Below are 112,403 nucleotides of genomic sequence, written 5' to 3'. Positions count from 1 at the left end.
AGCGGGCATTGACTTCGTTATCCAGCAGCTTCGGCGTGGTGCCGGAAGAGATCAGCGCGTGGAAACCCGAGACCGCGCCACAGGCAATGGTGATAAACAGGAACGGGAATAACCCGCCCTTCCACACCGGCCCGGTGCCGTCGATAAACTGCGTCAATGCCGGCATTTTCAGCTCGGGCATGGTGACCAGAATGCCGATCGCCAAGGCAATGATGGTGCCGATTTTCAGGAACGTCGACAGGTAGTCACGCGGTGCCAGAATCAGCCAGACCGGTAACGAGGCGGCCACGAAACCGTAACCGACCAGCATCCAGGTAATCTGCACGCCAGTGAAGCTGAATGCCTTGGCCCACACTGGATCGGCGGCAATCTGCCCGCCCAGCCAGATCGAACCCAGCAGCAGCAACACGCCGACCACGGAGATTTCACCGATGCGGCCCGGGCGGATGTAGCGCATGTAAATGCCCATGAACATCGCGATCGGGATGGTCGCCATCACCGTGAAAATGCCCCATGGGCTTTCGGCCAGGGCTTTGACCACGATCAGCGCCAGCACCGCGAGGATGATGATCATGATCAGGAAGCAGCCAAACAGCGCGATGGTCCCGGGGATGCGGCCCATTTCTTCACGGACCATATCGCCCAGCGAGCGACCGTTACGGCGGGTGGAGAGGAACAGGATCATGAAATCCTGCACCGCACCGGCCAGCACCACGCCGGCAATCAGCCACAGCGTACCGGGCAGGTAGCCCATCTGCGCTGCCAACACCGGACCGACCAAAGGCCCCGCGCCAGCAATGGCCGCGAAGTGGTGACCGAAGAGGATGTGTTTGTTGGTCGGGACGTAGTCCAGGCCATCATTGTTAAGCACGGCGGGGGTGGCCCGGCGCGGGTCGAGCTGCATCACATTGTTTGCGATAAACAGACTGTAGTAACGATAGGCAACCAGATAAATGGCCACGGCCGCGACCACAATCCACAAGGCGTTGATCGCCTCGCCTCGACGCAATGCCACTACGCCAAGGGCGCACGCTCCTACGATTGCCAGCAGCAGCCAGGGTAGATGGCGTAGCAGGCTATTATTATTTTTCATTTTTATATTCCAGCCAGGGTGGACAAGAAAGACAGCCACCCCGAGTTTAGCTCTACTGGCGACAAAGACCATAGTCCGACCTTGGTCGAGCGCCATCACTGTGCTGGCAGCCTTTGTCGATGCGGGTCTATAGTCAGCCAACCTTCACGAGGATTGCGCCATGAGCGAGCACCCTGCAGATCGCCGCCGCTTCAAACGTTTTGCGTTCGACGCCCGAACCGAGCTGAGCCAGGGCGAACTCACCTGGCCGGTGAAGCTGATCGACCTGTCGCTCAAGGGGGCGCTGATCGAAAAGCCCGAGCCGTGGCTGGGCAATCCGGATTGGCATTTCCTGCTCGATATTCATCTGAATACAGACGTCGAGATCAAGATGGATGTGATGCTGACCCACGATGACCACGGTCAGCTCGGCTTCGTCTGCAAACACATCAGCCTGGAATCCATCGAGCGTTTGCGGCGCTTGATCGAGTTCAACCTGGGCGATCCCGAGGAATTGGAACGCGAACTGGGTGCCCTGATCGAGGTTTAATGACCTACGCCCCTTGTAGCAGCTGGCGAAGCCCGCGTTCGGCTGCGCAGCAGTCGTGAAGTCAGGCGACTCGGTGTTTCAGGAAAATCTCTCACTCAGGTTTTGCGTCTGCTTCGCAGCCGAACGTAGGCTTCGCCAGCTGCTACAGATTATGTTGCAGGCAATGGGGGCAAGTTATTCGAACAAAGCGTCGAGGGCCTGCTCCAGCCGGGTAACCGCAATGATCTGCAACCCCGGCGGCGCTTCTTTCGGCGCATTACCCTTGGGCACGATGGCGCGCTTGAAGCCGTGCTTGGCCGCTTCCTTCAGACGCTCCTGACCACTCGGTACCGGACGCACTTCACCGGACAAGCCGACTTCGCCAAACACCAGCAAATCATGGGGCAGCGGCCGGTTGCGCAGGCTCGACATCACCGCTGCCATCAGCGCCAGGTCAGAGGCGGTCTCCAGCACTTTCACCCCGCCGACCACGTTGAGAAACACATCCTGATCGTGGGTCGGAATGCCGCCATGTCGGTGCAGCACCGCCAGCAACATGGCCAGCCGATTCTGATCCAGCCCCAGCGTGACCCGTCGCGGGTTGGCCAAATGACTGTCATCCACCAGCGCTTGCACTTCGACCAACATCGGCCGGGTGCCTTCCCACGTCGCCATGACCACACTGCCCGGGACTTCTTCCTGAGCACGGGTGAGAAAAATCGCCGAAGGGTTGGAGACTTCTTTCAGGCCCTTGTCGGTCATGCCGAACACACCCAGTTCATTCACCGCGCCGAAACGGTTTTTAACCGCCCGCAGCAGACGCAAACGGCCATCGGACTCGCCTTCGAAATACAGCACGGTGTCGACCATGTGCTCCAGAACACGCGGGCCGGCCAATGCGCCTTCCTTGGTCACATGGCCCACCAGGAAAATCGCCGTGCCGCTCTGCTTGGCATAACGCACCAGCAGTGCCGCACTTTCGCGCACCTGGGACACGCCGCCGGGTGCCGATTGCAGTTGCTCGGTGAAAATCGTCTGGATCGAATCGATCACCATGACCTTGGGCTTTTCCAGCCGGGCCGTGGCGATGATGGTTTCGATGCAGGTTTCGGTCATCACCCGCAGTTTGTCCTGGGGTAAACCAAGACGACGGGCGCGCATGGCCACTTGTTGCTGGGATTCTTCACCGGTGACGTACAGCGCCGGCATGCTCTTGGCGAGGTTGCACAAGGTTTGCAACAAAATGGTCGATTTGCCGATGCCGGGGTCACCGCCGATCAACACCACCGAGCCGTCCACCAGGCCACCGCCCAGCACGCGATCAAGTTCACTGGAGGCCGTGGAAAAACGCGGAATCTCTTCGACACTGACTTCGGCCAGGGTCTTGATCTGGGCCTGTTGGCCGGTCCAACCGGTGCGACCGCTGGGGACCGCAGCGCCGCCGCTCTCGACCATGGTTTCGGTCAGCGTGTTCCAGGCCCCGCACTCGCCGCACTGGCCGGCCCACTTGGGGAAGGTGGAGCCGCACTCGGTGCAGCCGTACATGCGCTTGGCCTTGGCCATCTGAACTCCCGGCAAAAACCGCGATGATAGCTCAGCTGGAGCGGATCAGCGCGGCACCGCGTTGCGGATTTCACCGCTGGCCAGACGCGCGGCGCTATTGCCCAGCGGATCCTCGGCATTCAGGTCGGCGCCCTTGGCCTTGAGCGCATCCAGCAACTCGACACGGTGGAACAACCCGGCATACATCGCCGCGGTCTGCCCGGCACCGTTACGTTGGTCGGGGCTGCAATTGGCCGCCAACAGGGTTCGGGCGATCTGTACCTCGCCCTTGAAAATGGCACCCATCAGCGCTGTGTTGCCCCGCTGATCCTGGGCGCAGGCATCGGCGCCGGCGGCGAGCAGACGGTCCACCGCGGCACTCTGGCCGTGATAGGCCGCCAGAATCAACGCGGTATAACCCTTGCTGTCGCGGGTATCGAGGGAGTAACCGGCCTCGATGAAGGTGTCGAGCATCGGCACATCGCCACGGCGGGCGGCATCGAAGTAATAATCCTGCAATTGGGTTTTCAGCGCGGCGGGGTCTTGTGGGACGTCCGCTGCCGGTTCGGCAAACACACTGAACGAGAGGGCTGCCAGAAACACAGATAGATAGAAACGCATGGCCAGGCTCCTTGGTCTGACGGGACCTCGAATGAGGCCCCGCTTTTTCAGGCAAACGATCAGTCGACCAGTTTGGCCGCCAGTGCCTTGACCCGGGCCAGGTCACCCTTGGCCACCTTGGTCACGCCGGTGCCGTATTCCGGGTCGGCCTTATAAAGGAACGACAGCATGATGTGCTTGCTCTCGTCGTCGGTGCTGGCCAGCGAGCCGCCGAAGTTGTCGATCAGGTCCTGGCGCTCCTTCGGGCTGAACGAGCGATACAGATCGCCGGCCTGCTTGAAGTTCTGCTCGTGCTGGATCTTCGTCTGCTGGGTGCTGCCTGACAGCGCCGACTGGCTGTAGCGTGCGGTTTGCGGCTCCTCACGGGGCAGCAAACGGCTTGGCTGGTAATTCACGCCGGTGCTGCTGGCACCGCTGTTCATGGCGCCATCCTGATTACCGTTATTGACCGCAACCTTGGGCGCATTGATTGGCAGTTGCAGGGCATTGGCGCCCAGGCGATACATCTGCGTATCGGCATAAGAGAACACGCGGCCCTGTAACAAACGATCTTCCGAAGGTTCGATACCGGGAACCAGATTGGCGGGCGCCATGGCAACTTGTTCGGTTTCCTGGAATACATTGGCCGGATTACGGTTTAACACCATTTGTCCAACTTTGCGCTCAGGAATGCCTGGCCAAATCTTGGTTGCATCCAATGGATCAAAATCAAACTTGTACAAATCTTTAGAATTTAAAACTTGAACGTACAAGTCCCACTTCGGAAAATCTCCCTTGGCTATATGAGTAACCAAATCGTTAGTCATATGACTGTAGTCTTGACCTTGAACGTTAGTAACTTCCTGTGGATCGAGATTTTTAATGCCCTGCAAACTTTTCCAATGAAACTTCACGTAGTGCACGTCGCCTTTGGCATTCACCAACTTGTAGGCGTGAACACCATTACCGTCCATTTCCCGATAACTGGCAGGCGTACCTGAGTTGGAATACAACTCGGTCAGGGTGCGAGTGGCTTCCGGCACATGGGAGAAGAAATCGAAACGGCGCGAATCGTCGTCAAGGTTGGTACGCGGATCGGGCTTGAAGGCATGGACCATGTCCGGGAATTTGATGGCATCCCGGATAAAGAAGGTCGGGAAATTGTTGCCGACCAGGTCCCAGTTACCGTCCGCGGTGTAGAACTTGGTGGCGAAACCGCGAGGGTCGCGCAGGGTTTCCGGGGAATGGTTGCCATGCACCACCGCCGAGAAGCGCACGAATACTGGCGTGCTCTGGCCGCCGGCGAACACCTTGGCCTTGGTCAGATCGCTGAGGTCGTCCGTGACGGTGAAGGTGCCATGGGCGCCGGTACCACGGGCATGCACCACGCGCTCAGGGATGCGTTCACGGTCGAAACGCTGGAGTTTCTGGATCAGTTGCACGTCTTGCAGCAGCACCGGGCCCGTGGCGCCGGCGGTTTGCGAGTTCTGGTTGTCGCCGACGGCGGCACCGTTATCGCGGGTCAGGGTCGCGGCACTGACGGCGAAGGACAGCACACTGGCGCTCAAAACGCCCAGGGCACGTAGGGGAAAAGCCCCGAAGCCAATCGTGGAAGTCATATCAGGTTCCTCTGTTTTTAGGACGCATCCATGTGCGCTGTACAGAGGCTAGAGGCCGAAACCGCAGAACATAAATAGAAAGATCACAACGCGATGATTGATAGATTCTTGTAGCAAATCATCGTGTTAGCGCGTATTTCGCGCGCGATTGCTGGCACTTTGCAAACTAATTGGCAGAAGACAGGTCGATAACAACGAGCATTGTAAGAAGGTGTTTCGAGCAATAGCTGTTTTGCTGAATTACACTGCGTTCACCAACCTCATCTGTAACAAGGAAATAACCTATGGGCGTGCTTAACGAGTTCAAGGCCTTCGCGGTCAAAGGCAATGTGGTCGACATGGCCGTCGGTATCATCATCGGTGCCGCCTTCGGCAAGATCGTCTCGTCGTTCGTTGGCGATGTGGTCATGCCGCCCATCGGGCTGCTGATTGGCGGGGTGGATTTCAGTGACCTGGCCATCACGCTCAAGGCTGCCAATGGTGACATTCCTGCCGTGATGCTGGCTTATGGCAAATTCATCCAGAGCATGATCGACTTCATCATTGTCGCGTTTGCGATCTTCATGGGCGTCAAGGCCATCAACCGCCTGAAGCGCGAAGAGGCCGTAGCACCGACCCTTCCACCGGTTCCGACCAAGGAAGAAGAGCTGCTGAGCGAGATCCGTGATCTGCTCAAGGCCCAGAACCAGAGCGAGCGGCCTTGAACGCTGTCCTGGATTGAAAAACGGCGCCTTCGGGGCGCCGTTTTTTTTACCAGTAGTTTTCCACCGCCACCTGTCCGGGCCGTCGGCTGAGGCTCAGGTTCATATCGCGCAGTTTGAGCAATTTGCGGGTGTCATCGATCATCTGTGGGTTGCCGCAGATCATCACGCGCGAGTGCTCGGGCGTCAGTTCCAGCCCCGCCGCCTGCTCCAGTTCGCCATTTTCAATCAGGGTGGTGATCCGTCCATTCAGGACGCCAGGCACCTGCTCGCGCGTTACAGTCGGGATGAACTGCAGCTTGTGGGCGTATTCCGCCAGGTAGTCACGTTGCGCCAACCCCGCGATCAACTCCTGATAGGCCAGTTCCCGGCCTTCGCGCGCGCTGTAGACCAGGATGATGCGTTCAAACTTTTCCCACACCTCGAAATCCTGCAGGATCGACAGGAACGGTGCCACCCCTGTGCCGGTGGACAACAACCAGAGGTCACGACCATCGACGAAACGATCCAGGGTCAGGTAGCCCGTGGCCTGCCGCTCGACCAGCAACGTATCCCCCACTGCCAGGCGGCTCAGCTCACTGGTGAACTCGCCCCCCGGCACGACGATGGAAAAAAACTCGAGAAACTCGTCGTAGGGTGAAGAAACCATGGAGTAGGCGCGCCACACCGTGCTGCCATCGGGTTTGGTCACCCCCAGCCGAGCGAATTGCCCCGCACGAAAGCGAAAGCCCGGGTCCCTGGTGGTGCGCAGCGTGAACAGGCTCGGCGTCAATGGCTGGACGTCGAGCAAGGTCTGGCGGGTGAATTTTTCTGCACTGGCGGTCATGGGGCACTCCATTGGACAGGTGGGGCCAGTGTCCCGCAAAGCAGACGACTTAAACACCGCTGGTTTGTAGTGGCTTTAGGTGATGGTTACTGTTCGTTAGCTAGTCTTATTTAATAGAAACGCCGCGGTGACACTAATTAGCCAGCAGCTTTTGTGAAAAAGTTGTCAATTGATTCTCCCTCGAAGTTGTTACTCCACCGTGACACTCCTTATAAACCGATCCCGCATTTGCAGCGGTTATAAAGAGCGAAAAAATCAGGGCACCTCAGTAGGATTCATCCTACACTCGTGACGTGCCGGATTTTGGATCCAATGGGCACCCCGGAGAAACACATACATGGAGAACTGAAGATGGAAATGTGGAAGGAATCACAGTTGACGCAGCTGTCCTATGCTAAAGAAATCGACATTGCTTATCCGATTTCACTTAACTTCGTCAAAAATCTCGGGTTTAAATTCTGTGCTTTTTCAATCACTTCAAAATCGCTTGGTACTCACGACCGCAGCCTCAACCGGAACAATTTCCCAAAGGCCTGGAACACTCAATATGAACAAAACAAATTCAGCGCCATCGACCCCGTAGTAGCTCACTGCAATCATTCCATGCTGCCCATTCTATGGACTGAAGATGTCTTCTCCCAGACGCCGTCGCTGTGGCAAGCCTTGCAACAACAAGGGCTGCAACACGGCTGGTCGCAATCATTCCATGACGAGGAAAGCGGCCTGTACAGCATGCTGAGCCTGGCCAGAAGCCACTGCCCGATTACCGCGTATGAACTGTATGAAAATCTCGGTTTCACGGTGTTCATCGGTCGTCATCTGCACGCACTGGCCGCCAAGACCCTGCCGAAGAAAAAACCGAGGCCGAGTACGCCGCGCCTGTCTCCCCGTGAAGTCGAGGTGTTGCGACTGTCCGCCGATGGCAAGACCGCGTACGAAATTTCCAGAATCCTCAGCCTGAGTGAGCGCACGGTGAATTTCCACGTGCACCGGGCTATCGAGAAACTGGGGGTCTGCAACAAGATCGCGGCGGTGTTTGTAGCGACAAGGAGCGGGGCTATCTGAAACCGCTCGCCCCAGGGAAAACCTGCGGGTAATCCACTGCAAAAAAACGTACCATTTGCGATCCTTCCTGAGTGTTGACGTGTGAACCTTCACGCCGCAGTCCACTCGGTCGGTTCCGCCCGCTACATCGCCCCTGGGCCGCGGGATATCCGTTGATTCTCCAGAGCCCCGCCCCATGCCCCTGCTCGAAACACCTTTCGCCCAACTTGACCTGATCCGCCAGCCCGAACAGCAGAACGAACCGCTGCAAGCCTTCGATGCTGCCGACGAATACCTGCTCAATCATATGGCCGAGCAACAACCGACCGCCGATACGCGGGTACTGGTGCTTAATGACAGTTTTGGCGCATTGGCAGCCAGCCTGGCCGGCAAGGTCCGGGTCACCAGTAGCAGCGACTCGTTCCTGGCGTTCCAGGGGCTGGAAAAGAATCTGATCCGCAATGGCCTGGCGTTCGACGCGGTACCGAGCGTGCCGGCCAATGAAACATTCATCGGGCCGTTCGACCGGGTGTTGATCCGGGTACCGAAAACCCTCGCCTTGCTGGAAGAACAACTGATTCGTCTGCAAGGTCAACTGGCGCCGGGCGCCCAAGTGATTGCGGCGGCGATGGTCAAGCACTTGCCCCGCGCAGCCGGGGATTTGCTGGAGCGTTACATCGGCCCGGTACAGGCGTCGTTGGCGGTGAAGAAGGCGCGGTTGCTGATCGCCACGCCTGAACTCAAGACGCCCGCCGTCTCGCCCTACCCGTCCCGCTACTTGCTCGACGAGCCGGCGATCGAACTGCTCAACCACGCCAACGTGTTCTGCCGCGAAGGGCTGGATATCGGCACCCGGGCGTTTTTGCCGTATTTGCCAAAGAGCCTCGGCGCAGCGCGGGTGGCGGATCTTGGTTGCGGTAACGGCGTATTGGCCATCGCCAGCGCCCTGCAAAACCCTGAAGCCCACTACACGCTGGTGGACGAGTCGTACATGGCGGTGCAATCGGCCAGCGAAAACTGGCGCGCGGCGTTGGGTGAGCGGGAGGTTATCGTCCGTGCCGGCGATGGCTTGGCCGGGCAGGAACCACAGTCACTGGACGTAGTGCTGTGCAATCCGCCGTTTCACCAGCAACAGGTGGTCGGCGATTTCCTGGCCTGGCGCATGTTCCAGCAAGCCCGCGAGGCCTTGGTGGTCGGTGGCGCGTTGTACATCGTCGGCAATCGCCACCTGGGTTATCACAGCAAACTGGCGCGGTTGTTCCGCGGCGTCGAGCAAGTGGCGGCGACGCCGAAATTCGTCATTCTCAAGGCCCGCAAATAACGCGGGCTAAAAAAAACCCTCCATCAGGAGGGTTGCAAAACCGTGCCGCGAGGCAACGGGATGGGAAATTCCGGGGTGTTTCAGTGGGTGGTCAGGCCCGCGGCATTCATGAACATGCGCATCAGGCTGGCCACGATAAACAGGGCTACGACGCTGCCGGTCCAGATCATCGCCAACCATCCGAGCCGCTGCCACAGCGGCTTTTTTTCGGCCCGTTGAATGTCGTGCAGGGAGGGTTTGGTGGACATGTCTTCGATCCTCTCTTGAAGGGGATGGCGCCTGTGGTGGCGCCATCGCGAGCAAGCTTTGCTCCTACTAGTGGTAACCGTCTTCATGGGTGACCTTGCCGCGGAACACGTAGTAGCTCCAGAAGGTGTAGCCCAGGATGAACGGGATGATGAACAGCGTGCCCACCAGCATGAAGCCCTGGCTTTGCGGCGGTGCGGCGGCGTCCCAGATCGAGATCGACGGCGGCACGATGTTTGGCCACAGGCTGATGCCCAAGCCGCTGTAGCCGAGGAAGATCAATACCAGCGTCAACAGGAACGGCGTGTAGTGCGCATTGCGAGCCACGGCGCGTATCAGGCCGTACATGGTCACCAGCACCAGGATCGGCACCGGCAGGAACCAGAACAGGTTCGGCAGGGTGAACCAGCGTGATGCGATCTCGGGATGGGCCAGCGGGGTCCAGATACTGACGATACCGATCACCGCCAACACCACGATCGCCAATGGCCGCGCCAGGTTGTGCATTTGCTCCTGCAACTTGCCTTCGGTCTTCATGATCAGCCAGGTGCAACCGAGCAAGGCGTAGGCAATCACCAGCGCCAGGCCGCAGAACATCGTGAACGGCGTCAGCCAGTCCAGTGAACCACCGGCAAACTGGCGATTGACCACCGGCAACCCGTCGATAAACGCCCCCAGCGCCACGCCCTGGAAGAACGTCGCCGCCACCGAGCCACCGATGAACGCCTTGTCCCACAGGTGACGCTTGTCGTCCTTGGCCTTGAAACGGAACTCGAACGCCACGCCGCGGAAAATCAGGCCGATCAGCATGAAGATCAGCGGCAGGTACAACGCCGACAGCACCACCGAATAGGCCAGCGGGAAGGCGCCGAACAACGCCGCGCCGCCCAGTACCAGCCAGGTTTCGTTGCCGTCCCAGACGGGCGCGACGGTGTTCATCATCACGTCACGGTCGGTCTTGCCCGGAATGAACGGGAAGAGAATCCCGATGCCCAGGTCGAAGCCGTCCATGACCACGTACATCATGATGCCGAAGATGATGATCACGGCCCAGATCAGCGGAAGATCAATACCCATGATTCAAATCTCCTTGGTCACGGTGTGGTCGGCATCGGTGTGATCGTCGTCGGCAGCGGACAACGGACGGGCCGGTGTGCGTTTCTTGCCTGGACCACCCTCGTTGGTTTCCTTGCCTTCGTCGATCTTCGGCCCTTTGCGCACCAGGCGCATCATGTAGCCCAGGCCGGCACCGAACAGCGCGAAATACACCACCACGAACAGCACCAACGTAATGCTCATCTGCGCGAAGCTGTGATTGGAGGACGCATCCGCCGTGCGCATCAAGCCGTAGACCACCCACGGCTGACGGCCGATTTCCGTGGTAAACCAACCGGCGAGGATCGCGATCAGGCCGGACGGGCCCATCCACAACGCCAGGTACAGGAACGGTCGCGAGGTGTACAACTTGTCGCTCTTGCGCAGCCACAGGCTCCACAAACCGGTGAAGATCATCAGGAAACCCAACCCGACCATGATCCGGAACGACCAGAACACAATGGTCGAATTCGGTCGGTCTTCCGGCGGGAAGTCCTTGAGCGCCGGCACCTGTTTATCCAGGGAGTGGGTGAGGATCAGGCTGCCGAGGTACGGAATCTCCACCGCATACTTGGTCTTCTCGGCTTTCATGTCCGGCCAGCCGAACAGGATCAGCGGGGTCGGTTCATCACCGACGTTTTCCCAGTGACCTTCGATCGCGGCGATTTTCGCCGGTTGGTGCTTGAGCGTATTGAGGCCGTGGAAGTCGCCGATGACGGCCTGGATCGGCGCGACGATCAAGGCCATCCACATCGCCATCGAGAGCATGGTGCGGATTGCCGGGTTGTCTTTGCCGCGCAGCAAGTGCCAGGCCGCCGAGGAGCCGACGAAGAACGCCGTGGCGACGAATGCGGCAGTCGCCATGTGCATCAGGCGGTACGGGAACGACGGGTTGAAGATCACTGCCAGCCAGTCGGTTGGGATCACTTGGCCGTTGACGATTTCGAAGCCCTGGGGGGTTTGCATCCAGCTGTTGGAGGCGAGAATCCAGAAGGTCGAAATCAGCGTGCCGATGGCCACCATGACGGTGGAAAAAAAGTGCAGGTTGCGTCCGACCTTGTTCCAGCCGAACAACATGACACCGAGGAAACCGGCTTCGAGGAAGAACGCAGTGAGCACTTCATAGGTCAGCAGCGGCCCGGTGACGGAACCGGCGAAGTCCGAGAAGCGACTCCAGTTGGTGCCGAACTGATAGGCCATGACGAGGCCGGAGACCACGCCCATGCCGAAGTTCACGGCAAAGATCTTCGACCAGAAGTGGTACAGATCGCGGTAGGTATCGTTGTTGGTTTTGAGCCACAGGCCTTCGAGTACCGCCAGGTAACTCGCCAGGCCAATGGTGATGGCCGGGAACAGGATGTGGAACGAGATGGTGAACGCGAACTGCATCCGGGCGAGATCAAGTGCCTCCAAACCGAACATAAGTCTTCCTCTGTCAGGTAATACCGGCTACAGGGCTTATGGCCCTGCACCCACTCTGCCCCCACGGATATGGAGTGTGGCGAATTCCAATTCGTTCTTTTTTTACAAACATCACAACGTAGGGAGTCTGGCCGTCTGGCCGCCGGATCAATTCCTGGTGAGGTATTGATCTGGATCAAGCAACGTTGAAAGAGTAGTCCCATTTTTGACGATGGACGGTGTGGTCTTTTGACGCGTGACAGCTTGCCTCACGACCCTTGTGTCGCAGCCACCGCCCTTCTGTAGCAGCTGGCGAAGCCTGCGTTCGGCTGCGCAGCAGTCGTTAGTCCTGCCACCTCGGTCTGGCCGGCGTACCGTGTTGTCTGGTTTTACGGCTGCTGCGCAGCCGAACGCAGGCTTCGCCAGCTGCTACAAGGGATAGCACGCACCTGTGTCTAGATCGATGCTTAGCTACCTAAAATTTTTTGTCAGCGCAACTTCTTGTTACAGCTTGGTGATAATCTCGACTCTCCCCTCGCTCAAGACCTGCCTTCAGATGCCCAGCCAAGCGCCCCTGCTGTTACGTCATCACCGTCCTTTCATTGCGTTCTGGCTGGCTCGGGTGTTTACCGCCAGCGGTTTCCAGATGCTCACCGTGGCCATCGGCTGGAATCTGTACCAACTGACTGGCAACGTGCTGGACCTGGGGCTGGTGGGTTTGGTCGAGTTCGCCCCGCGGGTGCTGTTCATGCTGCACACCGGGCATGTCGCGGACCGTTACGACCGACGCAAGGTCGCGGCGATCTGCCAGTCCCTGCAAGCCTTGATCGCCTTGTCTTTGGCCATCGGCAGCGCCACCGATCACGTCACCCGGGAAATGATCTTCATCCTCGCGTTCCTGCTCGGTGCCGCGCGCTCGTTCGAGATGCCGACCACCCAGGCCCTGCTGCCGAGCATCGTGCCCAGCGCCCTGTTCCCTCGCGCGGTGGCCGCGGCCCAATCGGCGCAGCAATCGGCCACCATCGTCGCCCCGGCACTCGGCGGCTTGCTCTACGCCTTCGGCAGCGTCTGGGTCTACGGCCCGACGGTGGTGCTGTACATCATCGCCTGCTGCTTGATGCTTAACCTGCCCGCCCGGCAAACGCCGCTGAACAAAGGCAAGGCGACCATGGATTCGCTGCTGGCCGGGATTCGTTTCATCCGCAGCCGCCCGGACATTCTCGGGGCAATTTCCCTGGACCTGTTCGCCGTGCTGCTGGGCGGCGCGACGGCGCTGCTGCCGGTTTTTGCCAAGGACATTCTGCTGACCGGCCCCTGGGGCCTGGGCCTGCTACGTTCAGCGCCAGCGGTGGGGGCGCTGTTGATGTCGCTGTTCCTCGCACGGTTTGCCGTGGAACGCAAAGTCGGACGGGTGATGTTCACCGCCGTCGGCGTGTTCGGCGTGGCGACCATCGCCTTCGGCTTGTCCACCTCGTTCTGGTTCTCCCTGGCGGTGCTGGTGGTGCTGGGCGCGGCGGACATGATCAGCATGGTGATCCGCGCCTCCTTCGTGCAACTGGAAACCCCGGACGAAATGCGTGGCCGGGTTAGCGCCGTGAACGGGCTGTTCATCGGCGCTTCAAACCAGTTGGGCGAGTTCGAATCCGGTCTCACCGCCCATTGGTTCGGCACCGTGCCAGCCGTGGTCATGGGCGGCATCGGTACGCTGGTAGTGACCGGCACCTGGATCAAACTGTTCCCGACCCTGGCCAACCGCGACCGCATGCATGTGCCGGCGGAAGAAGCCAAGGTTTAAAGCAGCTTGTCCAGGGTGATAGGGAAATCCCGCACCCGTTTGCCGGTGGCGTGATAGATCGCATTGGCCACCGCCGCGGCCACGCCGACGATGCCGATCTCGCCCACGCCCTTGGAACCGAGGGCGTTGACGATCTCGTCGTGTTCTTCGACAAACAGCACATCAATGTCGCCGATGTCGGCGTTAACCGGGATGTGATACTCGGCCAGGCTGTGGTTCATGTGACGGCCCAGCGCATGGTCGGTTTGCGTCTCTTCGTGCAACGCCATGCCGATACCCCAGACCACGCCGCCGAGAATCTGGCTGCGGGCCATTTTCGGGTTGACCACGCGACCGGCGGCGATGGCGCTGACCACGCGGTTGACCTTCACCGTGCCTAAATCCTCATCGACCAACACTTCGACGAACACCGCCGAATGGGTCGCCGTGGCGTAAGCCTCGCGTTTTTTGTCCGGCTCGGCGTCTACCTGAACATCCAGGGTTTCTTCGCCGCTGTCCCTTGCGAGTTCGGCCAGCGACACCCGCGCATCACCGAAGAGCAACAGCCCTTCTTCGAACACCGCCTGCTCCAGAGTGACACCGCCGAACGCCGGATAGGTCTGGCGTGCCACCGCCAACAGTTTTTCCTTGAGTGCTTCACAGGCCTGTTGCACGGCTGTCCCGACCGACGACACGGTGAATGAACCGCCCTGCAACGGCGCGGTGGGCAATGAAGAGTCACCGAGGATAAAAGTGACATCCTTATGCGAAACGCCCGACGCCTGGGCGGCGATTTGCGTCATTACCGTGTAGGTTCCAGTGCCGATGTCCGTCGTTGCGCTGCTGACCGTGAGTTTGCCGTTGTGATCGAGTGACGCCTTGGCACTGGCCTTCATCTGCAGCGCTTCCCAGACCCCACCGGCCATGCCCCAACCCACCAATTGCCGGCCCTGACGCATGCTGCGCGGTTCAGGATCACGCGCTTCCCAGCCAAAACGTTTCGCACCCTGGGCATAACATTCGCGCAGCTCTTTGCTGGAATACGGTTTGTCTTCGTTCTGATTGCGTTCGGCATAGTTGATCAGGCGCAATTGCACCGGATCGATCGCCAGGGCGCAGGCCAGTTCGTCCATCGCACATTCCAGCCCGATCAGCCCCAGCGCCGCGCCCGGCGCACGCATGTCGAGCGGGGTGAACACGTCGAGTGGCACCAGTTTGTAAGTCAGTTGCACGTTGTCGCAGTGATAGAGCATGCCGCTCCACTCCACCACATGTTCGGTGAAGTCCTCGAAACGCGAGGTCTGGCCGATGGCGGTGTGTCCCACCGCGAGCAAGCGTCCATTGGCCGCCGCGCCCAATTGCAGGCGCTGCAAGGTGCGGGGGCGATAGCCGAAGGTGAACATCTGCTGGCGCGTCAACGTCACGCGTACGGAACGCTTGAGATGCAGCGCCGCCATCACCGCCAGCGGCAGCTGATATTGCGGCCGCAGGCCCGAGCCGAACGCGCCGCCGACATAGGCTGCGAAAATCCGGACCTGCTCTTTTTGTAATCCGAAGACTTTTTGCACGTAGGACTGACAGTTCTGCGGGCCTTGGGTCTTGTCATGAATGTTTAGACTGCCATCGACCTGATACAGCACCGTACTGGCGTGGGGTTCCATCGGGTTGTGGTGTTCGATGGGGGTGCTGTAGCTCAGATCCAGGCTCATGGCCGCACCGGCAAACTCGGCCTGAAAATTCCCACGAGGCTTGGGGACTTCGGCCGGCGCTGGACGAGCTTCGTCTTGCAGGATCAGCAGATCGGTCTGATGCGGTTCGCTCTCGTACTCAATCTCTATCAATGAGCCGGCATACCGCGCCAACTCAAGGTTGTCCGCCACCACCAGCGCCAACGGCTGACCGCTGTACAGCACTCGATCGTTGTACAACGGGCGAAACGGCGAACCCTCGGCCGAGTCGGCATCTTCGTAGTCTTTGTCATAACTGGCGATTTTCGGGCGGTTGCTGTGATCGATCACCGCGACCACACCCGGTAGCGCGAGAGCCTTGGACGCGTCGATGCTGATCACTCGACCGTGGGCAATGCGGCTGGAGACCACGCTGCCGTGCAGCAAGCCGTCCTCGGGAAATTCTCCGGCGTAGCGGGCCTGACCGGTGACTTTGAGATGACCGTCGACGCGATCCAGCGGTTGGCCCATGGGCTTGGTGAAGGTATTCATCAGGCTAGCCCTCCCTGCGCGGCATCGCTCAGGGCGCGGATGATCGCCCGGCGTGCCAGGGTGACTTTGAAAGCGTTGTGTTCGAGGGGCTCGGCGTTTTGCAGCAGAGCATCGGCAGCGGCGGTGAACGTTTCAGGGCTGGCCGCCTTGCCCACCAACCAATGCTCTACCGCTTCGTCACGCCACGGTTTGTGCGCTACCCCGCCAAGCACCAGGCGCGCTTCGCGAATCACGGGCCCGGTCATGTCCAGCGCCGCAGCCACCGAAACCAGGGCAAAGGCGTAAGACGCACGGTCACGAATCTTCAGGTAATGGCTGTGTTCGGCGAAACCGGCGGCGGGCAGTTCAATGGCGGTGATCAGTTCATCGTCGGCCAATTGGTTATCGCGCTCTGGGGTGTCGCCGGGCAGGCGATGAAAGTCAGCAAACTCAATGGTTCTGGCGCCACTGCGGCCTTGCACATGAACCACCGCCTCCAACGCAGCCAGTGCCACGCACATATCGGAAGGATGCGTGGCCACGCATTGCACGCTGGCACCGAAAATCGCATGAATCCGGTTCAGCCCGTCCCGCGCCGGACAACCACTGCCGGGTTCGCGTTTGTTGCACGGCACATTGGCGTCGTAGAAGTAGTAGCAGCGCGTGCGTTGCAGCAGATTGCCGCCAGTGCTGGCCATGTTGCGCAATTGCGGCGATGCGCCGGCCAAAATGGCTTGGGACAACACGGGATAACGCTGCTCGATCAACGGGTGCCAGGCCAGGTCGGCGTTGCTGACCAGCGCGCCGATCATCAGCCCGCCCCTTTTCGTTTCAGTGACCTCACGCAGCGGCAGTCCGGTGATGTCGATCAGATGTTCGGGGCGGGTGAGGTTTTCCTTCATCAAATCCAACAGATTCGTACCGCCCGCGATGAAGCGCGAGGCAGGGCCGGCGAGATGGACGGCGTCCTGCACCGAATCCGGTTTGCTGTAATGGAAAGGATTCATTGGTCGCCTCCTGGCTGGCAGGCAGGCAAGGCTTCTTCAATGGCATCGCGGATATGGCTGTAGGCGCCACAGCGGCAGAGGTTGCCGCTCATCAGCTCCTTGATCTGTTCCGTGGTTTGCGCCCGACCTTCGTTAGCCAGCCCCACCGCCGAACAAATCTGCCCCGGCGTGCAATAACCACATTGAAAAGCATCGTGCTTGATAAAGGCCTGCTGCATCGGGTGCAGCTCTTCGCCGTCTGCCAAGCCTTCGATGGTGGTCAACTCGGCGCCGTCGCACATCACCGCCAGGGTCAGGCAGGCATTCACCCGCTTGCCGTTGAGTAATACCGTGCAGGCCCCGCACTGGCCGTGGTCACAACCTTTTTTTGTACCGACCAGGTCCAGTTGCTCGCGCAGCAGGTCCAGCAACGTGGTCCACGGCAAGACATCAAGGTCACGCGCCTGGCCGTTGAGCCTCAGGCGCAGCGGATGACGGGTGAACAACGACGGCGCAGCGTCGGGAGTGATCGCGCTCATAAACACCTCACGGTTGGTCGTACCTTCGCGGCGTTTTGGCAAACCGCCGTCATTAAGGGGTACGACTTCGGGGGTGGGATGGGCGTTCAAAGGAATTGATCTGTGGTGCAAAACCGCACCAAGCACACATTTGCCGACCAAGTGCGATACATAGATACCGCATCGAGTGTAATGTATCGCCTTACACTTTTCCCATGATCAAATCCTTCATGCCCATGCACAACCCGCCACACCCCGGTGAAACACTGTTGATGGACGTGTTGCCGGATTTAGGGATCAGCGTCACCGAGTTGGCCCGCCATCTCGGTTTTGCCCGGCCACATCTTTCCCGGGTGCTACATGGACATGCCCCCATCAGCCCAGACTTGGCGGTACGTCTTGAGCGGGCAGGCATCGGTAAAGCCAGAATGTGGCTAGGGGTTCAAATCGACTACGACCTTTGGCAGGCGGAACATCGTGAGCAACCGGCCATCGAGCCCATTGCCGCCCATGCCTGATCTTTTCTAAACCAACAACTCCCCCGCCACTGCCGCTCTTACGGCTTTACCACAGAGCTGTTCCACCAGCGCCAGCGCAAACAGCAACGCGGCGCCTGAGCCTTGGGCAGTGATGCAGTTGCCGTCGACCACCACAGGTTGATCGACGAAGTTGCAGCCTGACAATTGATTGCTGACGGAAGGCAGGCAGGTCATGCGCCGCTGGCGCAGAACCCCAAAGGTTTGCAGCGCCAATGCTGGCGCTTCGGCGATGCCGGCGAACAGGCGCCCGGCGGCGGCCTGGTCCTTGATCAATTGTTCCAGAGGTTGATGCGCCGCCAGGTGTTGCGCGCCAACGGCGCCGCCGGGCAGGGCAATCAGGTCGAATGGCTGGGCCAGCAAATCCACCAGCATCGCGTCGGCGGTCAGGCGAGTGCCACGGGCGCAGGTGAGCATGCGCCGCCCTTCGATACTGGCCACCACCACTTCAACCTGGGCGCGGCGCAGCACATCGACCAGGGTCACGCATTGCAGGTCATCGATGCCCTCGGCGAGGGTAATCAGAGCTCTAAAGGTCATGGGCACGGTCCACGGGATGATCCTTAAAGCGTAGTCAGCTTTAGTCTCCCTTGTTCGCACCTGCCGTTACTTGATGTAAAGCTGCGTCGAAATCGTGTTGCCCGGCGCGTTGATCGAGGTGTTGCTGAAGGTGAACGTCCCTTCCTGCTTGCCGCCCAGGTCATAGATGTACAGCGTGCCGACGATCCTGGTCTCAGTGCTGGTGCATTGCGTCGGATTGCCATTTCGGTAGGCACAGACCTTTTCCCGCGTCCCGGTAACGCTGAAACCGTCGAGCGCCACACGCGGTGCGCGGCCGTAGCCCATCTCCAGCACATAGACCTTGATGTCCGCCCCGCCGTGATCGCACGTCGTCCGCTCTTGCCCGGCCGAGATGTTTTCAATCCCGCACGCCGTCGACTGCACCTTGAGTACCTGGACGTCGGTCAATGGCGGTGCCGACGCCGCCAGAACCGCGGGTACGCTGGCCATAAACGCGAAAAACAGCCCCAACGGCCGAACGATGTTGCGCTTGCTGCCCACCATGAATACTCCCCCAAAACAGGCGCGCAGTATGGCGCAGTTCAGCGAACCGCAAAACATCGCCGACGATCGCAGCCATTACCCCACGCGGCTGGTATGATGCGCGGCTTTTTCCGACCCACAGAAAATTACCAGGCGCCATCAGTGGTCTGTGCTTTGCTGTTGAGGTCGATACATTCACGGCGCCGGGCGCGCCACGGGGAGCAGACATGCTGGAAAGGCTGTTTCAACTCAAGGCACATAACACCAACGTGCGGACCGAGATTCTGGCGGGCGTCACGACCTTCCTGGCCATGGCCTACATTCTGTTCGTCAACCCGAGCATTCTCGGCGAGACCGGCATGGACAAGGGCGCGGTGTTTGTCGCGACCTGCCTGGCCGCGGCCATCGGCTCGACGGTGATGGGCCTGATCGCCAACTACCCGATCGCGCTCGCGCCGGGCATGGGCCTGAACGCGTTCTTCACTTATACCGTGGTCCTGCACATGGGCCATACCTGGCAAGTGGCGCTGGGTGCGGTGTTTATCTCGGCGGTGCTGTTCTTCCTGTTGTCGATCTTCCGCATCCGCGAATGGATCATAAACAGCATCCCGCTGCCGCTGCGTTCGGCGATTGCTGCCGGTATCGGTTTGTTCCTGGCCCTGATCGCCCTGCACAACGCCGGCATCGTGGTCAGCAACCCGGCGACCATGGTCGGCCTCGGTGACCTGAAACAACCGGCGCCGATCCTCGCGACCCTGGGCTTTGCCCTGATCGTCGCCCTCGAAGCCCTGAAGGTTCGTGGTGCGGTACTGATCGGCATCCTGGCGGTGACCATCACTTCCATCGCGCTGGGCTTCACCCCGTTCGGCGGCGTGATGTCGATGCCTCCTTCCCTGGCCCCGACCTTCCTGCAACTGGACATCAAGGGCGCCCTGGACATCGGTCTGGTCAGCGTGATTTTTGCTTTCCTGTTCGTCGACCTGTTCGACAACTCCGGCACCCTGATTGGCGTCGCCAAGCGCGCCGGCCTGATGGGCAAGGACGGCCACATGCCGAAAATGGGTCGTGCGCTGATCGCCGACAGCACCGCGGCCATGGCCGGTTCGCTGCTGGGCACCTCGACCACCACCAGCTACATCGAATCCGCCGCTGGCGTCAGTGCCGGTGGCCGCACCGGCCTGACCGCTGTCGTGGTCGCGATCCTGTTCCTGCTGGCGCTGTTCTTCTCGCCACTGGCCGCCAGCGTTCCAGCGTTCGCCACCGCACCGGCACTGCTGTTCGTCGCCGTACTGATGACTTCCGGCCTGGCCGAAATAGACTGGGACGACATCACCGTGGCCGCACCGGTCGTGGTCACTGCCCTGGCCATGCCGTTCACCTATTCCATCGCCAACGGCATCGCCTTCGGTTTCATTTCCTGGACCGCGATCAAGTTGCTGTCCGGGCGTGCCCGTGAGCTGAACCCGGCGCTGGTGATTCTGTCGATTCTGTTTGTGATCAAGTTGGGTTGGTTCAGCGCATGACTTTTGATTCCCAGGCCTATGCCGTTCAGCTCGAAGAAAAGGTCACGCGCTTGCGTGACCTGCTGGCCCCGTTTGGTGCGCCAGAACCTGAAGTGTTCGACTCGCCGCTGCAAAACTTTCGCCTGCGCGCCGAATTCCGCCTGTGGCGCGAAGGCGGCGACCGTCACTACGCGATGTTTGCCCAAGATGACAAACGCACGCCGATCCTGATCGAAGAGTTCCCGATCGCCAGCCTGCGCATCAATGAGCTGATGCCCAAGCTCAAAGCCGCATGGCAAGCGAGCGCAGCGCTGAGCCACAAGTTGTTCCAGGTGGAGTTCCTGACCACGTTGGCCGGTGATGCGATGATCACCCTGTGCTACCACCGTCCGCTGGACGAGCATTGGCACGCGGCGGCGACCAAACTGGCAGCCGAGCTGAACGTCAGCATCATCGGTCGCTCCAAGGGCAAGCGCGAAGTCATCGGCCACGATTACGTGGTCGAGCAATTCGAAGTCGGCGGCCGCACCTTCAGCTATCGCCAACCGGAAGGCGCGTTCACCCAGCCCAACGGCACCGTGAACCAGAAGATGCTCAACTGGGCTTACGACGCCATGGGTGATCGCACCGACGATTTGCTGGAGCTGTATTGCGGCAACGGCAACTTCACCCTGCCTCTCGCCACCCGTGCACGCAAAGCGCTGGCCACCGAAATCAGCAAGAGCTCGGTCAACGCGGCGTTGAGCAACCTCAGCGAAAACGCTGTGGATAACGTCACTCTGGTGCGTTTGTCCGCCGAAGAACTGACCGAAGCCTTGAACGAAGTGCGGCCGTTCCGACGCCTGCACGGCATCGACCTCAAGAGCTACGAGTTCGGCAGCGTGTTCGTCGACCCGCCACGGGCCGGCATGGACCCGGACACCTGCGAACTGACCCGACGCTTCGACAACATCCTCTACATTTCCTGCAACCCGGAAACCCTGGCGGCCAACATCGCCCAACTGCACGACACCCACCGCATTACCCAATGCGCGATGTTCGACCAGTTTCCGTGGACCCATCACATGGAATCCGGGGTGTTGTTGACCCGGCGTTGATTGCACGTACCCGATACAAATCAGCCGTCTTGATGACGGCTTTTTTCTGGGTGGTGTTTATGGAGCGACGACTGGCCTTGTGACGAGGGAGCTTGCTTGTGGCGAGGGAGCTTGCTCCCGCTTGAGTGCGCAGCGCTCACAAGATTTTGGGGCCGCTTCGCAGCCCAACGGGAGCAAGCTCCCTCGCCACAGGCAAGCTCCCTCGCCACCGGTTCATTGTGATACATAAGAACCAGCCCCCTCATTCGATCCCCCCGGCGTAATCAATCATGCAACGACACTTCGACGATCTTCAGCTCGGCAGCATCGAACTGTTTTGCCTGGCCGCCGAGGCTGGCAGCTTCACCGCCGCCGCACTGGTCGCCGGGGTGACGCCCGCCGCCGTGAGCCGTTCGGTATCGCGCATGGAGGAGCGCCTGGGCGTGCGGTTGTTCGCCCGCACCACGCGCAGCGTCAAGTTGACCGACAGTGGCCGGCGTTATTACGAGGAATGTCGTCAGGCGCTGGCGCAGTTGGTGGAAGCGCAACGGGAGGTTATGGGCCAGCAGCAGGAACCGTCCGGCACCTTGCGCATCAGTATTCCTACGACCTACGCCCATCACCGGATCCTGCCGTTGCTGCCGGAGTTTCGCGCGCGTTTCCCGGCGGTGAAGGTCGAGGCGCATATCAGCAATCGCAACATCGATTTTGTCGGCGAAGGCTATGACATGGCGATCCGGGTGCGGGCGATTCCGGATTCCGGTTTGATCGCGCGGCCCCTGGAAGACGCGGCGCTGGTGATGATCGCCAGTCCCGATTACCTGAAGCGCGCCGGCGTGCCGCAAACTCTTGACGATCTTCAGCAGCACGAATGCATTCAATACGAACTGCCCAGCAGCGGGCGGCGGATTGCCTGGTTGTTTAATGACAACGGCGTGCCGCAGGAGATTCTCGCCGAGGGCAGTCTCAGTTGCTCCGACGACGTGTTGGGCGGCGTGACCCTGGCGAAACACGGTGCGGGGTTGTTTCAGACCTATCGCTTCATCGTCGAAAACGAATTGGCCGATGGCTCGCTGGTGGAGGTGCTCAAGCCGTATGGCGGACGCTCGCGGCCCTTCACCCTGCTCTATCCGCAGAGTCGGCATGTGCCATTGCGGTTGCGGGCGTTTATCGATTTTCTGGTCGAGCATTTACCTCGCTAAGTAACGACCGTCCGATCACCGAACACAAAAACCCGCCATACAACCTCTTCAATTGACCAAAGTAACTGCCTAGTACAATTTATCTCCACAGGCTGAACCCTACAGCCAAAGCTAAAAACAATAAGTGGAGAGACCCCGATGCCCCCTATCGTTCTGGTGCTCAACGGCCCGAACCTGAACCTGCTCGGCACCCGTGAACCGGCGACCTACGGCCACGAAACCCTGGCCGACATTTCCGCGCTGTGCGGGCGCTCTGCCGAAGAGTTCGGCCTGGCGGTGGAGTTTCGCCAGACCAACCATGAAGGTGAATTGCTCGACTGGATTCACGCAGCTCGCGGCCGTTGCGCCGGGATCGTCATCAACCCGGCGGCCTGGACTCACACTTCCGTGGCGATTCGCGATGCCTTGGTGGCCAGTGAACTGCCGGTGATCGAAGTTCACCTGTCCAACGTCCACGCCCGCGAACCGTTCCGCCACCACTCCTTTGTCTCGGCCATCGCCACGGCGGTGATGTGCGGTTTCGGCAGCCACGGCTATCGTTTGGCGCTGGAGCATTTCAGCCAACGCTTGAAGGGGTGAACGCCATGTCTCAGAACGACGTTGTACTGGCCGGGCTGATCGGCGCCGGCATTCAGGCGTCCCGCACGCCGGCGCTGCACGAGCATGAGGGCGATGCCCAAGGGCTGCGTTACCTCTATCGTCTGATCGACCTCGATCAGTTGCAGCTTGACCTCAATGCCCTGCCCGATCTGCTGATGGCCGCCGAACGCATGAACTTCACCGGGCTGAACATCACCTTTCCGTGCAAGCAGGCAATCATCCCGCTGCTCGACGAATTGTCCCCGGAAGCCCGTGGCATTGGTGCGGTCAACACGGTGGTGCTCAAGGAGGGCAAACGCATTGGCCACAACACCGACTGCCTGGGTTTTGCCGAAGGCTTTCGTCGAGGCTTGCAGGACGTTGCCCGTGAACGTGTAGTCCAAATGGGCGCCGGTGGCGCGGGTGCGGCAGTGGCCCACGCGTTGCTGAGTGAAGGCGTACAGCAACTGAGTATTTTCGACGTGGACGACAGCCGGGCGCAGGCGCTGGCGAACAATCTCAATCAGCATTTCGGTGCGGGTCGAGCGGTGGCTGGGCATGATCTGGCGAGCACGTTGGCGGTGGCCGATGGCCTGGTGAACACCACGCCTATGGGTATGAAAAAACTGCCCGGCACGCCGGTGCCGGTGGCGTTACTGAGGGCTGAATTGTGGGTGGCGGAGATTGTGTACTTCCCGCTGGAAACCGAACTGCTGCGCAACGCCCGTGCCTTGGGATGCCGGACACTGGATGGCGGCACCATGGCGGTGTTCCAGGCGGTGAAGGCGTTTGAGTTGTTTAGTGGGGTGGTGCCGGATGCGCAGCGGATGCTGGCGCATTTTCAAAGCATGAATGGTTGAAAAGCTTCGCGGGCAAGCCTCGCTCCTACAGGATTTTTGTCGTACCCAAATCGTGCGGCACACCTCAAACCTGTAGGAGCGAGGCTTGCCCGCGAAGGCGTCAGGCCTGCAAATACCGCAAAACCGACTCGCAAATCATCGCCCGATGACGCTGCTTGATGCCTTCATCCGGCAAATCCACCTGAAAAATCTCACCGAGCGTATGGCGGTTCGACACGCGATAGAAGCAGAACGAACTGATCAACAAATGCACATCCAGCGGCTGGAGGCCCGCCCGGAACACACCGTCTTCGGCACCGCGACGCAGGATCTCGTTCAGTGAATCGAGGATGGTGTTGTTCATCGCCTTGATCACATCGGAGCGCTTCACATACTCGGCGTTGTGAATGTTCTCGATGCTGACGATGCGCACGAAATCGACGTTGCGGTCATGGTGGTCGAAGGTGAATTCCACCAGGCGCCGAATCGCTTCCACCGGCGCCAGCTCGGCCAGGTGCAGTCGGTTTTCGGTGCTGCGGATGTCGCCGTAGAGTTTCTCCAACACCTCGACATACAGCTGTTCCTTACTGCCGAAGTAGTAATAGATCATGCGTTTGGAGGTGTGGATGCGCTCGGCGATCGCATCGACGCGCGCGCCGGAAAGCCCTTGCTGGACGAACTCGACAATCGCCTCTTGCAGGATATTCTCGCGGGTCTTTTCCGGGTTGTTCTTGCGACTCTTGCGAGGCTCGACAAGCGGCTCGCCGGAGGCGATGGAGCGTTCTGAAATTATTGTCATTGCGGGCTCACGGCCATCACTGCACAGGCTGGCGATTATGGGCCGCGCCGCACAGTGAAGGAAGCCGCGCGGCCGCCGTTTAACCCCGTGTTTACGATTTCCCTACAACTTTGCCTGACGTACGGCACCACTTCGGGACTTGGCCATGGCCGCCAGCCGCACCGCGACATTGGCCGCCCCGTAACCGGCGTATCCGTTCTTGCGCTGGATGATCTCGAAGAAGAACCGCCCTTCGAACGGCTCGGTGTAAACATGAAACAGCTCGCCACCCTGGGCGTCGCGGTCGTACAGCACGTTGAAGTAGGCCAGTTCGCTGAGGAACTCGTCATCGAAATCGAACCGCGCGGCGAGGTCATCGTAGTAGTTGAGCGGAATATCCAGCAGCGGCACGCCCGCCTCTTTCGCCCGGCTGACTTCAGCGAAGATGTCGTCGCAGTCGAAGGCGATGTGATGCACGCCGGAGCCGCGATAACTCGACAGCGCGTGTGAGATTGCGGTGTTGCGATTCTCGGAAATGTTCAGCGGCAAGCGGATCGAACTGTCCCGGCTGCGCAGCGCCCGGCTCTTCACCAGGCCATACGGATCGGGCAGCACCACCTCATCGTCAGCCTCGAAATCCAGCAGGCTTTTATAGAACAACACCCAGCTGTCGAGGCTGTCGGCCGGCAGCGCCATGGCCATGTGGTCGATGCGTTTAAGGCCGCCGCTGGCCGTGGCCGTCGGTTGCAGATTGAAATCGGTGCCGTAGACATCGGCGTCCTGGTCCACCAGGTAAATCAGGCTGCCGTCCGGCGCGCGCACGGCGGCGAGTTCCAGTTCGTTGGGGCCGACCAGCCCGCGATAAGGCTGGCCCTTGTAGGCCACGGCGCGCGCCAGGGCGCTGGCGCTATCGTTGACCCGCACGGCGGTGGCGCACAGCGACGGGCCGTGGGCCTCGAAAAAACTGTGGGCAAACGAGTACGGTTCAGAGTTGAGGATCAGGTTGATATCGCCCTGGCGCAGCAGACTCACACTCTTGGAGCGATGCTGCCCGGCCTTGACGAAACCCAGGCGTTCCAGCCAATGCGAGAGCTTGGCGCCGAGGCTTTCATCTACCGCGAACTCGAGAAACTCGATGCCGTTGTACTCGCTGGCCTTGGGCGTTTCGAACAGGATATCGACATTGGCCACAGGCCTGGCTACTTGCGCCAGACGCTGGCGAGTTTTCTCTTCCAGGTACAGCAACGAGCGCAAACCATCGGCGGCATTGGCCCGTGGCGGCGCGGCGCGGAAGCCGTCATTGAAGATCTCCAGGGACAAAGGCCCGGTGTAGCCGCTCTGGATGATCGGTGCGAGGAACCCCGCCAGATCAAATTCGCCCTGGCCGGGGAAGCAGCGGAAATGCCGACTCCACTCCAGCACGTCCATGGCCAGGATCGGCGCGTCGGCCATTTGCACGAAGAAGATTTTGTCGCCCGGAATCTCGGCGATCGCGCTGGGGTCACCTTTGAGCGACAGGGTGTGAAAACTGTCCAGCAACACGCCGAGGTTTGGGTGATCGGCTTGGCGAACGATGTTCCACACCTGTTGATAAGTATTGACGTGACGGCCCCAGGCCAGGGCTTCGTAGCCAATGCGCAGGCCACGAGCGCCGGCCCGTTCGGCCAGCAGGTGCAAATCATCGATCAGGATCTGCTCATCGCCGATCGAATCCGCCGCAGCGTTGCTGCACACCAGCACCAGGTCGGTGCCCAATTCCTGCATCAAGTCGAACTTGCGCTCGGCCCGTTCCAGGTTGCGCGGCAGACGATCGCGGCGGCAGCCTTCGAAATCGCGGAAGGGTTGGAACAGCGTGATCGCGATCCCGAGATCTGCGCACATCTGTCTGATTTCCCGGGGACTGCCGTCGTAATAAAGCAGGTCATTTTCGAAAATCTCCACCCCGTCAAACCCGGCGGCGGCGATGGCTTCGAGTTTTTCCGGCAGGGTGCCGCTCAAGGAAACGGTGGCAATGGAACGCTGCATGGGTCGACTCCCGGTGGTGGGCGTTCCCTCCTACACGGGGATCGCGTTTTTCTTGGGATAAATTATTGGCCGCAAGCTCCCGTACAGCAATTCAAAGTGTACTAGCCAGTTAGTTTTATGTGCGATTATCGAACACAATGACCCTTGGCGAATTGACGATTTTTTGTCCACTGCCCAACATCGACTGCACATTGAGCCCGGACATTCAGCCGCTCGGCTCGGTTACCCAAGACCCAGAACACCACATAAAAATAATCGGTGGCCTACATGACTCCTTCACAAAGCTCTCCCATGGAGCGTTCTTCCATGACTCCTGCCAGCGCTGGCATCGGCGCCAAGATCCGCGGTGCCATGGCCGTCGGCAAAACCCGTTGGGGCATGTTGGCGCTGGTGTTTTTCGCCACCACCCTGAACTACATCGACCGCGCCGCACTCGGCGTCATGCAGCCGATCCTGGCCAAGGAAATGAGCTGGACGGCGATGGACTACGCCAACATCAACTTCTGGTTCCAGGTCGGCTACGCCATCGGCTTCGTGCTGCAAGGCCGTTTGATCGACCGGGTCGGCGTCAAGCGCGTGTTCTTCTGCGCGGTGCTGCTCTGGAGCCTGGCCACCGGCGCCCATGGCCTGGCGACGTCGGCAGCAGGCTTCATGGTCTGTCGGTTTATTCTCGGCTTGACCGAGGCGGCGAACTACCCGGCCTGTGTGAAAACCACCCGGTTGTGGTTCCCGGCAGGCGAACGCGCCGTGGCCACCGGCATCTTCAACGCCGGGACCAACGTCGGTGCGATGTTCACCCCGATGCTGTTGCCACTGATCCTCCACGCGTGGGGCTGGCAAGCCGCGTTCCTGTGCATGTCGGCACTGGGCGGGATCTGGCTGCTGTTCTGGGGCTTGAAGTACTTCAACCCGGAAGAGCATCCGAGCGTCAAACAATCGGAACTGGACTACATCCAGGAGGAAGCGGAGCCGGAACAATCCCGCGTGCCGTTCTCGAAAATCCTGCGCATGCGGGGCACCTGGGCCTTCGCCCTCGCCTACTCGATGACCGCGCCGGTGTTCTGGTTCTACCTGTACTGGCTGCCACCGTTCCTCAATCAGCAATACAACCTGGGCATCAACGTGACCCAGATGGGCATTCCGCTGATCATCATTTACCTGACGGCGGACTTCGGCAGTGTCGGCGGCGGGATTCTGTCCTCCTTCCTGATCGGCCGCGGAATCAACCCGATCAAGGCGCGACTGATGTCGATGTTGCTGTTTGCCTGCTGCATCATCGGCGTGATCATGGCCGCAGGGTCCAGCAACCTGTGGGTCGCGGTGGCGGCGATTTCCCTGGCCATCGGCGCGCACCAGGCCTGGACCGCGAACATCTGGAGCCTGGTGATGGACTACACGCCTAAACACATGATGAGTACGGTGTTTGGTTTCGGCGGCATGTGCGCGGCCATCGGCGGGATGTTCATGACGCAATTGGTCGGCCATATCCTGACCGTCACCAACAACAACTACACGGTGCTGTTCACTCTGATTCCGGCGATGTACTTCATCGCACTGATCTGGATGTACTTCATGGCACCGCGCAAGATTCCTACCGTCACCGACTGAAACGCCCTACCCCGGCAGGCCTGATGCCAGGCCTGCCGCTATCGACGGCTCTGTTGCCACGCCGCCGCCAACCCGCTGCAGCAAATCACCGCGATCCCGACCACGGTGGTCAGGGTCGGCGTGTGGGAAAACAGCAGCCAACCGAGCAGACCGGCAAACACAATCTGACAATAACCAAACGGCGCCAGCAACGCCGGGGCGGCGTAGCGAAAGGCCTGGGTCAGAAACAAATGCGCCGTCATCCCGCAACTCCCCAGCGCCAGCATCAACAACCCATGCCCCAGCGTTGGCACCTGCCAGAAGAACGGTACCAGCGCGCTCATCACCAGGGTGTTGCACAGCCCGGCGAAGAAGTTGCTGGTGGTCGGGCTGTCGATCTGGCTGAGCTTGCGGGTGAGCAACTGATAGAAGCAGAAAAACATCGCCGAGCAGAACGGCAGCAATATCGCCGGGGTAAACAGTTCGCCGCCAGGGTGGACGATGATCAGCACGCCAACGAAGCCGCAAATCACCGCGATCCATTGGCCACGGGTGACGTGTTCCTTGAGCAGCGGCACCGACAATGCGGTGACCAGCACTGGCGCAAGAAAGTTGACCGCCGTGGCTTCGGCCAACGGGATGTACAACAACCCGGTGGTGAAAAACAGGCTGGTGCCCAGCAGGCACAACGCCCGCGTCAGTTGCAGCAACGGTCGTTTGGTACGTAGGACACGCAACCCGGATTGCGGCAGAAAAATCCCGGCCATCAACAAGGTGTGAACCAGATAACGGGCCCAGACCACCATGATGATCGGGTAGAAGCCGGAGAGGTATTTCGACAACGCGTCATGGCTGGAAAACAGGAACGTCGCGGCGACGATCAGCAAAATCCCTTTGAAGGGTTTGTTTACACCGGAAAGAGGGGTGCTGAGGGTCATGGCAATCCTTTGGAATTTTAATTCCAACAATTTAGAACCTGGTTCCAGATTCTTACACAGGCGAACGATAAAAGTGTGCGAACAACGCCCCGCTCTTGTAGGAGCGAAGCTTGCTCGCGAAGGATCACACGCGATTCACCAACCCTTACACATTTTTCCAACACCGCGTTTGCCAATGCGGTTATTCATGGCGGCGGCGATACACGCCTCTATCAGTCTATGGAGAAACCGCAACATGCTATGGAACAAGGCAAGACGCAGCGACAACGTCAATGACACGCGCGAGGGCAAGGATGCCCGCCAACTCACAGGGAAAACACTGGGCGCCGGACTGGCCGCCGCCGCGTTGGCGGGCGTAGGACTTTACTCGGCGCTGGGTACGACACCGGACATCCTGCCCGTCGAAACGGACACACCGTTTCATTCCACCGCCCCTCAGCCCTCTGGCGATACGACCTTACTGTTCGTCCAATCCGTGCTGGGCGATACCGAAGACACCTGGAAACAACTTTTCGCCCAGACCGGTCGCCACTACCCGCCACCCAAACTAACCCTGTTCAGCCATGACGTAACCTCCGGCTGCGGTTATGCCCACACAGGCAACGGCCCGTTTTATTGCCCCGATAACCAACAGGTCTACCTCGATCCTGAATTCTTTGCGCAGATGGCCCAGCAATTTTCGGTGATCGGCGACTTCGCCCAGGCTTACGTCCTCGCTCACGAAATCGGCCATCACGTGCAGCTTGAACTGGGTCTCTCCGAACCTTTCGAGAAAGCGTTGGCCAACCGGCAACCGATAATCGGCGATGGCGGCCTGGAAGTACGGGCAGAGTTGCAGGCCGATTGCCTCGCCGGCGTCTGGGCGCACCATGCGCAAAAACGCCTGGCTTGGCTGGAGCCCGGAGACATCGACGCGGCCCTGCATGCCGCCGCCGTGTTCGGCGACGATTACTTGCAACGCGCCCAAAACGCCGCGATACGACCGGAAACGTTCAGTCATGGCACTTCAGAGCAGCGGTCGAACTGGTTCAAATCCGGGTTCGCCACGGGTCGGATCAACACCTGCGATACCTTCACCAGCGTGGACCTGTAATACCCTCCCGCCGACGAAACCGCTAATGTCAGTACAAGGCACAGAACCGCCTGCGCGAAAGGCTGTCTGACGACCGGGCTGGCGCCACGCCAACCCACCAGCAACACTCATCACCACGCTTCTTCACCCGGAAAAGAAAGAGGAATCCCACATGCTATGGAAAAAAGGCCGACGCAGCGACAACGTAGTCGACGCCCGTGGTGATGATGTCGGCGGGGGCGGCGGCGGGATGCGCTTTGGTGGCGGCAAGGGCCTGAGCCTGACGGCGATCCTGTTGATCGTCGGGATCGGCTGGATCACCGGCCAGGACCCGATGCAGATTCTCGGGCAATTGACCGGGCAGATGAGCGAGCAGTCGGCACCGACCACGAGCCAGACCCGCAAGGCGCCCCCGGCCAATGACGAAGGCGCCGAATTCGTGCGTTCGATCCTCGGCGATACCGAAGACACCTGGGGTCAGATTTTCCAGCAGGCCGGCAAGCAATACCGCAACCCGACCCTGGTGCTGTTCAGCAACCGCGTGAACTCCGCGTGCGGCCTGGCCACCTCGGCGACCGGGCCGTTTTACTGCCCGGCGGACCAGAAGGTTTACCTGGACATGGCGTTCTTCCAGGAAATGTCGCAACGCTTTTCGGCTGCGGGCGATTTCGCCCAGGCCTACGTGATTGCGCACGAAGTCGGACACCATGTGCAGACGTTGCTTGGCGTTTCCGCGAAAATTCAGACCGCTCGCCAGCAAGGCCGGCAGATGGAAGGCGATGGTGGTTTACTGGTGCGCCAGGAACTTCAGGCCGATTGCCTTGCCGGAGTCTGGGCCAACAATGCGCAAAAGCGCTTGAACTGGCTGGAACCCGGTGACATCGAGGAAGCCTTGAACGCCGCCAATGCCATTGGCGACGACCGCTTGCAGCAGCAAGGTCAGGGCCGCGTCGTACCGGACTCCTTCACCCATGGATCGTCAGCGCAAAGGGTGCGCTGGTTTAAAACCGGTTTTGCCCAGGGCCAGGTCGGCCAGTGCGATACCTTCGCGGCGAAAAATTTGTAAATGCATAGATGGCTGTTGGTTTTGTTGATCGCCTGCGCAACTGCCCAGGCTGACGAGCACGGGGTCAAAGAGATCAGCCCCGGGCGCCTGCTGTTGAAAGAAGGTGAGATGGCGGTGGGTATGGGCCCGGCGCCGGCCAGGATCGAACGGGTGCTGATCGTCATCCACGGTCGACTGCGCAATGCCGAAACCTACCGGCGCAGCGCCGAGCAAGCCGCCGAACAGGCTGGGCAAAGTGCGAATACCTTGGTGATCGCCCCGCAATTCCTCAATGAAACCGACGTCGTGCGCCAGCCCGTGGCGGACACGGTGTTGCGCTGGAAGGGTAATGACTGGATGGCCGGCGGTTTATCCACCGCGCCGTTTGCGGTGAGTTCCTTTGCGGCCCTCGACCAGATCATCGAGCGGATCGCCGACCGCCGACAGTTTCCGGATGTGAAGCAAATCGTCATTGCCGGCCACTCCGGGGGCGGCCAGGTGGTTCAGCGCTACGCACTGCTGGCGCACGATCAACCGGCGCTCACGGCGGCCGGGGTGAAAATCCGTTACGTGGTGGCCAACCCGTCGTCCTACGCCTACTTCAATGAGCAGCGGCCCGTGGCGTTCGATCATGCGCGGTGCAGCGGTTTCAATCGCTGGAAGTATGGTCTGACCGACATGCCGATCTATGCCGGTGGGCAAACGGCCTCGCAGATTGAAGGCAACTACATCAAGCGTGATGTGACTTATCTGCTCGGACAGCAGGACACCGACCCGCAGCATCCGGCGCTCGACAAGGGCTGCGAAGCCGAGGCCCAAGGGGCTTATCGCCTGGTTCGCGGGCATAACTTTTTTGATTATCTGCTGCGGCGTAATCCACAGGGCGTGAACCAGCGTCTGGTCGAAGTGCCTGGGGTCGGGCATAACGGGGATGGGATGTTTACGTCGCCTGAGGGGCAGAAGGTTTTGTTTGGGCAATGAGATTTATGTTGTCTGTTAGGGCCCCTTCGCGGGCAAGCCTCGCTCCTACGGTTGGAAATGCATTGCCCTGTAGGAGCGAGGCTTGCCCGCGAAGGCAATTAACCAGACAACCAATGCCTCAAGCCAACAACATCTGCCGCAACTCAACGCAATCCGCCGCATGCCAATCCGCCAATTCCGGCCACGGATTTTCCGGCAGATTCACCAGCACCGTCCGCGCCCCCGCCGCTCGACCGCAATCCAGATCAAAGCGGTAATCGCCGACCATCACCAGCTCACTCGCCGGCACGTTCCAGGCTTCGGCCAACTTCAGCAAACCGCCAGGATGAGGTTTGGGTGGCGCTTCGTCACGGCCCAACACATCCTCCACCGCGAAGCAGTCGGCCAGGCCAATCGCTTCCAGGGTCACATGGGCCAATTCCCGCGCATTACGGGTGAGGATGCCGAGGCGATAACCGCGCCCGGCCAGTTCACGCACCAATTCCACCGCGCCCGGTGCCGGTTTCGAACCCAGCGCCAGATCCCGCTCATGCTCCAGCAACCACGCATGTTTGGCCGCTGCTTCATCTGCGGGCAATGCGGCGAGGTGGGTCAGGATGTCGTCTTCGGCCGGGATCGCCAGCGCCACGCGGATCGCCGCGAAATCATGCACGGCCACCGTCAGGGTGCCGTCCATGTCGAACACCCAGTGCCGCACCTCGGCCAGGCTCATGCCCAATCCTTGCGATGGCGAATCAGGCCTTCCTGAGTGACGGACGCCACCAGTTGCCCGGCGCGGTTGAACACGCTGCCACGGGAGAACCCACGGGAGTTGCCGGCCCACGGACTGTCCATGGCGTAGAGCAACCAGTCATCGGCGCGCAGGTCCGAATGGAACCACAACGAATGGTCGAGGCTGGCGACCTGCATGTCTTTCTGCCACACCGATTTGCCATGGGGCAGCAACGAAGTGGTCAACAGCCCGAAGTCCGAGGCGTAGGCCAACAGGTATTTGTGCAGCGCCGGCGAATCGGCCAAGGCACCGTCGGCGCGAAACCACACGTACTTGATCGGGTCAGTCGCTTGCGGGTTGTAGGGATCTGTCTCGGTCACCGGGCGGAATTCGATCGGTTTCGGGCAGAGCAACTTCTCGCGCATGTGTTCCGGAATCAAATGCGCGCGCTGTTGAGCCAGTTCCAGTTCCGACGGCAGGTTTTCCGGGCCGACCACTTGTGGCATTTCGGTCTGGTGCTGGAAGCCTTCTTCGTCGTACTGGAAGGACGCACTGCAGGTGAAAATCGGGTGGCCCTTCTGGATTGCCGTCACGCGACGGGTGCTGAAACTGCCGCCATCGCGCACCCGATCAACCTGGTACACCACCGGCAACTTGGCGTCACCGGGGCGCAGGAAATAGCCGTGCATCGAATGCACATGCCGCGTCTCTTCAACGGTCTGACTGGCCGCCGACAGGGACTGGCCGAGCACCTGGCCGCCGAACAACTGACGGAAACCCAGGTCCTGGCTGCGGCCGCGGAACAGGTTTTCTTCAATCGGTTCCAGGGTCAGCAGGTCTACCAGATCTTCCAACACTTGGCTCATTCAGGCTCTCCTCACACAAAGCAATGCCGCGCAGTCATGGCTGCGGCGGTCGATTCAGTTAATGGCCCAAGCCAACATGGCGGCCATTGTAAACGTCCGTGCCTGCTTATCCATGCAAGGTTTGCAGCCATTGTTCACGGGTGATGCGGTACAGCACATGGTGACGCAGCGGATGATCGGCCGCGAGCTTCGGGTGGTCGAAGTCGTCGGCTGAATCATGGTGCATGCCAATCGCCTGCATGACTTTCTCCGACGGCAGATTGGTTTGCGTGGTGAAGGCCACGACCTCTTTCAGCGCCAACCGGTCAAAGCCGCAGCGCAGAGCGGTCCACGCCGCTTCACTGGCATAACCCAGGCCCCAGTGTTCGCGGGCCAGGCGCCAGCCGATTTCGGTGGCCGGGACGAACGGCGCGTCGAAGTTGACCACCGCCAACCCGGTAAACCCGATGAACTGGCCGGTGTCCTTGCGCTCCAGCGCCCAGAAGCCGAAACCATGCTCGGCAAAATGCCCGCGAATCCGCCCGATCAACGAAGCGCATTCCAGGCGGCTCAGCGCGGCCGGAAAATAACGCATCACTTGTGGATCGGCACACATCGCCGCAAATTCCGGCAAATCCTCATCGCTCCACTGCCGCAAGAGCAGTCGCGCGCTTTCGAGTTCCAGTATCGGCTCCATCGTGCCCCTCCGTTTCCATCCTTTGAGTCTACATCGCTGGTAGGATCGTTCACTTATTCCTACATGCTGCCGTTGAAATTCTGACAATGCCCCTGCCGCTGATCTACCACGAAGACTACAGCCCCGAGTTCCCGGCGGATCACCGCTTCCCGATGGACAAGTTTCGCCTGCTGCGCGATCACCTGGTGGACAGCGGCCTGGTCCGGGACGCCGATTTGTTGCGCCCGGAACTGTGCCCTGCCGAGATTCTCGCCCTCGCACATGACCCTGCGTATATCGAACGCTACATGAGCGGCGAGTTGTCCCGCGAAGACCAGCGGCGCCTCGGCCTGCCGTGGAACGAAGCCCTGGCCCGGCGCACGGTGCGGGCGGTCGGCGGATCGTTGCTGGCGGCCGAGCAGGCGCTGGAACATGGCTTGGCCTGTCATTTGGCCGGCGGCACCCATCACGCCCACTACGACTACCCGGCCGGGTTCTGCATCTTCAACGACCTGGCGGTGATCAGCCATTACCTGCTGGAAAGCGGTCGGGTGAATCGGGTGCTGATCTTCGATTGCGACGTGCATCAGGGCGATGGGACTGCACGAATCCTGCACAACACCCCGGACGCGATCACCGTTTCCCTGCACTGCGAGAAGAATTTTCCCGCACGCAAAGCCGAAAGCGACTGGGATATTCCACTGCCCAAAGGCATGGGCGATGCCGATTATTTGCAGGTGGTGGACGACGCGCTCAACTATTTGCTGCCGCTCTACCAGCCGGACCTGGTGCTGTACGACGCCGGCGTTGATGTGCACAAGGATGACGCGCTGGGTTACCTGAAGCTGACCGACGAAGGCGTTGCGGCGCGCGATGAAAGCGTGATGCGCCATTGCCTGGGCCGGGACATTCCGGTGGTCGGGGTGATTGGCGGCGGCTACAGCAAGGACCGCCAGGCCCTGGCCCGGCGGCATGGCATTCTCCATCACAGCGCGCAACGGGTCTGGCAGTCATCAGGTTGTCATTGAGCTGTGAATCTTTACCCACAATGCCTGTGGAACTGCCTGTGGATAACCTGAGTGAAAGCGCCTACAGGCCTCACCCCCTATGGCTTACAAAGGACTGGTTGTTTTTTGACCAGCCTTTACCAGCACGCCCGCGTCGATGGGTGCTGATAGAATGCGCGGCTTATTCCGCCACGCCGCAGCTCTCGCCATGACCCCATCCGCCCCAGCCCTTCCCCCTCACGTCGCCATCATCGGCGGTGGCCCTGCAGGCCTGATGGCCGCTGAGGTGCTGAGCCAGCGCGGAATCAAGGTCGACCTGTACGACGGCATGCCTTCGGTGGGGCGAAAATTCCTCCTGGCCGGCGTCGGCGGCATGAACATCACCCACTCCGAAGCCTACCCGGCATTTCTCTCACGCTACGCCGAACGGGCGCCGCAGATCGCCCCGCTGCTGCGATCCTTCGGTGCCGATGCCCTGTGCCAGTGGATTCATGACTTGGGCATCGAAACCTTTGTCGGCAGCTCCGGCCGGGTATTTCCTACGGACATGAAAGCCGCCCCCCTACTCCGCGCCTGGCTCAAGCGCCTGCGCGATGCCGGCGTAGTTATCCACACCCGTCATCGCTGGCTCGGCTGGAATGACCGCGGCGATTTACGTATCGCTGGCCCCGAAGGTGAAATCACGGTTAAACCCGACGCCACCCTGCTCGCCCTCGGCGGCGGCAGTTGGTCGCGCCTGGGTTCGGACGGCGCCTGGATGTTGCCGCTGGAACAACGCGGCGTAGGACTCGCGCCTTTGCAGCCGAGTAATTGCGGCTTCGAGGTGCAGGCCTGGAGCGAATTGATGGTCAGCAAATTCGCTGGTGCGCCGCTGAAAAATATCGCCATCGGCTTGAATGACGACATTCCGCGTCTCGGCGAGTGCGTGATTACCGCAACGGGGATTGAAGGCAGTTTGATCTACGCGTTGTCGGCGCCGATCCGCGAGGCCATCAACCTGCTGGGCTCGGCGACCATTCATATCGACCTGTTGCCCGGCCGGCCTGTGGATAAAGTGCAAGCGGCGCTAAACAAACCGCGCGGTTCGCGCTCGATGTCCAAACACTTGCACAGCCAGTTAGGTCTTGATGGCGTCAAAGCGGCGTTGCTGCGGGAGCTGACGGCTGCCGATTGCTTCGCCGACCCGGCGTTGCTGGCCAAGGCGATCAAGGCATTGCCGCTGACGCTGGTGAAAACCCGGCCACTGGACGAAGCCATCAGCAGTGCCGGTGGCGTGAAGTTTGAAGCCATGGATGAACGACTGATGCTCAAGCAACTGCCTGGCGTGTTCTGCGCGGGGGAAATGCTGGATTGGGAAGCGCCGACGGGGGGCTATTTGCTGACCGGGTGTTTCGCCAGTGGGCGGGCGGCGGGGTTTGGAATTGCAGACTGGCTGAAACACCGAACCTGATCGTTGACTGATCGTTCCCACGCTCCGCGTGGGAATGCAGCCCGGGACGCTCCGCGTCCCAACAGCGGACGCAGAGCGTCCATTGAGGCATTCCCACGCAGAGCGTGGGAACGATCACTGGATCAAGGCTTCTTCTTACGCGGCCCAGTGTTAAACACCGGCACTTTTCGCACAGGCTTGATCGAAGGTTCCACCGCCGAAGCATCCCCGCTCTCCACCCACTTACCCAGGTTGCGCTTACCGCCACCCGAGGTCTTTGGCTTCTTCGGTTTTTTCGGCTTCTTCACCACCTGGCCAGTGGAATCAGTATCGGGCACCCGATGCTCAGGCTCGAAATCCTGCTCGGTCTGGCGAGTCAGTGTCTGACGGGTCAACATCTCGATGGCCGACAGCTGATTCACTTCATCAGCGCACACCAACGAAATCGCCTCACCGGTAGCGCCCGCACGGCCGGTACGGCCAATGCGATGGATGTAGTCCTCAGCCACGATCGGCAGGTCGAAGTTGACCACCAACGGCAAATCTTCGATATCCAGACCGCGGGCCGCAACGTCGGTGGCCACCAGAATCTGAATCTCACTGGCCTTGAACCGATCCAGCGCCCGCTGCCGGGTTGCCTGCGGCTTGTCGCCGTGAATACCGTCGGCATTGACGCCCAGGCCCTGAAGTTTTTCCACCAGCGCGTCCACGCCGTTGCGGGTCTTGGCGAACACCAGCACCTGCTTCCACTTGCCCTTGCGCAGCAAATGAATGAACAGCTCCGGCTTGCGCTTCTTGTCCACCACCACAACCCACTGCTTGACCGTGTTGGCAGCAACGTTGCGCGGGCTGACTTCGATGCTCAGCGGATCATTGAGCATTTGCCCGGCCAGCAAGCGGATCGCATCAGAGAAGGTCGCGGAGAACAACAGCGTCTGACGCTGCTTCGGCAGCACGCGGTAGATATTCCCCAGTTCCTCGGAGAAGCCCAAGTCGAGCATGCGATCGGCTTCGTCGAGGATCAGGGTTTGCAGCTGATTGAACTTGAGCGCCTTCTGGCGATACAGGTCGAGCAAACGACCCGGCGTCGCCACCAGCACATCGACACCTTTGCGCAGCTTCATCATCTGCGGGTTGATGCTGACACCGCCGTACACCGCGTAGGTGCTCAACGGCAGGTTCTCGGCGTACTGACGCACGGCTTCGTGAACCTGTTCCGCCAGTTCGCGGGTCGGCACCAGGATCAGCGCACGCACCGAGTTGGAGGCAACTTTCGGCCCTTCCATGGCCAGCAACTGCAGCAGCGGCAGCGCGAAACCGGCGGTCTTGCCGGTGCCGGTCTGGGCCGCAGCCATCAGGTCGCGACCGGCCAGCACCGCCGGAATGGCTTGCGCCTGGACCGGCGTAGGCGTCTGGTAGCCGAGCGTCTCAAGAGAGCGCAGCAAGGGTTCGATCAGGCCAAGGGAGGCGAAAGTCATGGGATTACCGTAGGAAAAAGCGGAGCGGGTGTGCGATGGCGCGCAGTTTACCCTAATTCACACGGGATTCTGCGGGCGCCACCGCCACAGGTCGCACTGGAGCTCGTCGCCACTGCGGCAAACCGATCAACACCACGGCGCTGATGATCACCGCCATGGCAATCGCTTCCTCGATCCCGATGGTCTCGCCGACAAACACGATCCCCAGCAACACCGCCACCGCCGGGTTGACGTAGGCATAACTGGTGGCCGCCGCCGGACGCACATTTTTCAACAGGTACATGTAGGCGTTGAAGGCAATGATCGAACCGAAGCCGATCAGGTAAGCCAATGCGGCCCAGCCTTCCATCGGCGGCACGCTGTCCAGGTGTTCACCGCTGACGGCGCTGCCGATCAGCAACACTACGCCGCCCACCAGCATTTCCACGGCACTGGCCATCGCCCCTTGAGGCAACGGCAAGTGTTTGCTCCACACCGAACCAAAGGCCCAGGTCGCGGCGGCGAACACCAACAACGCCGCGCCCAACGGGCTCGATTGCAGGTTGGAGCCAAGGTTGAGCATGGCGATGCCGATCAGCCCGAGCACAATCCCGGCCCATTCGAGACGGGTATTACGCGCGCCCCAGAAATAGCCGAAGAGCAAGGTAAACAGCGGCACCGTTGCCACCGCCAGCGCAGCAACACCGGACGCCACGCCAGTGTGCTCAGCGACGCTCACCGCGCCGTTACCGAAACTGAGCAGCAAAATCCCGATGATCCCCGCCGCTTTCCACTGCGCCCAAGTGGGTGCCGGCGCCCCGCGCCAGCGCAGGAAGGCGTACATCAGCGTCCCGGCGATCACAAAGCGAATCCCGCCGAGCATCAACGGCGGCCAGTACTGCACGCCGATGCGAATGACCAGATAGGTCGAGCCCCAAATCACGTACAAGGCGAAAAAAGCGGCGATCAACGGTAGGGGGAAGCGACGTAAGCCAGGCATTGGGCAGCTCGAAGGCAGGACAAGGAGATTGGATATTCTAGAAAGGCCAAGCCGTAAAAATAAGTTACAAAACCTGTTTATCGCACCGGTACACTTTTCAAAGCACGGAGATCTGCGCGATAAACCGTGTTTTCGAAAGTCATGTCATTTTCAGGAATCCGACGATGGACAAGTACGACCGCATGCTCCTCAGCGCCCTGTTGGAAAACGGTCGCGCGTCCTACGCCGAACTGGCGCGCAAAGTGAACCTGTCCGCCCCGGCCGTGGCCGAGCGCGTGGCCAAGCTTGAGGCGTCCGGGGTGATTACCGGTTACCAGGCGAAAGTCGATATGTCGAAAATCGGCCTGCCGATCCAGTGCGTCATCGAACTGCGCCTGAACCAGCACGGTAACCAGAAGACTTACGACGACCTGATCAAAATCCCGCAATTGACCGAGTGCCATCGAGTGACCGGTGATCCGTGCGTGATCATGCAGGCGGCGGTGGGGTCGATGCCGGAGTTGGAAGAGTTGATCAATCGCATTGCCAAGTTTGGCTTCAGCAAGACGTCGATTGTGTTGTCGAGTGCGATAGAAAAGCGGGTGCCGTTGGGGCAGTTGGAAGGGAACGGCAAATAGCAATCCCGTAGGATCCCTGTAGGAGCTGTCGAGTGAAACGAGGCTGCGATCTTTTGATCTTGTTTTTTAGGGCAAGATCAAAAGATCGCAGCCTCGTTTCACTCGACAGCTCCTACACAGCTCCTACAGAGGTTCAGCGCTGTCGTCAGAATCCGCGAACGCCGCTATATCCGGCGCCCAACAAACACGGCATATCTTTTAAACGAACCCAGGGTTCCGTCCGCCAATGCAACAGGCTCAACGTGCCTCCTGCCCATTCCATCAAGCGCAAACTCGGCGCCTGATTCGAAGCCACCCCACCACCGTCCCGCAGCATCGGCACTACGTGATGGGTCAGCCAACGCCGCAGATGCCGGTTCTCCGGGCAGTAGTGATAGACCAGCATCGCGTATACGCCGGATTCGCTCAGCATCAGCGTTTCCAGGAGGGCGTCGCTTCCGGATAAACACATCATCCGGCGTTGATCGGCGTCGAGCTTGAGTGCGTAACGGCCGTTTATTTCTACGCCCATTAACCGGCCGATATCCCGGGCGCAGAACCAGGCTTCTGCGTGCAGCAAAAGGGCTCGCAATTGGATGTGATGGCGGATGAAGGTTTGGGGGATGAAGGGAATAGGGGGATTAGGGGTAATTTTGACCATGTCGATTTTCTCCTTTTTAAAGTCGGAGCTACCAACATCACTTGCAGATGATGGGTGGCAGCTATGCGCGGGCCTGCAAGACCGAGTAGGAGATACTCTCGGCAGACCCGAAGGTCTCCCGCACACAGCTACCATAAATCGATGGGCGCTAATGAAAGCGACGCGATTATAGGTGCGCATGTTATCTCCTACAAACTACGGTGGGCTTGCAGACCCGATCGCTGAGTTTTCAGCGACGGTCAAAAGGTTATCGATGCCCCAGATAAGGGGCAAGACAGACATTCCCTAAAATTCGGTAGGACTGATCATCAAACCGGAGCCGCCGTTAAACACCAATCTGACGTAGATCGTTCCCATGCTCCGCGTGGGAATGCAGCCAGGGACGCTCCGCGTCCCAAGGGCGGACGCAGAGCGTCCGGTGAGGCATTCCCACGCAGAGCGTAGGAACGATCATAGGTAGGGTGTGAGTCAGAACCCGCGATGGCGCTTGAGGTTTTAGATCGTTCCCACGCTCCGCGTGGGAATGCAGCCAGGGACGCTCCGCGTCCCAAGAGCGGACGCAGAGCGTCCGGTGAGGTATTCCCACGCAGAGCGTAGGAACGATCATAGGTAGGGTGTGAGTCAGAACCCGCGATGGCGCTTGAGGTTTTAGATCGTTCCCATGCTCCGCGTGGGAATGCAGCCAGGGACGCTCCGCGTCCCAAGAGCGGACGCAGAGCGTCCGGTGAGGCATTCCCACGGGTCGCGTGGGAACGATCATAGGCAGGGTGTCAGTCAGAACCCGCGATGGCGCTTGAGGTTTTAGATCGTTCCCACGCTCCGCGTGGGAATGCAGCCAGGGACGCTCCGCGTCCCAAGAGCGGACGCAGAGCGTCCGGTGAGGCATTCCCACGGGTCGCGTGGGAACGATCAGCACCGCTAAATTCTAGAACCCGCGATGGCGCTTGAGATGTTCGTTGATCTTCGCCGCCGGCACTTTCTGCAAGCTGACCAACAAATCATGGGACAACTCGCGCAACCCATGTTGTTGGCGCAGTTGCTCAGCCAGGTGCGTCGTCAGGTTCGCCGCCATTTCCGCATCCGCCATCGCCCGGTGAGCCTTGCCGGTGTTGGGCAGGCTGGCGAAGGTGGTGAGGGTGCCGAGTTTGTGGTTCGGCGCGGCGGGCATCAAACGTCGGGCCAGCAGCAGCGAACAGGCAAAGTTCTGCAACCGCGTACGCTTGATTCGCCCCAGTTCAAAATCCCAGAACTTCTGGTCAAACGCCGCGTTGTGCGCCAGCAGCGGCGTAATGCCGACGAACTCGTTCACCTCGTTCATCACCTGCTCGGCCGAGGGCGCGGTGCGCAGCATGGCGTTGCTGATGCCGGTGAGTTGTTCGATGAAGGCCGGCACGCGTACGCCGGCGTTCATCAGGCTTTGGTAACGCTCGACGATGCGCCCCTGTTCGAGGATCACCACGGCGATTTCCGTGGCCCGGCAGCTGCTGCTCGGGGAGATCCCGGTGGTTTCAAAGTCGATGACTGCTATGCGTTCCAAACCTGTTTCAACTCCGTAAAAATCAATTCTTGAGCAGCAACGCGCCTTCGATCGGCACGTAGCGGCTGGCGGCGCGGATCAGCGAGTTGGCGGTCAGGCCCGGCACGCCGTAGGCCACGGCTTGCACGCCGTGCTTGCTGATGATGCGCTCCAGCAGCATGTCGAAATCACCGTCGCCGGAGGCCAGCACCACTTCGTCGACGTGATCCGCGGCGTCCATGATGTCGAGGGTGATGCCCACGTCCCAGTCGCCCTTGGCCGAACCGTCGCTGCGCTGGATGTACGGCTTGAGCTTCACCACAAAACCGAGGTTGCGCAGGATCTGCTGGAACTGCTGCTGTTTGCTGTCTCCGCGATCGATGGCGTAGGCGTACGCCTCGACGATCTCGCCCTGTTTGCTGATATCAGCCCACAGCGCGGCATAGTTGAAGTGGCAACCATAGGCCTGACGCACGGTGTAGTAGAGGTTTTGAACGTCGGCGAACACTGCGATTTTCTTCATCGCATTTCCCTCTTGGCGCACAGGCGCAGGCTTGAATCCGGCACTAGGCCCGAAAAGTCGCCCAGTATGCCAGCCCGGAGGATTGTTCCGCGAATAATCGGCCCGGGGCGCTTATGCGCCCCGGACGAGTGGTGGGTCAGACGAAGGAGTCGTCGTCATCGCCGCCGAAGAATGACGAGCTGTCATCGCTGTAGTCGGCGTCGGTGAAATTGCCCTGGTCGTTGGAGTCGTTACCGGCCACGTTCTGGTCGTTGTTCCAGTCGTTGCCGCTATGGTCGTTGACCTGGGCCGGCTCTTCCTTGATGACTTCGACGATTTCCTGGGGTTGTTGATTGCTGTGGAACAGGCTGCTGATGCCTTGCGCCAGCATCACGCCACCGGCCACGCCGGCCGCGGTTTTCAGGGCGCCGCCGAGGAAACCACTACCCACCGGCGCCTGTTGTTGTGGCGCGTAGTTCTGTTGCGGGGCGCCGAAGTTTTGCTGGGGCGGTTGTGAGTTGAACGATGGCCGCGCCGGTTCACGCCAGCCGCCGGTCGCGGGCGGTGGACTTTGCGTCGGCGCAGGCTGCGGATCGCGGGAACCGCCGCCGAAGATACTCGACAGGAAACCACCACCGCTCGGGGCCGGCGCGGATGCCTTGGCCTGTTGCAGTTCGGCCTGCAATTGCTGGATCTGCTGGGCCTGTTGCTTGTTCTGTTCATCGAGGCTTTTGATCGCAGCCTCTTGCACCAGAATCGCCTGGGTCATGAAATAGCCCGCGGCGGGCTGGCGAGTCAGGTGCTCCTTGATCCGCGTCTCGGCCTGGGCGTCGCGCGGGGCTGAGTCCGTTTCGGCCTGTTGCAGCCGGGAAAACAGTCCATCGATCAGGGTTTGTTCTTCGCTGTTCATGGCGACCTCGTAGATTGCCGGGAATATCGTCACCCTCATCCACTGTGGATAAGGTGCTTGACAGTAATGGGGCTGCAACAGGATGTTTCAATGGCCTTTACCTAACGTTTACGTTTGCGCCCCCCGGCGTTTCATCGGTTAAAGTGTGGGACTGCTTTTAACCTGCGATACCGACTGATGAATCCGTTCGAAGTGCTGCGTGACTCCTTGTATTTCTTCAAGCGCAATCTGGGCCAGATCGTGCAACTGTGCCTGCCGCTGGTGATTTTCGAGGCGTTCCTGCAACAAATCGTCGACAACACCACCGAACCGGACAGTTTCCCCGGGTACAGCGTGATTGTCGGTTTGCTGGTGTATCCGCTGTACACCGCCGCGCTGATCCTGTTTCTCGATGCTCGCAGCCGTGGCGAATCGCCGCGCATCCGCGACCTGCTGGCCATGTCCGCGACCCTGTGGCCGCGCTTCGCCCTGCTCACCGCGCTCAATACGCTGCTGATTCTTATTGGCCTGTCGCTGTATTTCCTGCCGGGCATCTGGCTGATGGTGACCCTCGCATTCGCTGAGTATTTGCTAGTGCTGCGCGGCCTGGCGCCACTGGCGGCGATGAAGGAAAGCCTGCGCCTGACCCGCGGCCATTTCCTGCGGATCCTCGTGTGCATTCTGGCGGTGATGGCACCGTTGTGGTTGCTCAAGGGTGCCAGCCTGGAGGTCTACCCGGAGCCACAGAACCCGGTGCTCGGCTTGCTGATCGACAGCGCCCACAGCTTCTTGCAACTGTTCACCAGCGTGGTCCTGTTCCGTCTGTTCATGCTGATCGGCGAAGCGCCTGACAAAAACGACGGAACAGTCTGACTGCTCTACCCTTGGGCGCCGGCACTGCTCTCGGGTATGCTCGGGGTCATCTTTGTAACGCTATAAGCCGAGCCAATGACCCGTCTACTGCGCTACACCCTGCTGGGCCTGCTGCTGATCGTCGGCCTGGCCGGCCTGCTGATCTACAGCGTGACCTGGCGCCCCGAAGCCAAGGAAGTGTTGCCGGTCAGCTGCAACGCCAAGGCGCCAACTCTGGTCCCCGGCCAGGCCTTGAAGGTGATGACCTGGAACGTCCAGTACCTGGCGGGCAAACGCTACGTATTCTGGAACGACCTGGCCCAGGGCGATGATGAAAACCCCACGCTTGAAGACATGGCGTTCAGCCTCGATGAAGTGGCGCGTGTGATTCGTGATGAGCAACCGGACATTGTGTTGCTGCAAGAACTCGATAACGGCGCCAAGGCCAGCGATTATCAGGACCAGTTCAAACTGTTGCAGGAACGGGTCGCCGACCTGTTCCCATGCAGTGCTCACACCTTCGACTGGAAGGCCGACTTCGTCCCCGAGCCGCACATTTTTGGCAGTGTCGGCCGGCAACTGGCAACCCTGAGCCGCTACCAGATCAAGCATGCCGAGCGCATGCAGTTGCCAGTGACGCCGGCCAATGTCATCAGCCGTCAATTCAAACCGAAAAATGCCTTGCTGGCGACGTATCTACCGCTGAGCGATGGCGGGCAAATCGCAGTGCTCAATACGCATCTGGATCGCGTGATCCAACCCGACGACACCCTGCAAGCGCAGGTGACCGCGGTGGCCAAAGTCCTCGACAAATACGAAAGTCGTGGCACGCCGTGGCTGATCGGCGGGGATTTCAATCTCTTGCCGCTGGGCCAGTACCGACGCCTGCCCACCGAGCAACGCACACCCTACTCCGCCGACAGCGCACTGCATGTGCTGTGGGACAAATACCCGATGATCCCTACAAATAATGAAGCCAGCGGTGTCGACCGGGCGCAGTGGCTGACCCATTACCCGAACGACCCCGGCTTGAACGGCCCGGACCGGACGGTTGATTACCTGTTCTACAGTCCGCGGATCAAGCGGGTTGAGGCGACGGTGCGGCAGGACGATACGTTGCGGATTTCCGATCATTTGCCGGTGATCGCGCGGTTTTTGTTGCCGGCGGCACCTTAAAAGATCTTCAGCTTTTACGCGGCTTGATCCGCGCCGTCGCCTCGGCCACCAGCGGGTCATCCGGCCAGTAATGTTTCGGATACCGCCCCTTCAAATCCTTCTTCACCTCGGCATAGGTGCTACGCCAGAAGTTCGCCAGATCCTGGGTCACCTGCACCGGCCGCCGTGCCGGGGACAACAGGTGCAGCTTGACCACCTGCCGCCCACCGGCGATGCGCGGGGTTTCGGCCAGACCGAATAGCTCCTGTAATCGCACCGCCAGAATCGGTGGTTGCTCGCTATAGTCGAGGCGAATCGATGACCCGGACGGCACGCTCAAATGATGCGGCGCCAGTTCATCCAGCCGTTGCGGCAAGGGCCACGGCAGCAGGTTATGCACGATGCTCGACAGGTCCAGGTTGGCGAAGTGACTCAGGCGCGAGACTTTGCCCAGGTACGGCATTAGCCAGTGTTCAAGGCTTTTAAGCAAAGCGGCGTCGCTGACATCCGGCCATTCACTTTCGCCCTTGGCAGCAAGGTCCAGCTGGCGCAACAACGCCACCCGCGCCTGCCACTGACGCAGCTCCGGAGTCCACGGCAACAACTCCAGACCTTTGCGCCGCACCAGGTTGACCAGCGCCTGACTGCGGGCGCTTTCGTCGAGGCCGGTCAAGGGTTCGCGGCTGAGGATCAACTCGCCGACCTTGCGCTGCCGCTCGGCCCGCAACACGCCTTCGCGCTCGTCCCAATCCAGTTGATCGACGCAACGCACTTGCTCTGCCAGCACTGAATCGAACAACGCCGGATCAAAATCTGCTGCCAGGTAAATCCGCTCTTCTCGCTGGCCCTGGCGACTGCCGAGGTCGGCGATCACCAGCCAGGGTTGCTTCATCAAACTGTCGGCCTCGGCGAACAGCGCCGCCCGGCCATTGGCCAGACGATATTCCGCGCCACCGGCCCGCCGCTGTTGCGCGACACGATCCGGGTAGGCCAACGCCAACAATGCGCCGAGCCAACGCGGATGATCGGGATCGCTGACCGGCTCCGAGGCTTTACCGCGCAAATAGCCGCGATACTGCCGCGCCAGTTGCCGGGCACGTTGCACGCCACCCTGGGCACCGCGGGCGGCGCGCTCTTCGCCGGACAACAGCACCAATCGGCTGTGCAGATCGGCGCCAGCGCCGCGCACAATATCGCGCTCGCCCAGCAGTGCGGCGACATCGCAAGCCATGTCCGCCAGCCCCAACGCCTGTCCGCGCAACAGCAAATGGCCGATACGCGGATGCGCCGGCAATTCGGCCATCGCCTGGCCGTGCCGGGTCAGCGCTTCGCCGTCCAGGGCGCCGAGGCGATCGAGCAAATCCTGGGCCTGTGCATACGCGGCGGCAGGCGGCACGTCGAGCCAGACCAATTGACCCGGTGTCACGCCCCAGCGGCCAAGTTGCAACGCCAATCCGGCAAGGTCCGCTGAAAGAATTTCCGCACTGGCGTAGGCCGCCAGTTGTTCATGCTGATCCTGCGACCACAAGCGATAACACACACCCGGCTCCAATCGTCCGGCCCGACCTGCGCGCTGCGTGGCGCTGGCGCGAGAAATACGCTGAGTATCGAGACGAGTCATGCCGCTGCCGGGATCGAAACGCGGGACCCGCGCCAGCCCGGCATCGATCACCACACGCACGCCGTCGATGGTCAGGCTGGTCTCGGCGATGTTGGTGGCCAGCACCACTTTGCGAAAGCCTGCCGGCGCCGGATCAATCGCGGCGCGTTGCGCAGCCAGATCAAGTTCACCGTGTAACGGGCAAAGCAGAACTTGCGTGCTCTGGCCCAGAGCATCAGCCAGTTGTTGATGCACGCGACGAATCTCCGCCTGCCCCGGCAGGAACACCAGCACGCTGCCGGTTTCATCGTTCAAGGCTTCGAGGATGGTTTGCACCAGGCGCGGCTCAATAAATTCACCGGGCTGGAACGGCCGCCCCCAGCGCATCGCCACCGGGTACATGCGGCCTTCGCTGCGCAGGATCGGCGCGTCATCGAGCAACCCGGCCAGGCGCTCGCCTTCCAGCGTTGCGGACATCAAGAGGATTTTCAGCGGTTGGTCGTCACGAAACAGCTCGCGGCCATTGAGGCTCAGGGCCAACGCCAGATCCGCGTCGAGACTGCGCTCGTGGAATTCATCGAAGATCAAAAGACCCACGCCTTCCAGCGCCGGATCATCCTGCAAACGTCGGGTCAGAATGCCTTCGGTGACCACTTCGATGCGGGTGTTGGGACCGACTTTGCTGTCGAGACGAATGCGATAACCGACGGTTTCACCAACCTTCTCACCCAGTTCACTGGCCAAACGCTCCGCCGCCGCGCGCGCCGCCAACCGCCGTGGTTCGAGCATCAGAATCGTCTGCCCGGCCAGCCACGGCTCATGGAGCAAGGCCAACGGCACGCGGGTGGTTTTACCGGCGCCGGGCGGTGCTTCGAGCACGGCTTCGTGGCGTGTCGCCAAGGCTTCACGCAGGGCGGGTAAAACTTCATCAATCGGCAAAGAAATCATGCTGGCTCCCAAACAGAGGCGCGAGTATAACGGCGAACTGCTTGGCGTTAATCACAGTCCTAATTCATATAGACGCCCGTTCGTTTTTCAAATGACTCAGGAGATTTCATATGCGTATCCCCTTTCGCCTGATTGGCGGTGTTCTGGTCGCCACCCTGCTGACCCAGGTGACCGCCTGCGGATCGATTTTCTACCCGGACCGTCGCGGCCAGATTGACGGCAAGATCGACCCGGCCATCGCGGTGCTCGATGCCGTCGGCCTGCTGTTCTACGTTATCCCTGGCCTGATCGCTTTTGCCGTCGACTTCGCCACTGGCGCGATTTATTTTGAACCGGGCAAGACCGCGCAGGTGGCGCCGGAAAAACTCAAGGAAGCGATCGGCCCGGACGGCCAGGTCGATAACCGCAAGTTGCAGACTATTCTGGAAACCGAGCTGGGCCGCAGCTTCCCGCTGGACGATCCACGCCTGATCCAGCACAAGGGCAGCACCCAGCAACTGGCCATGTTTGGCCTGCAACCTGCCGCATAATCCATTCAATTAAAGGGCCTGCTTCACCCATGACCACCAGCCTCGAACACGCTCGCCTACTGCGGTTGGCGACCCGCGCCTCCGTGGCGGTGGCTTGCACGCTGATTATTGCCAAAGCTATCGCCTGGTGGCTCAGCGGGTCGGTGAGCATGCTCGCCGGGTTGACCGACTCGGCACTCGACGGCATCACTTCGCTGCTCAATCTGCTGGCGGTGCATTACGCCTTGCGCCCGGCCGACGACGATCATCGCTACGGCCACGGCAAGGCCGAATCGCTGTCGGGCATGGCCCAGGCGCTGTTCATTGGCGGCAGTGCGGTGCTGATTGCCCTCCAGGCGTTCGATCGCTTGAAACACCCGGAACCGGTGGGCGCGCCGTGGATCAGCATCGGGGTGATCATTTTCTCCCTCGCGCTGACCGTGGCCTTGCTGATGTTGCAACATCGGGTGATCAAGGCCACCGGCTCCAACGCCGTGCGCGCCGACTCGCTGCATTACCGTTCTGATCTGTTGCTCAACGGCAGCATTCTGGTGGCACTGGTGCTCGCCGGGTTCGGCTGGCATCAACTGGACGCCTGGTTCGGCCTGGGAATTGCCGTGTACATCCTCTGGAGCGCGGTGCATATCGCCCGGGAAAGTTTCGCGGTACTGATGGATGAAGAACTGCCGCCGGATGTCAGCCAGCACATGCTGGAGCTGGCGTGCGCTGTGCCGGGAGTGCTGGGGGCGCATGATTTGCGTACGCGGATTTCCGGTAACCACTGGTTTGTGCAGTTGCACCTGGAATTGCCGGGGGAGCTGACGTTGTCAGTCGCCCACGGCATCAGCGATCAAGCCGCCGATGCCATTCACGCCGCTTACCCACGAGCCGAAGTGCTGGTGCACGCCGACCCGCAGGAAGTGGTGTTGGCAGCCAAGGATCAGAAGGTCACTTGATAACCGCGACTGCCCAGGCAGTTGCCCTGCGCCTGGCGGTAGGCTTGCACGACTGACGGATCAGGCTGGTACGTCGCGGTTTGCGGATTGAAGCCACTTTGCTGCACCGCGTATTGCGAGCACTCGTAACCGTCCTGGGCGACCTGCTCCGGCGACTGGCCGTTGGCCGGATACGCCGTCACATCAATGCCGTTGCTGGTCGGTTGCGGTTGTGGGGCGCCTGTCGGTGGTTCGACCACCACGTAATCCTGAGTACTTTGTTCGTAGGCGTAATACGAGCCGGCCGCGAGGAACAACAGCGCCCCGCCGATCCACACTTCACGGGCGTAGTCAGGCATGTAGTGCACGCGGATCCCGCGCGGCGGCTGAACCACTACATAGCGCGGACCTTGTGGTCGATACCAGTAGCCGCCGGAGTAGAAGTAGTCCTGGCCACGGTACGGCACGCGGAAGTTGCGGTCCGGGAAGCGATCGACCATCTGACCGGGACGATACTGCGGGCCTGGGCCCCAACCGTTGCCGTGCCCGTTCGGGCGACCTTCCCAGCGATGGTCATCGGGACGCGGGCCCTGATTGCCGTTCTGCCAGTGCTGATTGTTATCGTTGCGGCGCGGGATGTCCTGATAGTTACCGTAGCGCGGCTGTTGGGTCTGGCGCACGGTGTCGGGCCGACCCTGGATCGGCAGGCTATTGGCCGGTAGTTGCGGCGGCGGTGGCGCCGGACGAACCTGAGTGTTGGCATCGTGCGGCTGACGGTTCTGCCATTGGCCGTCGTTCCGGTTCTGGCCGTTGTGCTCGAACTGGCGGCTGTTGTCGCCACGAATGATCTGGTTGTTCTGCGGACGCGGCTGGTTCTGCTGCGGAGTATTCTGCGGCCGTGGTTGATTTTGTTGCGGGTTGTTTTGCGGACGAGGCTGGTTCTGACCCTGATTGTCACCCTGATGCTCCGGCCCGCGCTGCCCGCCATGGGGGCTGCGGCTTTCCTGATCATCGGCGAGCGATTGCGCGCTGACACTTACACACAGCAAACCAACACCGGCCAAACGCCAGATGCGCGACTTCATGCTCTTCCTCACTGCGGGTTAGGGCTTGTACATGAGACTGGGAAAGCACAGGCCGGTTCTGCAACAGGTTATCAGTCACGCAACTTATTTATTGAGCAATAAAAAAGGGAGACCCGTCGGCCTCCCTTTGAGAACTTCGTCCGTGCTCGACGCTTATGACGTCGGCTCACCTCACGCCGTCTTCTGGACAGTGTGTAGCTCGGGGGCCGGCACATCCCCGGTGGGGGTGGCGGCCGCGACTGGCCTGATTGGGCGAGTCGCTGTGGACTGTTTGTCCGAGCAGTGATTCTGGTAATTAGAATAGGCCTGGGGCGCTGGCAGAGGATTGCGAAGATTGCTCAAATAAACATCACTTGCGCAATTTTTAACCCTGGATAGATAATCTGCCGCAATAGTTACGACAAAGGACTGATTGATGAGCAAACTCGACCGTTACGACCTGAGCATTTTGGCGGAATTGCAGCGTGACGCGCGCATCTCCAACCAGGAACTGGCCGAACGCATCGGCCTGTCGCCTTCGCCGTGCTCGCGCCGCGTCAAACAGCTGGAAGACGACGGCTACATTTCACGCCAGGTGGCCCTGCTGGACCGCAAGATGCTTGGCCTGAGCCTCACGGCCTATGTGCTGATCGGCATGGACCGGCACACGCCTGAGCGTTTCGAAAATTTCGAAGCGGCGATCCGGACCTTGCCGCAAGTGCTGGAATGCAGCCTGGTGACCGGGATGGATGCGGACTATCAGCTCAAGGTAGTGGTACCGGACATGGATCATTACCAGAAACTGCTGCTGGGGCATTTGACCCGGATTGAAGGGGTGACCAGCGTTCGCTCGAGTTTTGTGTTGAATCAGGTGTTGAACAGCACCGAGTTACCGTTGACGCATCTGCGCAGTTGATCGAGTTGCAGATCGTTCCCACGCGACCCGTGGGAATGCCGCCATGGACGCTCCGCGTCCGCCGTGAATCGTGACGCAGAGCGTCACAGGATGCATTCCCACGCAGAGCGTGGGAACGATCACTCTGCGGGCGACCAATGACCGCGACACACCGACGCAGGTCAATGCCCCGGCATTGCCCCATGGCGTATACTCGCCCCGCCCTTTTAGCCGCGCCCGCGCTGGAGATGTTCGATGGATCCTGCAGTATTCGAAGAGTGGATGATGACTGGCCTGGTCAGCATCCTGATCATTTTCATGGGTTTCATCGTCTGGGATCTGGCGAAAAAATCCAAGGCTGGCAAGTTCGGCACCATGATCCTGTTCTTCGTGCTGGGCCTGGGGATCTTCGCGTTCATCATCAAAAGCGTGGTCATCGCGTACATCGAAAACCATTCATAACCGCGCCGGCACTTCCTTCCACTGGCCCTGATCGAGCCCTTCGATCGACCAGTCGCCGATTCTGACCCGCACCAGACGCAATGTCGGCAAGCCGACCGCCGCGGTCATGCGTCGTACCTGACGGTTGCGACCTTCACGAATCACCAGCTCCAGCCAACGGGTCGGCACACTTTTGCGAAAGCGTACCGGCGGGTTGCGCGGCCACAGGTCAGGCTCTTCAAGCTGCCGCGCTTCGGCCGGCAAGGTCATGCCGTCGTTCAACTCGACGCCATCGCGCAAGCGCTGCAACTGCTCGGCGCTCGGTTCGCCTTCTACTTGCACCCAATAGGTCTTGGCCAGTTTGTGTTTCGGGTCGGCGATCCGCGCCTGAAGCTGGCCGTCGTTGGTCAGCAACAGCAAACCTTCGCTGTCGCGGTCCAGCCGCCCCGCCGGATAGATCCCGGGAATCTCGATGTAATCCTTGAGCGTCGCCCGCCCTTCACCGTCGCTGAATTGCGTCAGCACATCGAACGGTTTATTGAACAGAATCAATTTCGGCTCGGCCGGCGGCGCTTTGGCGACACGGCGCGGGGCGGATGAGGATTGCGGGCTATTCGCGCCAGGGCGGCGGGAAATGGGACGTGGAGGACGAGACATGGCAAAGAGAACATCTAACGGTCAGGGCTGACAATGCTAGTGCCCTGACCGCTAAATGACCATCGCAACGATTAGCGGAATGGCGGCTCGTCGAAGCTGCGCAGTTTGCGCGAGTGCAACGAGTTGAGTTCGGTGCGCAACAGATCCACCGCCTCGATACCGATCTTCAAGTGCTGGCTGACCGCGCGTTCATAGAAGGCGTTGGCCGAACCCGGCAGTTTGATTTCGCTGTGCAACGGTTTGTCCGAGACACAGAGCAACGTGCCGTACGGCACCCGCAAGCGATAACCCTGGGCGGCGATGGTGCCGCTTTCCATGTCCACCGCCACGGCGCGGGACAGGTTGATCAATGGCCGCTCCTGAGCCCAACGCAGTTCCCAGTTACGGTCATCGTAGGTCAGCACGGTGCCGGTGCGCAGGCGCTTCTTCAGTTCGTCGCCCTTCTCGCCGGTGATGTTGGCCGCTGCTTGCTGCAACGCCATTTGCACTTCGGCCAGGGCCGGGATCGGAATGTTCGGCGGCACGACCCGGTCGAGAATCCCGTCGCGGCGCATGTAGGCGTGAGCCAGCACGTAGTCGCCAATGGTCTGGGACTGACGCAGGCCGCCGCAGTGGCCGATCATCAGCCAGCAATGCGGACGCAGCACCGCCAAGTGGTCGGTGATGTTCTTGGCGTTGGACGGGCCGACGCCGATGTTCACCAGGGTCACGCCGTGGCCATCGCTGGCGATCAGGTGATAGGCCGGCATCTGGTAACGGTGCCAGACCACGCCCGCGGCAATCGCCGAGGCTTCGCCGTGGTCCATGCTCTTTTCGATGATCACGTTGCCCGGCAACACCATGCGCACAAAACGCGGATCGCTGCGCAACTGCTCCAGGCCATGGACGATGAACTGGTCGACATAGCGGTGGTAGTTGGTCAGCAGGATCCACGGCTGCACATGCCGCCAGTCGCTGCCGGTGTAATGCACCAGCCGGCGCAGGGAGAAATCCACCCGCGCCGCATCAAACAGCGCCAACGGCAGCGGATCGGTGTTTTCCCAGTCGTACAGGCCATCGGCGATGCCGTCGGTGGCGGCGGACAGGTCGGTACTCGGAAACACCCGCGCCAGCGTGGCAGCGGTGACGCCTGAGCCGGCCAACTCATCGCCCTGCTCGACCACGTACGGATACGGAATGTTCTGCTGGCTGACGCCGACTTCCACCGTGACGGTGAAGTCGTGCATCAGCGGCACCAACTGTTCCAGCAGGTATTTACGGAACGCCGCCGGGTGGGTGACGGTGACGCTGTAGGTTCCCGGCAACTGAACCTTGGCGTAGGCGCGGGTGGTTTGTGGCACTTCGCCGTGACAGAGGTAGGTCAGGCGCAACTCGGGATAACGAAACATCGCACGCTGTTCGGCGTCCGGTTCGATTCGATCCTTGAGGTAACGTTTGAGCGCCTGATTCAGCGCAGAAGTAGCCTGCTCATGCAGGGCGGCGAGCCGGTCTACGGCTTGTTCGGCGGTTTGAACAACAATAAACGCTTCGGTCACGATCAGCTTCCTGTGTTCTGACTTGCAGACCTTCATCTTGCCTGCATCGTCGCTTCACGGGAACAGTGGCGTGAGGATGGCGGCCCACCCTCTCGAACCATACACAACACTTGTGGCGAGGTATCGGCGTGATCAAAAACCTTGAGGGGTCGAGCGCGCCACGATTGCTTCCACGTCGAGCCCGCGCGGCAACGCGCCATACACCCGCCCCGCCGAACCAAGTCGGCTGGCAATAAATGCATCACTGACCGCCGCATTCCCCGCTTCCAGCAACAACTTGGCCTGCAAGCCCAGCGCAATGTCTTCAGTCAACTGCCGGGCGCGGTATTGAATGTCGCTGGTGTCCTTGAACGCCGCCTGCAATTGAGTGATGTGCGCGGCCAGGCGTTTGTCGCCGTGACCATCGCCCAACTCGCTGAACAACACATCCAGCACGCCCGGCTCTTTCGACAAGGCCCGCAGCACGTCGAGGCATTGCACGTTGCCGGAACCTTCCCACGTCGAATTCACCGGCGCCTCACGGTACAGGCGCGGCAGGATGCTTTCTTCGACATAACCGGCACCGCCCATGCACTCGGCGGCTTCGTTGATCATTCCCGGCGCACGCTTGCAGATCCAGTATTTGCCCACCGCTGTCACCAGCCGGGCGAATTTGGCTTCGTGGCTGTCATTCAGATGATCCAGCGCCTTGCCCATGCGCAAGCTCAACGCCAAAGCGGCTTCGCTTTCCAGGGCCAGGTCGGCCAGGACGTTTTGCATCAACGGTTGTTCGCTGAGCAACTTGCCGCCGACGGTGCGGTGGGCGCAGTGATGGCTGGCCTGGGTCAGGGCCTGGCGCATCAGCGCACTGGAACCGACCATGCAATCGAAGCGGGTCATGGCGACCATTTCGATGATGGTCGGCACACCTCGACCTTCTTCGCCGATCATCCACGCCAGCGCACCACGGAACTCCACTTCGCTGGAGGCGTTGGAGCAATTGCCGAGTTTGTTTTTCAGGCGCTGGATGTAGAACTGATTGCGCGTGTCGTCCGGGCGATGTCGCGGCAGCAGGAAGCAGGTCAGGCCTTTGTCGGTCTGGGCCAGAGTCAGGAACGCATCGCACATCGGCGCCGAACAGAACCACTTGTGCCCCACCAATTCATAGGCCTGGCCCGGACCGCTGGCACCCACCGGATAGGCCTTGGTGGTGTTGGTCCGCACGTCGGTGCCGCCCTGTTTCTCGGTCATGGCCATGCCGATGGTGACGCCAGCCTTGTGCGCCATGCCGACGTTACGCGGGTCGTATTCAGTGGCGAGGATTTTTGGCAGCCATTGCTCGGCCAGGTCCGGTTGCAGGCGCATCGCCGGGACGCTGGCGAAAGTCATGGTCAACGGGCAACCACTGCCGGCCTCAGCCTGGCTGTGCAGGTAACTCATGGAGGCGCGCGCAACGTGGGCGCCGGGCTGCGGATGCGCCCACGGCAACGAGGTCAGGCCGTGTTCGACCGCGGTGCGCATCAGTTCGTGATAGGCCGGGTGAAATTCAACCAGGTCGATGCGATGACCATAACGGTCGTGACTGACGAACACCGGTTTGTTCTGATTGGCCAGGAACCCGGCTTCCATCAGCGGCCCACCGGCCAATGCACCATACGCGTCAATCCGCGACTCGGCCCAACCGGCACCAAAGCGTCGCGACCACTCCTGCAACGGCAGGTCGATGCGATACAGGTTGGTGCCGTCCAGGGACGGTGGCTGGTTGGTGACTTCGTGGGTTTCGGCGAACTGATGCAGGTTCATGACGGGGCTCCTTTGGTCAGCCAGAGGTTCAGTTAAGCACCGCCCTATGGCTGAACAAAGTGTCATACCCGCCTAAATATCGGCGCTTTCACCTTGTTTCGGACAAAGTACCCGACGATAGAGCGCTGCCTGCAGATCCTCGAATTTCACCGGTTTGCTCAGGTAATCAATCAGCGCGCCGGTCGGGCAGCCTTCCCGATCAACGCTCAGGGCCACCATGAACACCGGCATTTGCGCACACCCGGGCAAGCCACGGATCTGGCAGCAGAGGGACGCGCCGTCCTGAGCCGGCAACTGACAATCGAGCACCACCGCATCGAAGGTTTCGCGCTGCAAATGATCGAGCGCGGCCGCGCCGCTGTCGGCGGATCGCACCCGGAACCCGAGTTTGAGCAACATCCCGCGCATCACTAGTTGATTGATGCTGTTGTCATCCACCAACAGCACCGTGCAGTCCTGCGGCAGCCGCAGACGCGGGGTCTCACGGGTCATCAAGGGCGCTGGCGCACGCTCGACCACCGGCAATTCGACCTCGATATCGAGCTGGAAGCGACTGCCACGTCCCGGTTCGGAGCGATGGGTCAGGCGTCCGCCGAGCAATTCGACCAGTTGCCGACAGATGGCCAGGCCAACTCCCAGGCCACCGTATTCTCGGGTCATCGAGCCGTCGAGCTGGAAGAAACGCTGATACATCGTCGCCTCCCCCAAATCGGTGAAACCAATGCCGGTGTCGATCACCGCAAAGGACAGCGCCAACCGCCCCTCTTCCAGCGTCTGGCCGGTCACTCGCAACGCAACACCGCCGACGCGAGTGAACTTGATCGCGTTATCCAGCAGGCATTCCAGGCATTGCAGCAGTTTGTTGCGGTCGCCAAGCAGGCGATCGGGCAGCCCCGGCGTGACCTCGACCTTGAGGTCCAGCGCCTTGCCCGACGCATTGCCTTCGAACTGCGTGCGCAAGGCCTCGACCACGCCACGCAAGCTGAAGGCTTCCGGGTAGGCCTTGAGCTTGCCGGCCTGCAACTCGGTGAGAGTAAGGATGCCGTTGACCATGCGCATCATGTCCCGCGCCGAACCGGCGGCGGTTTGCTGGTATTGCTCCAGCTCCGGGTCCATCTCGACGGTCTGCATCAATTCCAGCGAACCGATCACCCCGTTCATCGGCGTGCGCAATTCGTGGGTCAGGGTCGCGAGGAATTCGTCCTTGAGCTTGTTACTGCGGGCGAGTTGCTGGTTGAGCACTTCCAGCTTCTGCCCGGCATCGAACAGGGTTTGTGCTTGCTGCTCACGCATGGCATTGATGCGATCGGCCAGGGCCAGGGACAGCAGCGCCACTTCGATGGCCGAACCGATCTGGCTGGCGTACATGGTCAGGAACACGTTCGGCAGATAGCCCAGCACCATCAGGGTATTGACGACGCCGCCGAGCAAAAACGCCGACCAGGCGATGATGAAATAACGCGCCACCCGCAGACCGCGGGCCCAGGCGAAGATCCCGGCGGCGAAAATCACCACGGTAAAGAGCAGCGCCAACGTCGTTGCCAGGCGCAGGGCCAGGGCGTAACTGGTCATCAGCGACAAGCCGACCACCACCGCGCCAAACGCAATCAGCGCCAACAGCACGCGATCGAGCCAGCGACTGTGTTGCGCGGTTTGCAGGAAGCTGCGGGCGAACTGGCTGCCGAACAGCCCGGCGCACCCGATGAAGAACGGCGTCGCGGCGTTGGCCCACCAAGGGTTGTCCGGCCAGAAATACTCCACCGCCGCGCCATTCACCGACAGCTGATACAAGCCGAACGAGGCGATATAGAAGATGTAATAGAGGTAACTGGTGTCGCGCACGCTGAGGAAAATGAACAGGTTGTAGACCACCATCCCCAGCAACACGCCGTAGATCAGGCCCAACACATACAGGCGCACCGGTTGTTCTTCGAGGTACGCGGTGCTCGACCACAACGTGACGGGCGCCTGGATCGAGCCTTCGCTTTGCAGGCGCAGGAATACGGTTTGCGCCTGTTCAGGTTTGAAATCCAGGTTGAATAGGTAGTTGTTCTGGCGGATCTCGCGGCTGGCGAACGGCAGGGCGTCACCGGTGCGGCGCGTCAACTGGTAGTCGCCACTAGCATCGGGCAGGTACAGATCAAGGTGATCAAGGGGCGGATAGGCCAGTTCCAGCAACCAGGTCCGTTGCGCGTCCGGGTTGCTCGGACGGTACTGCAGGTCGATTTTCAGCCAAAACACCGAACGCGAATAACCGGCGTTGAGTGTGGCTTTATCGTGGGTATTGAAGTTGCCGGCGGCGGCTTGCGCACGGACATCGGCGATGGTCGCCTGACCGCCCGCGTCCTCGTACACCTGCATGGTTCGACCCAGGGGAAGGCTCTGGGTGAATTCGTCAAATTCAACGGCGCTCGCCAGGAGGGGCAAGCACAACAGCAACATCAGCAAATAGCGCATTTAAGCCCCAGCGTGGCCTGTCCGGTCCTGTCAGGAAGCCCCCCATTCCTTTTGAGTAGACGTAAAACCGGTATTACCTGTTATTGGTTTGGATCCACTCTAGCATAGCCGTTGATGGCCATTGAGCACCATTGAAATTTTTCCTACAAGGGCTCTAGAACGGGCGTTCCAGCGCAGCGTATTGAGATAGAGCTGTTGGCCCGTAGCAGCTGCCGAGGTACGAGGCTGCGTTCGGCTGCGAAGCAGTCGTGAAATCAGGCGATGCGGTGTATCAGGAAGACCGCGTGCTCAGGCTTGAGGACTGCTTCGCAGCCGAACGCAGCCTCGTGCCTCGGCAGCTGCTACATGAGCCGAACTCGGGCTTCGGCGTTTGCGACAGGGGGCGTCATGACTCGCTGGTCGACTGGTGGTAAGCTCGCGCACCATGAATATCTACAGCTCTCGCCCCGTTGTCCTCTGTCTCTCCGGCCACGACCCAAGTGGTGGCGCCGGCCTGCAGGCAGATATCGAAGCCCTGCTCGCCCAGGGCTGTCATGCGGCCCCGGCCGTCACTGCGCTGACCGTGCAAGACACGGTCAACGTCACTGACTTCCGCGTCCTCGACCGTGAGTGGGTGTTGGCCCAGGCCAACGCCGTGCTCAACGACTCCGAAGTTGCGGCGGTGAAACTGGGCATGCTCGGTTCCCTGGAGATGGTCGACACCGTGGTCGAACTGCTCTCGGCGCACCCGCATTTGCCGGTAGTCTGCGACCCGGTGCTGCGCGCCGGTGGCGGCGGACGCCTGGGCAAGGATGAAGTCGGCTACGCCATGCGCGAACGCCTGCTGCCGCTGTCCATCATTGCCACCCCCAACCTTCCCGAAGCGCGCATCCTCGCCGAACTGCCCGACGGCACCGCAGACGAGTGCGCGGAAAAACTCCTGCCGTTCGTCAAACACCTGCTGATCACCGGCGGCCATGGCGATGAACACGAAATCCACAATCGCCTGTACAGCCGCGACGGTCGCCGCGAAACCTTCACCTGCCAGCGTTTGCCCGGCAGCTATCACGGTTCCGGCTGCACCCTGGCCAGCGCCTTGGCCGGTCGTCTGGCCCAGGGTGAAAACCTCGCCAGTGCCGTGCAGACCGCGCTTAACTACACGTGGCGCACCCTGCGTGATGCCGAGCAACTGGGCAAAGGCCAGTTCGTGCCGCGCCGCCTGCCGCTGGATTTCTGTTCCTGACTTTTGATGCGTAAAGCGCCGAGGCTTGTCCGATGAAACTACGTGGCCTGTACGCCATTACCGATAGCCAGTTGCTGGCCGGTAAATTTCTTTCGTACGTGGAGGCGGCGCTCGAAGGCGGCGTCGTCCTGCTGCAATACCGCGACAAGAGCAGCGACGAGGCCCGGCGCTTGCGCGAGGCCGAAGCCCTGCGGGATTTGTGTGATCGCTACAAGACTCAACTGATCATCAATGACGACGCCGAACTGGCCGCGCGCCTGAACGTCGGCGTGCACCTGGGCCAGACCGACGGCCCGCTGACCCCGGCCCGCGCCTTGCTCGGTCGCCAGGCCATCATCGGCTCGACTTGCCATGCGCAACTCGAACTCGCCGAGCAAGCGGCCAAGGAAGGCGCCAGCTATGTCGCGTTCGGGCGATTCTTCAACTCCAACACCAAACCCGGGGCCCCCACCTGCAGCCTCGACTTGCTCGACCAGGCCCGCAGCAAACTGCACCTGCCGATCTGCGCGATTGGTGGCATCACCCTGGACAACGCTGCGCCGCTGGTAGCCCACGGGGTCGATCTGCTGGCCGTTGTGCATGGCCTGTTTGGCGCCGAGAGCACGGCTGAAGTGACCCGCCGCGCCCGCGCCTTCAATGAATTATTAAAAGTCTGATTAGAGAGCCCGATCATGTCTCGTTCCGAAACCCTGTTTGCCGATGCCCAGAAACACATTCCCGGAGGCGTGAACTCGCCGGTCCGCGCGTTCAAGAGCGTTGGCGGCACACCGCTGTTCTTCAAACACGCTGAAGGCGCCTACGTCACCGACGAAGACGACAAGCGTTATGTGGATTACGTCGGTTCCTGGGGCCCGATGATCCTCGGCCACAGCCACCCGGACGTGCTCGACGCGGTGCGTAAACAGTTGGAACACGGCCTGTCCTACGGCGCCCCGACCGCGATGGAAACCGAGATGGCCGATCTGGTCTGCTCGATCGTGCCGTCGATGGAAATGGTGCGCATGGTCAGTTCCGGCACCGAAGCGACCATGAGCGCGATTCGCCTGGCCCGTGGCTTCACCGGCCGCGACGCGATCATCAAGTTCGAAGGCTGCTACCACGGTCACTCCGACAGCCTGCTGGTCAAGGCCGGCTCCGGTTTGCTGACTCAGGGCGTACCGAGTTCGGCGGGTGTCCCTGCCGACTTCGCCAAACACACCCTGACCCTGCCGTTCAACGACATCGACGCCGTGGAAGTCATGCTCGCCGAAGTTGGCCAGACCGTGGCGTGCATCATCGTCGAGCCGGTGGCCGGCAACATGAACTGCGTACCACCGGCACCGGGTTTCCTCGAAGGCCTGCGGACCCTGTGCGACAAGCACGGCGTGGTGCTGATCTTCGACGAAGTGATGACCGGTTTCCGTGTGGCACTTGGCGGTGCCCAGGCGCACTTCGGCGTAACCCCGGATTTGAGCACTTTCGGCAAAATCATTGGTGGCGGCATGCCGGTCGGCTGCTTCGGCGGCAAGCGGGAAATCATGTCGCACATCGCGCCGCTGGGTCCGGTGTATCAGGCGGGCACCTTGTCGGGTAACCCGCTGGCCATGGCCGCTGGCCTGACCACCCTGCGCCTGATCAGCCGTCCGGGCTTCCACGCCGAACTGAGCGACTACACCAGCCGCCTGCTCGATGGCCTGCAACAACGCGCCGATGCCGCGGGCATTCCTTTCGTGACCACCCAGGCGGGCGGCATGTTTGGTCTGTACTTCAGTGGCGCCGACGACATCGTGACCTTTGATGACGTGATGTCGAGCGACGCCAACCTGTTCAAGCGCTTCTTCCACTTGATGCTGGAAGGCGGCGTGTACCTGGCGCCGAGTGCCTTCGAAGCCGGTTTCACCTCGATCGCCCACGGCGAAACCGAGTTGAAACTGACGCTGGATGCTGCCGAACGCGCATTCGCCGCACTGAAATAACGCTGTGCCGCTGACGTTGGCGATTGCCAGCGTCAGCTTTTACCTACATTCCTGCGTCTTTTCCTACCCTTGTGCCAATAATCTCCTGCAAAGTGGGCGATATATTCCCCGCGCAGCAGAAAAACGAGTAAAGACTTTGTAAGGTTGGCCCTGCTTATTTCATAATGCGCGCTTATTGGATCCCTCGATGGGTCCGCGCGCCCTTCAGAGGTAAGTCGATTCCCATGAACCGCACCGGCCGCACCCTTGCATTGGGCTGCCTGTTGCTCCTTCAGCCCCTGCTCGCGCACGCACAAGCAGGCGGCAACTCGTTGTTGATCCCAGCGATGGGTCGCTGCACCCTCAATACTCAGCCGCAAGACCTGACGCAAGCGCTGGCCGCCTGCCAGAAAGCGTCGGATGAAGGGGATGCGCAAGCACAATACGAGTTGGGTGAGTTCTACTACGACGGCAAAAACACGCCGCGCGACCTCGATAAAGCGCTTAAATTCTTCGAAAAGGCCTCGCTGCAAGGCCACGCCCAGGCGCAATTCAAACTCGGCACCATGTTCTTCCACGGCGAAGGCGTGCCGGCCAATAACGTTCAGGCGTATATCGTGCTGAAAATGGCCGCGGTCAACGGCGCAGAAGATGCGTTGGACACCGCCGACGAAGTCGCCGAGAAAATGCCCCGCGAAGATCTGGAAGTCGCTACCCAGGTGCTGGGGCAAATCTTCCGTAAATATTTGATGGAATTGCAAAGCGCGGATGGGCGTACGCCTTTCTCGCCACTGCCTTAAATCTTCTTCGCCTCTTCTGACGCTTTCGCGGGCAAGCCTCGCCCCTACAGGTTTGATGTACGCCGTGAAAACGACGCGTATCTGTAGGAGCGAGGCTTGCCCGCGAAGGGAGCGACGCGGTCTTACTTCTCAGGCATCGGCATCGGAAACGGCATCACATTGCCGACCGCGCCACGGGCTTCGCTGATTTTCGGCGTACCCAGGCGTTCGACTTCGTCGATGCGCACGATCGAATGCATCGGCACAAAACTGCGCACCACGCCCTCGAACTGAGCCTTGAGTTTCTCTTCGCTCGGATCGACGACCACTTGCGTGCGCTCGCCAAAGACGAACTCTTCCACTTCCAGGAAGCCCCACAGATCACTTTGATAGATCTGCTTGGCATACATTTCGTACACCTGGCCCTGGTTGAGGAAAATCACCTTGTAGATTGGGGCTTCACGTTTGGTCATGGTGGGCGGGCAACACATTGGGGATAAAAATGAGGGCGCGAACTATAGCATAGCCACTGGACGCACAACGGTAGGAACCTTGGGACATGTTCCCTATAATGCGCGGTTCTTTGAATCACGTGATGACTCTGTCCATGGCCAAGAAGCTTTACATCGAAACCCACGGTTGCCAGATGAACGAGTACGACAGCTCGCGCATGGTCGATCTGCTGGGTGAACACCAGGCCCTGGAAGTCACCGCTCGCGCTGAAGATGCCGACGTGATCCTGCTCAACACCTGCTCGATCCGCGAACGCGCCCAGGACCGGGTGTATTCCCAACTCGGTCGCTGGCGTGAACTGAAACTCGCCAATCCGGACATGGTGATCGCCGTCGGCGGTTGCGTGGCCAGTCAGGAAGGCGCCGCCATCCGCGATCGCGCGCCGTACGTGGACGTGGTGTTCGGCCCGCAGACCCTGCACCGCCTGCCGGAAATGATCGACGCCGCCCGCGCCACCAAGCTGCCGCAAGTGGACGTCTCGTTCCCGGAAATCGAAAAATTCGACCACTTGCCCGAGCCGCGCATCGATGGCCCGAGCGCCTATGTGTCGGTGATGGAGGGCTGCAGCAAGTACTGCACGTTCTGCGTGGTGCCCTATACCCGCGGTGAAGAAGTCAGCCGCCCGTTCGACGACGTGATTGCCGAGATCATTCACCTGGCCGAAAACGGCGTGCGCGAAGTGACCTTACTGGGGCAGAACGTCAACGGTTATCGCGGCACTACTCACGATGGGCGCCTGGCAGATCTGGCTGAGCTGATCCGCGTCGTGGCCGCCGTCGATGGCATCGACCGGATTCGCTACACCACGTCGCACCCGCTGGAGTTCTCGGACAGCCTGATCCAGGCGCACGCCGATGTGCCGGAACTGGTGAAACACCTGCATTTGCCGGTGCAATCAGGCTCCGACCGCATTCTGTCAGCGATGAAGCGCAACCACACCGCGCTGGAATACAAATCCAAACTGCGCAAGCTGCGGGCCGCCGTGCCGGGGATCTGCATCAGTTCCGACTTTATCGTCGGCTTCCCGGGCGAGACCGAAAAAGACTTCGAACAGACCATGAAGCTGATCGAAGATGTCGGTTTCGACTTCTCCTACTCGTTCGTTTATAGCCAGCGCCCGGGCACTCCGGCTGCCGACCTGGCGGACGAGACGCCGGAAGCGCTGAAAAAAGAACGCCTGAACGCCCTGCAACATCGCCTGAACCAGCAAGGTTTCGAGATCAGCCGACAAATGGTCGGCTCGATCCAGCGGATCCTGGTGACCGATTATTCGAAAAAAGACCCCGGCGAGTTGCAAGGCCGGACCGAGAATAACCGGATCGTCAACTTCCGCTGCGACAATCCAACCCTGATTGGCCAGTTCGCCGACGTGCACATTGATGCCGCACAGCCGCACTCGCTGCGGGGCTCGCTGATCCAATAACCCCGCACAAACTGTAGGAGCAAAGCTTGCTCGCGAAGGCGTCATCACAGACAACTTATAGGTTGAATGTCAGTCCGCCTTCGCGGGCAAGCCTCGCTCCTACAAGGGGGGTGTCAGCCTTGGGTTATTTAAGAGCTTTCGCACCCAGCCCACTGGCGTTATCCTTGATTTCATCTTAATTGCCCCAGGGCGGCTAAATACGACCTTGAACGCACCCATCGAACCACATCGTTTTATCCTCGAGCCCTTTGAGGCTCGCCGCTTCGCCAATCTGTGCGGGCAATTCGACGAGCATCTGCGCTTGATCGAACAGCGCCTGACCATCGAGATCCGCAATCGCGGAAACCAGTTCGAGCTGATCGGCGAACCCAAGCACACCACTTCCGCGGAAAACCTGATCCGCCGCCTGTACCGGGAAACCAAAGGTACGGAGCTGTCGCCGGATACGGTTCACCTGTTCCTGCAGGAATCGGCTGTCGAAGAATTGGACAACGTCTCCCCCGCCGAACCTTCCGTCGCCCTGCGCACCAAAAAAGGCATGATTCGCCCTCGCGGCTTGAATCAGTTGCGCTACGTGAAGGAAATCCTCGGTAACGACATCAATTTCGGCATCGGCCCGGCCGGTACCGGCAAGACCTATCTGGCCGTTGCCTGCGCGGTAGACGCGCTGGAACGCGAGCAGATTCGCCGCATCCTGCTGGTGCGCCCGGCGGTCGAGGCCGGTGAAAAGCTCGGTTTCCTGCCCGGCGACTTGTCGCAGAAAATCGACCCGTACCTGCGCCCGCTGTACGACGCGCTCTACGAGATGCTCGGCTTCGAATACGTGGCCAAGCTCATCGAGCGCCAGGTCATCGAAGTCGCACCGCTGGCCTATATGCGCGGTCGCACGCTGAACAACAGTTTCATCATCCTCGACGAAAGCCAGAACACCACCGTCGAGCAGATGAAGATGTTCCTGACCCGCATCGGCTTCGGCTCCACGGCGGTCATTACCGGTGACATCACCCAGGTCGACCTGCCGAAAGGCACCAAATCCGGGCTGCACCATGTGATCGAAGTATTGAAAGACGTGCCGGGCATCAGCTTCACTCATTTCATGCCCAAGGACGTCGTGCGCCATCCATTGGTGCAACGCATTGTCGAAGCCTACGAGCGCTTCGAGAATCGCGTCGCCGAAGAAGCGCCAAAGGACAAACGCCACGATGCTTGAGCTTGATCTGCAACTGGCCACCGAAGCGCCTGTTCCCAGCGAAGCCGAGTTCCGCCAATGGTGCGAGCTGGCCTTGCGCCAGCGCACTGCCGACTCCGAAATGACCATCCGCCTGGTCGATGAGGAAGAAGCCCGCGAACTCAACTTCACCTGGCGGCAGAAAGACTATGCCACCAATGTTTTGTCGTTCCCGGCCGACGTACCCGACGAGTTTCTCGACATTCCCCTGCTGGGCGATCTGGTGATCTGCGTGGCGGTGGTCGAGCGCGAAGCCGCGGAACAAGGCAAGGAACCAAAGGCCCATTGGGCGCATCTGGTCATTCACGGCTGCTTGCATCTGCTTGGTTACGACCATATAGATGACGAGGAAGCCGAGGAAATGGAAGCACTGGAACAAACGTTGCTTGCCGAGTTGGGCTATCCCGACCCTTACGCGGACGACGAAACAGACACATCCCCTATCGTTACAACAAAGGATTCAGAGTAATCGCTATGAGCGAAGATCGATCGAGCAACGGGCAGAAGTCATGGCTGGGTAAGCTCACCCAGGCTTTTGCCCACGAGCCGAAGAACCGCCAGGAGCTGCTGGAGCTGCTGCGCGACGCACACCAAAACAAACTGCTGGACAGCGAAGCGCTGGCCATCGTCGAAGGCGCCATCCAGGTTGCGGACCTGCAAGTACGGGACATCATGGTCCCGCGCTCGCAGATGATCAGCATCAAGGCGACCCAGACACCTCGCGAGTTCCTGCCCGCCGTGGTCGACTCGGCCCACTCCCGCTACCCGGTGATCGGCGAAAGCCACGATGACGTGATGGGCGTGTTGCTGGCCAAGGACTTGCTGCCGTTGATCCTCAAGGAGAACGGCGACAGCTTCAACATCAAGGACCTGCTGCGCCCGGCCACTTTTGTGCCGGAGTCCAAGCGCCTGAATGTGCTGCTGCGTGAGTTCCGCGCCAACCATAACCACATGGCCATCGTCATCGACGAATACGGCGGTGTGGCGGGCCTGGTGACCATCGAAGACGTGCTGGAACAAATCGTCGGCGACATCGAAGACGAGCATGACGTCGAAGAAGACAGCTACATCAAGCCACTGCCCAGCGGTGACTTCCTGATCAAGGCGCTGACGCCGATCGAGAACTTCAACGAGTTCTTCGACAGCACATTCTCCGACGACGAGTTCGACACGGTGGGTGGCCTGGTGATGAGCGCGTTCGGGCACTTGCCAAAACGTAACGAAATCACTGAAATCGGCCCTTATCGCTTCCGCATCCTGAACGCCGACAGCCGTCGGATTCACCTGCTGCGCCTGACACCTATCGCCCGGTAATTCTAAGGATTGAAATGCATCGTCTGACCCGCCCCGGCTGGCCCGGTAACCTGCTGGCCGTGGTGGCCGGTGCAATCACCACCCTGGCGTTGGCGCCGTTCGATATCTGGCCGCTGGCATTGCTGGCGGTCGGTTTCTTCTATGCCGGCTTGCGTGAACTGACCCCGCGTCAGGCCCTGGGCCGTGGCTGGTGTTTCGGTTTCGGCCTGTTTGGCGCTGGCACCAGCTGGATCTACTACAGCATCCACCACTTCGGCGGCGCTTCAGTGCTGCTGGCCGGTTTCCTGATGCTGATTTTCACCGCGGCGATTGCCTGGTTCTTCGCCCTGCCGGCCTGGATCTGGGCGCGCTGGTTGCGCCGTAACGAAGCACCGCTGGCCGATGCCTTGGCGTTTGCGGCGTTGTGGGTCGGCCAGGAAGCGTTTCGTGGCTGGTTCCTCACCGGTTTCCCGTGGCTCTATTCCGGTTACAGCCAGCTCGACGGCCCGTTGGCCGGGCTCGCGCCGGTCGGTGGGATGTGGCTGATTTCCTTTACCCTGGCGCTGACGGCAGCGCTGATCTGGAACGCTCCACGTCTGGTTCGCACGAAGCGCAAAGGCTTCATTGCGGCGGGCGTGGTGTTGCTGGCCGGGCCATGGGTCGCGGGCCTGTTGCTCAAGGAGCACGCGTGGACCACCCCGGCCGGTCCGCCCCTGAGCGTCGCCGCCATTCAAGGCAACATCGAACAAAGCATGAAATGGGACCCGGCGCAGCTCAACTCGCAACTGGCGCTGTACCGCGACATGAGCCTCAGTTCCAAGCGCGTCGACCTGCTGATCTGGCCGGAAACCGCTGTCCCGGTGCTAAAGGAGTCCGCCGAGGGCTACCTGACCATGATGGGAAACTTCGCCGCCGAGCGTAAGACTGCGCTGATTACCGGCGTACCGATTCGCCAGGAAGTCCGGCACGAGCGACGCTTCTTCAATGGCATCACCGTGGTCGGTGAAGGCGACGGCACGTACCTCAAGCAAAAACTGGTGCCGTTCGGTGAATACGTGCCATTGCAGGACATATTGCGTGGAATGATCGCGTTCTTTGACCTGCCGATGTCGGACTTTGCCCGCGGGCCCGCCGATCAGGCGATGCTGCAAGCCAAGGGTTATCAGATCGCGCCGTTCATTTGCTATGAAGTGGTCTACCCGGAGTTTGCCGCCGGCCTCGCCGCCCGTAGCGACCTGTTGCTGACGATTAGTAACGACACCTGGTTCGGCACCTCTATCGGTCCGCTGCAACATTTGCAGATGGCGCAGATGCGCGCGCTGGAGGCCGGCCGCTGGATGATCCGCGCCACCAACAATGGCGTGACCGGTTTGATCAACCCGTTCGGGCAGATCACGACCCAGCTTCCGCAGTTCGAACGCGGGATTCTGTATGGCGAGGTGGTGCCGATGCACAACCTGACGCCGTACCTGGAATGGCGTTCGTGGCCGTTGATTATTCTGTGTGTGTTGTTGTTTGGCTGGGCACTGGTGGCTAGCCGTATGGCCAAGACCGTTTAATCGCGGCGCTGAATGATCGTTCCCACGCTCTGCGTGGGAACGATCATCTTCAGCGATAGAACATTGAATACCCGACCTGCCCCACCGCCTCATTCAACAACTGCCCGCTCTGCCAGATCGATTTGAATTCCGGCATCCAGCCGCCCAGCGGCCGGGCATTGTCCACGCCCAGGAACCCCACCGGCGCGGGTACCACTTCAAATCCAGCCTGCTTGAAACTCCAGACCGCCCGCGGCATGTGCCAGGCCTGAGTCACCACCACCACGCGCTTGATCCCTTGCGGCAGCAACACCTCGGCACTGAACTGCGCATTTTCCCAGGTCGTGCGGCTACGTCCTTCCTGCCAACGCACGGTCACGCCGAAATCGTCGAGCAGCGAATCCGCCATCAATTTGGCTTCGGTGGGCGGTGTGCCGTAATGCAAGCCGCCGCTGGTGAGGATCGGCAGGCCCGAGGCCTTGGCCAGTCGCGCGGCATAACGCTGACGCTCCAGGCCGACGCCGGTCGGCTGATCGGCGCCCCAGGCGAGGTCGCCCCGCTCACGCCCGGAACCCAACACCACGATCGCATCGGCACGCTGTCCCAGGGTCGCCCACCCATCCAGGGCCAGCGCCGGCTCCCGCTCCAGAGCCTTGGCGCTCCATTGCACCACCACCGGCAGGCTCATCAGCCAGAACCCGCCCAGACCCAAAGCAAAGCACAACCCGGCCAATCGCGGCCGTGAGCGGCGCAACCACCAGGCAAGCGCCAGCAGCAGCAAAAGAATGCCGGGAGGCAATAGAAGTTGTTTTACGAAATAACGAAAAGGCATCGAGCATCTCCAGAGATGCCCGAAGCCTAAGTGGGTTGACGCGATGCGACAACTAATGCGGAAGGGCTATGCTGAAAAAACCATGCGTCATGGCTTCAAGTGCCCTTACTTGAATTGCAGGGACCGGACCTTTACCGCGTCCCTGCCGGGTGTTTTGTCCTTGAGCCAGATGATCTTGGCCGAACGTGGTGCGTCGAGTTGCTTCACTGCTTCAGACAAGCATCCCTGTGTTTCACGTTCGCTGCGATCCAGATACGCCTTGACCAATGCAAACTCTGCGGGGCTCAGGCCACGCAACTCCAGCTCCAGGGGACGTTCATCACGCAACCGACCGGCGGTTTTTGCCGCGTCGAGGGCCATCCCCAGACGATCGATCAGTCGCTCATACAGCTCCGGTTTTGTAACTTTACGTTGTGACTCAACCATCCCTCACCTCATTGAAGATAAGACTCACTCCCCAATTAGGAGCTTAGCTTCCATGAACAAACCGGCTGAACCCTGCGACCAACGGCCCTCGCGGCAGGTTTGGGGCCACCTTTTGCCTGTAATCAGGGTTTCCCTCGATAGAGTGCGGTCATGTATGCTACGGCGCTTCCTGTAACTCCACTTCCAGCTCGTCTGGACACCGAACCGCCGATTTGGCGTGATCACCGTCCAACGTTGCATTGAAGAGGATTAGGCCACCCCTATTCAGTTCAAAAGTAGCCATGCACGAACAATATCAGCCCCGTGAAATCGAAGCCGCCGCCCAGTCGTTCTGGGACGAGCAAAAGTCCTTTGAAGTCAGTGAACAGCCAGGCAAGGAGACGTTCTACTGCCTGTCGATGTTCCCTTACCCCAGCGGCAAGCTACACATGGGGCACGTGCGCAACTACACCATCGGCGACGTGATCTCCCGCTACCAGCGCATGCAAGGCAAGAACGTCCTGCAACCCATGGGTTGGGACGCCTTCGGCATGCCGGCGGAAAACGCCGCGATGAAGAACAACGTAGCGCCCGCCAAGTGGACCTACGAAAACATCGCCTACATGAAGACCCAGCTGCGCAGCCTGGGCCTGGCAGTGGACTGGTCTCGCGAAGTGACCACCTGCAAGCCCGATTACTACCGCTGGGAACAGTGGCTGTTCACTCGCCTGTTCGAAAAAGGCGTGATCTACAAAAAGAGCGGCACCGTGAACTGGGACCCGGTCGACCAGACCGTCCTGGCCAACGAGCAAGTGATCGACGGCCGCGGCTGGCGTTCCGGCGCGCTGATCGAAAAGCGCGAAATCCCGATGTACTACTTCAAGATCACCGCTTACGCGGATGAACTGCTGTCGAGCCTCGACGATCTGCCGGGCTGGCCTGAACAGGTCAAGACCATGCAGCGCAACTGGATCGGCAAGTCCCGCGGCATGGAAGTGCAGTTCCCATACAACGTCGACTCGATCGGCGAAAGCGGCGTACTGAAAGTCTTCACCACCCGCCCGGACACCCTGATGGGCGCGACCTACGTAGCGGTCGCCGCCGAACACCCGCTGGCAACCCTGGCCGCGCAGAACAGTCCTGAGCTGCAAGCGTTCATCGCTGAATGCAAGGGCGGCAGCGTCGCTGAAGCCGACGTCGCCACTCAAGAGAAAAAAGGCCTGCCGACTTCGCTGTTCGTCGAGCACCCGCTGACCGGTGAGAAACTCCCGGTGTGGGTCGCCAACTATGTGCTGATGCATTACGGCGACGGCGCTGTGATGGCAGTTCCGGCGCACGATGAGCGCGATTTCGAGTTCGCCACCAAGTACAACCTGCCGATCAAATCCGTGGTGCGCACCAGCTCCGGCGACACCAACCCGGCGCCATGGCAAGACGCCTACGGCGAGCACGGCACGCTGATCAATTCCGGCGAGTTCGACGGCCTCGACTTCGAAGGCGCCTTCGACGCCATGGAAGTCGCGCTGATCAAGAAAGAACTCGGCGCCTCGCGCACCCAGTTCCGCCTGCGCGACTGGGGCATCAGCCGCCAGCGCTACTGGGGCTGCCCGATCCCGATCATCCACTGCGAAACCTGCGGCGATGTGCCGGTCCCGGAAGATCAACTGCCGGTCGTACTGCCCGAAGACGTGGTGCCGGACGGCGCCGGTTCGCCACTGGCACGCATGCCCGAGTTCTACGAGTGCAGCTGCCCGAAATGCGGCGCACCGGCCAAGCGTGAAACCGACACCATGGACACCTTCGTCGAGTCCTCGTGGTACTACGCCCGCTACGCCTCGCCACACTATGAAGGCGGCCTGGTAGAAAAATCGGCGGCCGATCACTGGTTGCCGGTGGACCAGTACATCGGCGGCATCGAACACGCAATTCTTCACCTGCTGTACGCGCGCTTCTTCCACAAGCTGATGCGTGACGAAGGCCTGGTGAGCTCCAACGAGCCGTTCAAGAACCTGCTGACCCAAGGCATGGTGATCGCCGAGACTTACTATCGTCGCGAAGCCAATGGTGCCTACACCTGGTTCAACCCGGCTGACGTAGAACTTGAGCGTGACAGCAAGGCCAAGGTCATTAGCGCCAAACTGATCTCCGACGGTCTGCCGGTGGAAATCGGCGGCACCGAGAAGATGGCCAAGTCCAAGAACAACGGCGTCGACCCACAGTCGATGATTGACCAGTTCGGCGCAGACACCTGCCGCCTGTTCATGATGTTCGCCTCGCCACCCGACATGAGCGCGGAATGGTCCGACTCCGGTGTCGAGGGTTCGCACCGCTTCCTCAAGCGCGTCTGGCGCCTGGCCCAAGCCCACGTCACACAGGGCCTGCCGGGCAAACTGGACATCGCCAGCCTGAACGACGAGCAGAAAGCCATTCGCCGTTCGATCCACCAGGCCATTAAACAGGCCAGCCACGACGTCGGCCAGAACCACAAATTCAACACCGCCATCGCCCAGGTGATGACGTTGATGAACGTGCTGGAAAAAGCCCCGCAAGGCACCGCACAGGATCGCGCGCTGATTCACGAAGGCCTGGAAACCGTGGTCCTGCTGCTGGCACCGATCACCCCGCACATCAGCCACGAGCTGTGGAATCAACTGGGTCACGCCGACCCGGTGATCGACGCAAGCTGGCCAGTGCTGGATGAGAGCGCGTTGGTACAGGACAGCCTGCAACTGGTGATTCAGGTCAACGGCAAGCTGCGCGGCCACATTGAAATGCCGGCCAGCGCCACTCGCGAAGAAGTCGAAGCGGCCGCAAGGGCCAATGAGAACGTGCTGCGCTTCGTCGATGGCCTGACTATTCGTAAAGTGATCGTAGTGCCCGGGAAACTGGTCAATATCGTCGCCAGCTAATTGGATCAGGCGCCAGGTGAGCCTGGCGCCGAGTTAAACCTTTCGGGCCGCACGGTCGGCCCACATGGTTTCAAGGGGAGCAACAAGATGATCAAACGCAATCTGCTGGTGATGGGCCTCGCAGTCCTGTTGAGCGCCTGCGGTTTCCAGCTGCGCGGCACGGGCACCACCGAACTGGCGATCAAGGAACTCGACCTTAGCGCCCGCAATGCCTATGGCGAAACCGTGACGCAACTGCGTCAGGTACTGCAAAGCAGCGGCGTCAAGGTCTACACCGGTGCACCGTACAAGCTGATTCTGACCGATGAGCAGGAAAGCCAGCGCATCCTCAGCTACGCCGGTGCCGGCCGTACGGGTGAGTATCAGGTGACCACCGTGCTGAACTACGACATCCGTGGCGAACACAACCTGGCCCTGATGAGCGACAAGCTTGAAGTGCAGAAAATCTTCATCCACGACGGCAACAACCTGGTAGGTTCCGACCAGGAAGCCGCCACCGCTCGCGCTGAAACCCGTCGCGAACTGGTCCAACGCATGATGCTGCGTTTGCAACAGATCACACCGGTTCAGCTGGAGAAGCTGCAACAGACTGCGAACAACCGTGCCAAGGCTGAAGCCGATGCACTGAACGCAGCACAGAAGGCTGAAGCGGAAACTCCGCGCCAGTCGCCCGTCGAAATCCCGCAGCAATAAGACTTACGGGGCGCTCAGGCGCCCCGTTCGCCCTCTCTTATGAAACTCGCCCCCGCCCAACTCGCCAAACACCTGCAAGGTGCCCTTGCGCCGGTCTACATCATCAGTGGTGATGACCCGTTGCTATGCCAGGAAGCGGCCGACGCCATTCGCGCTGCGGCTCGCCAGCAAGGTTTCGATGAACGCCAGGTCTTCGCCGCCGACACCAGTTTCGACTGGGGAACGCTGCTGCAGGCCGGTGCCAGCATGTCGTTGTTCGCCGAAAAGCGTCTATTGGAGCTGCGTTTGCCTTCCGGCAAGCCTGGCGACAAAGGCGCCGCGGCGTTCATCGAATACTGCTCGCGCCCGGCCGAAGACACGATCTTGCTGATCAGCCTGCCCAAGCTCGATGGTGCCGCGCAGAAGACCAAGTGGGGTAAGGCGCTGGTTGAAGGTGCGCAGACTCAGTTCGTGCAGATCTGGCCGGTGGACGCGAACCAGTTGCCGAGCTGGATTCGCCAGCGCTTGTCCCAGGCTGGGCTGTCTGCCAGCCAGGACGCTGTCGAACTGATTGCTGCCCGGGTCGAGGGCAACCTGTTGGCCGCCGCCCAGGAAATCGAAAAGCTCAAGCTGATGGCCGAGGGTGGCCAGATCACCGTCGAAACCGTGCAGGCGGCCGTAGCCGACAGTGCGCGCTTTGATGTGTTTGGCCTGACCGATGCGATTCTCAACGGCGAAGCTGCCCATGCCCTGCGTATGCTCGAAGGGCTGCGGGGTGAAGGCGTAGAACCGCCGGTGATTCTCTGGGCCCTGGCCCGAGAGTTGCGCCTTCTGGCCAACCTGTCGCTGCAATACAGCCAGGGTGTACCGCTGGACAAAGCCTTCAGCTCGGCGCGACCGCCAGTCTGGGATAAACGCAAACCGTTGATGAGCAAAGCCCTGCAACGCTACTCGGCGCAACGCTGGGCGCAGTTGTTGCTGGAAGCGCAGCGTATCGATGCGCAAATCAAGGGCCAGGCGGCGGGTTCACCGTGGATGAGCTTGAGTCGGTTGTCGTTGTTAATGGCTGGGCAACGGCTGAACTTGCCCGCCGAGTAACCTGTAGCAGCTGGCGAAGCCTGCGTTCGGCTGCGCAGCAGTCGTAAAATCAGACAGCACGGTGTGTCAGGATGATCCGGAACTCAGGGTTTACGACTGCTGCGCAGCCGAACGCAGGCTTCGCCAGCTGCTACAGAGGTTTCCTACACGACTCACATCCATTTGCCCTATAGACAGAACCCCAACTTCGGCAGATTATTTCCCCCGCAAAACCCACCTATCTGTGAGATCCGATCATGAGCAAAAAGCCATCTAAAAATGGCCCGAACAAGGCCAAATCCATCATCGCCCAGCCACTGTTCCGCAGCCGTCAGGAACGAGCCGGCAAGGGCAAAGGCAGCTACCGCCGCGAAGCCTTCCAGTCTAATAGCTGGGAGGCTTCTTACTTTCTGGCCGCTTGAAGCGCAGCCCCCCTTCTCCATGGTAAGGTCTGCACCTGATTCGTATTCCCTGGACCTGTGCATGCCCCTTTGTCTTTCCCGTCGTTGGCACCTACGCCAATTGATTGCTGCCTCCAGCCTCATCTTGCTTGTCGCCTGCGCGGAAAAACCCACCGCCGCCGACGCCCAACCGCTTCAGACCGCCCCCGTCTCGACCGCTCCTGCGGTGATTCCGCCTGTGGTACCGAGTGGTGACAACCTCGACATCCAGCCGACCCAGACCTTCGCTGAATGGCAGGCCGGTTTCCGCAAGGACGCCCTGGCCGCCGGTATTCGCGCCGATCTGTTCGACCGCGCTTTCGCCAATGTCAGCTTCGACGACAGCGTGATCCGCGCCGACCGTAGCCAGCCGGAATTCTCCCGCCCGGTGTGGGAATACCTCGACGGTGCGCTGTCGCCGCTGCGCGTGCGCAAAGGCCAGGCGCTGGTCAGCCAGTACGCCGACATCCTGCAAAGCATCGAGCAACGCTATGGCGTCGACCGTCAGGCACTCGTCGCGGTGTGGGGCATGGAAAGTAACTTCGGGCAGTTCCAGGGCAGCAAGTCGGTGATCAACTCCCTGGCGACCCTGGCCTATGAAGGCCGCCGCCCTGGGTTCGCCCATGCGCAACTGATCGCCGCGCTGCAGATCCTGCAACAGGGCGATATCACCCCGGAGAAAATGCTCGGTTCCTGGGCCGGCGCCATGGGCCAGACCCAGTTCATTCCGACCACCTACAACACCCACGCCGTGGATTTCGATGGCGACGGGCGCCGCGACATTTGGGGCAGCCCCGCCGATGCCTTGGCCTCGACTGCGCATTACCTGCAAAACTCCGGCTGGCAGAAAGGCCAGCCGTGGGGCTTCGAGGCGCAGCTGCCGGGCAACTTCAATTACGTCCTGGCCGACGGCACGATTCGCAAGAGCGTTGCCGAATGGCTGCAACTGGGCGTAACCCTGCCCAATGGCGCGCAAGTCCCGGCGGGCTCCGAACACTTGTCGGCCGCCCTGCTGCTCCCGGCCGGTTATCGCGGCCCGGCGTTCCTGGTCCTCGACAACTTCCGCGCGATCCTCAAGTACAACAACTCGTCGTCTTATGCCTTGGCGGTCAGCCTGCTGTCCGAACGCTTCAACGGCGCCGGCCTGATCAACGGCACCTGGCCAAAAGATGATTTGCCGCTCAGCCGTAGCGAGCGGATCGAGCTGCAAAACCTGCTGAGTGCGCAGAACTACGAGGCGGGCACTGCCGACGGCATTATCGGCGCCAATACCCGCAAGGCAATCCGCAGCGCCCAGCAGTCGTTTGGCTGGCCGGCGGATGGGTATCCGACGCACAAGTTGCTGGAAGGTTTGCGTAGCCGCTAAAAGCAAAAGCTTCGCGGGCAAGCCTCGCTCCTACAGGTTTATGCGTAATTCCTGTAGGAGCGAGGCTTGCCCGCGAAGACTGACTAACTGGCGACGACGTTCTAACGCTTGACCACCACATCCTGCTCCAACACCAACACCTTGTTCCCCGCATCCAGCTTGACCAGCGCGCCCATGGGCAACGTCAGGTTCGGATCACAATGCCCGCTGCGCCACCCGGCCAGCACCGGAATCCGCAACGGTTCGAAAGTCTGCTTGAGCAACCGCGCCAACGCAGCGCCATCCACCCCCGCCACATCCCCCACCAGCACCCCGCGCAGTTTGCCCAACGTGCCGGCCAGGCGCAGATGGGTCAGCAGCCGGTCGATGCGATACAGCGGCTCGTTGATGTCCTCGATGAACAGGATGACGCCCTCGGCATCGATTTCGTACGGCGTGCCCATGGTCGCGGCGATCAACGACAGGTTCCCCCCCAGCAAGCGCCCGTGAGCGATGCCAGGCTCGACGGTGCTTAACGGGTAGGCCACCGGGTGCGTCAGCACGCTGCCGGCCTTCAGCTGCCCGCGCAGCATGTTGAAGAACGAAGCCTCGGTAGGCTTTTGCTTGTCACCCAACAAATCTGCGTTGAGCAACGGCCCATGAAAGGTCACGAAGCCTGCGTAACGGCTGATAGCCAGATGCAACGCGGTGATGTCGCTGTAACCGATAAAGGGCTTGGCATTGGCGCGTAACAAGTCGAAATCGAGGCGATCCAGCAATCGCGGCGTACCGTAACCGCCGCGCAGGCAAATGATCGCGTCGACCTCGGTGTCGGCGAATGCCCCGTGCAGGTCATTGAGCCGCACTTCGTCACTGCCGGCCAGGTAGCCTTCTTGCTGGTATACGCCGGGAAACACCCGCAGCTCATAGCCCCGGGCACGCATCCATTGCACGGCTTTGTCGGTGTCCAGGGTGGCGGGACCGGCGGGCGCAATCACGCCGATCAGCCCTTCCGACGGCAGGGCCGGCACAGGGGCGTGAGGAAAAAGGGTGTGGGTCGGTCGAACGGTCATCCATGAATCTCCCTGCATGAAATCTTCAGCACACAGTAGTCAGGAACGGGCATAAACAGAAGGGGGTCGATCACGCCACGCAGTGCGGGAAAAGACCACCGTGGACGTAGGCAAGGCAAAAAAACGCCCGCATGGCCGGAACCGTGCGGGCGTTTTTGTCGTTCAGCCGCGAATCACAACGACGCTATCAGCTCGGCTTTAACCAGCTTCGCCTGCTCGTCGGCGTGGTACGAGGAACGCACCAACGGGCCGGAAGCGACGTTCTTGAAGCCCATCTTGTAGCCTTCCTCGGCGAACCAGGCGAACACGTCCGGGTGCACGAAACGCTGCACCGGCAGGTGGCTGCGGGACGGTTGCAGGTACTGGCCGAGGGTCAGCATGTCGATGTCGTGTTCGCGCATGCGCTTCATGACTTCGATGACTTCTTCGTCGGTTTCGCCCAGGCCCAGCATCAGGCCGGATTTGGTTGGAATGTGCGGCATCATCTGCTTGAAGCGTTGCAGCAGGGTCAGCGACCACTGGTAATCCGAACCCGGACGCGCAGCCTTGTACAGGCGCGGTACGGTTTCCAGGTTGTGGTTGAACACATCCGGCGGCTCGGCGGCGGTGATTTCCAGCGCCACGTCCATACGGCCGCGGTAGTCCGGGACCAGGGTTTCGAGCTGCACGTTCGGCGACAGCTTGCGGATCTCGCGGATGCAGTCGGCAAAGTGCTGGGCACCGCCGTCACGCAGGTCGTCGCGATCCACCGAAGTGATCACCACGTACTTGAGTTTCAGGTCGGCGATGGCGATGGCCAGGCTTTCCGGCTCGTTGGTGTCCAATGGCTTCGGACGACCGTGGCCGACGTCGCAGAACGGGCAGCGACGGGTGCAGATGTCGCCCATGATCATGAACGTGGCGGTGCCGCCGGAAAAGCACTCACCCAGGTTCGGGCAGGACGCTTCTTCGCAGACGCTGTGCAGCTTGTGTTTGCGCAGCAGGGCCTTGATGCGGTCGACTTCCGGGGACACCGGGATGCGCACGCGGATCCAGTCGGGTTTCTTCGGCAGTTCGGTGGTCGGAATGATCTTTACCGGGATACGTGCAACCTTCTCGGCGCCGCGCAGCTTGACGCCGGCTTCTACCTTGGCACGCGGGGCCGGACGCTCGGTGACATCCAGCGTCGGGATCATGGTTTGCACTGCATCAGTAGTCATATCAGTCGATTCCGCCCGTTAGGGTCGTCTGCTCAGCATAGTCGAGGTGTTTGACGAGCTGCGCGCGCAGCCGGGCACTTACCTCGGCAAATTCAATCGATCCTGCGTGATCGCTCAGCTGGGTCATCGCCAGCCCGGCGTAGCCGCAGGGATTAATCCGTCGAAACGGTTCCAGGTTCATGTCCACGTTCAGGGCCAGGCCATGAAAGGAGCAACCATGGCGGATCCGCAGACCCAACGAAGCAATTTTTGCCCCGTCGACGTAGACACCCGGCGCGTCCGGCTTGGCTGCGGCGGTGACGCCGTAGCTGGCCAGTAACTCGATCAGGCAGTGTTCCATGCGGGTGACAAGGTCACGCACGCCGAAACCCAGTTTGCGCACATCCAGCAACAGGTAGGCCACCAACTGGCCGGGGCCGTGGTAAGTCACCTGCCCGCCGCGATCGACCTGCACCACCGGGATATCTCCCGGCAGCAACAGGTGCTCGGCCTTGCCGGCCTGGCCCTGAGTGAACACCGGCGGGTGTTCGACCAGCCAGATCTCGTCCGCGGCGTCAGTGCCGCGTTCGTTGGTGAAGCGCTGCATGGCATGCCAGACCGGCTCGTAAGCCATCTGGCCGAGCTCGCGAAAGCCCAGCGTGCCAGACATCACAGCACCATGTGCACGAAACCGGTAGCCCGCAGTTCGCTGTTGATGTCGTACAGCTGGTCTTGACCGGTGGCGATGATGTGCAGCTGGATGGTGGTGTACTTGCCGTTGCTGCTCTGGCGTTCGTCCACCTTCTCATCGTTGATCGTCGCGTGTTTCTTGACGATATCGATGATCTTTTGCTTGATGTCGACAATGGTGTCACCGATCACCTTGATCGGATAATCATTGGCAGGGAATTCGATCTTTGGCGCCTTTACTTCGGTATCTGTCATGGCGTAACGGCCTCGTAAGCCGTGGCAACGGACATGGCCTCGCTCCGGATTGGATCGGGGCCATGCAAGTCCACACTAATTCAGTTGAACAAGCCGTAGAAGAATAGACGGATGCTATCCCACATGCGGCGGAAGATACCACCCTCGTCGACGGCGTCCAGGGCGATCAGGTCAGCGCTGTGCACCACCTTGTCGTCCAGCTTCACTTCGACTTTACCGATCACGTCGCCCTTGGCGATTGGCGCAACCAGTTGCGGGTTCATGGTCATGCTGGCGGCGAGCTTTTTCAGCTGGCCCTTCGGCAGGGTCATGGTCAGGTCTTCAGCCAGGCCGGCCTTGACTTGATTGGTGGTGCCTTTCCAGACAGGGGCCTGAGCCAGCTCGGCGCCTTTCTGATAGAAGGTCTGGGTTTCGAAGAAGCGGAAACCATAGGTCAGCAGTTTCTGGGTTTCGGAAGCACGGGCCACTTCGCTGTTGGTGCCGAACACCACGGCGATCAGGCGCATGCCATCACGGACGGCCGAGGACACCATGCAATAGCCGGCTTCGTCGGTGTGACCGGTTTTCAGGCCATCGACGGTCTTGTCGCGCCACAGCAGCAGGTTGCGGTTAGGCTGCTTGATGCCGTTCCAGAAGAACTCTTTCTGCGAGTAGATCGCGTAGTGAGCCGGGTCTTCGTGGATGATCGCGCGAGCCAGCAGCGACATGTCGTGAGCCGACGAGTAGTGCTCAGGGTTCGGCAGACCGGTCGGGTTCATGAAGTGGCTGTTGGTCATGCCCAGGTCGCCGGCCGTCTTGTTCATCATGTCGGCGAACGCGTCTTCGCTACCGGCGATGTGCTCGGAGAGCGCAACACTGGCGTCGTTACCCGACTGAATGATGATGCCGTGCAGCAAGTCGCTGACGGTTACCTGCGAGCCGACCTTGATGAACATCCGCGAACCGCCGGTGCGCCAGGCGTTTTCGCTGACGGTCACCGGGTCGTTTTCGCCGATCTGGCCACGACGGATTTCCAGCGTCGCAATGTACGCGGTCATCAGTTTGGTCAGGCTGGCTGGCGGCAGACGCTGGTCACCGTTGTTCTCGACCAGCACGTTACCGCTGCTGGCATCCATGAGCACATAGGATTTGGCGGCCAGTTGTGGTGGCGACGGCATCATTTCTACCGCAAAAGCGGCAGGCGTGATGAACAGCGGGACTAACAGGCACAGGCGTTTGGCAAAGGTGGTGATGTTCATCCGTCTCTCGAAATCGCTAATGGAAACTGCCCTAGGGCAAAACTAATCAGATGGCTTTCTAACGGGCCATCGCGTGTTCAGTTGCTCACTCAGAACCCTTGCCGGGCTTTTGTTCTTAACGAGCCAACAACCAGGTCCGCCCCCCAAACCGCAAGCGAACCTTCAATCAAGTACTGCGTGTTACTCGGCGGTGACCAGGCTCGGCGAACCGAGATTGGCCAATCGCACACTGTTCTGCACTTGCTGGATTTCACCCTGCGAACCGATCGGCCCCAGGCGCACCCGATGCAGTGTCTGTTGGTTGCGCACGATCGAGCTGATGAACACCGGAGCGCTCACCATCCCGCTGAGCTTCGATCTCAGGAGTTCTGCAGCGTCCGGGTTGGCGAACGCGCCCACCTGCAGATACTGGCCAGAGGCTGGTACAGAAGCGTTTTTTTTTGCGGCAACCTGCACCGGCACAGTGTCCGAGGCGTGTTGCTGCGGCGGCGGCGTCCATTGCTCGACCGTCCCCGCCGAAGCGGTAATGGTCGGCGCGGCATTTTGCGCTACTTGCGGCTCGTTGAGCATCAAAGGCGCCGGACGGCCTTTAGCGGCCCACCACTGTTGCGGATCGATGCCTTCAACCTTGACCCGCGCGGTGCCGATTTCGGCATAGCCGAGCTTCTTGGCGGCAGCATAGGATAAGTCGATGATGCGGTCCGAGTAGAACGGCCCACGGTCGTTGACCCGCAGGACCACGCTCTTGTTGTTGTCCAGGTTGGTCACCCGAACGTAACTCGGCAGCGGTAGCGTCTTGTGTGCGGCACTCATGCCGTACAGGTCATACACCTCGCCGTTGGCGGTGTTCTGGCCGTGGAACTTGGTGCCGTACCACGACGCGGTGCCCGAGGCGACGTAGGTCTTGGACTCTTGCAGCGGGAAGTAGGTCTTGCCCAGCACGGTGTACGGGTTGGCTTTATAAGGTCCGCTGTGCAAGGTCGGCGTGGCATCCGGGATGCGCGACACGTCGACGTCCCACCACGGCGCGCCGTCTTTGTGCGCGCGGTTGATGTCCAGCCCCGGCGTAGCTCGCACGGCGGTGGAGGGGGACTTCTGGGTCGGCGCGCGGCTGGTCGTACAACTGGCGACCAGCACCGCCAACGCGGCGTATGCCATCAGCTTCAGGGGTTTATTCATAGGCAATGCCCGCATTACTTGACGCCCCGTGCTTGGACCAGCTGTTCAGACAGTTGATGTACGGCCATGGCGTACATCACGCTGCGGTTATAACGCGTGATCGCGTAGAAATTCTTCAGGCCCATCCAGTACTCGGGGCCATTGTCACCTTCCAGGCGGAAAGCGGTGACGGGCATATCATCGCGCAGCGCATCATGACTCGACCAGCCCAACGCCCGCAACTCCCCGACGGTTTTCGTCGGCTCAATGCCGGTGGTCAAACCCTCGTCCACCTGATCGCCACGCACATCGGCGCGGCTGACCACAGGCTCGCCGGCAACCCAGCCGTGACGCTTGAAATAACTGGCGACGCTGCCGATGGCATCGTCCGGATTGGTCCAGATATTAATGTGGCCGTCACCGTCGAAGTCCACCGCATACGCGCGAAAACTGCTCGGCATGAACTGCGGCAGGCCCATGGCACCGGCGTAGGAACCTTTGAGGGTCAACGGGTCGACCTGCTCTTCCCGGGCCAGCAGCAGGAATTCACGCAATTCCTTACGGAAGAATTCGGCACGGGGAGGATAGTCGAAACCCAGGGTCGACAATGCATCGATCACCCGGTAATTGCCGGTATTGCGGCCGAAAAAGGTTTCAACGCCGATGATCGAGACAATTACCTGAGCCGGTACGCCATATTCCTGCTCGGCACGGGCCAACACCGCCTCGTGCTGGCGCCAGAAGTCCACGCCACGGGCAATGCGCGCGTCGGTAATGAACATCGGGCGATATTCGTTCCACTGTTTAACCCGCTCGGCAGGTTTGGAAATAGCGTCCAGGATCGCCTGCTTGCGCGCGGCTTCGCGGAACACGCCCATCAGCTGTTCACCGGCAAAACCGTAGTCGCGGGTCATTTCACCGACGAATTCGGCCACCTGGGGTGAGCCTTCGTAATCGCCGGCCCGCGTTTCTGCGGTACCAAGGATGCCTACCAGGCCGACCCACGGCGCGTATCGAGTCGCCCAGCCACGCATTGCTTGCATTGAAATCTTCACCTTATTCAAACCTGTGCGATCCACTTACGATGGGTATGGATCGACATCAAAACCCCAAACGCTGACAGCAGCGTCACCAGCGAAGTTCCTCCGTAGCTAATGAACGGCAACGGCACCCCCACAACCGGCAACAGGCCACTGACCATACCGATGTTGACGAAAACGTAAACAAAAAACGTCATGGTCAGGCTGCCTGCGAGCAATTTGCCGAACAAAGTCTGGGCCTGGGCGGTAATCACCAGCCCGCGACCGATCAACAACAGGTAAATCAGCAACAGTGCGCAAATGCCCACCAGGCCGAATTCCTCGCCCAACACCGCAATAATGAAGTCGGTGTGGCTTTCGGGCAGGAAGTCCAGGTGCGACTGGGTACCCAGCAACCAGCCCTTGCCGAAAACGCCGCCAGAACCGATGGCAGCCTTGGACTGAATGATGTTCCAGCCGGTGCCCAGCGGATCGCTTTCCGGGTCGAGGAACGTCAGGATTCGCTGCTTCTGGTAGTCGTGCATGATGAAGAACCACATCGCCACCGCCACCGGCACTGCCGCGGCGATCACGCTGAGGATCCAGCGCCAGCGCAGGCCGCCCATGAACAGCACGAACGCGCCGCCGGCCAGGATCAGCAGCGAAGTGCCGAGATCCGGCTGACGCACGATCAGGATAAACGGCAAGCCAATCAGGAACAGACTGACGCCCACGTGCTTGAGCTGCGGTGGCAACGTGCGTTTGGACAAGTACCAGGCGATGGTCGCCGGCATCAGGATCTTCATGAATTCCGAGGGCTGGAAGCGGATCACCCCGGGAATGTTGATCCAGCGCGTGGCGCCCATGGCGTTGTGGCCCATGACGTCCACCACTACCAGCAACAGCACGCCGAGCACGTAGCCGACCGGCACCCAACGGGCCATGAAACGTGGTTCGAACTGGGCGATGACGATCATCGACACCAGGCCGATACCGAATGAAGTGGCTTGCTTGCCCAGCAGATCCCAGCTCTTGCCACTGGCCGAATACAGCACAAACAGGCTGCCGGCGGCGAGGGTCAGCAGCAGGATCAGCAATGGGCCGTCAATGTGCAGGCGTTGCAACAGCGTCGCTCGGCGACGCATCACGTCCTCACTGGAGAGGATGCGATCGAAATTACTCTTCACGGGCCGTAGCCTCCGCGCTGATAGGGCCGGCGTACTCAGGTTTGAGTCGTCCATCCTGGTCCAGGAGCCAGGCATCCATGACTTGACGTACAACCGGCGCGGCGACGCCGGAGCCGGACTCGCCGTTCTCGACCATCACCGACACCACGATTTTCGGGTTGTCGGCCGGCGCGAAGCCGACGAACAAGGCGTGGTCGCGGTGACGCTCCTGCACCTTGGAACGGTCGTACTTCTCGCCCTGCTTGATCGCGACCACCTGGGCCGTACCGCTTTTGCCGGCGATCCGGTATTGCGAACCGATGGCCGCTTTGCGCGCGGTGCCGCGCGCGCCGTGCATCACTTGCTGCATGCCGTGGTTGACCTTGGCCCAGTCGGACGGGTCGCGCAGGACGATGTCCGGCATCGGATCTTCATCCTTGGGCTTTTCGCCTTCGACGGTCTTGGCCAGGTGCGGACGGTTCCACACACCTTTGTTGGCCACCAGCGCCGTGGCTTGCGCCAGTTGCAGCGGCGTCGACTGCATGTAGCCCTGGCCGATCCCCAGAATCAGGGTTTCGCCCGGGAACCAGGCCTGACGCCGGGTTGCACGCTTCCACTCGCGGGACGGCATCAGCCCGGGCGATTCTTCGAACATGTCCAGCGAGACCTTCTGGCCAATGCCGAACTTGCCCATGTACGAGGACAACCGATCGATGCCCAGCTTGTGGGCCAGGTCATAGAAGTAGGTGTCGTTGGAACGCATGATCGCCGTGTCCAGGTCGACGAAGCCGTCGCCGGTACGGTTCCAGTTACGGTATTTGTGATCGTAGTTGGGCAGTTGGTAATAACCCGGGTCGAACACACGGGTCGAGGCTGTGACCACACCGGAATCCAGGCCGGCAATCGCCACCGCTGGCTTGATGGTCGAGCCCGGCGGGTACAGACCGCGCAGGACGCGGTTGAACAGCGGCCGGTCAATCGAATCGCGCAACTCGGCATAGGCCTTGAAGCTGATGCCGGTGACGAACAGGTTCGGGTCGAAGCTCGGCTGACTGACCATCGCCAGCACTTCGCCGGTTGCCGGGTCCAGCGCCACCACCGCACCACGGCGACCACCGAGCGCCAACTCGGCGGCTTCCTGCAATTTGATGTCCAGGCTCAGGACGATGTCCTTGCCGGGAATCGGATCGGTACGCTTGAGCACACGCAATACGCGGCCCCGAGCGTTGGTCTCGACTTCTTCGTACCCTACCTGGCCGTGCAGCTCGGGCTCGTAGAAGCGCTCAATGCCGGTCTTGCCGATGTGATGGGTGCCGCTGTAGTTGACCGGGTCCAGCGACTTCAGCTCTTTCTCGTTGATCCGGCCCATGTAGCCCACGGAGTGCGCAAAATGCGCGCCCTGCGGGTAATGCCGCACCAACTGCGCGACCACTTCCACACCCGGCAACCGGAACTGGTTCACCGCGATCCGCGCGATCTGCTCTTCGGTCAGCTCGAACAGGATCGGCACCGGCTCGAACGGCCGGCGCCCCTGCTTCATGCGTTTCTCGAAGATCACCCGGTCCTCGGGCGTCAGTTCCAGCACCTGGACGATCACGTCGAGCACTTGCTGCCAGTCGCCGGAGCGCTCGCGGGTCATACTCAGGCTGAAGCTGGGCCGGTTATCGGCCACCACCACGCCATTACGGTCGAAGATCAGCCCACGAGTCGGCGGAATCGGCTGCACGTGGACGCGGTTGTTTTCCGACAGGGTCGAGTGGTACTCGTACTGGATGACCTGGAGGAAATACAGCCGCGCGATCAGCACGCAGATTAGCGCCACCACCGCAATTGCCCCGAACACGACGCGGCCACGCACCAGACGGGCGTCTTTTTCGTGGTCCTTGATGCGGATCGGCTGGGACATGAGGGCAGAGCTACTTGTGGTAAGGGTGGCCGGACAACACTGTCCAGGCACGATACAACTGTTCGCCGATCAGAATCCGCACCAGCGGGTGCGGCAACGTCAACGGCGACAACGACCAGCGCTGATCAGCCCGGGCACAGACTTCCGGCGCCAGCCCTTCGGGGCCACCGACCATGAAATTCACCGTGCGCGAGTCCAGCCGCCAGCGATCGAGTTCGACCGCCAGTTGCTCGGTACTCCAGGGCTTGCCGTGGACTTCGAGGGTGACAACCCGCTCGTTCGGCCCGACCTTGGCCAGCATGGCTTCGCCTTCCTGACGGATGAAGCGCGCCACGTCGGCGTTCTTGCCACGGGTGTTGAGCGGTATTTCCACCAGTTCCAGCGCCAGCTCGGACGGAAGACGCTTGGCATATTCATGCCAGCCTTCTTCCACCCACTTGGGCATGCGTGAACCGACGGCGATCAGTCGCAGTCGCACAGCGGTCCCTTATTGCTGGTCTTTGTTGAGCTTGATGAAATGCTCGTGGGTGTTTTCCGGGCTGTGGTGAGCCGCGTTCAGCGCACGGCTCTGCTCGGCACCGGACCACAGGCGCTCGAGGTCGTAAAACTGACGAGCCGAAGCGGTCATCATGTGCACGATCACGTCGTCCATATCCAGCAGGACCCAGTCGCTGTCGCCCTTGCCTTCTTCACCCAACGGCTTGACGCCGAGGGCTTTGACCGCTTCGCGAACCTTGTCCAGCATCGCGCCGATCTGGCGGTTGGAGGTACCGGTGGCGATGATCATGTAGTCAGTGATGCTCTGCTTTTCGCGAACGTCGATGACCTGGATGTCCTGGCCTTTTACGTCTTCCAGGGCAGCTACGGCAATCTTGACCAGCTCGTCACCCTTCAGCGGCTCGGTGGTAAGAACCGGCTCAGGCAGCGGGGCGCTCTTGAACGTGCCTTTGCGCTTTACTTTAGTTACGTCTTTGTTCGTCATATAAAACTCGTTTTGCTCGTATGTTCGGGCGCTTCAATACACGTCATTACGTGCCGGGAAGCATGCCCTCTTTTCAGTTCGACGCACGGTAAAGACCGTGCGCATCGATGTAGGCCAGGACCGCGTCGGGCACCAGGAAACGTACCGACTTACCGCTGGCCAGCAGTTGACGGATCTGGGTGGCGGATACCGCGAGCGGCGTCTGCCAGACGAATGCAATCTGTCCGCTCGGCCCTTTGAGGGCCAGCGGGTCGCTCACCGAGCGTGCCGCCAACAGATTGCGCAAGGCATCCGGCGGTTCGCTGTCGGCATCCGGGCGTTGCAGCACCAGGATGTGGCAATGCTGGAGCAACTCTTCCCAGCGGTGCCAAGTGGGCAGGCCGCAAAATGCGTCCCAGCCCAAAAGTAGAAAAACCTGGGTATCCGCGGCCATCTCAGCACGCATCAATTCCAGGGTATCGATAGTGTAGGACGGTTTGTCCCGCTGCAATTCGCGGGCGTCCACCACCAACGGTGCCACACCGGCCACCGCGCACTCGACCATCGCCAGACGGTCCTGCGCCGACACCTGTGGCGTATTCCGATGAGGCGGTCTGGCACTGGGTGTCAGACGCAGCTCATCGAGCCCCAGGGATTCGGCGACTTCCAGTGCACCGCGCAAATGGCCGATGTGCACCGGGTCGAAGGTTCCGCCCAGCACGCCAATGCGTCGAGGCCCAGCCTCGCCGGCAGTGACCGGGGCTGACGGGTCGAGGTCGCCCAAGTCAGACCGACTCCTGTCCGCGCAACTGGCCGTCACCGACCACGATGTACTTCTCGCAGGTCAAACCTTCGAGGCCCACCGGGCCGCGGGCGTGCAGCTTATCAGTAGAAATGCCAATCTCGGCACCCAATCCGTATTCAAAGCCATCGGCGAAGCAGGTCGGGGTGTTGATCATCACCGACGATGAGTCGACTTCGGCCACGAAACGCCGGGTGTCAGCGAGGTTTTCGCTGACGATCGAATCGGTGTGATGGGAGCCGTGCTTATTAATATGCTCGATGGCCTGATCCAAGCCATCGACGACGCGGATCGACAAGATCGGCGCCAGGTATTCGGTGTTCCAGTCTTCTTCAGTCGCCGCCGCAGCATCAATGATCGCCCGCGTACGTTCGCAACCGCGCAGCTCGACGCCTTTTTCGCGGAACTGAGCGGCCATCGATGGCAGGAAATCCTTGGCGACGGTTTGATCTACCAGCAGGGTTTCCATCGCGCCGCAGATGCCATACCGGTAAGTCTTGGCGTTGAAGGCGATGCGCTGGGCTTTCGCCAGATCGGCGTGGGCACTGACGTAAACGTGGCAAATGCCGTCCAGGTGCTTGATCACGGGCACGCGGGCGTCGCGGCTGACCCGTTCGATCAGGCCCTTGCCACCGCGCGGCACGATGACGTCGACGTATTCCGGCATGGTGATCAACGCGCCAACGGCGGCACGGTCGGTGGTCTCGACCACTTGCACCACGGCGGCCGGCAGCTCGGCTTCGGCCAGGCCGCGCTGGATGCAGGCGGCAATGGCACGGTTGGAATGAATCGCTTCGGAGCCGCCACGCAGGATGGTCGCGTTACCGGACTTCAGACACAGGCTGGCGGCATCGATGGTCACGTTTGGCCGGGATTCGTAAATGATGCCGATCACGCCCAACGGCACACGCATCTTGCCGACCTGGATGCCGGACGGGCGAAAGCTCATGTCGCGGATTGCGCCGACCGGGTCCGGCAGGGCTGCAACCTGGCGCAGACCGACGATCATGCTGTCGATGCGCGCCGGGGTCAGCGCCAGACGCTCCAGCAAGGCAGCGTCAAGACCGTTGGCCCGACCGGCGGCCAGATCCAGTTCATTGGCGGCCGTCAACTCGCCGCGCGCGGCGTCCAGCGCATTGGCAGCAGCCTGCAAGGCGCGGTTTTTCTGCGCAGTGCTGGCACGGCCGATGATGCGCGACGCTTCGCGGGCAGCGCGACCCAGGCGGGTCATGTAGTCGAGGACGGACTCAGTCATGTCTGATGGGATCTTGGCAAAGATGAAAGCGGCAGATTATAGCTGTCGCGTCCTAGGACTAACAGCGGTGACAGGCGGATGGTCGAAATGGAGGGCAAATTGCCGACGTTCAGCCGTGATTAAGCTGCAAATTGGTATCATCACCGCTCAATCAGCCCTGATAAACGCCGTTCATCATGTCCAACCTGACTGTTCGCGCCGCCCTTTCAGCCTTGCCCACGGCGCTGCCGGATGCTTTTTTCGACCGCGACGCACAAGTCCTGGCCCGGGATTTACTCGGTAAAGTCATCCGTCACCGGGTGGGCGACCTGTGGCTCAGCGCCCGGATCATCGAGACCGAAGCGTATTACTGCGAAGAAAAAGGCAGCCACGCGTCCCTTGGCTACACAGAAAAACGTAAGGCTTTGTTTCTGGATGGCGGCCACATCTATATGTATTACGCCCGGGGCGGCGATTCTCTGAACTTCAGTGCCCAAGGGCCGGGCAATGCCGTGCTGATCAAATCCGCCTATCCGTGGGTCGATGAATTGAGCGGGCCGGCGAGTCTGGCGCAGATGCTGCTGAACAACCCCGACGCCCAGGGCCGCCCTCGCCCCGCGCAAAAACTCTGCGCCGGCCAGACCTTGCTCTGCAAATCGCTGGGGTTGAAGGTGCCGGTCTGGGACGCCAAGCGCTTTGATCATGAAGTGTTGCTGGTGCAAGACATCGGCCCCGCCCCCGTCCACATCGTTCAAACCACGCGACTGGGCATTCCCCATGGCCGTGACGAACACCTGATGTACCGCTTTGTCGATGCGGCGTATGCGCCGTACTGCACGCGGAACCCGCTGCGCCGGGGGCAGGTCGAAGGTCGCGATTATTTTTTGCTGTGAACACACGCCCCGCCGGGGTCGATTCGTAGAATGGAGTTGTACGTATGGGCCCATGGCTCGATAGCATCACCGGCTGGTTGACGGTCAATCCGCAGTGGCTGGCCGCCGCCGTATTCATCGTGGCCTGCGTGGAATGCCTGGCGATTGCCGGGTTGATCGTGCCGGGCACGGTTTTGTTGTTTGCCGTGGCGGTGCTGGCCGGCAGTGGCGCGCTGTCGCTGGGCGAAACGCTGTTGCTGGGATTCCTCGGCGGCTTGCTGGGTGATGTAATTTCCTACTTCCTGGGACGACACTTCCACCAGAACATTCGGCGCTTGCCGGGCCTGCGTCATCACCCGGAATGGATTGCCGGGGCCGAGTCCTATTTCCAGCGCTATGGCATCGCCAGCCTGTTGGTCGGGCGTTTCATCGGGCCGTTGCGGCCAATGTTGCCGATGGTGGCCGGGATGTTCGACATGCCCTTCCCGCGCTTCGCCGCCGTCAGCCTGTTGGCCGCCGCCGGCTGGACCATTGCCTATCTGCTGCCGGGTTGGGCCACGGGAGCGGCGATTCGCCTGCCCTTGCCGGAAGGATTCTGGCCTGAAGCCGGGATCGTCGCCGGTAGCATTGCGGCGATGATCGGCTTGAGCGTCACCAGCAGTTTGCGACGCCATCGGCATGCCACCGCTTATATTGCCGGCCTCGGTCTGCTGATTTTGCTGGGACTGTTTATCGGGTATCCGCATCTGACGGCCCTCGACCAGGGCGTGATGACCCTGGTGCAAGAACACCGCAGCCCAATGCTCGATGAAGTGGCGGTGACCTTCACGCTGATCGGTGAATTCCGCTACATGCTGGTATTCAGCGCCCTGTTGACCGGCCTGCTGTTGCTCACCCGGCAATGGCGCCAGGCAATCTTCGCCGGCGGTACGCTATTGTTTACCGCCCTGGGCAACACCGTGACCAAGCAATTTTTCGCCCGTGTGCGTCCGGAAGTATTGAGCGACCCGCTGACCAGTTACAGCATGCCCAGCGGCCACGCTTCGGGCTCTTTTGCGCTATTCCTGACCCTCGCGGTGCTCGCCGGTCGCGGGCAGCCGCCACGGATGCGCCTGACCTGGCTGCTGCTGGGCTGCCTGCCGGCGCTGTCGATTGCCTTGTCGCGGGTGTACCTCGGCGCGCACTGGCCGACAGACGTGCTGGCCGGCGCGATGCTGGCGGCGTGTGTCTGTGCCGCGGGCCTGTGGCTGAGTCAACGCCAGACGCCGCTCAACGCCATGCCGCCGAAGGTCTGGTGGCTGGTGTTGCCGTCGTTGCTGGCGCTGTTTGCCTTTTTTGCGTTGCGCCATTTGCCGCATACGATGTTGCGCTACGCCTACTGAAGATCGCAGCCCCGTAGCAGCTGCCGAGCAGCTGCCGAGTAGCGCAAGGCTGCATTCGGCTGCACAGCAGTCGCCATTCAGGCACACCGCATGCTCAGGATTTGCGAGGACTTCGTCCTCGAACGCAGCCTCGCGGGCTCGGCAGCTGCTACATGCGCCCGTCAGGCAAACAACTCGCCCTGCAACTCATCCAGCAACGCCTGAATCGCATCCAGCCGTTGTTGCGGGTCATCGAGTTGCAGCAGGTCGATCTTGTCCACTTCGGCGAACGGCAGCAGGTACGCCAACTGATTGGCCAGCGACTGTTGCCCGGTCGCTTCGGTGCCCATGTTCAGCGCTTCGACCATCGGGTGTTCGGCCAGGGCCTTGAGCAAGGCAACCAGGTCGGCGTCTTCATCCTGCAACGGTTGTTCGGGCTCGTCTTCCAGCCACTCGACATCGGCGATGGTCAGGTGATCGCGCTGCACTTCGGAGCGCAAGACGTGGAACCGCCGCCCACCCTGTACCCGAATCCCCAACAAGCCGTTGTCCTGCTGCTTGAAATCGGTGATCAACGCTTCACAGCCGACCAGCGCATAACCTGCCGGGGCGATGCCGACTTCCTCGCCATCGAGGATGCACACCACGCCGAAGCCGCTGCCCTGTTTCATGCAGCGGCTGATCATGTCCAGGTAGCGCGCCTCGAAAATCTGCAAATCGAGGATGCAACCAGGGAACAGCACCGTGTTCAGCGGAAAAAGCGGCAAGCTCATAGACATATCCTTACACCACCATCGACACGGCCAACGGCAGGAATACCGCCGTGGCCACGCCCATCAGACTCATCGCCAGCGCCGCGAAGGCGCCGCACTCTTCACTTTCCTGCAACGCCACCGACGTGCCGACCGCGTGGGCGGTCAGCCCTAAAGCCATGCCGCGGGCCTCAGGACTGTGGACACCGAGCCGGGTCAAAAGACTCGGGCCGAAAATCGCACCGATCACACCGGTAATCAACACGAACACCGCCGCCAGCGCCGCGACACCACCGATCTGCTCAGCCACCAACATGGCAATCGGCGAGGTCACGGATTTGGGCGCCATGGTCATCAGGATCATGTGTTCGGCGCCGAACCACCAGCCGAGCAACACGCCCATGCCCGTGGCGACCACGCCGCCTATCACCAGCGTAGTAAATATCGGCCAGAATAACTGCCGAATCCGTCGCAGATTCAAGTACAGCGGCACCGCCAGGGCAACGGTGGCGGGACCGAGCAGGATGCTGAGGATCTCGGTGCTCTTGCGGTACTCGGCGTAGGTCAGGCCGCAGCCTACCAATACGCCGATCACCAGCAGCATGGACACCAGCACCGGTTGCAGGAAGATCCAGCGGGTTTTCTCGAACGCCGCGAGCACTAGTTGATAAGCGCCGAGGGTAATGCCGATGCCGAACAGCGGATGGTGAATCACCGAATCGAGAGCGCCCTGCCAATCGAGAATCATGGACGATCTCCGCGATGGGCATGACGCTTGACCAGGCGCTGCATCAGCCCCCCGACGAAGGCCATCGACAGCACCAGCGACAACACCAATGCGCCAGCGATGGCCCAGAAATCCGCGGCAATGTCCTTGGCGTAAACCATCACACCCACCGCCGGCGGCACCAGCAACAGCGGCAGGTAGCGCAGCAGACTACTGGCGGCCAGGTTCAGCGGTTCGCCGACTTCGCCACGACAAATCAGGAACACCAGCAACAGCAGCAGGCCGACAATCGGCCCCGGCAGCACCGGCAAAAACAGGTGGTTGATGGCTGTGCCCAGCAATTGGAACAGCACCAGCCAGGTCAGGCCACGTAACAACATCCAGCAATCTCCCCACGTGTTGTCCCCATCAAAAAGGGGCCGGGCATTATAAGCACGCCGACGCTATAGACCGGCATTCGCCAAAAGCATGGTCAGTTGACCGGAGCCATTTGCCATGTTGATCTAAAGTGGTAATCCGGGAGGTCAAATCCCCCCAACTCAAAACTATAAAACCGATGAACCCAAGGAGAGTCTCAATGCCCTATGTTCCCGTTGCAGAGCTCAAAGATTATGTCGGCAAGGAACTTGGACGTTCCGAATGGCTCACCATCGATCAGGAGCGCATCAACCTGTTCGCCGAAGCCACCGGGGATTATCAGTTCATTCACGTCGACCCGGTCAAAGCCGCGCAAACGCCATTTGGCAGCACCATTGCCCACGGTTTCCTGTCGCTGTCGCTGATTCCCAAACTGATGGAAGACATCCTGATCCTGCCGCAAGGCGTGAAGATGGTGGTCAACTATGGCCTGGACAGTGTGCGTTTCATCCAGCCGGTGAAAGTCAATTCACGGGTCCGGCTCAAGGTCGACATGAACGAAGTCACCGAGAAGAAACCCGGCCAATGGCTACTCAAGGCCACCGCTACCCTTGAGATAGAAGGCTCGGACAAACCGGCGTATATCGCCGAACCGCTGTCCCTCTGTTTCGTGTAAACCATCCCGAATGCGAAGCAGCGCACGCTGTTTCGCGACCTTCTCTATATATGCGACACATAGCTGCGGCATACTCGGTCGCCTAATTGCCCGGATCCCGCTATGCGCTCACTTGCACTCCTCGCTTTGACCCTGATGCTCACCGCTTGCGGCGATGGTGAATCGCTGTTGTCCCCTGACGCCCGCCTGCCGGACGGCGGACGCTATCGAGGGGATCTGGTCAACGGGTTGTTGCAGGGCCAGGGTCGTATCGACTACCCGAGCGGCAGTTGGTACGCCGGTCAGTTCGACAAAGGCCAGTGGCATGGCCAGGGCGAATGGCACGGCAGCAACGGCGAAGTCTATCGCGGACAATTCCAGCAAGGTCTGTTCGACGGCCAGGGCACGCTGACTACCAATGGCAGCAGCTACACCGGCGGCTTCAAGCTTGGCCGGCGCGACGGCGAAGGCACCCTCAAAGAAAACGGCATGACTTACCGCGGTGAGTTCAAGGCCGACCAATATTCAGGGCTCGGTCGTCTCGAACTCGATGACGGCAGCACCTATCAAGGCCAGTTCGCCCACGGCAAACCCAACGGCGAAGGCCAGCGCGGCGATGCCAGTGGCAATCAGTTCAGCGGGCATTTCGTCGATGGTCAGCTGGAGGGCAACGGCACGTTCAACAGCGCCGACGGCGATATCTACGTCGGTGGCTTCAAGGACAACCAGCTCCACGGCAAGGGTCGCTACGAAAACGCCGATGGCGATGTCTGGATCGGCCAGTTCAAGGAAGGCGTGCTCAGCGGCAAGGGCGAGCTTATCGGCACCGACGGCAGCCACTACATCGGCCAGTTCAGCGACTGGCGCTTCACCGGTCAGGGCCGCTTGAACCTGGCCGACGGCAGTTTCTATGTCGGCGGTTTCGACAACGACAGTTATTCCGGTCGCGGCACGCTGGTACTGACCGATGGCTCCGTGATGAGCGGCACCTGGATCAATGGCCAGCGCGTGCGCGACGCCGATGGCAAGTTGCTGCCCGATACTCTGGAGCTCGGCTTGCTCGCCCAGGGTCGCTTGCTCGATGAAGCGCTGGCCAACGTCCCCGCCTCCACCCCGGCGGTCGAGTTGTACACCCTGACTCTCGGTGGCGACGGCAAGCAGAGCGTGTTCCTGCGCGAGTCCGACTACGTCGCCAACATGCTCGCCAGCCGCTTCGGCGCTTATGGGCAAATTCGTCTGGTCAACCATCGCGAACACCTCGCCGACCGGCCGATGGCCACCCGGGAAAACCTGCGCCGCGCCGTCCAGACCCTGGCCGAGCGCAGCGGCCCGGAAGACTTGCTGTTCATCTACCTGACCAGCCACGGCACCAGCGAACACGAACTGGTGCTCGACCAGCCGCGCATGGAACTGGCTGACCTGCCGGCCGACGAACTGGCCGCGGTCCTGACCCCGCTGAAGAATCGCGACAAGATTATTGTCATCTCTTCCTGCTATTCCGGTGGTTTCATCCCGGCGCTGAAAGACGAACGCACCCTGATCATGACCGCCTCGCGGGCGGACCGGGTGTCCTTCGGTTGCTCGGAAGAAGCCAACTTCACCTACTTCGGCGACGCGCTGTTCGCCCAGGCGCTGAACCAGACCGACGACCTGGAGCAAGCCTTCAAGCTGGCCAAGGCCACCGTGGCCGAGCGTGAACTGGCGGATAACTTCGAAGCCTCTGAGCCACAGATCTGGGCGCCGAAAACCGTCCTCTCCCATTGGCAACTGCTGCGCAAGCAACAAGCGCGCAAAGCATTACAAAGTGCTGCTATCAGCAGCAAGGATGCCAAGCTCAACTAAGCTGAACAGTATCAAGGGGGAGACACTATGTACTTGACGCCTCAGCATGTATTGCTTGCCGGAGCCACCGGATTAACCGGCGAACATTTGCTTGATCGCTTGCTCAATGAGCCAACGATTACGCGGGTATTGGCACCTTCACGCCGGCCACTGGCCGAGCATCCCCACCTGGAAAACCCCGTCGGCGACCCGGCCGAGTTCCTGCCGCAACTCAATGGTCGCGTCGACATCGCCTATTGCTGCCTCGGCACCACGATTAAACAGGCCGGCTCCGAAGCGGCGTTTCGGGCGGTGGACCTGGACATGGTGGTGGCGTTCGCCAAACGTGCACGGGAAATGGGTGCGCGGCACCTGATTGTGATCAGTGCCTTGGGAGCCGATCGCAGATCCTCGATTTTCTACAACAAGGTCAAAGGCGAGATGGAACACGCACTGCGCGCGCAGGATTGGCCGCAGCTGACCATTTGCCGTCCGTCCCTGTTGCTGGGTGAACGCCTGGAACCGCGCATGGCCGAGCAATTCGCCGGACCGTTTTCGCGCTTGATCCCGGGTAAATACCGCGGCATTGAAGCCTGCCAACTGGCCCGCGCCATGTGGCGCCTGGCGCTGGAAGAGCAGGATGGGGTGCGGGTGGTTGAGTCGGATGAGTTGCGTAAGCTCGGCAAGTAACCGGCTGACCTGTGGCGAGGGAGCTTGCTCCCGCTGGACTGCGCAGCAGTCCCTTGCTTTTAAGAAGAAGGGCCGCTTCGCGTCCCAGCGGGAGCAAGCTCCCTCGCCACAAAAGCTGTGTTCTTCTTACAACCCGCCCGTCGCCTGGAAACTCACGCCAATCACCGTCAGCAGTGACAGCGGCAACAGCAGCGTGTCGAGCAACGCGCTCCCCGGCAGGTCCACTCCCGGATAGCTCGGCGCTTCAGCACCAAACCGATCCATGGCGCAGCATCCACCGTTCATCGCATACAAATCCAGCCGCGTCCCCGAATACACCACCGGCGCCCCCGGCTTGGCGGCATCGAGCGTGCGCGCCGTGGCGCAGCCGGCCAGTTGCAGCGCCAGCAGCACCACCAGCAGCTTATTCATCACTGCTCAAATGGTGCTCGCCCCAACGCGGCAGCATGTCCTGTGGAATGTTCAGCAGATTGAGAATCCGCGCCACGACGAAGTCGATCAGGTCGTCGATGGTCTGTGGCTGGTGATAAAACCCCGGCGAGGCCGGCAAAATCGTGACGCCCATGTTCGACAACTTGAGCATGTGCTCCAGATGAATGCTCGAATACGGCGCCTCACGCGGCACCAGAATCAACTGGCGGCGCTCCTTCAAGGTGACATCGGCGGCGCGTTCGATCAGGTTGTTGCAAGCCCCGGTCGCAATCGCCGACAAGGTCCCGGTGGAACACGGCACCACCACCATCGCCGCTGGCGCGCCGGAGCCCGAGGCCACCGGCGACATCCAGTCTTCCTTGCCATACACCTTGATCTGTCCGGCAGCGGCGCCGGTGTATTCGGTGAGGAAGGCCTGCATGGTTTGCGGTTTCGGCGGCAGCGTAACGTCGGTCTCGGTGGCCATCACCAGTTGCGCAGCCTTGGAGATCAGGAAATGCACCTCGCGGTCTTCACGTACCAGGCAATCAAGCAGGCGTAAGCCGTACTGGGCGCCGGACGCACCGGTCATCGCCAGCGTGATGCGTTCCGGGCCGTTGTTCATTGCAGCGCCTCGGCGAGTTTGCCGTGCAGGCCGCCGAAGCCGCCGTTGCTCATGATCACTACGTGGGTGCCGGGCTGGGCCTGGCTTTTCACGCGTTCGATGATGCCTTCGAGGGAATCACTGACGATCGATGGCACGGTGCAAAGCGCGGCGGTAGCGCCCAAATCCCAACCGAGGTTGGCCGGCGCGTACCAGATCACCTGATCGGCATCGACCACGCTTTCCGGCAAACCGTCACGGTGCGCGCCGAGCTTCATGGAGTTGGAGCGCGGCTCGATGATCGCGATCAACGGCGCATCGCCGATCTTCTTGCGCAAGCCGTCGAGGGTGGTGGCGATGGCGGTCGGGTGGTGGGCGAAGTCGTCGTAGATGGTGATGCCACGCACTTCCGCGACTTTCTCCATCCGGCGCTTCACGCTTTTGAACGCGCTCAATGCCGCGATGCCCATTGATGGCACGACGCCGACGTGCCGCGCCGCCGCCAAAGTGGCCAGGGCATTGGCGACGTTGTGCTGACCGGTCATGTCCCACTCGACCACGCCTTGGGCGACGCCTTCGAACATCACTTCAAACTTCGAACCGTCCTCGCTCAGCAACTTGACCTGCCACTGACCGCCGGCACCGGTGGTTTGCACCGGGGTCCAGCAGCCCATCTCGATTACCCGTTGCAGCGCGGGTTCGGTAGTCGGATGAATGACCAGGCCTTCGCTCGGGATTGTGCGTACCAAATGGTGGAACTGCCGTTCGATGGCCGGCAGATCGGGGAAGATGTCGGCGTGATCGAACTCAAGGTTGTTCAGGATCGCCGTGCGTGGGCGGTAGTGAACGAACTTGGAGCGCTTGTCGAAGAACGCGCTGTCGTATTCATCGGCTTCGATCACGAAGAACGGTGTGCCGCCCAGGCGAGCGGACACCGAGAAATTCTGCGGCACGCCGCCGATCAGGAAACCCGGGCTCATGCCCGCGTGTTCCAGTACCCAGGCGAGCATGCTGCTGGTGGTGGTCTTGCCGTGAGTACCGGCGACGGCCAATACCCAGCGACCCTGCAACACGTGGTCGGCCAGCCATTGCGGGCCGGAAACGTAGGGCAGGCCTTTGTTCAGTACGTACTCGACCGCCGGGTTGCCGCGGGACATGGCGTTGCCGACCACCACCAGGTCCGGGGCCGGATCGAGCTGCGCCGGGTCGTAACCCTGGGTCAACTCAATGCCCTGAGCTTCCAGCTGAGTGCTCATCGGCGGATAGACGTTGGCATCGGAGCCGGTCACGTGATGACCCAGCTCTTTGGCCAGAACCGCCATCGAACCCATGAAAGTGCCGCAGATACCAAGAATATGAATGTGCATAGTCGACCTCGTAAAACATGGCCGCAGGTTAGCGTAGGGTGGGAAAATTCGCACCTTTGTTTCAGGGTCGTGCACATGATCGTTCCCACGCAGAGCGTGGGAACGATCAGTCAGGCAGAACGGGCGATCCCGTGTTTACGCAGCTTTCTGTAAAGAGTATTGCGACTGACACCCAGCTGTTCAGCGGTATGCGTCATATGCCAGCGCTGCTGCTCCAGCGCATTGAGCAACGCCAACCGCTCCGCATCCTCCAGCGGAAACTCCGAAGGCTCGTCCACCACCAACGCAACCGCCGGCCGCACTTGGCGAATCATTGCCGGCAAATCCTCCAGCCCGATCCGCCCGCCATCACACAGCGCCGCCAACGTACGCAGCACATTGCGCAACTGCCGCACATTCCCCGGCCAGGCGAACCCGAGCAAGGCTTCCCGTGCCGGCTGATCAATCAGCACTATTTCCCCGCCCGCCTCTTCCGCCAGCAGGAAATCCAGTAACTGCGATTTATCGCTACGGTCGCGCAACGCCGGCAATGCCACTTCCAGCCCATTGAGCCGGTAGTACAAATCCTCGCGGAAGCTGCCGTCCTGCACCCGGTCCAGCAAATTGCGGTGGGTCGCGCTGATTATTCTGACGTTGACCGACTCCGGTTCACCGCCAATCGGCACCACTTGGCGATCTTCCAGCACCCTTAATAGCCGGGTCTGCAAGGCCAGAGGCATGTCGCCGATTTCATCGAGGAACAACGTGCCGCCATCAGCCTGTTGCAACTTGCCACGCATACCTTCCTTGCGCGCGCCGGTGAAACTGCCACCGCGATAGCCGAACAGTTCGCTTTCGATCAGGCTTTCCGGAATGGCCGCGCAGTTGAGGGCGACGAAGGCTTTATCCGCCCGTTGGCTGGCGTGGTGCACGGCTTTGGCGAAGGCTTCCTTGCCGGAACCGGTTTCGCCATTGATCAGCAACGGCACATCCCGTTCGAATACGCGCAGGGACTTACGAAAATCTTCTTGTAACGCCGCATCGCCCAGGCAGATGCCGGACAAGCGCGGACGTTCGGCAATCACCGGACTTTGCACCACCGGCACCGGAATACTCCGAGGCTGACCGCGCAACACGGCAAACAGACTGCGGCCGTCACGGGCGCGCAGCGGCCAACTGGCGCTGGCATTCACGCTCGCTCGGCCGAGCAACTCATCCAGCGAGCAATCGAAAAACGCTTCCACCGGTTTACCCAGCAGCCCGCCGCGAATATGCCCCAACAGGTTCAACGCGCTCTGGTTGACCGCGCTGATCCGCCCTTCGCCATCGAACGCCAGCAGCCCTTCGCTGAACAGTCCCACGGACTCGGCCTGCAAGTGAAAACGCAGCAACCATTGATTGTCGAAATAACGCAGGAAATAGCAGCTCTCGATCATCTTCGCCGAGAGGTTGACCAGGGCCATGGTGTGGAACTGGCTCTGCCGCGAGACTTCATGGCGCGCCGACGACACGTCGAGCACCGCCAGCAATTCGCCATGGGGGTCGAACACCGGGCTCGCGGAGCAGGTCAGTCCGGTGTGGCGGCCGCGAAAGTGTTCGTCCTGGTGAATGGTCAGGGATTGGCGCTCTACCAGGCAGGTGCCGATGCCGTTGGTGCCTTCGCAGGCTTCGCTCCAGTCGGCCCCGAGCCAGAGCCCGGCACGCTCGAAAATCTTGCGTTCGGCGGGGGCGGTGACGCAGTTGAGGATCACCCCGCGGGCGTCGGTCAGCAGCACTGCGTGGCCGGCACCGGAGAGTTGCTGGTGCAGGCTGGTCATTTCATTGCCGGCGATGTGCAGCACTTGTTGCAGGCGTTCGCGGCTTTCCAGCACACGGCCATGCTCCAGCACCGTTGGCGCCATAGCCAGGGCCGGGTCGAGGTGATAGTCCTCAAGACAACGCAGCCAGGAACGGGCAATCGACGGATCGCTGCCGGGGCCATGCAGGTGTGATTTGCCCTGGGTAACGGTCAGGACTTGCTGGGCATGGCGACTCAAATGGTTGTCGTGCATTTCTTATTATTCTCCCCGCAGAGTCATGTCCGCTTCCGTGTAGCAGCTGCCGAAGGCTGCGTCCGGCCGCGAAGCGGTCGTAAAACTTGTGTCCCGTATTTCATTGCCAAGCCGAGGCGAGCGCTTCGCACTCGGACGCAACCTTCGGCAGTTGCTACATAAAGCGTGAGGCCGAGCATCCTCCACGTCAGCGCGCTTTGCAATGCTGGCAAGACCACCCAGTCACAGCCTGTGCCAAAAACGGTACAAACTGTCACTCAGGCTGTACCGAAACCGTCACAGGCGCCGCCCGCTTGTCCGACAAAAACCGCGCAAGGCCTTGATTTGCCTGCCCTGCAAGGCAGTGGCCCAACCTTTGCTCTACGCTTATAGCAAGCGCACATGCGCGTCTCTCTAATAAGTACAAAGCCAAGGAGAACTCACCATGCGTTACGCTCACCCCGGTACTGAAGGCGCTATCGTTTCGTTCAAGAGCAAATACGGTAACTACATCGGCGGCGAGTTCGTCGCGCCTGTCAAAGGTCAGTACTTCACCAATACCTCGCCCGTGAATGGCCAACCGATTGCCGAATTCCCACGTTCCACGGCCGAAGACATCGACAAAGCCCTGGACGCTGCCCACGCGGCGGCCGATGCCTGGGGCGCCACGTCCGCCCAGGCGCGCTCGCTGGTGCTGCTGAAAATCGCCGACCGCATTGAGCAGAACCTGGAACTGCTGGCGATCACCGAATCCTGGGACAACGGTAAAGCCGTTCGCGAAACCCTCAACGCCGACATCCCGCTGGCGGCGGATCACTTCCGCTACTTCGCCGGTTGCATCCGCGCCCAGGAAGGCAGCGCCGCCGAGATCGACGGCAACACCGTGGCGTACCACATCCATGAACCCCTGGGCGTGGTCGGGCAGATCATCCCGTGGAACTTCCCGATCCTGATGGCCGCCTGGAAACTCGCCCCGGCCCTGGCCGCCGGTAACTGCGTGGTGCTCAAGCCTGCCGAGCAAACCCCGCTGGGCATCACCGTGCTGATGGAATTGATCGGCGACCTGCTGCCACCTGGCGTACTCAACGTCGTGCAAGGGTTCGGCAAAGAAGCCGGCGAAGCCCTGGCCACCAGCAAACGCATCGCCAAGATCGCCTTCACCGGCTCGACTCCGGTTGGCTCGCACATCATGAAATGCGCCGCCGAAAACATCATTCCGTCCACCGTGGAGCTGGGTGGCAAGTCGCCGAACATCTTCTTCGCCGACATCATGCAAGCCGAAGAAACCTTCATCGAGAAAGCTGCTGAAGGCCTGGTGCTGGCGTTCTTCAACCAGGGCGAAGTCTGCACCTGCCCGTCTCGTGCACTGGTTCAAGAATCGATCTACGACGACTTCATGAAAGTCGTGATGAAAAAAGTCCTGTCGATCAAACGTGGCGACCCGCTGGACACCGACACCATGGTCGGCGCCCAGGCATCCGAACAGCAATTCGACAAAATCCTTTCGTACCTGGAAATCGCCAAGGGCGAAGGCGCCGAGCTGCTAACCGGCGGCAAGGTGGAAAAACTCGAGGGCAACCTGGCGACCGGGTATTACATCCAGCCGACCCTGCTCAAGGGCACCAACAAAATGCGCGTGTTCCAGGAAGAAATCTTTGGCCCGGTGGTGAGCATCACCACGTTCAAGGACGAAGCCGAAGCCCTGGCCATCGCCAACGACACCGAGTTCGGCCTGGGCGCCGGCCTCTGGACCCGCGACATCAACCGCGCTTATCGCATGGGCCGCGCCATCAAGGCCGGTCGTGTGTGGACCAACTGCTACCACTTGTACCCGGCGCATGCCGCGTTCGGTGGTTACAAAAAGTCCGGCGTCGGGCGTGAAACCCACAAGATGATGCTCGATCACTATCAGCAGACCAAAAACCTGCTGGTGAGCTACGACATCAATCCGTTGGGCTTCTTCTAACTCGACGCGCAACCGCGTAACGGCCATCGCGGGCAAGCCTCGCTCCTACGGGAGCGTGGCTTGCTTACGACGGCGGTTGTTGAACCCCGGCATCACCCCACCGGGTCAAAAACAATAAGAACAGGTGAACTCTTATGCCTAGCGATCAAACGGGAGTTCCGGCTACCGGCTCCTCTGTCGACTTCGAAAAAGTCGGCTCCGAATATTTCCAGCAACGCGAACTTAAAAAAGGTGCTGCCGGCTGGGTCCTGCTGGTCGGCCTCGGCGTCGCTTACGTCATCTCCGGCGACTACGCCGGGTGGAACTTCGGACTCGCCCAAGGTGGTTGGGGCGGCATGTTCCTCGCCACTTTGCTGATGGCGACGATGTACTTGTGCATGTGCTTTTCCCTCGCTGAACTGTCCTCGATGATTCCTACCGCCGGCGGTGGCTACGGTTTTGCCCGCAGCGCATTCGGGCCGTGGGGCGGATTCCTCACCGGCACCGCGATCCTGATCGAATACGCGATCGCGCCGGCCGCCATTGCAGTGTTCATCGGCGCCTATTGCGAGTCGTTGTTCGGCATCGGCGGCTGGATGATCTATCTGGCGTTCTACATCATCTTCATCGCCATCCACATTTTCGGCGTCGGCGAAGCGTTGAAACTGATGTTCGTTATCACCGCGGTCGCCGCGCTGGCACTGGGCGTGTTCCTGGTGGCAATGGTCCCGCACTTCAGCGTGGCCAACCTGCTTGACATCCCGGTGACCGAAGCCAAGGGCGCCAGCAGTTTCCTGCCCTTTGGTTATGTCGGCGTATGGGCGGCGATTCCCTACGCGATCTGGTTCTTCCTCGCGGTCGAAGGCGTGCCGTTGGCCGCCGAAGAAACCAAAAACCCCAAGCGCGACCTGCCCCGTGGCCTGATCGGCGCGATGCTGGTGCTGGTGAGTTTTGCCCTGTTGATCCTGGTGATCGGGCCGGGCGGCGCAGGTGCCAATGCGTTGCTGACTTCGGGTAACCCGTTGGTCGAAGCGCTGAGCAAAGCCTATGGCGGCTCGACCTGGATGGGCAGCTTCGTCAACCTCGTCGGCCTGGCCGGGCTCATCGCCAGTTTCTTCTCGATCATCTACGCCTACTCGCGGCAGATATTTGCCCTGTCGCGCGCCGGTTACCTGCCGCGCAAACTGTCGCAAACCAATAAAAGCAAAGCGCCGGTACTGGCGTTGATCATCCCCGGGATCATTGGTTTCGGCCTGTCGTTGACCGGTCAGGGCGATCTGTTGATTCTGGTGGCAGTGTTCGGCGCGACGATTTCCTACGTGCTGATGATGGCGGCGCACATCACCTTGCGCATCCGTCGCCCCAAAATGGATCGGCCATACCGCACGCCGGGCGGTATTTTCACTTCGGGCGTCGCGCTGGTTCTGGCGTGCATCGCCGTGGTAGCGGGGTTTCTGGTGGACCCACGGGTGGTCATTGGCGCGGCGATCATCTATGGAGTGTTAATTGCTTACTTTGCTTTCTACAGTCGGCATCACTTGGTAGCAGGCACGCCCGAAGAAGAATTCGCGGCGATTCAGAAAGCTGAAGAAGCCTTGCACTGACGGCCGCACACCTCGGCGCAGACCCGGTCTGCGCCGTCACGGAGAATCTGTATGGCTAGTTTTGCTCACACGGTCGGCGCCCAGACTTATCGCTTCGACAGTCTCAAGGACGTCATGGCCAAGGCCAGCCCGGCGCGCTCCGGGGACTTTCTGGCTGGCGTCGCCGCCCTCAACGATGGCGAGCGCGTGGCCGCGCAAATGGCGTTGGCCGACATCCCGCTGACCCACTTCCTACAAGAAGTACTGATTCCTTACGAGGCCGATGAAGTCACCCGGCTGATCATCGACACTCACGATAAACAAGCTTTCGCTGTGGTCAGCCACCTCACCGTCGGCGGCTTTCGCGACTGGCTGCTCAGCGACGCCGCCGACGAACAGAGCCTGCGCGCCCTCGCCCCCGGCCTGACCCCGGAAATGGCCGCCGCCGTGTCGAAGATCATGCGCGTGCAGGACTTGGTGCTGGTGGCGCAGAAGATCCGCGTGGTCACGCAATTCCGCGGCACCATGGGCCTGCGCGGGCGCTTATCCACACGCCTGCAACCGAACCACCCGACCGACGAACCGGCCGGCATCGCCGCGAGCATTCTCGACGGTCTGCTGTACGGCAATGGCGACGCGATGATCGGCATCAATCCGGCCACTGACAGCATCGCCTCGATCTGCGCCATGCTGGAAATGCTCGATGCGATCATCCAGCGCTACGACATTCCGACCCAAGCCTGCGTGCTGACCCATGTCACCACCTCCATCGAGGCCGTGAACCGGGGCGTGCCACTGGACCTGGTGTTCCAGTCGATTGCCGGCACCGAAGCGGCCAACGCCAGTTTCGGCATCAACCTGAACGTGTTGCAGGAAGGCTACGATGCCGGTTTGAGCCTCAATCGCGGCACCCTCGGCCAGAACCTGATGTATTTCGAAACTGGCCAGGGCAGCGCGCTATCGGCCAATGCCCACCACGGCATCGATCAACAGACCTGTGAGACGCGGGCCTACGCCGTGGCGCGACATTTCAAGCCGTTTTTGGTGAACACCGTCGTAGGATTTATCGGCCCGGAATACCTCTACAACGGCAAACAGATCATCCGCGCCGGCCTCGAAGATCACTTCTGCGGCAAGTTGCTCGGTGTGCCGATGGGTTGCGACATTTGCTACACCAATCACGCGGAAGCCGACCAGGACGACATGGACACCCTGCTGACCCTGCTGGGCGTGGCCGGAATCAACTTCATCATGGGCATCCCCGGCTCCGACGACATCATGCTCAACTACCAGACCACCTCGTTCCACGACGCCCTCTACGCCCGGCAAACCCTGGGCTTGAAGCCGGCACCGGAGTTCGAGCAGTGGCTGGCGAAAATGGGCATCTTCACCCAGGCCGACGGCAAGATTCACTTCGGCAACAACCTGCCGCCGGCCTTCCGTCAGGCCTTGGCGCAATTGGGATGAGTGTTGATATGGATAAACCACCCGTTGATCCGCAGAACCCGTGGCTGGAACTGCGCCGCCTGACCCCGGCGCGCATTGCCCTGGGCCGCACCGGCACCAGCCTGCCGACCAAGGCGCAACTGGATTTCCAGTTCGCCCACGCCCAGGCCCGGGACGCGGTGCATTTGCCGTTCGATCATGCCGGGCTTAGCGCGCAACTGGCCGAGCGCGGGCGCGAGAGTGTGCTGCTGCACAGCGCTGCCACGGACCGCAACAGCTATTTGCAGCGCCCGGACCTGGGGCGCAAGTTGAGTGATGACTCGGCGCAGACCCTGCGTGACTACGCCTCTGCCCATCCGAGCGGCGTGGATCTGGTCATCGTGGTGGCCGATGGTTTGTCGGCATTGGCCGTTCATCGCCACACCGTGCCGTTTCTGACGCGCATGGAAGAACAGGCGGCGGCGGATGGCTGGTCCGTGGCGCCGGTGATGCTGGTTGAACAAGGTCGAGTGGCGGTGGCCGACGAAATCGGCGAGTTGCTGGGCGCGAAAATGGTGGTGATCTTGATTGGTGAACGCCCGGGACTCAGCTCTCCTGATAGCCTGGGTTTATATTTCACCTACAATCCAAAGATTGGCCTTACCGATGCTTATCGCAACTGCATCTCCAATGTCCGACTCGAAGGCCTCAGTTACGGCATGGCGGCGCACCGCTTGCTGTATCTGATGCGCGAGGCCTGTCGACGGCAGTTGTCGGGAGTCAATTTGAAGGACGAAGCTCAGGTTCAGACATTGGAGTCGGACGCTGGGGCGGATATGAAAGGAAATTTCCTACTCAGTCCGCCGGATGCCTGAACCGTTTCCGCATTGCGTTTCTGATTCGTTTTCAGGCAGGATCGACGCACGGCCGCCAGGGGTTTCCCATTGCCGTCACGCACGTAAGACAGCCACTTGAAGCGAGACCTACCATGCGGATTATTCAAGCGACCCTCGAACACCTGGACCTGCTGACCCCGTTATTCGTCAAATACCGCGAGTTTTACGGCTCCCTGCCTTACCCGGATTCGTCCCGGGCGTTCCTCGAAAAACGCCTGCGTCGCAAGGAGTCGGTGATCTACCTGGCCCTGGCCGATGACGACAGCAACAAACTGATGGGTTTCTGTCAGCTGTACCCGAGCTTTTCGTCGCTGTCGCTTAAACGCGTGTGGATCCTCAACGACATCTACGTCGCCGAAGATGCCCGCCGACAATTGGTGGCCGACAACCTGATTCGCACCGCGAAGAAAATGGCCAAGGAAACCAACGCCGTGCGTATGCGCGTTTCCACCAGCAGCAACAACGAAGTGGCGCAGAAGACTTACGAGTCGATCGGCTTCAAGGAAGACACCGAATTCAAGAACTACGTGTTGCCGATTAGCGACGAATTATAACGGCGCACGGCGGGCGGGCTTTTTGTGGCGAGGGAGCTTGCTCCCGCTCGGCTGCGAAGCAGTCGCAAACCCAGCCAACCAAATTCTCCTGACACACCGTAAACTCAGGCTTTGGGAGTGCTTCGCCCTCCAGCGGGAGCAAGCTCCCTCGCCACAGGGGTTTGCGTGCATCTTGTCGGACACTGATTAACCACGACATCCCCCGCTACAAACTCGACGCGCTTTTCACTGTTCCCGCCGTATAATCCCGAGCTTCCCGGCTTGTAAGAAAAACTACTCTCGCTTGTAGCCTTACACGAAGTCATCCGCACAGGTCTGCCGAGTCGGACCGTCACCACAGGTGCCCCCCATGGATTTCAACCCGATCGACCTTATCCTGCACCTCGATGTGTATCTCGATTTGCTGGTGAACAATTACGGTCCATGGATCTATGCCATTCTGTTTCTGGTGATCTTCTGCGAAACCGGCCTGGTAGTGATGCCATTCCTCCCGGGTGACTCCCTGCTCTTTATCGCCGGCGCCGTGGCGGCCGGTGGCGGCATGGACCCGGTATTGCTGGGTGGCCTGCTGATGCTGGCGGCGATCCTCGGCGACAGCACCAACTACGTGATCGGACGCACGGCGGGCGAGCGTCTGTTCAGTAACCCGAATTCGAAAATTTTCCGCCGCGACTATCTGCAACAAACCCACGACTTCTACGACAAGCACGGCGGCAAAACCGTGACGATGGCGCGCTTCCTGCCGATCATCCGCACCTTTGCACCGTTCGTCGCAGGCATCGCCCGGATGCCGTACCCGCGTTTCTTCTTCTTTAGTGTGCTCGGCACGATCCTATGGGTCGGCGGCCTGGTGACCCTCGGTTATTTCTTCGGCAACGTCCCGTTCATCAAGAAAAACCTGTCGCTTCTGGTAGTGGGCATCATCCTGCTGTCGCTGATTCCAATGATCATCGGCCTCGTGCGCAGCCGCTTCGGTGGTTCGAGCTCCAAAGCCGAAACCCGCTAAGCCCCCGTGTGGTCCCTGAGCGCCTGGCGTCGCCGGCGCATCCTGGCCAGGCATCCGATTGCCGACGAGATGTGGCAACGGGTGCGCCATCACTTGAGCTTCCTCGACGGTATCAGCGCTGCTGAAGACCAGTGGTTGCGTGAAGCCAGTGTGCTGTTTCTCGATGAAAAACACCTGACGGCCCTGCCCGGCGTCGAACTCCACCAGGAACAGCGCTTGTTGCTCGCCGCCCAGGCGCAATTGCCGCTGCTGAATCTCGGTGACTTGAACTGGTATCAGGGCTTCCACGAAATCGTCCTCTACCCCGACGACTTCCTCAGCCCCCAGCGCCATCGCGATGCCAGCGGCGTCGAGCATGAGTGGGACGGCGAACACAGCGGCGAAGCCTGGCAGCAAGGCCCGATCATTCTCGCCTGGCCCGGCGTCATGGCCAGCGGCGGCTGGGAAGGCTACAACCTGGTGATCCACGAACTCGCGCACAAACTCGACATGCTCAATGGCGATGCCAACGGCCTGCCGCCGCTGCACCCCGACATGCGTGTCAGCGACTGGTCAACGGTCATGCAACAGGCCTACGATGACCTCAATCGCCAACTGGACCGCAACCCGGACGCCGAAACCGCCATCGACCCCTACGCCGCCGAGAACCCGGCGGAGTTCTTCGCCGTCACCAGCGAATACTTCTTCAGCGCCCCGGATTTGCTGCACGAGGCTTATCCACAGGTCTACGAGCAGTTGCAGCGGTTTTACCGCCAGGACCCGCTGGCCCGGTTGCAGCAACTTCTGGCCGAGAACCCGGTCTATCAGGCACACGACTAAGGTCTACACGACCTCTGGCACATAGCAACGGTGGCGGAATATGCCTATAATCGCCGCCACTTTTTGGTCAATCCGGCCAAGTGTTTTTGGTCAACTAACGGGGGCACCGCCCAATGAGCTACAGCAAGATTCCGGCTGGCAAAGACCTGCCGAACGACATCTACGTCGCGATCGAGATTCCGGCCAACCACGCGCCGATCAAGTACGAAATCGACAAAGACAGCGATTGCCTGTTCGTTGACCGTTTCATGGCCACCCCGATGTTCTACCCGGCCAACTACGGTTTCATCCCGAACACTCTGGCTGACGACGGTGATCCCCTCGACGTGCTGGTCGTGACCCCTTACCCGGTTGCCCCAGGCTCCGTGATCCGCGCCCGTCCAATCGGCATCCTGCACATGACCGACGACGGCGGCGGCGATGCCAAAGTCATCGCAGTCCCACACGACAAGCTGTCCCAGCTGTACGTCGACGTGAAAGAGTGCAGCGACCTGCCACAACTGCTGATTCAGCAGATCGAGCACTTCTTCGCGAACTACAAAGACCTCGAAAAAGGCAAATGGGTGAAGATCGAAGGTTGGGGCGACTCAGAAGCCGCTCGCACCGAGATCATGAAGTCGGTTGCTGCTTACAAAGGCTAAAGCCAGCTTGTAGCTGCAAGCTTCAAGAAGAACCCCGGTGATCCGGGGTTTTTTGTGGGCGCTGATAAATGCCGGCTTAAACAGGACGTTTAACGGTTTTGCCATTTGGTTTTTTCTTGTTTAAAAATCCCGAAAAGCGTCTTACATCCGGTCGTAAAATTCCCGCGCAATTTGAACGGTTCGTTTATTCAAACCCCTCCCCGGCGCCCGTAAACTCGCGTTCATGAAAAAGAACACTAGCGGTCCACGGTTTAAAGCGCTCCTCAAGGCGGCGAACATCACGACAACAGGATTCGCCGAATTCCTGAACACGGCGCCGCAAAACGTCCACAACTGGTACACCCGCGGTGTGCCCGCCCACTGCATGGAAGAGGTCGCCCGAAAGCTGTCCGTCAACAGCCACTGGCTGAAAGCCGCCGAAGGCCCCAAAGACCTGTGCCTGCTCGACGACTCCGGCAACACCTACGACGCCCAAGCCATCCGCGGCGTCTATACCGTCATCGAGCCCACCGACGTCGAACTGTCCTTCTACAAAGAAATGCCCGTCGCCCTCGGCTCCAGTAAAACCCACGTCATCGAAGACAACAGCCACCCCATCCGCCTGCCCCGCAGCTATCTCGACGCCCTGAAAATCAACCATAAAGACGCCATCTGCGCCCACATGATCGGCAATAGCATGGCCGAGAAGATAGAAGACGGCTCAACCCTGGCCATTGATCGCGGGCTGACACAGATTATTGACGGGGAGATTTACGCGATCGAGCACGACGGGATGCTGCGGATCAAATACCTGCACCGGATGCCGGGGAACGGGTTGCGATTGCGCAGCCACAACAGCGCGGAGTATCCGGATGAGGTTTTCAGGGCGGCGCAGATTGAAGAGCAGAACATTCGGGTGTTGGGGTGGGTGTTCTGGTGTTCCACGCTGAACAAGCGACGACCGCCGGTGCCGTTCCTGTGAGGCAAGCACCTGTAGCAGCTGGCGAAGCCTGCGTCCGGCTGCGCAGCAGTCGTAAAAACCGAGTTTCCCGGTGTTACTGAAAGACCGCGACTACCGGATTTACGACTGCTTCGCAGCCGGACGCAGCCTTCGGCAGCTGCTACACCTCACCGCAATCGCTCTACCCGGCACTTCCCACTGGGAATCCCCGAAAAAAATCAGTATGCTGCGCCCCACATTTGCGCATCACCCCGCCCCGCGGCGCTGATCGCACCGACAAGGCCGATGATTTTCTGCCAAGTCCCACAGCCGGACGCAAGATCCGGGTGTACGTTTTGAAGGCTGGCGCGGTTTACCAAAAATGAACCAAGCCAGTCCCCGAGAAGCCGGCCACAAGCCGGCTTTTTAATTGTCCAAAATAATCCTATCCCATCCGAGAATTCTGCCGATAGCTTAGCTATCACGGGCGTTTCAGGCTCGTCCCTGTCCAATGGAGTTCAACGCCATTTGACCTCATCCGACGATGAAGTGGGGGGACAGGTGGGGGGACAAAGGGATGAGAGGGGAAATCAAATGGGTAAGCTGAATCCGAAACAGGTCGAAAACCTTGCCGAACCCGGCACCTACGAAGACGGTGATGGCCTGCGGTTGGAAATCAAACCTAGCGGAAGTAAATCCTGGACGCTTCGCTTCCAACTCGCGGGGCGCCGGAGGGAGATGGGCCTAGGCTCATTCCCTGAAGTGAGTCTTAAGAAAGCTAGGCTCGCAGCAAGCGCCAAACGCAGTCAGTTGAGCGACGGTGTAGATCCATTAGCAGCTCGCGACATCGAACGCGCAGCTCTGCGCGATGCTCAGCGCGCCAATGAAGCGAAGCAACTGAAGTTCGAGACGCTCGCTACGGAATATCGCGATGCACACGGTGCGGCATGGTCGGAGAAATGGCGTAAAGGCTGGCTGCGCAAGCTGGAGCTGTATGCATTTGCCCATATCGGCAAGCTGTCAGCCGAGGAGATCGGTACTCCTCAGATACTCAAGGTTCTGCAACCAGTCTAGGCGACTAAAACAAGAACCGCTGATGAAGTACGTGGGCAGATAGAACAGATTCTCGACGCTGCAAAGTCACGCAACCTGCGAGACGGTGAGAACCCTGCTCGCTGGCGCGGACACTTGGAGAATCTGTTGAGCCGCGCGGAAAAGAAGAAGGCTCGGAAGCGTGAGCACTTTGAAGCTATGCGCTGGCAGGATGTCCCGGAGCTTATAACCAAACTTCGAGCGAACGCCACACCACCATCTTGGGCTGCACAACTGCTGATTATGACCAGCGCACGCGCCCACATGGTGAGGTTCGCTCGCTGGGATGAGTTTGATCTTGAGGCCGGCACTTGGTCTCTGCCAGATGAGCGAATGAAAATGCGGAGAGCTTTCGTAATCCCGCTTGCCCAGGAAATCATAAAGCTGGTGAAGAACATTCCGCGAGATGAGGGAAGCGCCTTTCTATTTCCAGGCCAAGGCAAGACAGGGGTCATGCACGCAAACGCCGTGCGCACACTTTTGCACGGCATGGGTTACAAAGAAATAACTCGGCACGGTTTCAGATCCTCCTTTCGCGACTGGGCTGGGGAATGCACAAATCACCCACATGAGGTATGCGAAATGGCGCTGACTCATGACGAACGAGACCAGACTGAGGGGGCTTACTCCCGCACGAACTTCCTCGATAAGCGTCGCTCGTTGATGAACGACTGGAGTGAGTTTGTAACCACTCCTTGATGGCATCCCAATGTTGGCGCTGATTGAAAACTTGGCGAACAAGATGCATCTCTTTGATAGAGATATTCAGTTCTTAGTCATCTTGGCCACCAAAATTTTGTAAGCCTCAGTC

At 60.6% G+C, this 112,403-nt stretch carries 107 protein-coding genes and 1 pseudogene (2 of these 108 cut by a window edge); 53 read left to right on the top strand and 55 right to left on the bottom strand.

What is annotated here, in order from left to right:
* Positions 1-1,093, bottom strand: partial view of a carbon starvation CstA family protein gene (locus HKK53_RS24975; RefSeq protein WP_169372985.1) — the 5' portion only. It extends 974 nt beyond the left edge of the window; 1,093 of the gene's 2,067 nt are visible here — the first part of the coding sequence; it begins with the start codon at positions 1,091-1,093; its stop codon lies beyond the left edge, outside the window.
* A gap of 160 nt (positions 1,094-1,253) precedes the next feature.
* Between HKK53_RS24975 and HKK53_RS24970 the strand changes: the two genes are divergently transcribed.
* Positions 1,254-1,622 (top strand): PilZ domain-containing protein, encoded by a 369-nt coding sequence (locus HKK53_RS24970; protein WP_169372984.1) that lies wholly within the window; start codon positions 1,254-1,256, stop codon positions 1,620-1,622.
* Between the two features lie 174 nt (positions 1,623-1,796).
* On the opposite strand, the gene radA is transcribed toward HKK53_RS24970, so the two are convergent.
* Genes radA through HKK53_RS24955 form a run of 3 tightly spaced genes read right to left on the bottom strand, consistent with a single transcriptional unit; the run spans position 1,797 to position 5,362 of the window.
* Positions 1,797-3,164: a DNA repair protein RadA gene (radA, locus tag HKK53_RS24965; RefSeq protein ID WP_169372983.1), complete on the bottom strand. Its 1,368-nt coding sequence runs from the start codon at positions 3,162-3,164 to the stop codon at positions 1,797-1,799.
* Between the two features lie 45 nt (positions 3,165-3,209).
* Complete coding sequence (locus HKK53_RS24960; RefSeq protein WP_169372982.1) at positions 3,210-3,764, bottom strand: ankyrin repeat domain-containing protein; 555 nt, start codon at positions 3,762-3,764, stop codon at positions 3,210-3,212.
* A 59-nt stretch (positions 3,765-3,823) separates the two neighbouring features.
* Entirely contained in the window at positions 3,824-5,362 is a 1,539-nt protein-coding gene (locus HKK53_RS24955; protein WP_169372981.1) for a catalase, read from the bottom strand.
* 284 nt (positions 5,363-5,646) lie between these two features.
* On the opposite strand from HKK53_RS24955, the gene mscL reads away from it, so the two are divergent.
* Complete coding sequence (mscL, locus tag HKK53_RS24950) at positions 5,647-6,066, top strand: large-conductance mechanosensitive channel protein MscL (protein ID WP_169372980.1); 420 nt, start codon at positions 5,647-5,649, stop codon at positions 6,064-6,066.
* Between the two features lie 46 nt (positions 6,067-6,112).
* Here the strand turns inward: mscL and HKK53_RS24945 are convergent, their stop codons facing one another.
* On the bottom strand, positions 6,113-6,889 hold the full coding sequence (locus HKK53_RS24945; RefSeq protein WP_169372979.1) for a ferredoxin--NADP reductase: 777 nt from the start codon (positions 6,887-6,889) through the stop codon (positions 6,113-6,115).
* 351 nt (positions 6,890-7,240) lie between these two features.
* Here HKK53_RS24945 and HKK53_RS24940 point away from each other — a divergent pair, with 351 nt between their 5' ends.
* Entirely contained in the window at positions 7,241-7,954 is a 714-nt protein-coding gene (locus HKK53_RS24940; protein WP_169372978.1) for an autoinducer binding domain-containing protein, read from the top strand.
* A gap of 175 nt (positions 7,955-8,129) precedes the next feature.
* A complete protein-coding gene (locus tag HKK53_RS24935; protein ID WP_169372977.1) occupies positions 8,130-9,254 on the top strand; it encodes a methyltransferase in 1,125 nt (374 codons plus the stop codon).
* 80 nt (positions 9,255-9,334) lie between these two features.
* Here HKK53_RS24935 and HKK53_RS24930 read toward each other — a convergent pair whose 3' ends face one another.
* The 3 genes from HKK53_RS24930 to HKK53_RS24920 all read right to left on the bottom strand — a co-directional run bounded on the left by HKK53_RS24930 (position 9,335) and on the right by HKK53_RS24920 (position 12,017).
* Positions 9,335-9,502, bottom strand: a complete 168-nt coding sequence (locus HKK53_RS24930; protein WP_169372976.1) for a DUF2474 domain-containing protein — start codon at positions 9,500-9,502, stop codon at positions 9,335-9,337.
* A 67-nt stretch (positions 9,503-9,569) separates the two neighbouring features.
* Positions 9,570-10,577: a cytochrome d ubiquinol oxidase subunit II gene (gene cydB / locus HKK53_RS24925; RefSeq protein WP_169372975.1), complete on the bottom strand. Its 1,008-nt coding sequence runs from the start codon at positions 10,575-10,577 to the stop codon at positions 9,570-9,572.
* Between the two features lie 3 nt (positions 10,578-10,580).
* Entirely contained in the window at positions 10,581-12,017 is a 1,437-nt protein-coding gene (locus HKK53_RS24920; RefSeq protein ID WP_169372974.1) for a cytochrome ubiquinol oxidase subunit I, read from the bottom strand.
* Positions 12,018-12,552: 535 nt separating this feature from the next.
* Between HKK53_RS24920 and HKK53_RS24915 the strand changes: the two genes are divergently transcribed.
* Complete coding sequence (locus tag HKK53_RS24915) at positions 12,553-13,791, top strand: MFS transporter (protein ID WP_169372973.1); 1,239 nt, start codon at positions 12,553-12,555, stop codon at positions 13,789-13,791.
* Here the strand turns inward: HKK53_RS24915 and HKK53_RS24910 are convergent.
* From HKK53_RS24910 to HKK53_RS24900, 3 genes are read right to left on the bottom strand one after another with little or no spacing between them, the layout of a single operon-like run.
* On the bottom strand, positions 13,788-15,989 hold the full coding sequence (locus HKK53_RS24910; protein WP_169372972.1) for a xanthine dehydrogenase family protein molybdopterin-binding subunit: 2,202 nt from the start codon (positions 15,987-15,989) through the stop codon (positions 13,788-13,790). The two genes, HKK53_RS24915 and HKK53_RS24910, sit on opposite strands and share 4 nt — an antisense overlap.
* Complete coding sequence (locus tag HKK53_RS24905) at positions 15,989-16,975, bottom strand: FAD binding domain-containing protein (protein ID WP_169372971.1); 987 nt, start codon at positions 16,973-16,975, stop codon at positions 15,989-15,991. The genes HKK53_RS24910 and HKK53_RS24905 overlap by 1 nt, the downstream gene beginning before the upstream one ends.
* The gene (locus HKK53_RS24900) at positions 16,972-17,493 is read right to left on the bottom strand and encodes a (2Fe-2S)-binding protein (RefSeq protein WP_169372970.1); all 522 of its coding nucleotides are present in this window, start codon (positions 17,491-17,493) and stop codon (positions 16,972-16,974) included. The genes HKK53_RS24905 and HKK53_RS24900 overlap by 4 nt, the downstream gene beginning before the upstream one ends.
* 209 nt (positions 17,494-17,702) lie before the next feature.
* Between HKK53_RS24900 and HKK53_RS24895 the strand changes: the two genes are divergently transcribed.
* Positions 17,703-17,990: a HigA family addiction module antitoxin gene (locus HKK53_RS24895; protein WP_169374290.1), complete on the top strand. Its 288-nt coding sequence runs from the start codon at positions 17,703-17,705 to the stop codon at positions 17,988-17,990.
* 6 nt (positions 17,991-17,996) lie between these two features.
* Here HKK53_RS24895 and HKK53_RS24890 read toward each other — a convergent pair whose 3' ends face one another.
* Both HKK53_RS24890 and HKK53_RS24885 read right to left on the bottom strand, forming a co-directional pair.
* Positions 17,997-18,548, bottom strand: a complete 552-nt coding sequence (locus tag HKK53_RS24890) for a DJ-1 family glyoxalase III (RefSeq protein WP_169372969.1) — start codon at positions 18,546-18,548, stop codon at positions 17,997-17,999.
* A 66-nt stretch (positions 18,549-18,614) separates the two neighbouring features.
* Positions 18,615-19,019: a DUF4879 domain-containing protein gene (locus HKK53_RS24885; RefSeq protein WP_237150809.1), complete on the bottom strand. Its 405-nt coding sequence runs from the start codon at positions 19,017-19,019 to the stop codon at positions 18,615-18,617.
* A 260-nt stretch (positions 19,020-19,279) separates the two neighbouring features.
* Between HKK53_RS24885 and HKK53_RS24880 the strand changes: the two genes are divergently transcribed.
* The 5 genes from HKK53_RS24880 (at position 19,280) to HKK53_RS24860 (ending at position 24,271) form a co-directional block, all read left to right on the top strand.
* Complete coding sequence (locus HKK53_RS24880; protein WP_169372967.1) at positions 19,280-20,575, top strand: NCS2 family permease; 1,296 nt, start codon at positions 19,280-19,282, stop codon at positions 20,573-20,575.
* Complete coding sequence (gene trmA, locus HKK53_RS24875; protein WP_169372966.1) at positions 20,572-21,651, top strand: tRNA (uridine(54)-C5)-methyltransferase TrmA; 1,080 nt, start codon at positions 20,572-20,574, stop codon at positions 21,649-21,651. The genes HKK53_RS24880 and trmA overlap by 4 nt, the downstream gene beginning before the upstream one ends.
* Positions 21,652-21,920: 269 nt before the next feature.
* Complete coding sequence (locus tag HKK53_RS24870; protein WP_169372965.1) at positions 21,921-22,832, top strand: LysR family transcriptional regulator; 912 nt, start codon at positions 21,921-21,923, stop codon at positions 22,830-22,832.
* A gap of 138 nt (positions 22,833-22,970) precedes the next feature.
* On the top strand, positions 22,971-23,411 hold the full coding sequence (gene aroQ / locus HKK53_RS24865; RefSeq protein ID WP_169372964.1) for a type II 3-dehydroquinate dehydratase: 441 nt from the start codon (positions 22,971-22,973) through the stop codon (positions 23,409-23,411).
* Positions 23,412-23,416: 5 nt separating this feature from the next.
* Positions 23,417-24,271 carry a shikimate dehydrogenase gene (locus HKK53_RS24860; RefSeq protein ID WP_169372963.1) on the top strand — a complete coding sequence of 285 codons (855 nt, stop codon included), beginning with the start codon at positions 23,417-23,419 and terminating at the stop codon, positions 24,269-24,271.
* Positions 24,272-24,371: 100 nt separating this feature from the next.
* On the opposite strand, the gene HKK53_RS24855 is transcribed toward HKK53_RS24860, so the two are convergent.
* Together HKK53_RS24855 and quiC are read right to left on the bottom strand one after the other, a co-directional pair.
* A complete protein-coding gene (locus HKK53_RS24855; protein WP_169372962.1) occupies positions 24,372-25,049 on the bottom strand; it encodes a TetR family transcriptional regulator in 678 nt (225 codons plus the stop codon).
* 102 nt (positions 25,050-25,151) lie between these two features.
* Positions 25,152-27,053, bottom strand: coding sequence for a 3-dehydroshikimate dehydratase QuiC (gene quiC / locus HKK53_RS24850; protein ID WP_169372961.1), 1,902 nt, complete (start codon positions 27,051-27,053; stop codon positions 25,152-25,154).
* Between the two features lie 291 nt (positions 27,054-27,344).
* Here quiC and HKK53_RS24845 point away from each other — a divergent pair, with 291 nt between their 5' ends.
* Positions 27,345-28,661: an MFS transporter gene (locus HKK53_RS24845; protein WP_237150603.1), complete on the top strand. Its 1,317-nt coding sequence runs from the start codon at positions 27,345-27,347 to the stop codon at positions 28,659-28,661.
* Between the two features lie 38 nt (positions 28,662-28,699).
* Here HKK53_RS24845 and HKK53_RS24840 read toward each other — a convergent pair whose 3' ends face one another.
* Positions 28,700-29,578: a DMT family transporter gene (locus tag HKK53_RS24840; protein ID WP_169372959.1), complete on the bottom strand. Its 879-nt coding sequence runs from the start codon at positions 29,576-29,578 to the stop codon at positions 28,700-28,702.
* Between the two features lie 235 nt (positions 29,579-29,813).
* On the opposite strand from HKK53_RS24840, the gene ypfJ (HKK53_RS24835) reads away from it, so the two are divergent.
* The 3 genes from ypfJ (HKK53_RS24835) to HKK53_RS24825 all read left to right on the top strand — a co-directional run bounded on the left by ypfJ (HKK53_RS24835) (position 29,814) and on the right by HKK53_RS24825 (position 32,676).
* Positions 29,814-30,671 (top strand): KPN_02809 family neutral zinc metallopeptidase, encoded by an 858-nt coding sequence (gene ypfJ / locus HKK53_RS24835; RefSeq protein ID WP_169372958.1) that lies wholly within the window; start codon positions 29,814-29,816, stop codon positions 30,669-30,671.
* A 151-nt stretch (positions 30,672-30,822) separates the two neighbouring features.
* The gene (ypfJ, locus tag HKK53_RS24830) at positions 30,823-31,716 is read left to right on the top strand and encodes a KPN_02809 family neutral zinc metallopeptidase (protein WP_169372957.1); all 894 of its coding nucleotides are present in this window, start codon (positions 30,823-30,825) and stop codon (positions 31,714-31,716) included.
* Positions 31,717-32,676 (top strand): alpha/beta fold hydrolase, encoded by a 960-nt coding sequence (locus HKK53_RS24825; RefSeq protein ID WP_169372956.1) that lies wholly within the window; start codon positions 31,717-31,719, stop codon positions 32,674-32,676.
* A gap of 118 nt (positions 32,677-32,794) precedes the next feature.
* Here the strand turns inward: HKK53_RS24825 and HKK53_RS24820 are convergent, their stop codons facing one another.
* The 3 genes from HKK53_RS24820 to HKK53_RS24810 form a co-directional block, all read right to left on the bottom strand.
* The gene (locus HKK53_RS24820) at positions 32,795-33,388 is read right to left on the bottom strand and encodes an HAD family hydrolase (RefSeq protein ID WP_169372955.1); all 594 of its coding nucleotides are present in this window, start codon (positions 33,386-33,388) and stop codon (positions 32,795-32,797) included.
* Complete coding sequence (gene tesB / locus HKK53_RS24815; RefSeq protein ID WP_169372954.1) at positions 33,385-34,254, bottom strand: acyl-CoA thioesterase II; 870 nt, start codon at positions 34,252-34,254, stop codon at positions 33,385-33,387. The genes HKK53_RS24820 and tesB overlap by 4 nt, the downstream gene beginning before the upstream one ends.
* 106 nt (positions 34,255-34,360) lie before the next feature.
* The gene (locus HKK53_RS24810) at positions 34,361-34,930 is read right to left on the bottom strand and encodes a GNAT family N-acetyltransferase (protein WP_123404763.1); all 570 of its coding nucleotides are present in this window, start codon (positions 34,928-34,930) and stop codon (positions 34,361-34,363) included.
* An 86-nt stretch (positions 34,931-35,016) separates the two neighbouring features.
* Here HKK53_RS24810 and HKK53_RS24805 point away from each other — a divergent pair, with 86 nt between their 5' ends.
* Entirely contained in the window at positions 35,017-35,937 is a 921-nt protein-coding gene (locus tag HKK53_RS24805) for a histone deacetylase family protein (protein WP_169372953.1), read from the top strand.
* 187 nt (positions 35,938-36,124) lie between these two features.
* Positions 36,125-37,366, top strand: coding sequence for a TIGR03862 family flavoprotein (locus HKK53_RS24800; protein WP_178117464.1), 1,242 nt, complete (start codon positions 36,125-36,127; stop codon positions 37,364-37,366).
* Between the two features lie 122 nt (positions 37,367-37,488).
* On the opposite strand, the gene HKK53_RS24795 is transcribed toward HKK53_RS24800, so the two are convergent.
* Both HKK53_RS24795 and yedA read right to left on the bottom strand, forming a co-directional pair.
* Positions 37,489-38,823 (bottom strand): DEAD/DEAH box helicase, encoded by a 1,335-nt coding sequence (locus HKK53_RS24795; RefSeq protein WP_169372951.1) that lies wholly within the window; start codon positions 38,821-38,823, stop codon positions 37,489-37,491.
* Positions 38,824-38,875: 52 nt separating this feature from the next.
* Entirely contained in the window at positions 38,876-39,802 is a 927-nt protein-coding gene (gene yedA / locus HKK53_RS24790) for a drug/metabolite exporter YedA (protein ID WP_169372950.1), read from the bottom strand.
* Between the two features lie 164 nt (positions 39,803-39,966).
* Between yedA and HKK53_RS24785 the strand changes: the two genes are divergently transcribed.
* Positions 39,967-40,419: an Lrp/AsnC family transcriptional regulator gene (locus tag HKK53_RS24785; RefSeq protein WP_169372949.1), complete on the top strand. Its 453-nt coding sequence runs from the start codon at positions 39,967-39,969 to the stop codon at positions 40,417-40,419.
* A gap of 145 nt (positions 40,420-40,564) precedes the next feature.
* Here the strand turns inward: HKK53_RS24785 and HKK53_RS24780 are convergent, their stop codons facing one another.
* The 4 genes from HKK53_RS24780 to HKK53_RS24765 form a co-directional block, all read right to left on the bottom strand.
* Positions 40,565-41,059, bottom strand: coding sequence for a BRO-N domain-containing protein (locus HKK53_RS24780; RefSeq protein WP_169372948.1), 495 nt, complete (start codon positions 41,057-41,059; stop codon positions 40,565-40,567).
* A gap of 925 nt (positions 41,060-41,984) precedes the next feature.
* Complete coding sequence (locus HKK53_RS24775) at positions 41,985-42,596, bottom strand: 3'-5' exonuclease (protein WP_054052626.1); 612 nt, start codon at positions 42,594-42,596, stop codon at positions 41,985-41,987.
* 22 nt (positions 42,597-42,618) lie between these two features.
* A complete protein-coding gene (locus HKK53_RS24770; protein WP_054616703.1) occupies positions 42,619-43,098 on the bottom strand; it encodes a LabA-like NYN domain-containing protein in 480 nt (159 codons plus the stop codon).
* Positions 43,099-43,234: 136 nt separating this feature from the next.
* The gene (locus HKK53_RS24765; RefSeq protein WP_169372947.1) at positions 43,235-43,987 is read right to left on the bottom strand and encodes a DUF2076 domain-containing protein; all 753 of its coding nucleotides are present in this window, start codon (positions 43,985-43,987) and stop codon (positions 43,235-43,237) included.
* Between the two features lie 177 nt (positions 43,988-44,164).
* Here HKK53_RS24765 and HKK53_RS24760 point away from each other — a divergent pair, with 177 nt between their 5' ends.
* Both HKK53_RS24760 and HKK53_RS24755 read left to right on the top strand, forming a co-directional pair.
* Positions 44,165-44,839: a YciC family protein gene (locus HKK53_RS24760; RefSeq protein WP_169372946.1), complete on the top strand. Its 675-nt coding sequence runs from the start codon at positions 44,165-44,167 to the stop codon at positions 44,837-44,839.
* A 75-nt stretch (positions 44,840-44,914) separates the two neighbouring features.
* Positions 44,915-45,994, top strand: a complete 1,080-nt coding sequence (locus HKK53_RS24755) for an endonuclease/exonuclease/phosphatase family protein (protein WP_169372945.1) — start codon at positions 44,915-44,917, stop codon at positions 45,992-45,994.
* Between the two features lie 7 nt (positions 45,995-46,001).
* On the opposite strand, the gene hrpB is transcribed toward HKK53_RS24755, so the two are convergent.
* Entirely contained in the window at positions 46,002-48,521 is a 2,520-nt protein-coding gene (gene hrpB / locus HKK53_RS24750) for an ATP-dependent helicase HrpB (protein ID WP_169372944.1), read from the bottom strand.
* A gap of 110 nt (positions 48,522-48,631) precedes the next feature.
* On the opposite strand from hrpB, the gene HKK53_RS24745 reads away from it, so the two are divergent.
* Complete coding sequence (locus HKK53_RS24745) at positions 48,632-49,051, top strand: polyribonucleotide nucleotidyltransferase (protein WP_092277683.1); 420 nt, start codon at positions 48,632-48,634, stop codon at positions 49,049-49,051.
* Positions 49,052-49,080: 29 nt separating this feature from the next.
* Positions 49,081-49,986, top strand: coding sequence for a cation diffusion facilitator family transporter (locus HKK53_RS24740; protein WP_169372943.1), 906 nt, complete (start codon positions 49,081-49,083; stop codon positions 49,984-49,986).
* Here HKK53_RS24740 and HKK53_RS24735 read toward each other — a convergent pair.
* Positions 49,971-51,050, bottom strand: a complete 1,080-nt coding sequence (locus HKK53_RS24735) for a DUF6515 family protein (RefSeq protein WP_169372942.1) — start codon at positions 51,048-51,050, stop codon at positions 49,971-49,973. The two genes, HKK53_RS24740 and HKK53_RS24735, sit on opposite strands and share 16 nt — an antisense overlap.
* 415 nt (positions 51,051-51,465) lie before the next feature.
* Between HKK53_RS24735 and HKK53_RS24730 the strand changes: the two genes are divergently transcribed.
* Together HKK53_RS24730 and HKK53_RS24725 are read left to right on the top strand one after the other, a co-directional pair.
* Positions 51,466-51,945, top strand: coding sequence for an Lrp/AsnC family transcriptional regulator (locus HKK53_RS24730; RefSeq protein WP_007937367.1), 480 nt, complete (start codon positions 51,466-51,468; stop codon positions 51,943-51,945).
* A 234-nt stretch (positions 51,946-52,179) separates the two neighbouring features.
* On the top strand, positions 52,180-52,386 hold the full coding sequence (locus HKK53_RS24725; protein WP_054052468.1) for a DUF2788 domain-containing protein: 207 nt from the start codon (positions 52,180-52,182) through the stop codon (positions 52,384-52,386).
* Here HKK53_RS24725 and HKK53_RS24720 read toward each other — a convergent pair.
* The 4 genes from HKK53_RS24720 to HKK53_RS24705 all read right to left on the bottom strand — a co-directional run bounded on the left by HKK53_RS24720 (position 52,381) and on the right by HKK53_RS24705 (position 58,796).
* Positions 52,381-53,022: a pseudouridine synthase gene (locus HKK53_RS24720; RefSeq protein WP_169372941.1), complete on the bottom strand. Its 642-nt coding sequence runs from the start codon at positions 53,020-53,022 to the stop codon at positions 52,381-52,383. The genes HKK53_RS24725 and HKK53_RS24720 overlap by 6 nt on opposite strands.
* 71 nt (positions 53,023-53,093) lie before the next feature.
* Positions 53,094-54,593 carry an AMP nucleosidase gene (amn, locus tag HKK53_RS24715; protein ID WP_166656019.1) on the bottom strand — a complete coding sequence of 500 codons (1,500 nt, stop codon included), beginning with the start codon at positions 54,591-54,593 and terminating at the stop codon, positions 53,094-53,096.
* A gap of 96 nt (positions 54,594-54,689) precedes the next feature.
* The gene (locus HKK53_RS24710; protein WP_169372940.1) at positions 54,690-56,339 is read right to left on the bottom strand and encodes an acyl-CoA dehydrogenase family protein; all 1,650 of its coding nucleotides are present in this window, start codon (positions 56,337-56,339) and stop codon (positions 54,690-54,692) included.
* A gap of 72 nt (positions 56,340-56,411) precedes the next feature.
* Positions 56,412-58,796 (bottom strand): hybrid sensor histidine kinase/response regulator, encoded by a 2,385-nt coding sequence (locus HKK53_RS24705; RefSeq protein WP_169372939.1) that lies wholly within the window; start codon positions 58,794-58,796, stop codon positions 56,412-56,414.
* 424 nt (positions 58,797-59,220) lie between these two features.
* On the opposite strand from HKK53_RS24705, the gene HKK53_RS24700 reads away from it, so the two are divergent.
* From HKK53_RS24700 to HKK53_RS24685, 4 genes are all read left to right on the top strand, one after another.
* On the top strand, positions 59,221-60,018 hold the full coding sequence (locus tag HKK53_RS24700; protein ID WP_054052463.1) for a hydroxymethylpyrimidine/phosphomethylpyrimidine kinase: 798 nt from the start codon (positions 59,221-59,223) through the stop codon (positions 60,016-60,018).
* A gap of 32 nt (positions 60,019-60,050) precedes the next feature.
* Complete coding sequence (gene thiE / locus HKK53_RS24695) at positions 60,051-60,674, top strand: thiamine phosphate synthase (protein ID WP_169372938.1); 624 nt, start codon at positions 60,051-60,053, stop codon at positions 60,672-60,674.
* Between the two features lie 15 nt (positions 60,675-60,689).
* Positions 60,690-61,973, top strand: a complete 1,284-nt coding sequence (hemL, locus tag HKK53_RS24690; protein WP_149660871.1) for a glutamate-1-semialdehyde 2,1-aminomutase — start codon at positions 60,690-60,692, stop codon at positions 61,971-61,973.
* 224 nt (positions 61,974-62,197) lie between these two features.
* On the top strand, positions 62,198-62,752 hold the full coding sequence (locus HKK53_RS24685; RefSeq protein WP_123596755.1) for a tetratricopeptide repeat protein: 555 nt from the start codon (positions 62,198-62,200) through the stop codon (positions 62,750-62,752).
* A 122-nt stretch (positions 62,753-62,874) separates the two neighbouring features.
* On the opposite strand, the gene HKK53_RS24680 is transcribed toward HKK53_RS24685, so the two are convergent.
* Entirely contained in the window at positions 62,875-63,204 is a 330-nt protein-coding gene (locus HKK53_RS24680; RefSeq protein ID WP_007894425.1) for a DUF1820 family protein, read from the bottom strand.
* 134 nt (positions 63,205-63,338) lie between these two features.
* On the opposite strand from HKK53_RS24680, the gene miaB reads away from it, so the two are divergent.
* The 5 genes from miaB to lnt all read left to right on the top strand — a co-directional run bounded on the left by miaB (position 63,339) and on the right by lnt (position 68,747).
* Positions 63,339-64,667 carry a tRNA (N6-isopentenyl adenosine(37)-C2)-methylthiotransferase MiaB gene (gene miaB / locus HKK53_RS24675; protein WP_169372937.1) on the top strand — a complete coding sequence of 443 codons (1,329 nt, stop codon included), beginning with the start codon at positions 63,339-63,341 and terminating at the stop codon, positions 64,665-64,667.
* 205 nt (positions 64,668-64,872) lie between these two features.
* Positions 64,873-65,877, top strand: a complete 1,005-nt coding sequence (locus HKK53_RS24670; protein ID WP_169372936.1) for a PhoH family protein — start codon at positions 64,873-64,875, stop codon at positions 65,875-65,877.
* On the top strand, positions 65,870-66,364 hold the full coding sequence (gene ybeY / locus HKK53_RS24665; RefSeq protein ID WP_169372935.1) for an rRNA maturation RNase YbeY: 495 nt from the start codon (positions 65,870-65,872) through the stop codon (positions 66,362-66,364). The genes HKK53_RS24670 and ybeY overlap by 8 nt, the downstream gene beginning before the upstream one ends.
* A gap of 5 nt (positions 66,365-66,369) precedes the next feature.
* Positions 66,370-67,209: an HlyC/CorC family transporter gene (locus tag HKK53_RS24660; RefSeq protein WP_169372934.1), complete on the top strand. Its 840-nt coding sequence runs from the start codon at positions 66,370-66,372 to the stop codon at positions 67,207-67,209.
* A gap of 14 nt (positions 67,210-67,223) precedes the next feature.
* The gene (gene lnt, locus HKK53_RS24655; RefSeq protein ID WP_169372933.1) at positions 67,224-68,747 is read left to right on the top strand and encodes an apolipoprotein N-acyltransferase; all 1,524 of its coding nucleotides are present in this window, start codon (positions 67,224-67,226) and stop codon (positions 68,745-68,747) included.
* A 49-nt stretch (positions 68,748-68,796) separates the two neighbouring features.
* Here lnt and HKK53_RS24650 read toward each other — a convergent pair whose 3' ends face one another.
* Positions 68,797-69,558: a YdcF family protein gene (locus HKK53_RS24650; protein ID WP_169372932.1), complete on the bottom strand. Its 762-nt coding sequence runs from the start codon at positions 69,556-69,558 to the stop codon at positions 68,797-68,799.
* A gap of 105 nt (positions 69,559-69,663) precedes the next feature.
* The gene (locus tag HKK53_RS24645; RefSeq protein ID WP_133837591.1) at positions 69,664-69,984 is read right to left on the bottom strand and encodes a hypothetical protein; all 321 of its coding nucleotides are present in this window, start codon (positions 69,982-69,984) and stop codon (positions 69,664-69,666) included.
* Between the two features lie 281 nt (positions 69,985-70,265).
* On the opposite strand from HKK53_RS24645, the gene leuS reads away from it, so the two are divergent.
* From leuS to HKK53_RS24620, 5 genes are all read left to right on the top strand, one after another.
* A complete protein-coding gene (gene leuS / locus HKK53_RS24640; protein WP_169372931.1) occupies positions 70,266-72,872 on the top strand; it encodes a leucine--tRNA ligase in 2,607 nt (868 codons plus the stop codon).
* Positions 72,873-72,959: 87 nt separating this feature from the next.
* Positions 72,960-73,565 carry an LPS-assembly lipoprotein LptE gene (locus tag HKK53_RS24635; protein ID WP_169372930.1) on the top strand — a complete coding sequence of 202 codons (606 nt, stop codon included), beginning with the start codon at positions 72,960-72,962 and terminating at the stop codon, positions 73,563-73,565.
* A gap of 39 nt (positions 73,566-73,604) precedes the next feature.
* Positions 73,605-74,642 carry a DNA polymerase III subunit delta gene (holA, locus tag HKK53_RS24630; RefSeq protein ID WP_169372929.1) on the top strand — a complete coding sequence of 346 codons (1,038 nt, stop codon included), beginning with the start codon at positions 73,605-73,607 and terminating at the stop codon, positions 74,640-74,642.
* Positions 74,643-74,878: 236 nt separating this feature from the next.
* A complete protein-coding gene (arfA, locus tag HKK53_RS24625; protein WP_094470475.1) occupies positions 74,879-75,043 on the top strand; it encodes an alternative ribosome rescue factor ArfA in 165 nt (54 codons plus the stop codon).
* 61 nt (positions 75,044-75,104) lie between these two features.
* A complete protein-coding gene (locus tag HKK53_RS24620; protein WP_169372928.1) occupies positions 75,105-76,427 on the top strand; it encodes a lytic murein transglycosylase in 1,323 nt (440 codons plus the stop codon).
* 101 nt (positions 76,428-76,528) lie between these two features.
* Here the strand turns inward: HKK53_RS24620 and HKK53_RS24615 are convergent, their stop codons facing one another.
* From HKK53_RS24615 to HKK53_RS24555, 13 genes are all read right to left on the bottom strand, one after another.
* On the bottom strand, positions 76,529-77,479 hold the full coding sequence (locus HKK53_RS24615; protein ID WP_169372927.1) for a S66 peptidase family protein: 951 nt from the start codon (positions 77,477-77,479) through the stop codon (positions 76,529-76,531).
* Positions 77,480-77,652: 173 nt separating this feature from the next.
* Complete coding sequence (gene lipA / locus HKK53_RS24610) at positions 77,653-78,678, bottom strand: lipoyl synthase (protein WP_123509883.1); 1,026 nt, start codon at positions 78,676-78,678, stop codon at positions 77,653-77,655.
* A 1-nt stretch (position 78,679) separates the two neighbouring features.
* Positions 78,680-79,327 (bottom strand): lipoyl(octanoyl) transferase LipB, encoded by a 648-nt coding sequence (gene lipB, locus HKK53_RS24605; RefSeq protein ID WP_169372926.1) that lies wholly within the window; start codon positions 79,325-79,327, stop codon positions 78,680-78,682.
* A complete protein-coding gene (locus tag HKK53_RS24600; RefSeq protein WP_054052426.1) occupies positions 79,327-79,602 on the bottom strand; it encodes a DUF493 domain-containing protein in 276 nt (91 codons plus the stop codon). Before HKK53_RS24600 ends, lipB begins: the two co-directional genes overlap by 1 nt.
* An 80-nt stretch (positions 79,603-79,682) precedes the next feature.
* Positions 79,683-80,840: a D-alanyl-D-alanine carboxypeptidase family protein gene (locus tag HKK53_RS24595; protein WP_149660886.1), complete on the bottom strand. Its 1,158-nt coding sequence runs from the start codon at positions 80,838-80,840 to the stop codon at positions 79,683-79,685.
* A gap of 180 nt (positions 80,841-81,020) precedes the next feature.
* On the bottom strand, positions 81,021-82,034 hold the full coding sequence (locus HKK53_RS24590; protein ID WP_169372925.1) for a septal ring lytic transglycosylase RlpA family protein: 1,014 nt from the start codon (positions 82,032-82,034) through the stop codon (positions 81,021-81,023).
* On the bottom strand, positions 82,034-83,041 hold the full coding sequence (gene mltB, locus HKK53_RS24585; protein WP_169372924.1) for a lytic murein transglycosylase B: 1,008 nt from the start codon (positions 83,039-83,041) through the stop codon (positions 82,034-82,036). Before mltB ends, HKK53_RS24590 begins: the two co-directional genes overlap by 1 nt.
* A gap of 17 nt (positions 83,042-83,058) precedes the next feature.
* Positions 83,059-84,162, bottom strand: a complete 1,104-nt coding sequence (rodA, locus tag HKK53_RS24580; RefSeq protein ID WP_169374289.1) for a rod shape-determining protein RodA — start codon at positions 84,160-84,162, stop codon at positions 83,059-83,061.
* Positions 84,163-84,193: 31 nt separating this feature from the next.
* On the bottom strand, positions 84,194-86,089 hold the full coding sequence (gene mrdA, locus HKK53_RS24575) for a penicillin-binding protein 2 (RefSeq protein WP_169372923.1): 1,896 nt from the start codon (positions 86,087-86,089) through the stop codon (positions 84,194-84,196).
* A 10-nt stretch (positions 86,090-86,099) separates the two neighbouring features.
* A complete protein-coding gene (gene rlmH / locus HKK53_RS24570; protein ID WP_007937439.1) occupies positions 86,100-86,567 on the bottom strand; it encodes a 23S rRNA (pseudouridine(1915)-N(3))-methyltransferase RlmH in 468 nt (155 codons plus the stop codon).
* A gap of 9 nt (positions 86,568-86,576) precedes the next feature.
* Entirely contained in the window at positions 86,577-87,071 is a 495-nt protein-coding gene (gene rsfS / locus HKK53_RS24565; RefSeq protein ID WP_123404548.1) for a ribosome silencing factor, read from the bottom strand.
* A gap of 73 nt (positions 87,072-87,144) precedes the next feature.
* Positions 87,145-87,834: a nicotinate-nucleotide adenylyltransferase gene (gene nadD / locus HKK53_RS24560; protein ID WP_169372922.1), complete on the bottom strand. Its 690-nt coding sequence runs from the start codon at positions 87,832-87,834 to the stop codon at positions 87,145-87,147.
* A 1-nt stretch (position 87,835) separates the two neighbouring features.
* The gene (locus HKK53_RS24555; protein WP_169372921.1) at positions 87,836-89,107 is read right to left on the bottom strand and encodes a glutamate-5-semialdehyde dehydrogenase; all 1,272 of its coding nucleotides are present in this window, start codon (positions 89,105-89,107) and stop codon (positions 87,836-87,838) included.
* A gap of 176 nt (positions 89,108-89,283) precedes the next feature.
* On the opposite strand from HKK53_RS24555, the gene HKK53_RS24550 reads away from it, so the two are divergent.
* Together HKK53_RS24550 and HKK53_RS24545 are read left to right on the top strand one after the other, a co-directional pair.
* Positions 89,284-89,979, top strand: a complete 696-nt coding sequence (locus HKK53_RS24550; RefSeq protein WP_169372920.1) for a DNA-3-methyladenine glycosylase — start codon at positions 89,284-89,286, stop codon at positions 89,977-89,979.
* A 44-nt stretch (positions 89,980-90,023) separates the two neighbouring features.
* Positions 90,024-91,340: a bifunctional DedA family/phosphatase PAP2 family protein gene (locus tag HKK53_RS24545; RefSeq protein WP_169372919.1), complete on the top strand. Its 1,317-nt coding sequence runs from the start codon at positions 90,024-90,026 to the stop codon at positions 91,338-91,340.
* 161 nt (positions 91,341-91,501) lie between these two features.
* On the opposite strand, the gene HKK53_RS24540 is transcribed toward HKK53_RS24545, so the two are convergent.
* The 3 genes from HKK53_RS24540 to HKK53_RS24530 are packed head-to-tail and all read right to left on the bottom strand — an operon-like array spanning position 91,502 to position 93,178.
* On the bottom strand, positions 91,502-92,092 hold the full coding sequence (locus HKK53_RS24540; protein ID WP_054616727.1) for an LON peptidase substrate-binding domain-containing protein: 591 nt from the start codon (positions 92,090-92,092) through the stop codon (positions 91,502-91,504).
* A 10-nt stretch (positions 92,093-92,102) separates the two neighbouring features.
* Complete coding sequence (locus tag HKK53_RS24535; protein WP_169372918.1) at positions 92,103-92,819, bottom strand: LrgB family protein; 717 nt, start codon at positions 92,817-92,819, stop codon at positions 92,103-92,105.
* Positions 92,816-93,178 (bottom strand): CidA/LrgA family protein, encoded by a 363-nt coding sequence (locus HKK53_RS24530; RefSeq protein WP_169372917.1) that lies wholly within the window; start codon positions 93,176-93,178, stop codon positions 92,816-92,818. The genes HKK53_RS24535 and HKK53_RS24530 overlap by 4 nt, the downstream gene beginning before the upstream one ends.
* 197 nt (positions 93,179-93,375) lie before the next feature.
* On the opposite strand from HKK53_RS24530, the gene HKK53_RS24525 reads away from it, so the two are divergent.
* From HKK53_RS24525 to HKK53_RS24515, 3 genes are all read left to right on the top strand, one after another.
* The gene (locus HKK53_RS24525) at positions 93,376-93,831 is read left to right on the top strand and encodes a MaoC family dehydratase (protein WP_133837569.1); all 456 of its coding nucleotides are present in this window, start codon (positions 93,376-93,378) and stop codon (positions 93,829-93,831) included.
* A gap of 102 nt (positions 93,832-93,933) precedes the next feature.
* On the top strand, positions 93,934-95,652 hold the full coding sequence (locus HKK53_RS24520) for a C13 family peptidase (RefSeq protein WP_169372916.1): 1,719 nt from the start codon (positions 93,934-93,936) through the stop codon (positions 95,650-95,652).
* Between the two features lie 27 nt (positions 95,653-95,679).
* Positions 95,680-96,321, top strand: a complete 642-nt coding sequence (locus HKK53_RS24515; protein ID WP_169372915.1) for an oxidoreductase — start codon at positions 95,680-95,682, stop codon at positions 96,319-96,321.
* 126 nt (positions 96,322-96,447) lie between these two features.
* Here the strand turns inward: HKK53_RS24515 and HKK53_RS24510 are convergent, their stop codons facing one another.
* The 4 genes from HKK53_RS24510 to HKK53_RS24495 all read right to left on the bottom strand — a co-directional run bounded on the left by HKK53_RS24510 (position 96,448) and on the right by HKK53_RS24495 (position 100,733).
* Positions 96,448-96,732, bottom strand: a complete 285-nt coding sequence (locus tag HKK53_RS24510) for a YceK/YidQ family lipoprotein (RefSeq protein WP_169372914.1) — start codon at positions 96,730-96,732, stop codon at positions 96,448-96,450.
* Positions 96,725-97,357: a flavin prenyltransferase UbiX gene (gene ubiX, locus HKK53_RS24505; RefSeq protein ID WP_169372913.1), complete on the bottom strand. Its 633-nt coding sequence runs from the start codon at positions 97,355-97,357 to the stop codon at positions 96,725-96,727. The genes HKK53_RS24510 and ubiX overlap by 8 nt, the downstream gene beginning before the upstream one ends.
* Complete coding sequence (gene mpl / locus HKK53_RS24500) at positions 97,354-98,703, bottom strand: UDP-N-acetylmuramate:L-alanyl-gamma-D-glutamyl-meso-diaminopimelate ligase (protein ID WP_169372912.1); 1,350 nt, start codon at positions 98,701-98,703, stop codon at positions 97,354-97,356. Before mpl ends, ubiX begins: the two co-directional genes overlap by 4 nt.
* Before the next feature lie 110 nt (positions 98,704-98,813).
* The gene (locus HKK53_RS24495; protein ID WP_169372911.1) at positions 98,814-100,733 is read right to left on the bottom strand and encodes a sigma-54-dependent Fis family transcriptional regulator; all 1,920 of its coding nucleotides are present in this window, start codon (positions 100,731-100,733) and stop codon (positions 98,814-98,816) included.
* A gap of 424 nt (positions 100,734-101,157) precedes the next feature.
* Between HKK53_RS24495 and exaC the strand changes: the two genes are divergently transcribed.
* The 10 genes and pseudogenes from exaC to HKK53_RS24445 all read left to right on the top strand — a co-directional run bounded on the left by exaC (position 101,158) and on the right by HKK53_RS24445 (position 112,291).
* Positions 101,158-102,678, top strand: a complete 1,521-nt coding sequence (exaC, locus tag HKK53_RS24490; RefSeq protein ID WP_169372910.1) for an acetaldehyde dehydrogenase ExaC — start codon at positions 101,158-101,160, stop codon at positions 102,676-102,678.
* Between the two features lie 134 nt (positions 102,679-102,812).
* The gene (gene eat, locus HKK53_RS24485; protein ID WP_169372909.1) at positions 102,813-104,261 is read left to right on the top strand and encodes an ethanolamine permease; all 1,449 of its coding nucleotides are present in this window, start codon (positions 102,813-102,815) and stop codon (positions 104,259-104,261) included.
* Between the two features lie 51 nt (positions 104,262-104,312).
* On the top strand, positions 104,313-105,707 hold the full coding sequence (locus HKK53_RS24480; protein WP_169372908.1) for an ethanolamine ammonia-lyase subunit EutB: 1,395 nt from the start codon (positions 104,313-104,315) through the stop codon (positions 105,705-105,707).
* An 8-nt stretch (positions 105,708-105,715) separates the two neighbouring features.
* Positions 105,716-106,540, top strand: coding sequence for an ethanolamine ammonia-lyase subunit EutC (gene eutC, locus HKK53_RS24475; protein ID WP_169372907.1), 825 nt, complete (start codon positions 105,716-105,718; stop codon positions 106,538-106,540).
* A gap of 113 nt (positions 106,541-106,653) precedes the next feature.
* Positions 106,654-107,115, top strand: coding sequence for a GNAT family N-acetyltransferase (locus HKK53_RS24470; RefSeq protein ID WP_169372906.1), 462 nt, complete (start codon positions 106,654-106,656; stop codon positions 107,113-107,115).
* A 349-nt stretch (positions 107,116-107,464) separates the two neighbouring features.
* Complete coding sequence (locus HKK53_RS24465; RefSeq protein ID WP_169372905.1) at positions 107,465-108,121, top strand: DedA family protein; 657 nt, start codon at positions 107,465-107,467, stop codon at positions 108,119-108,121.
* 6 nt (positions 108,122-108,127) lie between these two features.
* Positions 108,128-108,940 (top strand): zinc-dependent peptidase, encoded by an 813-nt coding sequence (locus tag HKK53_RS24460; protein WP_169372904.1) that lies wholly within the window; start codon positions 108,128-108,130, stop codon positions 108,938-108,940.
* A 113-nt stretch (positions 108,941-109,053) separates the two neighbouring features.
* Positions 109,054-109,581 carry an inorganic diphosphatase gene (gene ppa, locus HKK53_RS24455; RefSeq protein ID WP_054052377.1) on the top strand — a complete coding sequence of 176 codons (528 nt, stop codon included), beginning with the start codon at positions 109,054-109,056 and terminating at the stop codon, positions 109,579-109,581.
* Positions 109,582-109,804: 223 nt separating this feature from the next.
* Positions 109,805-110,542 (top strand): helix-turn-helix transcriptional regulator, encoded by a 738-nt coding sequence (locus tag HKK53_RS24450; protein ID WP_169372903.1) that lies wholly within the window; start codon positions 109,805-109,807, stop codon positions 110,540-110,542.
* A 552-nt stretch (positions 110,543-111,094) separates the two neighbouring features.
* Positions 111,095-112,291, top strand: a pseudogene (locus HKK53_RS24445) (tyrosine-type recombinase/integrase).
* 66 nt (positions 112,292-112,357) lie between these two features.
* Here HKK53_RS24445 and HKK53_RS24440 read toward each other — a convergent pair.
* Positions 112,358-112,403: the 3' portion of a hypothetical protein gene (locus tag HKK53_RS24440; protein WP_169372902.1), read on the bottom strand. It continues 263 nt past the right edge of the window; 46 of the gene's 309 nt are visible here — the last part of the coding sequence; its start codon lies beyond the right edge, outside the window; it ends in the stop codon at positions 112,358-112,360.

This window comes from Pseudomonas sp. ADAK7 (genome assembly GCF_012935675.1).
GTDB lineage: Bacteria > Pseudomonadota > Gammaproteobacteria > Pseudomonadales > Pseudomonadaceae > Aquipseudomonas.
The sequence above is the reverse complement of the archived record's forward strand: the minus strand, read 5'-3'. Positions and strand labels throughout refer to the sequence as shown.

What these genes read in the sequence shown, in the direction of transcription:
- HKK53_RS24795 (WP_169372951.1), bottom strand. Translation starts at nt 38,823, where the DNA reads ATGACTTTCGCCTCCCTTGGCCTGATCGAACCCTTGCTGCGCTCTCTT.
- HKK53_RS24870 (WP_169372965.1), top strand. Translation starts at nt 21,921, where the DNA reads ATGCAACGACACTTCGACGATCTTCAGCTCGGCAGCATCGAACTGTTT.
- exaC (WP_169372910.1), top strand. Translation starts at nt 101,158, where the DNA reads ATGCGTTACGCTCACCCCGGTACTGAAGGCGCTATCGTTTCGTTCAAG.
- HKK53_RS24860 (WP_169372963.1), top strand. Translation starts at nt 23,417, where the DNA reads ATGTCTCAGAACGACGTTGTACTGGCCGGGCTGATCGGCGCCGGCATT.
- HKK53_RS24660 (WP_169372934.1), top strand. Translation starts at nt 66,370, where the DNA reads ATGAGCGAAGATCGATCGAGCAACGGGCAGAAGTCATGGCTGGGTAAG.
- arfA (WP_094470475.1), top strand. Translation starts at nt 74,879, where the DNA reads ATGAGCAAAAAGCCATCTAAAAATGGCCCGAACAAGGCCAAATCCATC.
- yedA (WP_169372950.1), bottom strand. Translation starts at nt 39,802, where the DNA reads ATGCCTGGCTTACGTCGCTTCCCCCTACCGTTGATCGCCGCTTTTTTC.
- miaB (WP_169372937.1), top strand. Translation starts at nt 63,339, where the DNA reads ATGGCCAAGAAGCTTTACATCGAAACCCACGGTTGCCAGATGAACGAG.
- HKK53_RS24620 (WP_169372928.1), top strand. Translation starts at nt 75,105, where the DNA reads ATGCCCCTTTGTCTTTCCCGTCGTTGGCACCTACGCCAATTGATTGCT.
- rsfS (WP_123404548.1), bottom strand. Translation starts at nt 87,071, where the DNA reads ATGACGAACAAAGACGTAACTAAAGTAAAGCGCAAAGGCACGTTCAAG.
- eat (WP_169372909.1), top strand. Translation starts at nt 102,813, where the DNA reads ATGCCTAGCGATCAAACGGGAGTTCCGGCTACCGGCTCCTCTGTCGAC.
- radA (WP_169372983.1), bottom strand. Translation starts at nt 3,164, where the DNA reads ATGGCCAAGGCCAAGCGCATGTACGGCTGCACCGAGTGCGGCTCCACC.
- HKK53_RS24590 (WP_169372925.1), bottom strand. Translation starts at nt 82,034, where the DNA reads ATGCGGGCATTGCCTATGAATAAACCCCTGAAGCTGATGGCATACGCC.
- HKK53_RS24855 (WP_169372962.1), bottom strand. Translation starts at nt 25,049, where the DNA reads ATGACAATAATTTCAGAACGCTCCATCGCCTCCGGCGAGCCGCTTGTC.
- amn (WP_166656019.1), bottom strand. Translation starts at nt 54,593, where the DNA reads ATGAAGGTCTGCAAGTCAGAACACAGGAAGCTGATCGTGACCGAAGCG.
- HKK53_RS24885 (WP_237150809.1), bottom strand. Translation starts at nt 19,019, where the DNA reads ATGGCCAGCGTACCCGCGGTTCTGGCGGCGTCGGCACCGCCATTGACC.
- HKK53_RS24800 (WP_178117464.1), top strand. Translation starts at nt 36,125, where the DNA reads ATGACCCCATCCGCCCCAGCCCTTCCCCCTCACGTCGCCATCATCGGC.
- HKK53_RS24730 (WP_007937367.1), top strand. Translation starts at nt 51,466, where the DNA reads ATGAGCAAACTCGACCGTTACGACCTGAGCATTTTGGCGGAATTGCAG.
- holA (WP_169372929.1), top strand. Translation starts at nt 73,605, where the DNA reads ATGAAACTCGCCCCCGCCCAACTCGCCAAACACCTGCAAGGTGCCCTT.
- HKK53_RS24535 (WP_169372918.1), bottom strand. Translation starts at nt 92,819, where the DNA reads ATGATTCTCGATTGGCAGGGCGCTCTCGATTCGGTGATTCACCATCCG.
- HKK53_RS24480 (WP_169372908.1), top strand. Translation starts at nt 104,313, where the DNA reads ATGGCTAGTTTTGCTCACACGGTCGGCGCCCAGACTTATCGCTTCGAC.
- HKK53_RS24760 (WP_169372946.1), top strand. Translation starts at nt 44,165, where the DNA reads ATGAATCCGTTCGAAGTGCTGCGTGACTCCTTGTATTTCTTCAAGCGC.
- lipA (WP_123509883.1), bottom strand. Translation starts at nt 78,678, where the DNA reads ATGACTACTGATGCAGTGCAAACCATGATCCCGACGCTGGATGTCACC.
- hemL (WP_149660871.1), top strand. Translation starts at nt 60,690, where the DNA reads ATGTCTCGTTCCGAAACCCTGTTTGCCGATGCCCAGAAACACATTCCC.
- leuS (WP_169372931.1), top strand. Translation starts at nt 70,266, where the DNA reads ATGCACGAACAATATCAGCCCCGTGAAATCGAAGCCGCCGCCCAGTCG.
- HKK53_RS24930 (WP_169372976.1), bottom strand. Translation starts at nt 9,502, where the DNA reads ATGTCCACCAAACCCTCCCTGCACGACATTCAACGGGCCGAAAAAAAG.
- HKK53_RS24960 (WP_169372982.1), bottom strand. Translation starts at nt 3,764, where the DNA reads ATGCGTTTCTATCTATCTGTGTTTCTGGCAGCCCTCTCGTTCAGTGTG.
- HKK53_RS24645 (WP_133837591.1), bottom strand. Translation starts at nt 69,984, where the DNA reads ATGGTTGAGTCACAACGTAAAGTTACAAAACCGGAGCTGTATGAGCGA.
- ppa (WP_054052377.1), top strand. Translation starts at nt 109,054, where the DNA reads ATGAGCTACAGCAAGATTCCGGCTGGCAAAGACCTGCCGAACGACATC.
- HKK53_RS24470 (WP_169372906.1), top strand. Translation starts at nt 106,654, where the DNA reads ATGCGGATTATTCAAGCGACCCTCGAACACCTGGACCTGCTGACCCCG.
- HKK53_RS24650 (WP_169372932.1), bottom strand. Translation starts at nt 69,558, where the DNA reads ATGCCTTTTCGTTATTTCGTAAAACAACTTCTATTGCCTCCCGGCATT.
- HKK53_RS24635 (WP_169372930.1), top strand. Translation starts at nt 72,960, where the DNA reads ATGATCAAACGCAATCTGCTGGTGATGGGCCTCGCAGTCCTGTTGAGC.
- HKK53_RS24745 (WP_092277683.1), top strand. Translation starts at nt 48,632, where the DNA reads ATGCGTATCCCCTTTCGCCTGATTGGCGGTGTTCTGGTCGCCACCCTG.
- HKK53_RS24755 (WP_169372945.1), top strand. Translation starts at nt 44,915, where the DNA reads ATGACCCGTCTACTGCGCTACACCCTGCTGGGCCTGCTGCTGATCGTC.
- HKK53_RS24780 (WP_169372948.1), bottom strand. Translation starts at nt 41,059, where the DNA reads ATGGTCAAAATTACCCCTAATCCCCCTATTCCCTTCATCCCCCAAACC.
- hrpB (WP_169372944.1), bottom strand. Translation starts at nt 48,521, where the DNA reads ATGATTTCTTTGCCGATTGATGAAGTTTTACCCGCCCTGCGTGAAGCC.
- lipB (WP_169372926.1), bottom strand. Translation starts at nt 79,327, where the DNA reads ATGTCTGGCACGCTGGGCTTTCGCGAGCTCGGCCAGATGGCTTACGAG.
- ybeY (WP_169372935.1), top strand. Translation starts at nt 65,870, where the DNA reads ATGCTTGAGCTTGATCTGCAACTGGCCACCGAAGCGCCTGTTCCCAGC.
- HKK53_RS24550 (WP_169372920.1), top strand. Translation starts at nt 89,284, where the DNA reads ATGTCCAACCTGACTGTTCGCGCCGCCCTTTCAGCCTTGCCCACGGCG.
- mpl (WP_169372912.1), bottom strand. Translation starts at nt 98,703, where the DNA reads ATGCACATTCATATTCTTGGTATCTGCGGCACTTTCATGGGTTCGATG.
- HKK53_RS24825 (WP_169372956.1), top strand. Translation starts at nt 31,717, where the DNA reads ATGCATAGATGGCTGTTGGTTTTGTTGATCGCCTGCGCAACTGCCCAG.
- ypfJ (WP_169372957.1), top strand. Translation starts at nt 30,823, where the DNA reads ATGCTATGGAAAAAAGGCCGACGCAGCGACAACGTAGTCGACGCCCGT.
- HKK53_RS24740 (WP_169372943.1), top strand. Translation starts at nt 49,081, where the DNA reads ATGACCACCAGCCTCGAACACGCTCGCCTACTGCGGTTGGCGACCCGC.
- HKK53_RS24920 (WP_169372974.1), bottom strand. Translation starts at nt 12,017, where the DNA reads ATGTTCGGTTTGGAGGCACTTGATCTCGCCCGGATGCAGTTCGCGTTC.
- aroQ (WP_169372964.1), top strand. Translation starts at nt 22,971, where the DNA reads ATGCCCCCTATCGTTCTGGTGCTCAACGGCCCGAACCTGAACCTGCTC.
- HKK53_RS24955 (WP_169372981.1), bottom strand. Translation starts at nt 5,362, where the DNA reads ATGACTTCCACGATTGGCTTCGGGGCTTTTCCCCTACGTGCCCTGGGC.
- HKK53_RS24530 (WP_169372917.1), bottom strand. Translation starts at nt 93,178, where the DNA reads ATGTTGTTACGTGGCCTGACCTGGCTGGTGCTGTTCCAATTGCTGGGC.
- quiC (WP_169372961.1), bottom strand. Translation starts at nt 27,053, where the DNA reads ATGCAGCGTTCCATTGCCACCGTTTCCTTGAGCGGCACCCTGCCGGAA.
- thiE (WP_169372938.1), top strand. Translation starts at nt 60,051, where the DNA reads ATGAAACTACGTGGCCTGTACGCCATTACCGATAGCCAGTTGCTGGCC.
- HKK53_RS24465 (WP_169372905.1), top strand. Translation starts at nt 107,465, where the DNA reads ATGGATTTCAACCCGATCGACCTTATCCTGCACCTCGATGTGTATCTC.
- HKK53_RS24735 (WP_169372942.1), bottom strand. Translation starts at nt 51,050, where the DNA reads ATGAAGTCGCGCATCTGGCGTTTGGCCGGTGTTGGTTTGCTGTGTGTA.
- ubiX (WP_169372913.1), bottom strand. Translation starts at nt 97,357, where the DNA reads ATGAACAACGGCCCGGAACGCATCACGCTGGCGATGACCGGTGCGTCC.
- HKK53_RS24910 (WP_169372972.1), bottom strand. Translation starts at nt 15,989, where the DNA reads ATGAATACCTTCACCAAGCCCATGGGCCAACCGCTGGATCGCGTCGAC.
- HKK53_RS24945 (WP_169372979.1), bottom strand. Translation starts at nt 6,889, where the DNA reads ATGACCGCCAGTGCAGAAAAATTCACCCGCCAGACCTTGCTCGACGTC.
- cydB (WP_169372975.1), bottom strand. Translation starts at nt 10,577, where the DNA reads ATGGGTATTGATCTTCCGCTGATCTGGGCCGTGATCATCATCTTCGGC.
- HKK53_RS24615 (WP_169372927.1), bottom strand. Translation starts at nt 77,479, where the DNA reads ATGACCGTTCGACCGACCCACACCCTTTTTCCTCACGCCCCTGTGCCG.
- HKK53_RS24940 (WP_169372978.1), top strand. Translation starts at nt 7,241, where the DNA reads ATGGAAATGTGGAAGGAATCACAGTTGACGCAGCTGTCCTATGCTAAA.
- HKK53_RS24935 (WP_169372977.1), top strand. Translation starts at nt 8,130, where the DNA reads ATGCCCCTGCTCGAAACACCTTTCGCCCAACTTGACCTGATCCGCCAG.
- HKK53_RS24525 (WP_133837569.1), top strand. Translation starts at nt 93,376, where the DNA reads ATGCCCTATGTTCCCGTTGCAGAGCTCAAAGATTATGTCGGCAAGGAA.
- HKK53_RS24725 (WP_054052468.1), top strand. Translation starts at nt 52,180, where the DNA reads ATGGATCCTGCAGTATTCGAAGAGTGGATGATGACTGGCCTGGTCAGC.
- HKK53_RS24540 (WP_054616727.1), bottom strand. Translation starts at nt 92,092, where the DNA reads ATGAGCTTGCCGCTTTTTCCGCTGAACACGGTGCTGTTCCCTGGTTGC.
- HKK53_RS24810 (WP_123404763.1), bottom strand. Translation starts at nt 34,930, where the DNA reads ATGGAGCCGATACTGGAACTCGAAAGCGCGCGACTGCTCTTGCGGCAG.
- HKK53_RS24515 (WP_169372915.1), top strand. Translation starts at nt 95,680, where the DNA reads ATGTACTTGACGCCTCAGCATGTATTGCTTGCCGGAGCCACCGGATTA.
- HKK53_RS24595 (WP_149660886.1), bottom strand. Translation starts at nt 80,840, where the DNA reads ATGAACATCACCACCTTTGCCAAACGCCTGTGCCTGTTAGTCCCGCTG.
- HKK53_RS24545 (WP_169372919.1), top strand. Translation starts at nt 90,024, where the DNA reads ATGGGCCCATGGCTCGATAGCATCACCGGCTGGTTGACGGTCAATCCG.
- HKK53_RS24710 (WP_169372940.1), bottom strand. Translation starts at nt 56,339, where the DNA reads ATGAACCTGCATCAGTTCGCCGAAACCCACGAAGTCACCAACCAGCCA.
- ypfJ (WP_169372958.1), top strand. Translation starts at nt 29,814, where the DNA reads ATGCTATGGAACAAGGCAAGACGCAGCGACAACGTCAATGACACGCGC.
- HKK53_RS24555 (WP_169372921.1), bottom strand. Translation starts at nt 89,107, where the DNA reads ATGACTGAGTCCGTCCTCGACTACATGACCCGCCTGGGTCGCGCTGCC.
- HKK53_RS24450 (WP_169372903.1), top strand. Translation starts at nt 109,805, where the DNA reads ATGAAAAAGAACACTAGCGGTCCACGGTTTAAAGCGCTCCTCAAGGCG.
- trmA (WP_169372966.1), top strand. Translation starts at nt 20,572, where the DNA reads ATGACTTTTGATTCCCAGGCCTATGCCGTTCAGCTCGAAGAAAAGGTC.
- HKK53_RS24765 (WP_169372947.1), bottom strand. Translation starts at nt 43,987, where the DNA reads ATGAACAGCGAAGAACAAACCCTGATCGATGGACTGTTTTCCCGGCTG.
- HKK53_RS24890 (WP_169372969.1), bottom strand. Translation starts at nt 18,548, where the DNA reads ATGACCTTTAGAGCTCTGATTACCCTCGCCGAGGGCATCGATGACCTG.
- HKK53_RS24495 (WP_169372911.1), bottom strand. Translation starts at nt 100,733, where the DNA reads ATGCACGACAACCATTTGAGTCGCCATGCCCAGCAAGTCCTGACCGTT.
- HKK53_RS24820 (WP_169372955.1), bottom strand. Translation starts at nt 33,388, where the DNA reads ATGAGCCTGGCCGAGGTGCGGCACTGGGTGTTCGACATGGACGGCACC.
- mscL (WP_169372980.1), top strand. Translation starts at nt 5,647, where the DNA reads ATGGGCGTGCTTAACGAGTTCAAGGCCTTCGCGGTCAAAGGCAATGTG.
- mrdA (WP_169372923.1), bottom strand. Translation starts at nt 86,089, where the DNA reads ATGTCCCAGCCGATCCGCATCAAGGACCACGAAAAAGACGCCCGTCTG.
- mltB (WP_169372924.1), bottom strand. Translation starts at nt 83,041, where the DNA reads ATGCAAGCAATGCGTGGCTGGGCGACTCGATACGCGCCGTGGGTCGGC.
- HKK53_RS24705 (WP_169372939.1), bottom strand. Translation starts at nt 58,796, where the DNA reads ATGCGCTATTTGCTGATGTTGCTGTTGTGCTTGCCCCTCCTGGCGAGC.
- HKK53_RS24900 (WP_169372970.1), bottom strand. Translation starts at nt 17,493, where the DNA reads ATGAGCGCGATCACTCCCGACGCTGCGCCGTCGTTGTTCACCCGTCAT.
- HKK53_RS24700 (WP_054052463.1), top strand. Translation starts at nt 59,221, where the DNA reads ATGAATATCTACAGCTCTCGCCCCGTTGTCCTCTGTCTCTCCGGCCAC.
- HKK53_RS24510 (WP_169372914.1), bottom strand. Translation starts at nt 96,732, where the DNA reads ATGAATAAGCTGCTGGTGGTGCTGCTGGCGCTGCAACTGGCCGGCTGC.
- HKK53_RS24685 (WP_123596755.1), top strand. Translation starts at nt 62,198, where the DNA reads ATGAACCGCACCGGCCGCACCCTTGCATTGGGCTGCCTGTTGCTCCTT.
- HKK53_RS24785 (WP_169372949.1), top strand. Translation starts at nt 39,967, where the DNA reads ATGGACAAGTACGACCGCATGCTCCTCAGCGCCCTGTTGGAAAACGGT.
- HKK53_RS24895 (WP_169374290.1), top strand. Translation starts at nt 17,703, where the DNA reads ATGCCCATGCACAACCCGCCACACCCCGGTGAAACACTGTTGATGGAC.
- eutC (WP_169372907.1), top strand. Translation starts at nt 105,716, where the DNA reads ATGGATAAACCACCCGTTGATCCGCAGAACCCGTGGCTGGAACTGCGC.
- HKK53_RS24905 (WP_169372971.1), bottom strand. Translation starts at nt 16,975, where the DNA reads ATGAATCCTTTCCATTACAGCAAACCGGATTCGGTGCAGGACGCCGTC.
- HKK53_RS24680 (WP_007894425.1), bottom strand. Translation starts at nt 63,204, where the DNA reads ATGACCAAACGTGAAGCCCCAATCTACAAGGTGATTTTCCTCAACCAG.
- tesB (WP_169372954.1), bottom strand. Translation starts at nt 34,254, where the DNA reads ATGAGCCAAGTGTTGGAAGATCTGGTAGACCTGCTGACCCTGGAACCG.
- HKK53_RS24600 (WP_054052426.1), bottom strand. Translation starts at nt 79,602, where the DNA reads ATGACAGATACCGAAGTAAAGGCGCCAAAGATCGAATTCCCTGCCAAT.
- HKK53_RS24970 (WP_169372984.1), top strand. Translation starts at nt 1,254, where the DNA reads ATGAGCGAGCACCCTGCAGATCGCCGCCGCTTCAAACGTTTTGCGTTC.
- HKK53_RS24845 (WP_237150603.1), top strand. Translation starts at nt 27,345, where the DNA reads ATGGAGCGTTCTTCCATGACTCCTGCCAGCGCTGGCATCGGCGCCAAG.
- HKK53_RS24840 (WP_169372959.1), bottom strand. Translation starts at nt 29,578, where the DNA reads ATGACCCTCAGCACCCCTCTTTCCGGTGTAAACAAACCCTTCAAAGGG.
- lnt (WP_169372933.1), top strand. Translation starts at nt 67,224, where the DNA reads ATGCATCGTCTGACCCGCCCCGGCTGGCCCGGTAACCTGCTGGCCGTG.
- HKK53_RS24770 (WP_054616703.1), bottom strand. Translation starts at nt 43,098, where the DNA reads ATGAAGAAAATCGCAGTGTTCGCCGACGTTCAAAACCTCTACTACACC.
- rodA (WP_169374289.1), bottom strand. Translation starts at nt 84,162, where the DNA reads ATGCGTCGCCGAGCGACGCTGTTGCAACGCCTGCACATTGACGGCCCA.
- HKK53_RS24520 (WP_169372916.1), top strand. Translation starts at nt 93,934, where the DNA reads ATGCGCTCACTTGCACTCCTCGCTTTGACCCTGATGCTCACCGCTTGC.
- HKK53_RS24720 (WP_169372941.1), bottom strand. Translation starts at nt 53,022, where the DNA reads ATGTCTCGTCCTCCACGTCCCATTTCCCGCCGCCCTGGCGCGAATAGC.
- HKK53_RS24880 (WP_169372967.1), top strand. Translation starts at nt 19,280, where the DNA reads ATGCTGGAAAGGCTGTTTCAACTCAAGGCACATAACACCAACGTGCGG.
- HKK53_RS24805 (WP_169372953.1), top strand. Translation starts at nt 35,017, where the DNA reads ATGCCCCTGCCGCTGATCTACCACGAAGACTACAGCCCCGAGTTCCCG.
- HKK53_RS24915 (WP_169372973.1), top strand. Translation starts at nt 12,553, where the DNA reads ATGCCCAGCCAAGCGCCCCTGCTGTTACGTCATCACCGTCCTTTCATT.